Raw genomic sequence first — 115,343 nt, 5'->3', positions numbered from 1 at the left:
TTGGGTGTCAGCACAGCTTGTTCCCTTAGACATATCACTTTCATCAATTAATAAACGTGTGCATGAATTAAACTTTATGTATCCATGGACTCCTGGAAATGTTGTCAATACTATGGAATTTTTGAGAAATCAAGGATGGCCTGCTAAATCTACCTCTACTGATTGGCAATTTGGTTTTTTGCGCGGTGCAATAGATATGGTTTTTGAGCATGATGGAAAGTTTTATATTCTTGATTGGAAAACTAATGACCTAGGATTAGATATAGAAAATTATGAATTTGATGCTTTAGATAAGATTATGCTTGATGAAGGCTATGGACTGCAGGCAATGTTATATATATGGTCAATTCATTTGTGGTTGAGGCAAAGTTTGCCTAACTATTCTTACGATAAACATTTTGGTGGGGTGTTTTATATTTTTCTTAGGGGATTTGGTGAGAGAAGAGGTGCTGGCATTTGGTTCAAGAGACCATCAGAAGATTTAATTATATCTTGGGAGAGGTTTGTAAGCAGTGATGGAGGGGAGTGATATTAAAGTTCCACTATCAGAACAATGGATAGGGGTATTTGTTGATTGGTCTTGTAGGCAGGTACCTTCTAGTTGCTCAGAAGATGTTAAGCCTATTCTGGCAAAGTATATTCGATCATTTTGCAAAAATTGGTTGTCTGGTAGGGGCGAGGTGTGCGTTTTGCCAGATGATGTTGAGTTCCTATTAGCAACTGGGATAGTTTCTGATAATAAGGAAAACACGGATGCATTGTTTTTGCTAGATGGACTTAATTTTTCTACGGCAAGTTTTGTCCGCGATAAATATTTTATTTGTGAGTTTTTTGCAAAGAAAGTAGTGTTTAACCCTGTTTGTGATCTTAGTGCAGCAGAGTCTGTAGTTAGGCTAGCTTTTACAGAAGAAGAGCAATGGACAGATCAAATGCAGGCTGTGTATACGGCACTAATTATTCCATGGGTACTGATTACTGGTGGTCCTGGTACTGGCAAAACTACAACCCTAGTAGGGTTATTGACTGCATTGCAGCAATTAAAAATGGTAAGGTCAGTGGCCCTTTGCGCTCCTACGGGAAAAGCCACAATGAATCTTGTTGGTGTTTTGAACCAAGTTAGCTTGTTGCTTAATAAAGATGATGGGAAATCATGTGAACTAAAATATTCTGTAAAGACCATTCATAGTCTACTGGGATATCCTTATAACAATAAAAAAAATAGTCTCCTTGACTTCGATGTCATTATTGTAGATGAAGCGTCTATGATGGATATTTCTCTCATAAAATCGCTGTTAAACAGGATAGGATGTGATTCACGGCTTGTATTAGTTGGTGATAGCAGGCAGCTTGGGCCTATACATGGTGCTTCTATTTTTAGGGAACTAGTTAGAGAAGGCAAGAAGTTATTGCTTCCATCAGGCCTATGTCTATCTTCTGTAATTAATTTACGTACAAATTATAGATTTTTGTCTCGGGAAATTCCTGTCTTGGCAGAATCTATTATTTCTAGCAACATTGAGTATTGGTCACATATAGAACAAAATTTTAAGTCGGATGTTGAGATAGTTGATTATAACGGTATGTCATTTGATGAGTGGTGGGTTCGTATATGTGATGGGTATAGTTTTTATGAAGATGCTCTGCGTAGCAGTGATGACGTTTGTGAATGGTTTTTTGCGCTTTTTAAGTATAGGGTATTGTGTGCTGTTGTTGGTGGCATGCATGGAGTAACTAATGTAAACAAGGTTATAGGCAGCATAATTTCTAGGCGTTTGAACAGGTCAGACAGGGGTTGTTTGTTTTTTTCTGGAACGCCTTTAATGGTTGTAAGTAATACACCTGATAAGGGATTATATAACGGTGATGTTGGAGTTTTTCATTGGGAAAGCCAGGGTCCAGGCGTGTCTTTTATGTTTAAGGGTGGCAGGAAATTTATCCCCTGGAGAGATATGCCTCCTTGTAAGGAGGCTTGGGCGGTTACGGTTCACAAGGCGCAAGGTTCACAATTTTCTTCTGTTGCTATTTTGTTACCAGATTCAAAAAAAATATTACTTTCTAGAGTGTGGTTATACACTGCTGTAACTCGTGCTAAGGAACATGTTTTGTTGTGTGGTTCGCGTGAGCAATTATCTAAGTTTTTCTTATAGATAGTTGGGTGTGGAGCTTAGTTTTTTGGGAGCTGTAAAAATAACTTCTTTTTACATAGATTCGATGTTTACAAAACAGATTAATGTGCCCATAATGTTGCTTGGTTAGTCACTGTAACTTTATCAGTCAGAGCATTTTAGTGAAGAGTTCTTTTTGGGGCAGAATTCTTGCTTTTATCAGAGCCAGTGTTTTTGTGGAGCTTTGTTTTTTGGACCGTTATGTCACTGTGATTTCGGGAGGGGTTTTGTCAATAAATCTTGTTTATAATAGCCCTAAATATTCTATAGTTGAATACCCTAAACACGAGGCCTATGAAATCTTGAATAAGGATGTAGGATTGATAGGGTTTATTACCGGCAGTGTTGCCATAAGGTTCAGGCGAGAGCTGGAGGAGGCTTTTGACTCCAATAGTGCTATTGAGAACTCCGAGGAACTTTTGGAAAATCTGCTGCTGTCGTTCGATATTTTTATGAGTCTGCCTGCTGTTGTACACTAGTGTCACTCTTAGCTTATTAAAACGTCTCCATAGGGATACGTGTTTTTGTGATGGTAGTGTGCGATTGTATTACCATTGTGTACTGCGCCAATTATATAATATAACAATATAGAATCTATATTTGGCGACGCTTTTAGATACATCTACAAGACTAATAATAATATACCTGGTGTAGCTTTATGTCAGTTTTATCTTACAACAGTGCAAGTGGCCTTGTGCGTCTATTGCCCTTTTATTTTTTCCTCTTCTTAGGAATAGCTTCAGCTGGTGATATATATGCTAATGGTGGGCAGGTATGCACTGTTGAACAAGTTTTACCTAAAAATAGAGTACCTAACGCTCCTGTAAACTCTGACATAGTTATAGTTTATATGTCTAGAAAGCCTAACGTCTGTTTTGATCCCACATTAATAGACAACAATGGTAACACTGTTCCCCTTCGTATTTTATTACATGATGAATATGAGTCAGAGAAAAAAAATATATTTTATGGTGATATTACGCTCCGTCCATTGCAGAACCTGCATGCTGGTGAACGGTATAATATATTTTTCAATGGGAGTAAAATTTCATCATTTACTACCTCAAGAATTCGTATAGATACTAGAGGTCATCTAGTGTCTATTTTACCTTTGAGTATTGTTGTACCCCATATTAATCGTACTAGTAATTTCAGTAGAGATGAACTCAATACATTATTTATGAGGATTGCCTTTGATGTTCGCGAAATAGATCTGCCGATTGATTCTGGTCCATGGAGAGCGATAGTTACTATGGGTAATGCTATAGGGAGAGAAACCCTCCGTAATCTACCGGTACTAGCACGAGAAAATTTTAGTGGCTCAGCATTATCTCTAGTTATGTCACTTTATTTTCCTCATATAATCTATCCAAATTCACTTTATGGAGTTTCTTTTTACTACGCTGTTTATAGAACTATCGACCCCCATGGAGCTCCTGTCTCACTTAGTGCAGTAGTAATTATTCCCAATGGTGAAAATATTGATTACAGCAATATTCCAGTTTTTTCATATCAGCATGCTACCATTTTAAATGGGGTTGCACAGACTGAAAAAAGTAATTTGGAGACTATAGTTGGAGCACTTATTGCTTCACGTGGCTATGTTGTTGTTTCCTCAGATGGACTAGGATTTGGGTTAACTAAAAATAGGGTAGAGCCATACCTTATGCAGGTAGCAGAAGCTTCAGAGTACACAGATCTCATTACAGCCATTAGGGGTTATTTTGAGAATCGACATAATATTTCTCTAAAAAATGTTAATTATCTCATGGGTATTTCCCAAGGAGCACATACTAGTCTAGCAATGGCGCGCTACATGCTGTCTATAGATCCATCTTCCGTTAAAGATGTGTATGCTGCTGATGGACCATATAATTTGGAAAAAACTTTTTTTTCTTACGCTAGTATGGTTAATTCAACAGACTCAAAAAGTAATCCATATCTATATTATATTCGTTCTCACCAGTTTTTTTTACCAGTTTTCATGAGAAGGTACCTAAGATCAGTAGCAGCATATAATAATATGCCAGCCAATACTTTCGAGTCTGCTTTTTACGACATAATAGGCTTATTAAAAAAATCTTTTGTACAAGATCTTTTTGAAGGAAAATATGGATATGTTGATGCGGCACTATCGCTTGATACTATAACTAATAAACTTTCTTCACTAAAATTTATAGCCCCTAAATCTTCTATGGTTGTTAATTTATATCATGAGGAATCTGATCCAATTGTTTCCTATCAAAACACTGTGGATTTATTTAGTAAATTAAAAGAAAATGGCTTCAAACTGGTAAATAAAGGTAGTTGCAGAAAGAATTCACCATTTTATAAATCTGTAGTGTCATTTGTTAAAGCTAAAGCACACCCAGAGTGGATGCATGCATCGTGTGTGCCATGGTTTATAGAGGATATCATGAAGGACATACCTTCTCACTAAGGTGAGTAAGGGTAGATTTTCTACATGTTGCTTCTACTACTTCTTCTACTTCTACTACTTCTTCTACTTCTGCTATTTCTACTACTCCTACTACTCCTTCTACGCCGTCTATTAGTAGTAATATCTTCCATTGAACGATTTTGTCCCAACTCTGATCCTGTTTCATTATTTACTGAACGCATTCCAAGTTGCATAAGACTGGTTAGTGGGGAGAGCGAGCCTACATTATGTGGGTTGATTGGAGTCATAGTGATTACTTGAGAGCTATCAGCACTAGATGTAACCCTAATTACTCTATTTGGATTACAATCGATTCCAAATCGTGCAGGTACTTTAGCAGAGCATATTATTGCCGGAGGTGAAAATGCTAAAGCTGCTTCGTCAGTAGATATAGATCTGCATAACAGTTCAACACTTTTAATTATTGAAGCTAGATCCCTAGTATCTAGAGCATAAATTTTAATCTGCATTCCTAGTACTGTGTGGCTGTACATATTTCTACCAGAAGTAATTTCCCCAAGCATAAATTCATATAGTTCATCGTTTGTAAGTACAAACTCATCGTGATCTCTATGTACAGTTTCTTCATCTGATATACTGCCGCTATAATGACGCCTTCTATCTGCATTTGCTGCTCTACCTCTATTAGTTCTAGGTCGTACTACCTGATCTAATGACGCCTCTAAATTAGCACCACTGCTTCTAGATGCGAATACATCATCATTACTACTATCAACATCAAAATTTTCTCCACCTCTCATTTCTGCTCTAACAGAATCTTCAATTCTTTGAAAACGTCCAAGTAATTCTGGATCTGACTCTACAGAACTATCGTTACTTTCAGTCATTTCTCTTTTAATGATCTCCTCAAGTCTTTTGAGCTCTCCCTCTAGTTCACTGTCCGTCATTATTTCTGGGTGGTATACCGCCGCTGCTCCAAGGGGGCTGTACGACCTTAGTGGGGGGGGTGATCTATGATCTACTTGATCCGTTGCGGATTCTGATAATTCGGCATCTATGGATGATACAAGATCTGTAAGTGATATGTTATCATCTTCATTTGGTATCAGTGAATCTTGTGCACTAATTGTTAAGTCTTTGATTACTCCACCTCTAAGTATAGATTCCAACTCGCTAGAGTTTCCTTCCTCTTCTCTTCTAAGTTCTGCAAGCGCTGTAGCTAACGGTATGTAATTTGATACCGCTTCCAAGTTAAGTATGTCTAATTGTTGCCGTCTATATTCCAATAACTCTCTGCTAATATCAGAATCTAATTTTTCCTTTTCTTCTCTAAGTAATTTCTCTTTTTCTTCTCTTAATTTAGCTAACTCTTTCTGTAGTGATAATCTTTCACATTCAGCTGCTTCTTCTATGGCATCATCCAATTCTTGGGCACATCCTTCTTGAACAGCAGCAATTTTTTCTCTTAATTCTTTATTATACTTTTCTTTTTCATCGTCAAACAGTTCTTTCATATCATTTTTTGCTTCTTCTATTTTAGAAGCATACGAAGAACGAATTTCAGACATTCTATCTTTGAATTTTTCTTCTTCTTCCTCACTACATCTTTTATATGCTAAGAGAAACTCACTTTCTAGTTCCTCTTTTTTGTTCTCCATCTCTGTGTTTTTTTGAGAAGTAATTTCAGTGAGTTTTCTATCATAATTTTCCTCTAATTTAGCTATACTAGTAGTTAGTTCTTTCTCTAATCTTGACACTTCTGCATTCAGTTGTTCTTCTTGTTCTCTGCGCAAGATGTCAATTTTTTCTTGTGTATTTGAAAAACATTCTGCTTTTGCCTCTTCTAAAATATTTCCTTGTCTGGCTTCATATGCATTAACTTCTTCCTGAGTTTGAACTCTAATTCTTTCTTTTTCTTCTTCTAGCTTTTCCATTGCTTGATAAATAATATGTTCCTCTTCTGCTATTGCTGCAGTCATAGCTTCTTGTAATCTACCTAAAGACTCCGATTTTATTTTTTCAAGCTCTTCAAGTTCTTGTGAGCGTAATTTATCTTCCTCTTCATTAATTTTTTCTTCGCATGATACTTTTGCTGCTTGTATTTTTTCTTGGCAATTTTCTTTTATACAAGCAATAGCTGCTTCTAATTTTTTAGATTCTTCTCTTTCTATTTCTTTTAGCATATCTTCAAATTTTTCTCTACTAGAAGCAGAGGCAGCTTCTAGTACTTGTTCTTTCTCTCTAATCTCTGCTATAGCTGATTGTTTTTTTTCTTCATACAATAATCTTTCTTTTTGTATTGACTCCTCCTGCTCCAGTCTGCATCTATCTAATTCTGCATTAAGTCTGGCAGATAATTCTTCTTTTAGTGATTGTATTTGAGATTGAGTACCTCTTGTTAAATTATCTTTAGCTTCTTGAAGTAAGTTCTCTTCTTTTTCTTTTATCAATTGAACGCTAATAGATAATCTGTCTTGTGATTCCTTTTGTAATTCTGCAAGTTCTTCTTCCTTACCAGCTACTATACTTATAGCTTCTTCTTCAAGTGCAGCAATTCTTTTGTCTGTAGATTCTTTTACGGAAGAATTAAATTCAGATAGTTCATTATGTGCTGCCTCTTCTACTTTGGCACACTCTTCTAAAAAGTTTCTCCTGCATTCTTCTTTTTTGATTCTTAATTTTTCTTCTGTATCATTTTCAACTTCTCTTATTTCTTTAGATAATTTTTCTTGGCAAAGACTAATATCTTCCCTTAATTTTTCTTCTAGTCTGTTTATCTCAGCTTTAAGCTCTTTTTCTTTACTTGCTCTTAGTGCAGAAATTTCATTTTTTGTTTCTTCATTAATAAGTTCTTTTGTTTCTAGTGCTTTACATTCTTGTTCTTCTTTGTATTCTGAAACTTCTCGCGCGAGTTTTGTTTCACACTCTGCCTTTAATAAATTCAATTGTTTTCTTGAATCAGCTTCCAGTTTTTCCGTAGCTTCTTTTAGTAATTCTTTTTCTCTTTCTCGTATTTTATTTACTTCTGCAGCTAGTCTGACATTTGATTCTGCACGGGCTTTTATTATTTCTTTTTCTACTTCTTCTAGTATTGATGCCATTTCTTCTAACAGTATATCTCTACTTTCTTTTACCGCTTTATCTGATTTTCTCTTGTACTCTTCTTTAACCAATTTTCTAATTTGTTCTGTTTTTGAGTCATCTTTATAAATTTCAGTTAGATTTTCATCGTCTAGTTTAATACCTGCCAGCAGTAATTTAGTTTTTGCGCCTGCTTCGGCATATATTTCTTTTTGTGTTAAGAGAATCTCTTTTTTTGCTTGTGACTCAAGTGCCCTAATTTTTAAGTAACACTTTGATTTTAATGAATATTCTCTAGAGGATAGTTCTTTTTGCATTTCACTTCTTGCCTGATCTAATTCTTTTTGCAATTCATCATCATCATCATCACCAAGAGAGGCATGCCTAGATCTGATTTCAGCTTCTTTGCTTCCTAGTTCTACCTCCATTGAGTTTCGAAATTGTTCGATTTTATTCCGTAATTCTTTTAGCAATCTATTTTTTTGATTGCCAGTATTTTCATTTATTATTTCCTCAAATTCTGCCACTCTTTTTTCTGCTTCTAATCTTATTCCATCAGCTGCAGAAACTCGTGCACTTATATCTCTGGAAATTTTTTCTTTTAGTGTTTTAACATCATCTGATATCGATGTTAATCTTGATTTTACTGAAGTATCACTTTGTATATCCTTAATAATACTAGCTTCTTGTTCTGCTGATGCAAGATCTCTCTCTATTATCTCTAACAATGCATTAAGGTTTCTAATGTTATCTCTGTTATCAAATTCATCATCCCACCACTCAACATCTTGAAAATCAAATTCGGTGAGTTCATCTCCACCAGATGCATTTGCTTCTGCCCCTGCCTCTTCTTCCTTGGATTCATCACCATCCTCCTCCTCACCTGTGGTAGAGAGGAGGTCGTATGGGTCACCTAAATTAGTGCCAACTCCACGTCCAAGCTCCATTGGCTCTGCGTCCTTTAATTATGTGGTTATACCGATCCAATTTTTATTTATACTTAATCTTTGATTTACTGGATTAATCTAACGCATAAACGAAAGTCAGTATGATACCAATAATATATGCATAATGATATTGGATACCAGCCTATTGCAATAACATCCTAGGCCTGTAAACCAATGATTAGAGCGGGTTTCAGGTTGTATTATCCATATATCATTATAGCCGTATTCCCTACTATAATTTTTATTTAATGGATTACACTTACTACTAATCTAATTCATCTATTTCAGCAACGGAGTGTACTTGAGCCTCTACAGTTACGATATTTCCTGCGTATTTTTGTTTTGATGCTACGGCTGTAGAAGTATTTGTATCATCATCACCATCGATAGTTTTTCTTTTTCTAACTTTAACAGGTTCATTAGGTATCTCTATGCTTCCTTCACTTTCCGATTCTTCTTCTTCTACTTCATTTTCAGTGCGTCCTGGATCTTCGTTAAACTCAAATTCACTTATGTCTTCAGTAATATCTGGCTCCATACTATCGTCTTCACTATCAATATTACTTCTTAGAACCGGACTGCTAATTTGCGATAAACGAGAATAATACGACCTTTCATCATTTTCTGGATATTCATTGTGGCTACTTGATGTTTTTGATTTTATTAATTTTTTAAGAACGGATAGTATGTCTCCTGGGTCTGATTCACTCCCAGGAGAGGTTCTATTTTCTTGTCCAGCTCTTACGGATGAAGTAGGCATTCTCTGTTTTGCAGGAGAAGTGGGTGTTCCTTGGAAATCTATTCCTATGAATTGCAACATAATAGGTTCACACGTAGAACTCTTATGTATGTACATACATCTTGCTTCATCAGGAACCGTGATTCCGTGATCTTTGATAATTGATCTGGAGCATATTATGCCCCCGTTACCAAACATTTTTTCTATATCCTCAGGAGAGAAAACAGAGAAGGTTTTTCCTATACCTGCGATTATAGAGGCCAGTTCTTTTGGTGAGCGAGCAAATATGTTAATGCTCAAGGATGGGGCTGGAGAGTGGGTATACAAACAATCTGTTTCAGAAATCATAGAGTGGAGTTCTGGGCTGTTGATACGGTAGACTCTATTACCACCAACATCAATAAAATCACCTGATCCCATATCCTGATTTATCTCAGGTAGACCAGAGAAGCTTGTTCTCCCGCTACCTATATCTGGTGTTGAATTAGTGCTACTTCTTCTAGTAGCTTGTGCATATTCCTCATCTTGCTCGAGGTCGCTACCTACAGCGGAGCGATCTCCAACAGTAAGTGGAGACAGTTCTTCTACAGTAGTTATAGAAGGGGAGGGCGTATTAGATACATGCACAGTCACTATACCTACCAATTAGATTGATGACACCAAAACTACCACTAACACCACGTTTGTTACAATGGGTAAAGAAAGAGAAACGGCCACACGATACACAGCACAAGAGTAATCCCACAGCTCTTATTCTATAGATCCTATTAGCAATAATCTGTTAGTAATTAGTCATTTTTAACAGTATGTAGTACGGATTGTTTTTTCATTGGGAAGACGTAGAAGAGTAAATACTATTCATCATATTTCTGACAACGCCACCCGGCGGCGTGCATTATTTTGTTTTAACGACAAAATTACAATACACACGTACTACAGTAAAATATAGTAGCTAATTGCTCAGGGTATCATAGTTCTATTATATGATTGTTATTTTTATCTATTACTTTTCTCTATACTTCTCTTTGTCTCCTTTTTGCGTTTTCCTTTTCTATACTTACATCCTCAGATTCTTCTCTATTATTTCTTACATTGTATTTATGTAGATCTGCTACTTCTCTATCCCTCTGCCTTTGTACAGTTGATGCTTTTGTTGATGAGCTATTACCCCCACGACTTGCAGTTGCTAACTGCCTAACTAAGGCAGAGGTAGGTGATTTTTTTTGAGTCATTACGTCAGTAACTGTTGATATAAGTGAAGATGATGCACTAAAGGGGTTAGTTACATTTTCCGTAGGATCCACAATAGGTGCGTGTACAATCATAGTTTCACCTGATGAGCTTTTAACTTCGTTTCTTCCCGGTGATGTTCTTATACCAAGATGCTCTAGGGTTTTGCTTGGGAAAACAGTAAATGTTGGATCTGTACTATATGCTTCAGCATAGTTAGCTAATATATTGTTTCCTGCTTCAGATTCACTTAATCTAGTTAATGTGTTCATTATTAACGCAATTTCTCTTTGATTGGCACCTGTGATGGGGAATCCGAAACCCGAATCTAAGGTCAGTGCACTTGCAAACCACAAATCAAGGCGTTCGAAAGAGTTATCTCCGGTCGTATTAGCTCCACCACTTACGGCAGTACTTGGTATTGCCGATCCAGGAACATTGACTGTAACGTTAACATTGCTAGTACCACCAGCCCCACCCATACCACCAGCTCCACCTATGCCACCAACTCCACCCATACCGCCGACTCCACCCATACCGCCAGTGCCGTTGTTACCTACAGCTCCATCAGCGATATCTACGTCTCCAGCACTCCTAGTGATGCCTGATGAGCCTGATGTATTTAGTACATCTTGTGTGACCGGTGAAAAAGCATGGCCTGTTTGGAATTGAGTGTCAGTATGGTCTGTTGGTGTTTTTGTTGTAGGCTTTGTTGATCCTTCCTGAATTCTTGTACCACCCAATCCCCCGAGTCTTTCTGATTCTTTTTGCATTTTTGCAAGGAGTTCTTTGGATAATTTTCCAGTCTTTGCATTTCCAGTAGCTGTTTTTGTAGGCATAGGAGGTACTGTCAATCCCGCTGGTAGCCTTTTACCACCCAATCCTCCGAGTCTTTCTGATTCTTTTTGCATTTTTGCAAGGAGTTCTTTGGATAGTTTACCAGGCTCTGCATTCCCAGTAGCTGGTTTTGTAGGCATAGGAGGTACTGTTAATCCTGCTGGTAGACTTTTACCCCCTAATCCCCCGAGTCTTTCTGATTCTTTTTCCATTTTTGCAAGTAGTTCTTTTGGCAATTTACCAGGTTCTGTACTAGCAGCTTTATTATTCTCCTGTAGTCCTGTATTTCCGAACTTATCTAGCAATGCCTTTGAAAGTTTACCAATATCTTTGGAATCAGCATTACCATCACCACTAATTGATTGTTTTTGGAACATTGATAGCAGGTCTTTTAGCAATTTTCCATGTTCTGCATTAGCAGTTTTGCTATTTTCCTGTGGTTTCGTATTTCCAAACTTATCTAGCAATGCTTTTGAGAGTTTGCCAGTAGTTTTGGAATTGGCATTACCATCAGTAGTGGTTTCTTGTCCTTGGAAGATTGATAATAGTTCTTTTAGCAATTTTCCAGGTTCTGTACCGCTAGTTTTACCACTATCCTGTGATCCTGTACTTACGAACTTGCTTAGCAAGTCTTTTGAGAGTTTGCCAGTAGTTTTGGAATTGGCATTACCATCACCGCCAGTTGATTGTTTTTGGAACATTGATAGCAGTTCTTTTAGCAATTTTCCAGGTTCTGTACTGCTAGTTTTATTATTATCCTGTGATCCTGTATTTATGAACTTGCTTAGCAAGTCTTTTGAGAGTTTGCCAGTGGTTTTAGAATTGGCATTACCATCAGTAGTGGTTTCTTGTCCTTGGAACATTGATAATAGTTCTTTTGGCAATTTCCCAGGCTCTGTACCAGAAGTTTTACTATTCTCCTGTGGTGCTTTATTTTCAAATTTATTCAGTATTTCACTTGATAGGCGTCCTTTTTCATGGGCACCATCTTCCTCAACATCTACTCTAATAGCTGTGGCTGTTATAAAACCATCATTATCCGGCATAGGAGATTTTTCTTCGCTTACATTTACTCTATGATTACCCATTGCAGCTTTGCTGGATAAATTGGGAGAATTGTCTATGCTGATAGACATTTTTCTCGCACCACTAACATCCTTGTGAGAGTCATTTCTCGATCTATGGGTGCCATTACTTTCAGATGTTTCTATGGACTTATTACCCAATTTTCCGACATCTGCTTTGACATCTACGTTACTAGTGCTAGATGTACTATTTGACACCGAGTTTTTAGATAAACTTTCCATTATTATTCTCTTTGTGGATATAGATTTTAGAGTAGTAGTTTTATAAGCATTGATTTTTAACTAATTTATACTGTGCAAACACAGTCACGTTCCAGACAGGGTAGGTTGTAACCAAACACAGTTACCATCTAGATTACTAGCGTATATTGATAAAGTCTGATAAACCACAATTTCAACGGCCGAGCACACCGCTGCTTATGACTTTAAAAGGCAGAGATAAGTTTATTATTATCTTCATAATAATAATTACATTAAATGTATACAATAATACTATTGAGGTTATTCAATATTATGAATATGTATTATTGCTTATTTCTATTAGGAAATAGTTTATTGTCAGGTATTAGTATTGAAATAATTCAAAGAAGATTATATTGCTACCTGCTTTATAGTATTAATAGAATTTTTTTAAGATATTAATTTTTTTATTCTATTGGTATTTTATGATAATGTAATATTACATGCACCACTGTTTTAATTAGCATGGTTATTTTTAATAGTTATGAATGTGTTGAATTAATTAGCATTAATAGCGCTTATTCTTTACTGCGGGAAATTTTGTACCATACAACATCACCAACCATACTCATGATTATATACAAATTTTATCACCATTTTATGGGGCCATAAAAAATTGCCAGAAGCCCTGCAATGCAAGCGATTAGTAGTAGTAATAAAATCAACAAAAGAATATTGCAACCGATAGGAACACTAAGTTGCATGTCTGTTTTTATTATTCTAATGCAATCTTGGCAGATATTATTGCCATTATCAAATGAATAAATTTCATGTTGTCCGGTATGACAGTGTGACAAAAATGTAATTTCTGCACGTCCATGACTTACTTCAGAACTTTTTCTTACAGCTTCTTCTAGGGAAGAACATAATTCAAATATTTTACCATCAACCGACACAACAAATTTCTCTCCTACGGAACATTCAAGATGACCTAGTTCTTCATGTCTTGATTGTATGTGAGAAGACATACATTCCATAACATCTTTAATTTTGACTGTATTTACAAGCCCATATCTACCTGAATTAAGCGTGACTCGAGTAAGGCAGAAGCAGCAGCAACATAAATCAGTTTCTAAGTTACTTAAAATGCAGGTTGATATACTACTACTACTACTACAGGAAGAAGCTGGTCTAGCTGCAGTACTACAAGTGCTCACATCACGATGATTTTTATCAAGCACAATATGACCGCCTTGTTATATTTATATGCCAAATTAATTAAGAGTACTAATTAATACTCACCCATTTGAATATAGTAAAGCTTAACATACCTAGTACTTATATTTACTTTGGCAGGTTGCACACCTCCTTTTACTACTACGATACCCACACCTATGCCCACAACATTGTAATGTTAATGATAGGCACTATCTTGATTAAATGACAACCAGGATAAAACCCATAGAGTTTACCGCATTAAGATCAATCATAATAGTAATTTACCTAGGAATAATATGTTCTAAGTAATTTGGTGTTACAAACTTCCCACGTATTTAATTAATAAAAATAACCATATTACGTATTTACTTGCAATCTACGTCCTGCAGAGAAACAAATTAGTACATGTAGTAACAAATTTTATATCGCAATGTACTAAATTATATGGACTAAGGCAATATGGTATTAACTAACAGTAACACGAGAACTCATAGCTATTATTTATCATCTCATATTTACTATGCTATGCATAAACAATATTTTTTAAGTGTAAATTTATTACAATATTATATGATTATTATTGCTGGGTTTATTTTACTAATAACATAGGATATTTATCTGATGTGTATGAAATTGTAGTAATAATGGCACCATCTCCTTATACCTACTTTAATCTATGCTCGTAATTTAATAAAAATATATAAAAAGTATTATTTTTAAATCAACTATGCAAGTTGTGTAGCATAGAAATTGCATGTACGCTCAATACTATTGTAGATAAATTGTTAGCTGTATTTTTTATAAATACAGTGAAAGTGTACTTTTTATTACTATTAAATATCAACGCTTTTCTATGTTCAGTTTATTATTTAATATATTTGTATACTATTGATTACATCGAACCGTATAATATTAAGAAATCAATTGAGTTGTTGTGCTTAATATAAAGTAGTATCAAAATAAAATATATGGTTATAAAAATAATCATATGTATTTAAGTAAATGTGAATATTAGATGCTAATCTATTAAGAATAGGTTAACTATCCAAGATCACGTTTTTTTGATGAGTATAGTTGATGCTAATATTATGTTTCATAATGTGTTTTTATTGCTACTATAAGCAGTTAATTTATTAATAACATCTATTGCAAAGAATATTAAATATAATTTACAAGCATTAACTGTTGTTAATATTTTCTACAATTAGCTAGTATGTATAGAAATGTACTGCATATCATTATGTTTAAAGTTATTATTCAGTACTTGTCAAGATCAAAATTGGTAGTTGATATGCATATTGTGTAATGCCAAGTAATTATAATTTTTTTATATGGATAAAGATGCAACTAATTTTAGCTTATAATAAAAGCACTGTCGCTATTATATGACATTTTATAATTTATTGAAGCAAATTACATTAATGAACCATATACAATTTAATGCCTAAAAACATGGATAGGTATTGTGGCATTTTATTAGTAATAATTCATGATCATCAGTGATTAAATTTACGTTTGCTTGCTCAATCCAAGGAAAATTAAGTTGCTTATCATCGTTGTTAAATTTGAATATTTTTTGCTACTCACTAATCGGCATGTTGTCTGTTAAACATATCTATAATAGGAAGTAAGCGCTTTTACTATCTATGTTTACTACGTGTTTATGGTATCGTGTTGCTTAGTAATTGTTTATGTTGGTTCATGTGGTTACTTATTGTTTTGTAACATGTGAATAATCTATCAGATATCTTAATAACTTGTTACATATTAGATTAAGTTTGCACTAGATTCCAACTTTAACCGTTATGTGTAAGGTGCGGATATTTGTGCTAACCTGATCCTTTTATCGATGGTTTGTGGTGTTCGGGAGGATCCGTGGATAATGTTGAAGCAACGTTTTCCTGTATTGGTGATTCTGATTCATCCATCTGTTCTTCTTCTGTAGAGCCGTGCTCTGATAGAGATAGTTCTTTAGTTTCTTTATGCCAGTGTATGGTTTGTTCGGGGAGGCTGAAAGAGGAGGATATAACTTCTCTTGAAGTACTTACTGAGCTTGTTGAGTTTAGTATACTTCGTAGCCACATTACCTCGGGACATTCTGCTTGCTTCATGGGTTTTGTCGTATCTTGTTCTAGATCTTCATCTGTTTGCTATGATTGTGAGAGAAGTTCTCTTAGTGCTGTTACTCAAGGGGTACGTAATTCTTTAGAATATGGCGATGATTTACATTTTGTTCCATCTTGTTACCAGTATGGTGATGACGGCTCTCCTGTGATTCCGAATGGTGATGTTGATAATAGTTGGTTATTTATTTGTCGAGGTGCTATTGAGGCGTTATATGGCGATGATTTGCGTTTTGCTACATCTTGTTACCAGTATGGTGATGACGGCTCTCCTGCGACTCCGAATGATGATGTTGATAATAGTTTTATTTGTCGAGGTGCTATTGGGGCGTTATCTGGTGATTGCAGTCCCCCTATCAGTAATAACTCACAAACTCTGGTGTGGCTTATAGTTTATATTTCTTTGTTAGCAATGGTTGTTGCTGCTTTATTATCAATAATAGTGATATATTTTTGCTAACTGCTAGTTAATAATTATTGTAAAGATTGGAAAGAAGTTTTTTTTGTTATGTGTGACTTCTTCTCTACTCTATATTATTCAAGAAATTTATGATCACTTGCCCATATCTACACGCGTCACACTGCGCGCCACCGGTAGTTTGTGCCAAACCTTTTAGTTCAGTGTCAATGAGATAACAGGATAGGAACAATAATGAGAGTAAATAACGCTGTGTTGTTCCTAAATTTTTCTCCGTATGTGAAGTGATAATTTACACATTGATAGTTATAAAGGTACTAACACAGTTAATCATTAATTACATTATCAACAATATAATTTCTAAAATTACTTTCTACTGCCGAGCGTAATTCACGTAAAAACAGTACAGTTACGTAATTAATAGCTCTCGCATTAACTATTACCCCACTCATGGGAATAATCATGTTTCCTTCTGGTGATATCAAACTGCTGCATTTGACAATCAAATCAGTGGCTTTTTTTACTTCGGTAGCTACTCTCTCATTCTCAAGAAGAATGTAGTTAGAAAAAACCCTTACTAGGGACTCTATGGTTAACTCTTCTTTCCATACCCTCCTATCTATAGCCAGTTTGTTTAGTTTCAGAAAATCTTCACAAATGCCAAAAACTATATTTCTTATGCAATTAAGTTTATTACAAACTTCTGACCTTAAGTAAACATGCCCAAATTTGTAAAACATGTTTTTTTTGATATGATCTATGGCAGTTGGTATACATCTTTCTAACTGTTTTGAGTACACTAGGATTACAGCTGAAAGTATTCCTTCATAAGGACAATGAGGTCGCTTTACTATGTTGAATTTTCTGCAAACTTGAGTATCAATTAGACATGGCCAGCCGATTGTCAATATTCTATAAGCTTCAGACTTTATTGCTAAAATGTAATCGGATCCTATACTGGCTATTGCTATCGATACTGCATCTGACAAATATCCTATCTCTCCGTTTTGCGTATAGTCCACAAGTATGCCTATGCCATTATTCGCATATGACTTAAAACTATCAAAGACAGCATTAGCGTAGGTTAGTATGACGTCCATAAAATTGGTAGTTAATAAACCATTTATATCTAGACCTAGCTCATTAAGTATATCTAATTCTCTAGAAGGCTCAGTTGAATTTGGTAAGTCTAGCAGAGTATCACTAAGGTATAAGAGAGTACATTTTGCAATCATACAAGACAACATGTGCACTGTTTGTTTGCTACTGCAACTAAGAAAGTATTCACCATATTTATGGCTCAAGAGATTTATGCATGTGCTAATTTTTCTACCTGAAGCATGGCATATAGATGATGTTATTCCTTGGTATATTTCTGAGCACTCACATTCCATGGCTATGAATTCTGCTACTTCACGAGATGTGCTTAATGTTCTATCACCACTGTATCCTAAATCATCCATACTCAACTTTATATGCTCCCATATACCATTTGGCGGGAGTAATGCAGTATTAAAGTTGACCGATGGTAGATGATGATGGAGTGGTGTATGTGCACTTGATGTGCTAGCAATTTCCGCCCCTTGTTGGGGGTATGGTGCATAAATCATAGATCTCGAGTTTGATCTAGAAGAAGAGGAGGTAGATGTTTTTCCGGTTATTTCATCATTCCCATGTACGAGACGATAACCACCACGAACACCAGTAGAAATTTTACTCCTTTTTGTCTTGTTAGAGTGTGTTACTACCCGGTGTGAATATGAACCATGATCATGTTGATGCGTCCATCCAAGTTCTACTACATTTGTACTACCTTTACATGTAAGAGCTGAACTTGTTACCTGCGTACTTGTATCAGTATGTTGAGATACTCCTACGACAGTACTATCACTTGGCGGAAACTTTTCCAAAGTTGAGCTAGTGAAAGAAATAATCGACGCAGAAACCGATGTAGATGTGGAAGAATTTTCTGTTTCGTTTGTTGTTAATATTCTAACCTCACTATCGTCGACCGTTACAACATCTATCTCCTCAACATCTATCTCCTCTCTTTCCTCTTCAATCATGTGAAGTGGGACTTCTTTTGTTGTGTGCATAGTCGTATTATTTATGGACACTGCGAATTTTCCAATTTCAATTATCTGAAGGTCAGTATGGTTGACTCTCTAAAAAAGTTTCTTTCTTTATTTCTAGTATCATTTGGTGCCAAATGAAGGGAGAAGAAGCTAACCGGCTAGCTGATTCTAACCCCTAGTTTAGATAAATTAGTATAAATTTATTTACATAATAAGTATGTTATACTTCTGGTATATATAGTTGAAGTACTGCGCTTATAATATCTCTTGGACATTATTGTTGTAGTAAATCAGTATTATAACTGTACTATAAAGTGGTATTTAGGTGGAGGGGAAGCTATATATCATAGCTACTGTAACACAATCGTAGTGATGTATTGTTACCAATTGTTATTCATAGATAGGAAAACAATATCTGCCATGAATATCGACACTTTGAATAAATAAACCTTGCACCTTATAATATCGTATATAAGATTAAGGAGTCCTGTATATTATAGCAGCGACATAATCAATTATTAATAATGCACTCAATATAATTCTTGAAATACTTTTCTACTGTTGATCTTAATTCACGTAAAAACAATACGATGATGTAATTAACAGCCCTCCTATTTACAGCTGATTTTCCTCTTGAGCGTATTAACGTCATAGTGATAATTAAATTTTCTTCCGATACTAAAGTTTCGCACATCTTAATTGTATTAATAGCTCTTGTTACTTCAGAAGTTCCTCTTTTGCTTTCGAGAAGAATGTATCTAGAAAAACTTATTGCCAGTGATTCGATAGTTGATTTTTCTCTCCACGTCCCATTTGCTATATTTATTTCGTTTAATGCTGCAAAATCTTTACAGATACCAAGAATCCTGCTTCTTATATAACTAAGGTTATTACAAACATCTAATTTTAAGTAAACGTGCCCAAATTTGGAAAACATAGTTTGCCTGACATGCTCTACCGCAACAGGCAAACATTTTTCCAACTGCTTAGAGTACAGCAAAAATACCGTTGAATATATTGGAGCTCTGGGGAATACTACTGGTTGTCCTAGTTTAAATTCTGCCAAAACTTCAGGAGCAAGCAGCCCTACCCAGCGTGAAAATACTGTATATACTTCATATTCTATTTTTGGAATATGCACTAATGCTTTGTTATTTATTATTTTTGATACTACATATGACAAATATCCTACGTTTCCATTTTTAGTATAACGTAGAGTCAAGTTTGATAACTTAATATGTTTCTCAAAAAAATCATTAGCAACAGTACCAACGTGTTTCAGTATGGTCGTCATAATGCTAGTGGTTAGGTAACTTATATCCAAACCTTTATTATTAATCAAATTTAACTCTCTGGAAAAATCAGTGTCATTTGGCAGTTTTGACCTCTTATCAACAAGATGGGAGAATATGGCTTTTGCAATCAGGCAGGACAGTATGTAATGCAATTGTTCGTTACTGCAACTAACTAAATACCTGCCATAATTATTTTCCAGGTTTCTCATGCATCTCCTAATATCATGGGCTGAAGCTCTATATACTACATCCGACGCTATTGTTTCTTCAACCTTTGAGTATGAACATCCAATACTTATGAATTCATTTACTTCTTCAGCCGTGCTTAGTACAGCGTTGCCATAGTACCCTAAATCATTCATACTTAGCTCAACATGATTCCATATATTTGTAGAGTAGGAGGGAGGATTAATGACACATGATGATGGTTGTTCTAAACAATTTGAGCCTGACCAATAATGGGTAATTGGTGTTGTTGCAATTGATGCGATAGTGCTTGTAGCAGATTGAGGAGAGGGGTACAGAGCACAATATCCAGATCTTGATAGCGCAGTTATCGAAGACATTGATGCATCAGAGTATAGCATCCTGCTACTGTGAGATATTTCTGAATTATTAGTGCTCGTAGGCAATATATATGTTCTCATTTCACTAGTTTTATCAGTAATTTGAGATAATGTCATAGTACTACTAACTGGAAAATTTTTAATTGTTTTGCTTGCACAAGTAATGTCAGTTGTGAAAGAAGGTGGTACTTCATAATCTAGTGTTACAACGTCTATTATCTCGTCTTCTTCGGAACTTTGGTGAGGTGATCTTCTTTCGCATTCCACTGTACATGTAGGAGTAAACATCATAACTTTCCAATTGAAACCATAAGTAGTGTACTTTATATGAGAGAAGTACTAACTAACCTTTACTTAACACTGATTATAGACACATCAAATAAAGCGGTACTTTTGCCATCCGGTACAGCACTAAATCTCAGTACAATACTACCAACATGTGTTAATTAATATAATATTATTTACACATTAAGTATTATATTTTTCAATCCAATAGTACGATAGTATTTTTATTACATGCTAAACTACTTTTTATTTTTGGATAGTGTAGTGTCATTTTGATTGGTAAATATATTTAAGATATTGGTTGTGAAAATTTGTTAGATTTAGTTAGATGTAAAACTTAATAAATCAGGTATGCTTAAGTAATAAAAATAATTGTTGTGGATACTATGATGAATTTATCTAAGATAGATACAAATTCCCAATTAATTTTTACTGATTTATAATTCTTTTGATATGTTAAAGTGTTCGGCAAGCTAGTGTTTTGTTTTGCCTTTTAGGGCGGACTCGACAGTCTAATTAATAAGAAAATTATGATGCGTTATAGGTAGAAATACTATATTCAAAATTATCCTACGATACGCTGCAGGCTAGTAAGGCACTCCATACAAACATGTATGGAGCGAGAAGTAAATTTTAAAACATGCGATGCAAAAATGTCTACTAGTAGTGTCAATATTTATAAATTTAAACCAGATGTATTTTGGACTTTAGTAATTTTATAGTGTTACTGGAAATTGTAATTTTGCGGATTTGATCTAAAGATGCAGCAATTAAGTAAGAATTATTTATCCCTATCTTTCTTTGTATAATCTAAAAAAACTACAACCTATATAAGTATATTTATGTTTTTATATATTCTTGATTGCCTGATAGATATGTATGAGTAATAAATAAAATATCTAGTTCCTATATTATAATAATTCATAATTTTTTTACATATATAACATAATTAAAATAACGACTATAAGTGAAATTATTATACTACGGTGAATTCTAGATATGACGTAAAATGATGTGTCAGGTGTTGTTAACACCTGATGTCAAGAAGGAAGCATATTACTTTTGCAGCGGCTATTTTTTTATTTAACAATTACTTAAGGTTAATGACTACACCGGCTGTATTACCTTATAAAGATTGTATTAGTAGTTTGTTCTTGTCTGTATCTAACAGCACGTTTTTTATAAACTTGGTAAATTAGATACTAATTCATAATATTATCCTATAACACCCGTACCATCTTCCCCCTTGTATAGTATGACGATTAATATACTCCTATGCTCAAGTTTAATGCCAGTTCTTTTAGTATTAGTTACAATTTATACATGTTTTGGTCTATGACTAGTTTGGCACTTGTAAATAGTATTAATTTGAAGAAATTAGCTTACGCAAAACATACGGGAGAATTCCACCGTTTTTGTAATATTCCACCTCAATAGAAGTATCAATTCTGGATAGCACATCAAACTTAAAGGTCGAACCATCCGGCCTGGTTACGACAACCTGTAACTTTTCCTGAGGACGTATTTCTCTATCAGTTCCCATTATTTCAAAGGTGTCGTTTGGAGTTATTTTTAATGTTTCTACAGACTCTTCAGTCATGAACTGAAGAGGAAGTACTCCCATTCCAACTAAGTTAGATCTATGTATACGTTCATAACTTTTGGCTATTACAGCACGTACCCCCAGTAGCAAAGTTCCCTTGGCAGCCCAGTCCCTAGAAGAGCCTGTTCCATACTCTTCTCCAGCCAGTACTATTGTCTGAATACCTTCTTTTTGATAGTGAGTAGCTGCTTCAAATACAGTAGTTTTATTGCCATTGAGCAACGTGTACCCACCCTCTATCCTTGATCCATCAGGATTAGGTGGAAGAATTAGGTTCTTTATACGCACATTAGCAAACGTACCGCGTATCATAACATCATGATGCCCACGCCGCGAACCATAGCTGTTAAAGTCCTTATGAGAAACCCCCTCGGATTTTAGCCACTTTCCAGCTGGAGAATTAGAGTCGAATAAGCCAGCAGGAGATATATGATCAGTTGTTACAGAATTACCTAGAATCAATAATGGTTTTGCTCCCTTTATTTTAACTTGAGGTGGCAATTCCATGGAAAAATTATTAAAGAACGGTGGATTAGCAATATATGTCGACTTGGGCCAGTCATATACCATCCCCTTAGCAGCAGAAATTTTTTCCCATAAAGAATTTCCTTCTACGACCGAGGCATATATCTTTTTGTAAGTTTCGGGGTTCGTAGCATAACTCATAACTTCACTAATTTCATCAGAAGTAGGCCAAATATCACGTAGATAAACTTTCTCCCCACTTGGAGAGGTGCATATTGGATCGTTATCCATATCAATAATAACTGTTCCGGCTAATGCGAAAGCTACAACCAAAGGAGGTGAGGCAAGGAAATTGCCACGAATATTGTTATGTATACGTGCTTCAAAGTTTCTGTTACCAGACAAAACTGCACATACCACCAGGCCATTTTCAGAAATAACCTCGTTGAAAGCAGGCTTAATATCACCAGAATTTCCAATACAAGTAGTGCAACCAAAAGCAGCAACCTGGAAACCTAAGAAATCTAGATATCTTTGCAACCCAGATTGATTTAGGTACTCAGCAACAATTCTAGATCCCGGAGCAAGAGAAGTCTTTACATAAGGAGGAGTTTTCAGCCCTTTTTCTACAGCTTTTTTGGCTAATAACCCTGCAGCTAAGAGAACGTATGGATTGGAGGTATTGGTGCAAGAGGTGATAGCCGCTATCATCACATCACCATGTTTTAGGGATACACCTTTTTCTTTAGTAGGGTAAGATTTATCAATGGTATCCGCAGGCTTATTGAAGCCATCGTTTTCTGTGGGTTTTTTAAGAATGTCAATAAATTTATCTTTTATTTTGCTAAGCTCAATCTTATCTTGTGGGCGTTTGGGTCCAGCTAATGATGGCACTACCTTATCTAGATCAAATTCCAAAACCCTCGTATAGTCTATTTCACCCTCTTTGGGCATACCAAAAATTTCCTGTGCCGTAAAATAGTCTCTTAGAAGAGTTTGTAAATTTTTGTCCCTACCTGTTTGTTCTAAGTACTCTATGGTGCGCTCATCTACAGGGAAAAATCCCATTGTGGCACCGTACTCCGGTGCCATATTTGCTATTGTGGCACGATCAGCTAATGAAAGATTAGTTGCGCCCTCGCCAAAAAATTCAATAAATTTACCTACAACCTTCTCCTTACGCAGCATCTGAGTCACCGTAAGTACTAGGTCAGTTGCCGTTACACCCTCCCTTAGTTTTCCGATAATATTTACGCCAATAACATCAGGGGTTAGTATGTAGATGGGCTGTCCAAGCATGCAAGCCTCAGCCTCGATTCCTCCTACCCCCCATCCAACAACCCCTAGAGCGTTAATCATGGTTGTGTGTGAATCAGTTCCTACTAGTGTGTCAGGAAAGACAATTCCATTTTTTTCTCTAATTCCTTGAAAGAAGTGTTCTAGATTGATTTGATGAATAATTCCATTTCCTGGAGGTACAACTCCGAACGTTTTAAAAGCTTGCATGCCCCACTTTATAAACTGGTATCTTTCCTTGTTTCTCTCAAACTCAATTTCCATATTGAGCTTTAAAGCATCATCACTGCCAGAGTGGTCAATCATAACGGAATGATCAACAACCATATCAACTGGTACCAAGGGCTCAATTATACTAGGATCACTTCCAAGAGATTCTGCTACCGTACGCATGCCGGCCAAATCTACCAACAGTGGAATTCCAGATAGGTCCTGAAGTACAACTCTGGCAACGCAAAATGGCACTTCTTCCGTTCGTTCCTCATTAGGTGACCAATTTGCTAACTGAGATACATGATCACTTGTGACCTTGTCGTTATCACAGTTTCTTATTACAGATTCCAATAAAATTCTTATAGATATCGGTAATCGAGAAATTTTCTTAGATCCAGACTCCTCTAGAGCTGGAAGAGAATAGTATTGAAAATCCCTACCATCAACAGACAGTGTTTTTGATAAGTAACTAAAACAAATTGACATAGCAGTTCCTTTTGTTTTCTGTGTGGCTTTCAAGAATCAAAAAAAAGCTTGACCCTTTCTGGTAAGGCAATGTTCATGGTTCTAGCAGTCTTTAGTATCTGCCAATAGTATCGATAGCTTGCTCTATCCTTGAGTTCATTATTAGAATCCTTAATTGGCCCCCAATGATTTTTTTGAGCCGTCAGTAGTACGTCTGAGGCATACAAAATCATGTCATTGCTAGGAGCCATAGCACTTATTATCGGTTCTATTTGGGATGGATGTATGCTCCACATTCGTGTAAATCCAAGATAGCGTGCTTTTTTTGCATCCTGATAGGTAATTTCGGGATTGTTTAATTGTATTGTTACGTTGTGTGATGGCACACATCCATGCTCAGCACACGCTGTAACTATTTTTTCTTTTTGCGAGACCACAAGAGGGTGAATGAATTGTTCCGGACTTTTCATTGCACAGTCTGGTATCAAAGTATTGTAAGAACTGACAAAATCCATTATACCAAAAGACAGGCATTCAACTGCTTCTTCTGCAGCAATGGCAAAGATATCTCTTGCTCCCTTGATCGTTTCAATTATGGGATGTACAGGGATGATTCTTCCCGGCGCATACTTTTCATTTATTTCACTTACCCAAGAGAGAGCTTTTTTAAACTCAGTATGAGCTTGGACCTTAGGTATGGTAAGGTACGCTATTTTGTGGCCGCTATTTTTAATTAATGATTCCACCTCATACTCAAAGAATGCGCTGTCTGGTGAGTGCACTCTCACTCCAATTCTAGAAAATTGGTTTGAGTGGCCATTAATGACCTTTATGAAGAGATCAATTTGTTGCTTTTCTTGATTCACAACTGCGCCATCATCACAGTCTAAGGTTATGTCCATAACAGGCCCTAGCTTGCTCTGCAGTTCAATGGCCTTCTTTATGAAGTTACTATTGCCAGCATAATGGTCGCAACAGGGAATCAAGGGGCGCCCGTAGCTACTTTCAGAGTCCCAAAGTACCTCATCGGGGCTTGTCATAATGTACCCAATATTTTGTGAGCAAAGCTTCTTTCCTCCTGTAGCTCCTTTACAGTATCTTTTATTTTACTCTCAGAAAAACCGTCAAAACTCATTCCTTCAACTATCTTGTAGCTATTGCTTCCTCGGCAAATACAGGGCATCCCACAGTAAAGTCCTTCAGGAATTAGTGGGGCATAAGTTTTGTCCGTAAACACCGACATGCTAACCCACTCTTGTTCCTTGCATCCTAATGCCCAATCATGCATGTGATCAATTGCAGCAGATGCAGCAGATGCAGCAGAAGAAGCTCCACGTGCAGCTATAACAGCACTACCTCTTTGCGCAACATTTAGTATAAACTCATTTTTGTACCACGACGCTTCGACCTTATCTGTTGCTTTTTCATCGTTGATGGTAGCTAACCTAATATCAGGAAACATGGTAGGTGAATGGTTGCCCCATATAACTAATTTTTGTATGTTCAACTCACACACAGATGATCCTAAGTGAGTTGCCACCATAGACATGGCACGATTTTGGTCTAATCTAACCATGCCACTGAATTGTGTTTTTTCCAAATCCGGGGCATTACTTGCAGCTACAAGTGTATTAGTATTTGCCGGATTACCTACAACTAGCACGCGTACATTTCTGGATGCTGAGTTGTTAATTGCTCTACCTTGAGTTTTAAAGATAGATATATTCTTTTCAAGTAAATCACTACGTTCTTGTCCCTTTTTTCGAGGTGATGACCCCACCAAAAAAATATACTCTGCATCACGGAATGCTATTTCTGGGTCATCAGAAATTATTACGTCCTCTAGCAATGGAAAGGCGCAATCAAGCAGTTCCATTACTACACCCTTAAGTGCGCCCATGGCTGGAGTAATCTCTAGTAATTGCAAAATAAGTGATTGCCTAGGGCCTAAGAGTTCACCACGCGCTATGCGAAAAAGCAGACTATATGCTATTTGTCCGGCAGCACCAGTCACAGTAATGCGGGCACTCTTTGAGGTCATGGTAGAATCTCCAAAAAAGAAGTTGATGATATTACGACTACCTAAGGGCAGCGATATTCTAGCTAATTTCGCCACGATCGTAACTAAAAAGATAAGAAATTTTAATCTAAAAGGTATTAATGATAGTTATTCTTCTCTTTTTAATAAAAGATTACTAATTGCTGGAAAACTTTTTAAAAGAGAATGAGAATCACTTTTAGTGCTTTGTGGCTATGTATGAAACATACTGGTTATAAAAATGATTGGATTATTGTATGTGTTTGTTGGTCGTCCTATAATGTAGCTGGTGTTGCTTTGTAGTTGTAACGATTTACCTTGCTACTTTACTTAAAGGGATAGGGGAATGCATTCTTCCTTACGTAGTAGAAAAAAGTTCCGCAATATTAATATTTTTGATATCGTAAATTACAGGTTACCAATTCCTGGTCTAGTTTCCATATTGCACCGCGTAAGTGGTGCTTTTTTGTTTATCCTTATTCCAGCTATATTGAAATTTTTGGAAATGACTATTTCTAGTCCAATTTCTTTTGAATCAGTAACTAACTTTTCGAATAAAACTTTTGTTAGAGTAGTCATTATTGTTTTATTCTGGTCTTTTGTTCACCATATTTTTGCTGGTATTAGGTTTTTGGCGCTGGATTTTCATTGGTGTGTAGAAAAGAGTGATGCTCGCTTAACCAGTGCATTAGTTTTTATTCTGGCGATAATACTAACTCTGCTGTTTTCGTTTTGGGTGTTTTCATGAAAAATAGTGTCATGCCTGGTTCTCGTAACGCCATAAGATATTGGCTTCTGCAACGTGTTACGGCATTTTTGATGGTTTTATACACTGTTGTTGTTTTGTGTCGTGTCTTATGTATGCCTGTTTGGGACTATAGAAGTTGGGTTGAGGTGTTTTCTCCACGCTGGTTTCAAATTTTTACTCTTTTTATTTTTGCTTCCCTGTGTTTTCACTCGTGGGTAGGAATGCGTGATATTGCAATGGACTATATTAAACCCCTTTGTCTTCGTTTGGCGTTTTACATAGTTATTGTTTTCCTCTTGATTTGTTATATGTTCTGGGCGTTTGAGATTTTACAAGGAGTTAACTGATGGCTCTGCCCAAAAGAAGTTATGACGTTCTGGTTGTAGGTGCGGGTGGATCTGGTTTGCGTGCCGCATTAGAGCTGTCTAAATCTGGCGTCAATGTAGCAGTTGTTTCTAAAGTTTTCCCCACTCGTTCACATACTGTAGCAGCCCAAGGTGGAATAGGCGCCTCTCTTTCAAACATGGGAGAGGATCATTGGCTTTGGCACATGTACGACACAGTAAAAGGTTCTGATTATCTTGGTGATCAGGATGCTATTGAATTTATGTGTAGGGAGGCTGCTGAGGTTGTTTATGAACTAGAGCACATGGGGATGCCTTTTGATCGCAATCAGGACGGTACTATTTATCAGAGAGCTTTTGGTGGGCATACTGCTAATTTCGGAGAAAAGCCGGTGCAGCGCTCTTGCTGTGCGGCAGATCGTACTGGACACGCCATGCTTCATACTCTATATCAGCGTAATTTAGCCTTAAATACCTACTTCTACATAGAGTGGATGGCAATAGACCTGATTATGGATACGCAAGGTGCTTGTGTGGGTGTTTTAGCCATGGAGATGGAGACTGGTAGGTACATGATTTTGAATGCTAAGTCGATCATTTTGGCTACCGGCGGCTCGGGTAGGATTTTTCGCTCTACTACCAATGCTTATATAAATACTGGGGATGGCATGGGCATGTGCGCTCGTTCAGGTATCCCTCTTGAGGATATGGAATTTTGGCAATTTCATCCAACTGGTGTTTCTGGCGCAGGTGTGCTTATTACTGAAGGTGTACGTGGTGAGGGTGGCATATTATTGAATGCTGATGGCGAGCGCTTTATGGAAAGATATGCCCCCACCCTTAAGGACTTGGCCCCACGTGATTTTGTTTCTCGCTCGATGGATCAGGAGATCAAAGAAGGCAGGGGTTGTGGTCCCAATAAGGACTATGTTTTTCTTAAACTTAGTCATTTGGGTGAAGAAACAATTATGAAGCGCCTTCCTTCTATACGTGAGATTGCTATTCGCTTTGCTAATGTTGATCCCATAAAGGATCCTGTTCCAGTGGTTCCCACCATCCATTATCAGATGGGTGGAATACCAGTAGATATTCATGGTCGTGTGGTTTCTTGTGATAGTGATGGTCGCGATGTCCCAGTGCATGGATTGTATGCTGTTGGTGAATGTTCTTGTGTATCTGTTCATGGGGCTAATCGTTTAGGAACTAACTCATTGTTAGATCTGGTTATTTTTGGAAGATCTACTGCTCGTCATGTTGCCAAGTTTGTGTCTTCCCTTCCTGATATTTTCCCAGACCTTTCTCCTAGTGCCGGGGAGGAAGCGGTGGATCGTGTTGAGACTTTGAGGAGCCGCTCCTCTGGAGAGGGTGTGCATGATGTTTTATCCCAAATACAGAGTGTTATGCAGGATCATTGTGCGGTCTTTCGCAAGGGAGAGCTTCTGAAAGATGGAGTTATTAAGATTATGGAACTTGCTGATAAAGTTAATAATATCTTTATTAATGATAAGTCAACCGTTTTTAATACAGCATTGGTTGAGGCGCTGGAGTTGCAGAATATGATTGAGGTGGCAAAAGCAACTATGGTTTCTGCAGAGGCGCGTTGCGAAAGTCGGGGAGCGCATGCTCGTCAGGATTATCCCGACCGTGATGATGGCAATTGGATGAAGCACTCTCTGTATTTTTCTAATACAGGACGTCTTACATACAAGCCTGTTCGCTCTCGTCCATTAAGCGTTGATAGCTTTATGCCTAAACCTAGGGTTTTTTAGTTAGTATATTTTTGTTTGGTTAGTACATTTATTAGTTGCCAGGGGGCATTTTTTATGAGTGCTGATGATGTTCGTACGGTAGAGATTTATCGCTATGACCCTGAAAAGGATGATAAGCCGCGTATGGAGAGTTATGAGGTAAATCTGTCCAAGCATGGTTTGCGGATGTTATTGGATGTTATTACTCATATTAAGTCTTTGGATGATTCTCTGTCCTTTCGTCGGTCATGTAGAGAGGGTGTTTGTGGGTCCGACTCCATGAATATTAATGGTAAGAATGGTCTTGCATGCCTTACAAATATGAAATCATTACCTAAGAAGGTTGTTTTGCGTCCTTTACCTGGTTTGCCAGTAATAAGGGACCTTATTGTAGATATGACCTCATTTTATAATCAGTACTACTCCATAAAGCCATATTTGGTTAATACTGAATCTGTGGCTATAAACAAGGAACGTTTGCAATCTCCCGACGATCGCCAAGAATTGAATGGCTTGTACGAGTGTATATTATGTGCATGTTGCTCTACTTCTTGTCCATCTTTTTGGTGGAATCCTGACAAGTTCGTTGGTCCGGCTGGTTTATTGCAGGCGTATAGGTTTATTGCTGATTCTCGTGATACTGCTACTAATGAGAGACTTGATAGCTTGGATGATCCCTATCGTCTTTTTAGATGTCATAGTATTATGAACTGCGTTGATGTTTGTCCCAAAGAACTTAATCCTACTAGGGCTATAGGAAAGATTAAGACTTTGTTGTTGTCTCGTTCGATATGAGGGATGAAGAATTTAGGCGTCTTAGGTGGCGTTGTCGCCGCGGTATGTTGGAGCTTGATATAATTTTGAATCGTTTTCTGGATAATCATGCTTCTTCTCTGACCGATATACAAATTGCTGCCTTGGCTCGTTTTTTGGATTACTCAGACCCAGATATGCTGAACGTACTAATGGGTCGTTTGTCCACTAATGATGCTGAGATTGATCATCTTGTAGGAATGGTGTGTTGAAGGGCCGTTTGTCAATGTTCGTTGGGGTGGGGTATATGGATAAAGCAAAAATAGAACTAGGTAATGGAGGTCCTTCTTACACTGCTGATGTTTTAGAGGGTACTGTTGGACCAAAAGTAGTGGATGTGCGAAGTTTTTATGCACAAACAGGTGTTTTCACATATGATCCTGGTTTTTTGTCTACTGCTAGTTGTCACTCTGCCATTACCTATGTTGACGGAGAAAATGGTGAGTTGTGGTACAGGGGATATCCTATTGAGCAGTTGGCAGAGAATTGTTCCTTTATGGAGGTTGCCTATCTGCTTTTATACGGTGATTTGCCAGATGCTGATGAACACAAGGAATTTTGCCGGCTTCTGTCGGTACATACAATGATACATGAGCAACTTAGTAGGTTTTATCATGGCTTTAGGCGTGATGCTCATCCTATGGCGATTGTGGCGGGTGTGGTTAGTGCCTTGTCGGCTTTTTATCATGATTCTCTTGATATTGACGATCCGGTGAGCCGCAATATTTCGGCTATTCGTTTGATTGCTAAAATGCCTACCATTATCGCTTCAGCATATAAATATTCAATAGGTCAGCCATTTGTATATCCTCAAAATGATTTGGACTATACCTCTAATTTTATGCGAATGATGTTTGCGGTTCCTTGTGAGGAGTATGTAGTTAACCCTGTTTTGTCTAGGGCTTTAGACAGGATTTTTATTCTTCATGCTGATCACGAGCAAAATGCATCAACTTCTACTGTTCGTTTGGCAGGTTCATCTGGTGCTAATCCCTTTGCTGTTATTGCTGCCGGTGTTGCTTGCCTTTGGGGGCCTGCTCACGGAGGTGCTAATGAAGCATGTCTACAGATGCTTCGAGAAATTGGTGATGTCAGTCGTATTGGTGAGTACATTAAGAAGGCTAAAGATAAATCAAGTTCTTTCAGACTGATGGGTTTCGGGCATCGTGTGTACAAAAATTACGATCCAAGAGCTCGTCTAATGCGTCAGACTTGTCATGAGGTTTTAGATGAATTGGATTTACACAACGATCCTCTTTTTAAGCTGGCCTTGAAGTTAGAACAAGTTGCACTTGAGGACGATTACTTTGTGAGTAGAAAATTGTATCCTAACGTTGATTTTTATTCTGGCATTGTCCAGCAAGCTTTGGGCATACCAGTGGATATCTTTACTTGTGTTTTTTCCTTGGCGCGTACTGTGGGTTGGGTTTCTCACTGGATCGAGATGATTACTGATCCTGAATACAGGATTGCTCGTCCACGTCAATTGTACAAGGGTCACGACAAAAGGGATGTGCTTCCTATTGATAAAAGGAAGTGCGGTTGTTAGTGTTTTTGCTTGTGTTAGCGTGGTCTAAGGGGTTTTTCTGTGGGTACTATGAAACAGTTGGAGGAGACCGCTTATTTGAGCTCGGTTAGTGCTGGGTTCTTTGAGGATCTGTATTCGCTTTATAAGAGTGATCATGATTCTGTTACTCCAGATTGGCGATCATGTTTTGAACATTACGAAAAAACTGGGGATTTACTTCCAGTTTTTGAGGGTTGTGGCGGCTCTCTCGGTTCTGGTTTATCAGATGAGTCTTCTACTGGTGTAGTTGCTGATTCTTCTGGGTCACTTTCCTCTGAACTTATTTGGGATGCTTATCGCTCCTGGGGTTATTTTTCCGCCAAGCTTGATCCTCTGGGTCTTGTTTCTAGTTTACCCAATCCGATTATTGCTGACATAGAGTCTCGCTTATCTTATGAGTCCTATGTGCCTATGCGTGAAGCTTATTGTGGCTCAGTTGCAGTTGAATTGGCTCACATTTCATCTTTTGATGAACGTGTGTGGCTGCAGGAAAGATTTGAATCCCGTTTAAGTGAAAGTGTGTCAGTTGACTCTAAGAAGCGAATTTTGCGCTTGCTTACTGCGGCTGAACATTTTGAGGATTACCTAGCGAAACGGTTTGTTGGTGTCAAACGTTTCGGTCTTGATGGCAGTGAATCATTCATTGTGGCCTCTGATGCTTTGGTTCAATATGCTGGAGATCTTGGTATACGCGAGATTATTATTGGTATGGCCCATCGTGGACGATTGAACTTTCTTGTTAACATAATGGGCAAGTCTCCAGCTATAATGTTTGAAGAGTTTGAGGGCCATTTTGATAAGAAGCTCATATCCGGTGATGTTAAGTACCATATGGGTTTTTCATCTAATGTTTCTACTTCTAACCATGTTGTGCGTTGTTCTTTGGCATATAATCCTTCACACCTTGAGATTGTGGATGCTGTTGTAATGGGTATGGCTAGATCACGTAGAGACAGCTATCCTATGTCGCAAAGAAATTTAGTTTTGCCGTTTTTAGTTCATGGTGACGCTGCATTTGCTGGGCAGGGGGTGGTAATGGAGACCCTGAATATGTCCTTGACGAACGGCTATTCGGTGGGTGGGACTGTCCATCTGGTGATTAATAATCAGATTGGTTTTACTATGTCTAACGTTACGGATGCTCGTTCTAGCATGTTCTGTACTGGTGTTGCAAAATCTGTTGAATGCCCAATTTTTCATGTTAATACGGATGATCCTGAGGCTGTAGCTTGGGTTCTTAGATTAGCTTTGCTTTATCGTCAGACCTTTTGCAAGGATGTGGTCGTTGATTTGGTTTGTTTTAGGCGTTTTGGTCACAACGAGCAAGATGAGCCTTATATTACCCAACCGATTATGTACCAGAAGATCTCTGAGCATCCAGGTACTAAGAGTCTCTATGCAAATTGTTTAGTCGAGTCTGATGTGTGCACACAAAGCGAGGTTGATGGGTATATATCAGAGTACATAGAGTCCATGGATAAGGGTGTTACTCCTGTTCCTATTACATCTGAATCTTTACTTTTTGACCGTCCTTGTACTGGGTGGTCTGAGATATTGACTGACAAATACACCGGACATGCACGAACCTCTCTGCCAATAGAAACATTAACAAATCTTGGTAGTTACTTACTTAACCTTCCCAGCAATTTTACTCTTCATCGTGCCGTCAGCAAAGTTTTTTCTGATCGTCATAATATGTATAAAGGCGAGGATTTACTCGATTGGGGGGCTGCGGAGAATTTGTCTTATGCATCTTTGTTAAGTGATGGTTTTTCTGTGCGCTTGTCCGGTCAAGATTGTGGTAGGGGTACGTTTGCTCATAGGCATGCCATTATTCATGATCAAAAAAATGGGCAACTTTTTTGTCCTTTAGCTAATTTGGCAAAGAGAGAGGGTGTTTCGTTCGAAGTTTATGATTCTGTTCTCTCTGAAGAGGCTGTAGTGGCGTTTGAGTATGGATATGCTATGACTAATCCCAAGTCACTTGTAATTTGGGAAGCTCAGTATGGTGATTTTTGTAATAACGCTCAAGTAGCCTTTGATCAATTTTTATCTAGTTCAGAGGTCAAGTGGGGGCGCTACAGTGGTGTCGTTTGTTTGTTGCCCCACGGCTTAGAAGGACAAGGACCCGAGCATTCTTCTGCAAGGTTGGAGCGTTTTCTTCAGTTATGTGCTCATAAGAATATGGAAATTTGTGTTCCTACCTCGGCATCTCAAATTTTTCATCTGCTGCGCCGCCAAATGTTGCGTACCCAGAGGCGTCCATTGATTGTTATGACTCCTAAGTCACTGTTGCGTAAGCGTCATGCTATGTCTTCTCTTAAGGAAATAGCGGGCGCCTCCTTTTATCCAATAATAGGTGATGGCGTTGTTGATCCTTATCGTGTTCGCAGGCTTATTGTTTGCACGGGGAAGGTTTATTACGATCTACTAGCGTATAGGCAGGAACATCAGAGGGAAGATGTAGCAATTGTTCGGTTAGAACAGTTATTTCCCTTCCCGCATTCTTTATACTCTGCTGAAATGGCTAGGTATACTCGTCTCCTTGATATTGTTTGGTGTCAAGAGGAGCCTCGTAACATGGGTGCTTGGTATTTTATTTGCCACAAACTGGGTGGGTATCTGACCTCATTACAGAATTTGAGATATGCTGGTCGTCAACGTGAGGCCTCTCCCGCTGTTGGATCTCCTTCCACCCATCGTTTGCAGCAAGATGCTCTTATCAAGGATGCTTTTGAGTCTCATGTATCCTCAGAGCCCAGTGACGAGTAGTGACTTGACTGTTATTTCTTAAAGAGGTTTTTTTATGTCTGTCAAAGTAAAGGTGCCTCAGTTGTCGGAGTCAGTTTCTGAAGCAACGCTTCTTTCCTGGCAAAAGCAGCCTGGAGATCATGTAAAGAGGGGTGAAGTCTTAGTTGAGATTGAGACGGACAAGATAGTTATGGAGATTCCGTCGCCTATTGATGGTGTTTTATCTGCTATAATCGAGGATGATGGCGCCATCGTTGTTAGTGGCCAGGATATTGCTGATATTACTGAGATGTCCTCAGATTCCGATCTTCCTTCTCGTGCATCTGCCGTAGGTTCTCATGAGGATGCTGTTGTCCAACAGCATGGAGGATCGTCTGTCGCTTCCCATAGTAATGTTGCTATGCCAGCCGCCGTTTCGTTGGCTTCTAATATGGGGGTTGATTTAGGTGATGTTTCTGGATCTGGACTTGGCGGGCGCATTTTGAAAGAAGATGTGCTAAAGTCGTCTGACCTACCCGATACCTCTACTGCTTCTACTTCATCACATGCTGAGGAATCTAGTACTTCTGTATCTGTAGAGTCTGAGTCTAGCTCCAAACCTGAAGCTACCAGGGATGAGAAGGAAGTAGTATCTTCTGTTAGTGATAATGCTATTTCCGATCGTCGTGAGCCAATGTCTAGGTTGCGAGTTCGTGTGGCAGAGAGGTTATTGGAATCTCAGTCCTCTACTGCCACTCTTACGACTTTCAATGAGGTTAATATGAAGGCCGTCATTGATCTTCGCAAAAGATATGTTGATATCTTCGAAAAGAGCCACGGAGTGCGCTTAGGATTCATGTCATTTTTTGTTAAGGCGGTTGTTGCTGCTTTGAAAAAGTTTCCTGTTCTCAATGCATCTATTGATGGTTCCGACATCATATACCATGGTTCGTTTAATATAGGTGTGGCTGTAGGTACAGAGAGGGGTTTGGTAGTACCGGTTATTCGTGATGCTGATAGTTTGCTCATGCATGAAATTGAGCTTGCTATTTCAGATTACGCCAAACGTGCTAAGTCTGGGCGTTTGGCTTTGGACGATCTGCTTGGCGGTACGTTTTCCATTAGCAATGGCGGTTCCTATGGATCTGTCATGTCTACTCCTATCATTAATCCTCCGCAGTCTGCTATATTGGGCGTTCATGCTATAAAAGATCGTCCTGTTGTAGAGAATGGGGAGATTGTTATTCGTCCCATGGTTCATTTGGCACTTTCTTATGATCATAGGCTGATTGACGGTAGAGAGGCCGTTCTAGGACTGGTTGCTATTAAGGATGCTCTAGAGGATCCTTCTCGCTTGTTGTTGTGTATTTAGTATACTGATGGGCTTGTAATGGAGAAATTTGATGTTGTAGTTATAGGTGCTGGTCCTGGCGGGTATGTTGCCTCCATTCGTGCTGCACAGTGTGGGTTTAGGACAGCCTGTATTGATTCTTGGTCAGACCAATTTGGCAACCCGTGTTATGGGGGAACTTGCCTGAATGTGGGTTGTATTCCCTCCAAGGCTTTGTTGCAATCTTCTGAGTTTTATTCGCAGGTGTGCCATGATTTTTCTGATCATGGTGTTGTTGTAAGTTCTGTTCAGTTAGATTTGGACAAGATGATGCAACGCAAGAGTAAAATTATTTCTGATAATAGCCGTGGCATTGCTCATTTGTTCAAAAAGAATTCAGTTACCCCAATTTTGGGGAGGGCTTCTTTTCACAGTAGGGAAGCTGATGGTTCGTATTTACTTTTTGTTTCTGGGCAAGACAATGTGGTAGCTGCAGATAGAGTGATTATTGCTACTGGCTCCGTTCCTTCTTGTCTTCCAATGGCTCCAGTAGATAATCGTCTTGTTGTTGACAATGAAGGTGCTCTTTCCTTTGATCGAGTTCCGGGCCGTCTTGCTATAATAGGTGCAGGTGTTATAGGTTTGGAGATGGGTAGTGTTTGGTCACGATTGGGTTCGCATGTTGTACTCCTAGAGGCTTCCACCTCATTCTTAGCAGCGGCAGATTTGTCTGTTTCAAAAGAGGCAATGAAGAATTTCAAGCGCCAGGGTATGCAAATTAACCTGGGTGTTAATGTTAAATCTGTTGTTACCCATGATTCTGTTGTTACACTTACTGTACAATCATCTAGTAATGAGCTTAGGTCTTTAACATTTGATCGTTTGATAGTGGCAGTTGGAAGAGTTCCTAATACCAATGAACTGGGCCTGGACCGAGTTGGTATATCCATTGATGATCGTGGGCGTATAGTCGTGGATGATAATTTTTCTACTTCTGTTCCTGGAGTTTACGCCATAGGTGATGTTATTTCTGGACCTATGTTGGCTCATAGAGCAAGCAAGGATGCTCTGTTTGTTGTTGAGAGCATGGCGGGACTTTGTCCATACTATGATAGGGATATTATTCCGTGGGTTATATATACTGATCCTGAAATTGCTTGGGTTGGGAAAACCGAATCGCAACTTATAGATTTGGGTCGACCGTATAATGTGGGGCAGGCTAGCTATGTTTCTAATGCCCGTGCTCGTTCTATGGGCCGTAATTTAGGATTTGTTAAAATGCTTAGCTGCGGAGACACTGATCGTTTGTTGGGGGTACATATGGTTGGTCCTATGGCTTCCGAGTTGATTAATGAGTGCGTAGTGGCTATGACGTTTAAGTCTTCAGCTCAGGATATTGCATCCATCATGCATGCTCATCCCAGTCTTTCTGAGGTGACTCTGGAGGCGGCTCTTGCTACTTCTGGTGCTGCCATACACTCTTAGCTCAGCAATTTTGTGAGCTATGGTTGATTTAAAAAGAGAGTATGTTGATGCCTGCGTTAGAAATAATTACAAAGAAACTAACTCTCAGCTGAGTGCTCTCCAGGCCATTGAGTCGGTCATTAATTCAATAATTGAGAGACAAACTTTTTGGGGCAGACTTACTGTCGACAAGCCACGGTCTTTGTATGTCTATGGTCCGTCTGGACGCGGAAAAACTTTTTTGATGGACTTGGTGTATGAGCATTTTTTATTACCTGATAAAAGAAGGTTGCATTTTCATGAGTTTATGAGAAGCGTACAGGATTATCTGGGGCGTAATAGCCAAGACAATGATCCTATATCTGCAATGATTAAATCCTTAGACTATCGGTATCTATTCTTAGATGAGTTTTATGTTTCTGATATTGCTGATGCCATGATACTCGGACGACTTTTAATGAAGTTTGATGAAAGAGATATCTTTATTATGACAACCAGCAATTTTGCAATTTCTCAGCTATACATTGACGGTCTTCGTAGAGATAGTTTTATGGGCACTATTGATTGGATGCATGAGCACTATATTTCTGTAAGTATGGAAGAGGATGTAGATTTTCGTCGTGAACATAAAACATCCGCTAATAGCAGATTTTTTTCACCTCATACTGCGAAATCTGAAGCGTATTTTGAGGAATTTTTTATTGATAAAAATGAAGGTAAAATTGAGATAAATGGAAGACATATTTCATACTACCGCATAGCTGACAGCAGTATTTGGTTTACCTATGGTAGTATTTGTAATACAAGCAGAAGTTTCAGGGATTATTTACTATTATCAGAAATGTTTTCTACTTTTATAATATCCCATATTCCTGAGTTTAACGAATTTTCGTTAACCCACCTTCGTAGATTTACTTTTTTAATAGACGTATTGTATGACCGCCACAGGAGGCTTTTTATTTCTTCTAGTTTTCCATTAGAGAAATGGGATTATCAAGGTAAATTTTCTGATCAATTTGCAAGAACTGTTAGTCGTCTCTTTGAGATGAGGGATAACTTGTTCTAGATATTTTGCCAGATATATATCTGGGACTAGACATACGAATAAGATAATGGCAGTTATATGTTATTTGCTCGCTACAATTGCAGACTACGTAGCCTCTTGGGTCGTGCTATGCTGTACATATATTTGTGCTAAAGCAAGTTTTTTAATGTTATTAACAAGAAAGTTTTTGCATAATGTGTTGTACTATCCTCTTGTTTGTTTTTGTATTATTCTTTCATAGTGATTACCATCGATAGTGGCAGAGCCATTTTTTAGAGATCTTGTCTATTGATTCTATACACCCATGATATGGTGCGCATACGAAATTGTATATTTTACATACTGCTAGATTGTTCTCCATGCGTATATGCATGCACAAAAGGTTGAACTAAGAATAAGCTAGACTTTGCCCGTTTTTTCGTAGACCATTTATTGTAAAATAACTAGATTAATTAAGGTATGACCGGATTCCTATTAAGCAGGTATGTATCTGTGCTTGTTGTTTGGGTAGTGCGAGTTATTTCATTGATTGTTTTAAATTATAGTGACAGTAATGTTCTAGTAAAAGATAATTTTAATTGTGAGTTGAGATGATTATTTGTAACGTTGGTTTATGCAGCGGTTTTATAACCGAGATGGCCGATATTGGTGATTTGTTTGATCCAGTTCCAGTTCTTGGTCCCGTTCCAGCTCCCATCCCTGATCCCGTTCCCGTTCTTGAGCCCGACCCCGATCCCGTTCTTGATCCTGATCATGATCTCGGTCCCCCACCTTTGAATAATGCTGTTTTTAGGAATCTTTTCTTTTTTTCAATGCTTCTAGCTATGGGTTCAACTGCTATGACCGCTTTTATTGTGTATGAATATGGTCCGCATAGCCCAGATTTAAGTACCATGAGAACAATATCTTATTTTCTCCTTTTTTTCGCTGCTGTAATGCTCTCGCTCTGATGGTTTTCATGATTTTTGAGTCTTTGCTTTATATGTAGAGCAAAAGGGTATCCAATATCTACAGCAATTGCTGCAGATATTAGCTGAGGATTAAAATTATTGGCATACTTGAGGGAGTGTGTTTTGTTGATATAGCGCGTGGTAATTTATTTTTCTTTTTCCCTCTATCCCTCTCTAATAATTTCTCAGTTTAGCATGTGGTTTGTTTTATTAGTATATTTGCCTGCGACCATTTTTTATTTGTTGTAACATGTGTTTTTTATACATTTATGCATGTTGTTTTTGCCGTAGTCTGCTTCGCGCAGTACTTCTAACAGTTTTTTCTGAACATACTTGGTAACAAGTATAATGTGCTCTAATACCATAGACTACGTTTTTGATATGCAATAGGATGTGGTATGTAGTAACAAAAATTTTGTGTTCCTACTCTCTGTGGGATTAACTTGTTTATTTGAAGCATTAATCCATTAATAACTTTGGCACTCAACTGTTGAGCAATTATTGTATTTTTTATAGAGAAAATTACATGTTGCGATGTTACATTTTGATGCGATAGTTTTTTTGCTCTGTGGGATGTTTAATTAGAAAAAGAACAGGAATGGCTATAACAGGAGCGGCCATTTCCTTACTCTGTTTCGTATGTGATCTTTGTTTTTACCGAAACATTTTTGTTTGTTGTAAAATTTTAAAGAGTAATGAATCTTCAAGCAGTGGTGAGTAGTAAAGTTGGGAAAAATTTTAATAAAAGTTAATAATTGCAAACATATTTTATGTATAGGTGTTATCCTTAACACTAAGAAGTATATAATAATTGCTGAATATAGTGATTAGAATAATTAGTTGATGGAGAATTCTCCTTCCTATGTATGGTCTCGTGTGGAGTGGGAAGGATATGAGTTATAACCCTGTCCTTTTTTATCATTACCACAAGAAGCCAAACTAAATATTCTGCTACTCTGTTTTCTTGCTACAGATTGGGTGTTGGGTGTATTTTGTTTGGCAGTGGGAGGAGGTTATTTGATTGCTTGTTTTCGGTAGTGATTGTGGTAATAATTACTGATTATAGTAATAATAAAGTGACATTTTAGTACAATAATTTTAATTGCGAATTGGTAATAATATGTTTATTTCGGGATCTGCTTTGTGTCTATGCGGTGGTCTAGGACCTCGTGTAGATGGTTTTGATGCCTTGTTAGATGGTGAGTTGGATTTTGCAGATCCTGGTGCTGCTGCTGCTGCCGATCCTGATGGTGCTTGGTGTTGTTGCTGCTGCTGATCCCGATGGTGCTGCTGATCCAGTTGTCCTTCCGGATCAAGGTGACTTTGTTTTATTTTTGCTGATATCGTCTGCGACTTTATATGTTGCTGGTGTACTCCTTCGGTTGGATGGTCTCCCAAGTCTTGTTTTCCAATTTGGAACTTCTTTAATTGTTTGTGGGTTGTTGTGTTTTTTGGTACTGGTTCGTGTGCTACTTTTTGGCCGTAAACAACTAGATTAGTGCCTGGTTTATGGTGGTATGACTAATTTGTAGTGCGGTTATGCACTCTTTCTTGTCATGCGTATTTGTCGGTTGCTGGCCAAGGTGGTTTTGTAGTTTCTCTAATTGATATTTGATCTATGTATTAAGATATTAAATAACTAATTACAAATAAGTTCTAACAATAATTAGAATATAACTTGTACGGATAATATAACATACGGGTAAGGATAAATTTATCAGAGGTGCATTTGGGACATGCACATTGCCAGCAGATGAACAAAAAATAACGAGAGGCCTGGTTCTTGGGGTCTTACGTAAGATATTTATTATGTAAGGAACGCGCATTATAGGTGGCACGTCAATGTTTGTCAGATGATTTTAGGTTTATGGTATATATTATAAACAAATTTTAAGTACTGCTAATACCGAAGTTTTAAGTTATATTTATTTTCACTTTTATTAAGACGGTGTATGACATGTTTTATGAATGGCCAAGTTAATAGTTGCTGTATATTATATGTTTAACTTATTAGGTTTAAGTATTCGTAGTCAGTGCCTTTGGCATAAAGTTATCTAGGTATTGACCCATACTTGTGAAAATTTTAGAGAAAATTACATATATACAAGAACGATATTTTTTATGAGGTATTTAATTAAAAAAAGAGCAGTGGTGGTAATTTTTTTACTGTTGTGATTTTTATTTTTTTATGGAGGAATTTTTTTGTTTGTTATAAGGAGAGACTCTTGTAGAAAATGATTAATCCTAGAATAGCAGTTGTAAATTGTAAATAAATGTAAAGAATTTTGATAGATATAATCATTAACTGCAAACACAATATTTTATGTATTGTATAGTTGATGTTTTTATCACTAAAGAGTGTGCTAATTGCTATTCAATATGTTGTCTAATAATTGGCAGAAAAGCCTCCTATGTCCCTTATCCCCTGCGTCTTCTTTCCGGATTCTTGGCGATGGGCGGTTAATTAATAAAAAATAATTTTTAATTAGCTAACTATAATCCTGACAGTTAGTCTGTGCTCCTGACGCTTCTATTCTATATTTTTTTATCACGAATTAGGTAGTATATTGTAATTCTAATATTGTTGTTATGTTTGTAGTGTTGGTTGCTTATTGATTTTGTTTAGTAGTGCAGCAGCAAGTTGTTTGATTTCTTATTTTAGGTTATGGCTATAGTGTGTAAATAACATCTTTGGATCTTTGGTATAACGCTTCTAATTATGAGTCGATTAATAATATGATTATTTTGGGTGGTGGTTTGTATCTACGCGGTGGTTTCGCCAGATATAGGTGATCTAGGTGGTCTTGTTTTCTCTGATGATCTTGAACCTGTTCCTTTTGTTTTTAGAGATTTTAGGGAAGTTATCCGCTGTGGCCGAATTTAGGCTCCTTGTAGGCCCGAATCGTTTTATTTTAATTTTTCTATAGCGTTGTCTACGGTTTTGTTAGGGTGTTTTCTGTCTGTTTCATACTCTGTGTTAGGTAATGCTGGGTCGTATATTGAAGTTTATTTGTCATTTGTATTTGATAGTGCTATCCTTTTTATAGCACTTTATCCTATTATTAGAGACGGCTGATGTTGATGGTTTGTTAGGTGCGAATCTGTTAAGGGTCTTGTTTCTCAGTTGCTTCTATTGTCTTAGAGTGGAAAGAGGTTTTATTTTGTCTTCACTGGCGTTATTATTGGTTGTAGTGTCGGTTGTCCTACTGATTTTTATCCTCTCGGTTTTTCATTTATCTAGGTGATATTTCTTCTTTAGATATTTCTTTATTTATTATGTTATGTGATAGTTGTGTTGGTGCCTAATATATAGTGACATATCTAATTTGTAGTACTGGTTGATTATTTCCTATTTCGGCTTACATACGTGTTTGCTATTTGCATTGCTGACCGTGCTTATATCTTATTTTCATAAGCGGATGATGTGTTGAATAGAAATTAATCCAGTTTAGATGCGTGCTTGACGTATCTTGCGTGGTTATTACTGCTTGTGTATTTGTGTTAATAAATCTAATTACAGATGAATTATAACGATAATTAAAATATAATTTGCATTTTCTTAAGTAATGTAACATGCACAACGTGCCAATAAAAATAAATTTGTCATCGGTGTATGTATTGTAAATAAAAACCTAATGAGAAATACTATGCTTAGTACAAGTTTTAGTTGAGTAAAATGCGTTGTTTTTACGGTGGCGTTTATGGTACTAATAATTATAAAGAAGAATATCATTCCATAATATCTAATACTAGTTAGTGCATACTTATTTTACTAATTAAATGCAAGCGTTTATTGTGCTATCTGTATATATCCAACAAAATATTTTGTAATGTAATGTTATAATCTGATTCGTTTTTGCAGATTTCTTGCTCTAAAAAAACCAGGTAAGTTGCAACTTGGTTTCTTTTGTCACTTTAAATAGATACATATTTATGATTATTGTTTTACTTTATTAATTAATGAGAGAGTGATTTTTTTTATTTACTTTTATTGGTCGTGTGTCATACCGATAATGTTAATGTTTCGTGTTTTAATTGTGAGCTAATATGGTTATTTGCAGAGTTTTTTTAAATATATGCGGTAGTTAATCTTGATGATTTTATTGTGGCGTTCCTGATCTTTTGCTTTCTAATAATGTAATTTTTAGAAATTTTTTCTTTTTTTTAATATTTATAGATATAATGTCAATTGATATGGCTGTTAAATTTGTTTTATATACGAGTACGAGTTTTGTTACATATAAATATGGTCTACAAAAACCAGGTTTAAATACCATGAATACTGCGATTTTCAATTAAGTTTATTATTACTTTCATTAAGATAGTAATGATAGTGTGTTACCGTTAGCTATCTACATAGTTGTAGTGGGCTATCTCTTTATAACGTTTGCTATAACTTTTTTTTGAGCACTGAGCATGTTGTTCATTAAACTAGTAATAGTTGACCAATACAGTAACTAATGATTAGTATAAAAGTACCTTGTGTCTATGTGTAATTCTTATTAGATGTGAAATTGCACCCCTGGACTTTGTTTTGTTATAAAAGAATCAAGCTAAATGTACTTCTAGTACTGGTTTTTTTGCTATTGTGTTATTGCTGTTTTAGATGTGGTATTTGTTTTTGAGGGTGGTACAACGGTTGTGACTATAATAATAGCGTTTTAGTTAATAATTTAATCGTTGATTGGTTGATGATAGTATGTTTAGGATGTCGATGAACCTGCCGATGTTTCTTGCTACTCTTGATATTGCCGATCCTGATAATTTTGCTCTTTTTGATAGAAGTGATATTATTTTATTTTTGATATCATTATTTATAGTTGTAGCAGCAACTTCTTCGATTGTTAGATTACTTGTGTTGGGTGATCATCTGGATTTTTATCCTGCGATTTTTTAGGTTATCGAGGCGGCATCATTTTTTTTATACCTTATTGTACTCTACTCCGTGATACGTATATTGTTAGCTAGTTGTAGTGATATATTTTATATTTAATTTGTAGTATTGGTTTGGTGGGATCTTGTTTCTGCCTTGTTGTACGTATTTGCCAATAGGCAGCTGATCGTATTTACATTTTTTGTAATCAAATAGTCCTGCGTTGAAATTAACATAGATTTAGATGTGTGCCTAGTTTACCTTGTGTGGTTATGGGTATCTATTAGAGATTTTTTGTAAATTTGACTATATATCACTACCAACGAGTTATGCTACTATTTTGCGTCGTGATAATTTTGCAATTGCACTAATTGGTATCGTATTTGTGTGATATTAGATAATAACTCTACCGATTCTTATCTTGCTGGTTCTTCTATTATCGAGGCATGACTTATTTTGATGCCTCTTTGCTTTTTGTTATGTTTTGATCTGTGATAGTTAGGTTGCTGCTTGATTATAGGGATATATGTAATTTTTGTGGCATTGGTGGGGGGTATTTTTGTTGTGCATATTTCCCAGTTGATAACTGGTCTCGTTTAAAAATTAACACAGCTCTGGGTGCATGCTGTATTTTGTAGTTGCAACTCTTTGTAAATTTGGCTGCATATTGCTCCCAACGTTTTATTCAGTTGATATTGTTTGTAATTACAATAGGATTGGTAGGTAGTGTATTGAGTTTGCCCGGTACACTAGGAGTAGATTCCAGTTAGTAAAGTGCTGCAAGATAGTGACAAGTATTTTGTGTTTTTACTCTCTATAAGTTTAGCTTGTTAGTTTGAAACGTTCTTCTTTAATTAATGCTTGTAATATAGGATTGATGAGTAATTTTTGTAGGTATTGTAGAGAAATTAAATATTACGATAATACGTTTTTTTATATTAGGTAGTGGTAAATTATTCACAGTAATTAGTAGTTAATAAAGAGGTATATAATTCACATACTATATCTAACTCAACATTTACATTGTACACTGCGGTGTGGTTGTGAGTGCTATAAAAAGAGCGGACTAAGACCTCGCAACCATAGTTTTATTGTTGTATCTAGGTTGTGGATTATTGATTTTCTTCTTGGTAGTGCAAGGGTTGGCTGTTTGATTTCTTATTTTAGATTGTGACTGCAATAGTAATAAATAACATGTTCAGCATAATAATTTTAGTTATGGGTTGGTGGTAGTATGTTTACTTTGTGTGCTGCTTTGTGTCTGTGTGGTGGTTTTGAGCCTGTACCTGATGTAGGTGATCTTGCTGCTTTGTTGGAAGTTGGTGATCCTAATGATTTTGTTTTCCCTGATGATGATGATGATCTTGTTTTCCCTGATGATGATGATCTTGTTTTCCCTGATGATGATCCTGTTGTGGCTGATAATCCTGTTATAGCTGGTAATCCTTTTGGGCTGCGTCGATATGGGTTTATTTTGTTTTCTCTGTCAGTGTTGTTGGTTTCAGCTGCAATTTCTTCGTTTTCTTTGTTATATATGTCAAATTCTTATTGGGATGAGCATCTTCTGAATTCTGCTCTTTTCGAGTTGGCGTTGTCTGCTTGTATGTTGGTTTATTTGTTATATCATGTCCTGTAAATCGTTCCCAACGCGCCCTGCAGTTATTTTGTTCTCTATGATGGTTTTAGTTGAGCTGATTTTGTATTCAATTTATGAGTTAATTACAAATAAGTCTCTGTGGGGATTTTTTGCGTAAAGTTAATTGTTTTCGCTACGGTGATGAAATTAATTTCTAAATAATTATTCTGCAAATATACTTTTTAGTGTTGCTGCTTACCATACTTACTATTTAAGTGTAAAGTGTTTGCCCATGTTTAGATAAATATTTTATAATAGATGGTTATAATAATAAAAAACTAACACTACCTGCCTATAATCTGTTCTGTATAAGAGTTTTGTTACATATAAATATGATCTATAAAACCCAGATTTAACTACTACGAATACTGAGATTTTTAATCAGGTTTATTGTTACTTCTATTAAGATAGTAGTGACAGTATTTGTTACGAATAACTGCGATCATGGTTGCCGTGGGTTATTTCTTGTAATGTTTACTATAACTTTTTTATGAGCACTGAGTATGTTATTCATTAAACTAATAATAGTTGACCAATACAGCAAGCAATGATTGGTAGGAAAGTATCCTGTGTCTATGTACAATTCTTAGAGATGTGAAATTACTCCGACATTTTTTTGTTATTGTTATAAAAGAATCAAGCTAAGTGCACTTCCAGTGCTGGTTTTATTACTGTTGCTGTTTTGATGTTATTGTTTCAGATGTGATGTTTTTTTATTGGTAGTACGATGGTTGTGACTATAATAATAACATTATTAGTTAATAATTTAGTTGTTGATTGGTGATAACATGTTTATTTTGGGGTCTGATTTATGTCTATCTGGTGGATTCGAGCTTGGTGTAGGCAATCTTGGTGATTTGTTGGATGTTGACGAACCTGATGATCTTGTTGATCCTCTTGATATTGACGATCTTGCTGCTCCTCTTAATATTGCCGATCTTGATGCCCCTCTTGATATTGATGATCTTGCTGCTCCTATTGATCTAAGTAAGATTATTTTATTTTCTCTAGCATTATTTATGGCCGCAGTATCAGTTTCTTCTATTGTTGGATTACTTATTTTGGCTGATCCTCCGTATTTTTATCTTTCGATTTCTTCGATTGTCGGGGCGGCATCATATGTTTTGGTGTCTATTTGTTTATTGTATTCTGATCTGTGATAGTTATATTGTTGGCTAATTGTAGTGATTATTTTATATTTAATTTTTTGCTTTGTTGTACGTATTTGCTAATTGGTAGCTAATTGTGGTTACATTTTTGTAAGCAAGTAGTCCTGAGCTTAAATTAATGTAGCCTTGTATTTGTACCTAGTGTATTTCGTGCTTATGACTTTGTTGTCAATTATTAAGAGATTTGACTATAGATCATGTCAATGTGTTATGCGATCGTTTTGAGCTGTAGCTGTGATAATTTTGTAATTATGCTAATTGGTATTCTGTTTGTGTGCTTAATAAATATAATTGGAAATCGGTTATAATGATGGTTGGTGTGGTCAGCATAACATAAGAATAAAAATAAACTTGGCAAGTACATTTGGGATATGAGCATTCCTAATGGATGAACAAAAAATGGGAAGTGAGTAAGGTTTTTATCTTGGGCGTTATATTTATATGGTAACAGGATTCTTCTCATAAGAGAATTTTACTATCTATGTGTATTTTAAAGCTTAATTAACAACGATGGGCTCAGTACATACTTTAATTGCGCAAGGTGCGTTGTTTTTGTGTTTTCAGTGGAGTTGGTGGCACCAGGGTTAATTTTAAAAATATCATTCTGTAAATAAAAAAACTCTCTAGTTATTGTTTAATATTTGCTCTTTAAATGCAAAGATTTATTGTCCTATTTACCTATGTTTGACAAAATATAAGTGTAGTGTCTAGCATACTAATAGTAGATTCTAGTTAATCAAGTCAAAATAATGACAAACCAAACATTTTGTGTTCTTACTATCTATGGATTTAATTTGTTTATTTGAAACATTATTTATCAATGCTTTTGTCATAAAATATCTGTGTTATTGTCGCATATCTTGTAGATAAAATTACATATTGCGATATTATATTTTTATATGAGAGTTATGAGAAATTTAGTAAAAAATAATGATTTTTTACTGTATCTGTGATCTTTGTTTTTATGTAAATCATTTCCTGTTTGTTGTAAGTGATAGTGAATATTCAAATAGCAGTGATAGCTTGTAAAAGATTTTAATAAAAGCAGTAATTGCAACATATTTTATGTATTAATGCTTATTTTTTTACCACTAAAATAATGGTTAACCGATACATTAGCTGTTAATTGGTATACAGGTCTCCTACATTTGCTATGTGCTATGCTTGCCTAGAATCGTTAGCGGTATGAAATTACAATTCAGTTCTTCTTTTATCGTAAAATAAGCTAAACTTAGGCGCTTTGCGATTCTGGTTTTATTGTTGAGGGTGAGATATTTGTTGCTTATGGTTTTTTTATTCGGTAGAGCAATAAGGAGTTATTTGATTGCTTGTTTTATACTACTATAATAACTATTACATTTTAGCGTAGTACTATGATGGTAGGTAGTAGGTTTTAATTTTGTACTGTTAATAGTATCTTTATTTAGGTGCTGGTTCGTATCTGTGCGGCGGCTTTAGAGCTGATCCTTACACACAGATGATCTTAAGGTTTAAAATTACACCAGCCTGTTCCTGAGTGAAGAGAGATTTTTAATTTTTCTGGCATTATTTTTGTCTGCTGTAGCAATTTATTAGAATATTATGTTATTTGTGTCGGATGATTATTCTGATTTTTATCTTGGTATTTATTCGTTTGTAGCGGGTGTGTTGTCTTTTTTGATATTGATTTCCTTATTTGTTATTTAGTTATAGTCTTATCTAATTATGGGGGCATATCTAATTTGTAATACTGATTGGTGTGCTGTTGTTTTGGCTCTGTCATGCGTGCTTTCCAGTTGCTAGAGCTGATCGTGTTCTTTTCGTAAGAAAAATAATATTGCATCTAGATTAAATATAACTTTAGATGAGTGTTAGATATATCTGTTTTGCTATACGATAGTTTTGTAATTGTGCTGATTGATATCCAACTTGTGTAGTGAAAGATTAATAAATCTAATTGCAAGCAGATTATGGCAATAATTAAACTATAGCTGACTATGTTATTAACCTATATACGGTTAATTTATTGGTTTGTAACATTTGTCATTAATGTTTTTGGCATTAAATACTCTAGTTTTATCATAGTGATTATTGTAGAGCTTTTAGAGAAAACTACATACTATGATAATACTATATTTTTTATATGGAAGGTTGTATGTAAGGTTTAATTAAAATAATAGGAACAACAATTTCTTTGCTGTGCGTGGTATTTTTGTTTTTATGGAGGTGTTTTTTTGTTTGGTGCAAAGAGAATTTAATTATTTAAATAATAGTGATAAATTAGGAAAATTTTAGTAAAAGCAGTAACTTTCAACATATTTAATACATCAAGTGATATTTTTATCGATAAATATTGTATAATAATGCATACAATGTAGTAACTTAATAATTGGTAGAAAATTTCCTACCTACATACAATGCCCACTGGTTTTTATTATTACTTAGAGCCATTCTTTTGTCATGAAAATATATGAGACTAAGTGTTTTGCAATTACAATTGTATCTCTGTAGGTGTGGTGTTGGGTGCTTGTTGATTTTTTTGGGTAGTGCAAGGGGTAGTTGTTTGATTGATTATTTTCTTTCTATTTATATTGTTACTGTATCGACAATAAATGATGTTAAACTAATTTTAGTTGAGAGTTGATTTATAATACGTTTATTTTGGTTTCTGGTATGTATCTATGTGTAGGTGGGCCTGGTGATTTGTGAGATGATACTTGCTCTTGTTGCCGCCGCTACTACTGTTCCTGCTGTTGCTTTTATAGGTCTCGGTAATTCTATTATACTTTCGCTTTCGTTACTTTTGGCTATATTAGGGTTTTCTTCATGTGTTGAATTCATCATCTTAAATGAACTTACTGATTTTTACTCTATGGCATCTGTGGTGATTGCGTAGATGTCTTCTTTTTTGATCGTGTTCTATTTGTTGCCTACTACTATGTGATGTTTGGATTGATTATTGATTACAGGGATATGTTTAATTTATAGCATTTATTGATATGCTCTTGTTTGTAATTTGACTTGTTTTTTTGTAGATAGTTTAACTAAACTCTAAAAATAAGACTGGTTAAGTTGGGGCTTAATTGTTTTTGTTGAGTTAAATAAGTACATATTTATGATCATTGTTTTAGTTTTATTTGTGGCGTTAATTTATGCCTATGTAGTAGAGCCTGCGTGGTGGATCTTATGTTTGAAATAGTCAGTCTTGGTGATTTGACGAAATTTAAGTACTACTAATATTGATATTGTAACTTTAAGTTGAGTTTGTTGTTACTTCTATTGTGATCTTTGTTATGTGTGGGATGTTGGGCGCTGTTCTTAGTAGTGTAATATGGAGTTTTTTGGTTGCTTGTTTTCTATTATGATTGTGGTAACAGTAAATATAAATAGCGTTTTAGTATAATGACTTTAGTTATGAGTTGATGGTAATATGCTTATTTTGGGTGCTGGTTTGTGTTTATGTGGTGGTTTTGATCCTGATATAGGTGACCTTGATGGTTTTGCTATTGCTGATGATCTTGCTGCCGTTGATGATGGTTTTGCTGCAGCTGATGATGATTTTGCTGCAGCTGATGATGATTTTGCTGCAGCTGATGATGATTTTGCTGCAGTGGATGATGGTCTGGTTGCAGTTGGTGATGATTTTGCTGCAGTTGATGATGATCTTGTTGTTTATGGGCGAAGTGAGGTTATTTTATTTTCTATAGCATTATTTTTGGTTGCAGTGGGGGTTTTTTCGATTGTAAGATTTCGTATGTCTGATGATTCTCCGGATTCTCCGATTGTTAGGTTTCGTGTGTCTGATGATGATCCTCCTAACCTTTTACTTATTTTTTCTTCGATGATATCATCTCTTTTGATATTGCTTTATTTGTTGTCTGCTGCTACGGATAGTTAGGTTGTTGCTTAATGTATGGTGGTAGGTATATCAAATTATTAGTGACAATAGCATCTTGATTGTGACTTAGTATTATTATTTGTGGTGTTGGTTCATGTTTGTGTTATAGGTTTTTTTCTGAGATAGTCAATCTTGATGATTTGTTCGATCCTGATCATTTTACTCTGTATAGTTTTATTCCTTTAATGCTTATAGATATAGTTAGTTTCAACTGCTCTATGGATGTTAAACTTGTTATATACGAGCATGATACCTGCAAAGCTTAGACTTAAGTACTATGAATAATACCGTAATCCTCAATTATATTTTTTATTGAGATGATATATGACTTTATACTATTATGTTGTGAATAATTAAGCTCATAATTACTGTGAGTTATTTATTACAACATTTTCTCTTTTTTTTTGAGCAGTTATTCATCTGAATAATATCAGATATTATGTAAGTGTAATAAGAGTAGGTAATAGTTAGTCAAGTAGAGCAAGATAATGACAAATACTTTGTGTTCTTATTTTATTATACTCTATGCTTGTCTTGTTCGTTTGCAACATTAATTATTAATTATTTTGGCCCAAAACTGTTGGGTGATTATTGTAGAGCCTGTAGATAAGATTACATATTGCAATACTATATTTTTTTTACGAGAGCTCTATGAGAGATTTAATTAAAAGAATGGGAATAGCAATTTTTTTATTGTATCTATAATTTTTTTAGTTAAGGTATTTTTTGTTTGTTGGAAGAGTAGTTAATCTTCAGATAGTAGTGATAAATTGTAAAACTTTTAATAAAAGTAGTAATTGCAATCATATTTTATGTGTAAGTGTTATTATTTTAGAACTAAAAATGTATGATAATGGTCCGATATCTACAACTAGTGATTGGTAGAAAAATATCCTTATCTATGTAAGACTTCTTGCGGTGTAGGAGTTACAACTCTTACCTTTGTTTTAGAGTCATCATAAAAAAATAAACTAAATTTCTCTATGAGTATCTCTTACGGTTCGTTATTTCTGTTTCTGATTTTTGGGCAATAATAAACAACCTTTTAGTATAATAATTTTAATTGAGGGTTGGCAGTACTGTATTTATTTTAGGGGTTGGTTTGTGTATATGAAGTGGTTTTGAGCTTCAGGGTGATCTTGATGGTTTGTTGGGTGCTGATCCTAATGATCTTATTGTAGCCGGTGATACTGATGTAGATGATGATCATGTTGTTTTAGATCAACAAGTTGAGTTTGTTTTAGTTTGGCTGATATAATTTATTGCCGTAGTGTCAATTTCTTCGATTATTAGATTCCTTATCTCGGATAATGATTCTCCGGATTTTTATGTTGCTGGTTCTTCGACTATCTGGGCGGTATCATTTGTTTTGATAGTGCTTTGTTTATTATATTCTGCTCTGTGATGTTTAGGTTGTTGGCTAATTTGGAGGTGTATATCTATTGTAGGTATATATCTCTAATCTAATTTGTGGTGTTTGTTGGCGTATTTTAGTCTTGTTTGAGAGCATTTTTAATTTGGTAGCTGACATTGGTTTATTTTTTGGCAGGAGAATAATGCTGCATTAAAATTAACGTAGCTTTGGGTACGTACTTAGTGTGCTTTGTGTAGTTGCAACTTCTTGGAAATTTGATTGTAGGTTGCTTGTAACTTATTACGCAATTCATGTTGTTCACCGAGGGAATATCGGAAATTATGTCTGTAAGTCAAATAACATTAGTTGGTGGCGCGTTAAGTATAGTGTCTACTATGATAATAGTAGCTCCTATGATCAAGGGGTGCAAGGATAGTGAGAAACATTTTATGTCCTTACTTCCTATGTCTTTAACTTGTTCATTTGAAACATTCTTTTCTTTATTAATGCTTACTGGTATAAAATTATTGAGTGATTCTTGTAGTGCTTGTAGAAAAAATTTCATATTACGATATTATATCTTTTATATGAGTGATTTAATGGAAAGAAAGGGAATAGCGATTAGTAATGATAGATTGAAAAATCTTCTTATTACTAAGAAATTTATTTATAATAATGTGTCCAATGCGGCAACTAGCCAATAATTGGTAGAAAAGTCTCCTATCTACGTATAATCCCTAGTGGTGTGAAGTTAATTTGGCCCTTCTCTTTTACCGCAGAGAGATCCAGACTAAGTATCCCACAATTTTGATTTTTATTGCTACGCTCTACGTATAGATTGTTAGGTGCTTACTAGTTTTTTATTCGGTAGTGCAAGGCGGAAGGTGTTTGATTGCTTGTTTTAGATTATTACTATAGTAATATGAATAGCGTTTTAGTTTTAGTATGACTAATTTTAATTGTAGGTTGGAATAGTATGTTTATTTTGGGCTCTGATCTATGTCTGTGCGGTGGTTTCGAGCTTCATGTAGGTGAGCTTGATGATTTGTTAGGTGATCCTGTTCTTGCTGCTGCTCATCCTCTTGTTGCTCCTGCTCCTGATGCTGCTCCTGCTCCTGCTCCTGATGCTGCTCCTGCTCCTGATGCTGCTCCTGATGCTGCTCCTGCTCCTGCTCTTGATGATGCTCCTGCTCCTGATGATGCTCCTGCTCCTGATGATGCTGCCCATCCTCTTGTTGCTGCTCCTGCTCCTTTTTTTGCGGGTCGAGGTGATTATGTTTTATTCTTGCTGCTGTCATCTATGGCTGTGATAACAACTTTTGTGGCTGCTATACTCCTTATGTCAGATAATCCACCGGATTTTTATTTTAAGGTTTCTTCGGTTGTTGCGGGGGTGTTATCTTGTTTAATATCGATTTATGTGTTACTTCCAGCTCTGTTGTAGTTAGTTTGGTGCCTAACTATAGTGATATATATAATTGTGGTACTGGTTGCTTTGCTCCTGTTTTGGCTTTGTCGTGCGTGTTTGTCGGTTGGTAGCTGGTCGTGTTTATATTTTTCGTAAACTGATAGTACTTAATTGAGCTAATTTATGTTCAGTTTGTGTCATAAAGGGTTAGTAAGTATGATTGCAAATAGGTTATGTTGATAATTGAACCATGGCTTGTGCGGGTAACTAATATGCGAATGAAAATAAGTTTGGCAGTTGCGTTTAGGACGTGCATATTGCTAGTAGATAAAGATAAACAAAAAATTTATTGATGGGGGAGATTTATATATTATGATAATAAGTATAGGTAGTAGATCGTTTCAGTCAGACTTGCTTTCATAAAGTGCATTATTTTTGCGACGATGTTGATGGTACTTAAATTGATTCTAAAAACATTAAAACCTGTAGTAACTCATATAAAATGATTCTAAATAATTTATTACCTATAAAAATTACTACCTATGTAGCAAGTAATAAATGATTATTACTTGCCTAACTATGAAAACATACAAATTAAGTAGCTGCAAAGCACATGGTATCTACATCTTTTTTATTTGCATTGCTTATATTTTATAAAAACAAAGAAGTTTGTACTTGTCTATGTAAATTATTACATGGACAGGCGGTATCATGATATCGCTACAAGACGTGGTGATGTATGCTTACATAGAATAAAGCTAATTTGCTTAATTGCTAATTTATGAAATGTGTATGTAGTTGTTGCCTTGATTTATTTATCTACTGTCTATAAGTGGGTTGTTAATGATGTGTATAATTACTAGAAAGATATTCTTTATTTTTTCTCACAGAAGCTGGTATGTTGCTGTATAAATATTTAATTGATAGTGGACTCTCAGCTGTAGTGACCAACAATTAAGTATTGAATGATCTCCTGCATGATATGAGTATTTTATGTTAGGAGTATTTCATGTTAGGAGTATTTCATGTTATCTCATATTGTTACAAAATAGTTCTAATCATCGTATGATACTACTGATTATGTAGTATATGACTAGTGATTGTACAGAACTGTACTAATAATTTAATTTATGATAAGCAACAGTAATTATGTATTGCATTTTTTCTTGTACAATCCTACAAAATAATATGAGTAACTAGTAGTTGATTTGTTAGCATATAGGAGTGTACACAGATATAAACTGCATATATATAGCAATACCAGCAAACTGTCCAATCTAAACAAAAAATAATAATTAATTGTGAAATAAAGCATTGTAACTTACTACGGAGGCATTTTTGTTTGTTGGAAGATAGGTTAATCTTAAGATAGTGGTGATAAATCGGAAAAGCTTTTAATAAAAATTGTAATTGCAAACATATTTTATGTGTAAGTATTATTTTTAGGAATGTATAAATACATAGTAATGACCTGATACGTATAAATAGTAATTGGTGGGAAAATTTCCTTCCTGTACCTACCTATAATACATTATGGTGAGATTTCGACTCGACCTTTTATCATAACTCATTGTCATAAAAAGATCCAAACCAAGTGTCCTCAATTATAATTTTTTTACTGTAGTTTTACTGTAGGTTAGGTTTTAGGTTTTAGGTTTTAGGTTTTAGGTTTTAGGTTTTAGGTTTTAGGTTTTAGGTTTTAGGTGTTTATTGATTTTTTTATTTAGTGATGCAATGTGTAAGTTGTTTGGTTGCTTATTTTAGATTATCACTATAGTGATCATAAATAGTGTTTTGGTATAACAATTTTTTTGTGGGTTGGTAATGTTATGTTTGTTTTGGGTGCTGGTTTATGTTTGTGTGGTGGTTTCGAGCTTCATATAGGTGATCTTGATGATTTGTTGGATGTTAACGACGCTGCTCCTGTTCGTGCTGCTCCTGTCCATGATGATCCTGTTCATGATGATCCTGTTCATGATGATCCTGTTCCTGTCTTTGTGGATCGAGGTGATTTTATTTCATTTTTGCTTCTGTCATTTATGGCTGTAGTGACAACTTCTGTGGCTGTTAGACTCATTATGTCAGATGATCCGCCGGATTTTTATTTTGAAGTTTCTTCGATTATGGGAGGGGTATTGTCTCTTTTGATATCGTGTTATGCATTATTTTATAATCTGCAATAGTCAAGTTGGTTCCTAGAGCTATAGGGATATATAATTTGTAGTGCTGTTGGTGTACTCTTGTTTTGATTTTGTTGTGCGTGTTTACAAGTTGATAGCTGGTTATTTTTTCATAAACAGATGTACTGCATTGAAATTAATTTAGCTCTAGATGTGTACTTTAAATACCTTAGGTGGTTATGGCTCTTCGGTAATTTGATCGTGAATTGTTTCCGATGTGTTACGTGATTATTTTGCGCTATGATAGTTTTGTAATTGCGCTGATTTATATACTATTTCAAATAGGTTGCAATAATAATTAAAACGTGACTTATGCTAATAATCAGCATGCGAATAAGAATAAATTTGGCAGGTTTGTTTGGGATCTGCATATCACTGCTAGATGAACAAAGAATGAGAAGAGAATCTGATTTTTTTATCTTGAGTAAGATATTTATTATGTAAAAAAGGTAAGTTTTATAACAATAAATATAGATGATAGGTTATGCTAGTCAGATAGTTTTACTATAGGTGTATGTATTGTTGGGCCTAATGGACAGCAATATGCTCAGTACGGTCCTTTTTTGCATAAAATGTATTATTTTTTGCAATGATGTTGATGGTATAGAATTAATTTTAAAAGCGTTATTCTGTAAATTATAGAACTTTGTGGTGTTGTTTTTCTCGCTATTTAAATGCAAATATTTATTGTTTTATTTTCCTATGTTTAACAAAATACTCTAAAATAGAAGATTGTGATTTTATTGATTTTTTTGTAGGTACCTTACTTTAAAATTATACTATATAAGTTGCGACTAGTGATTTATTTAATCAGTATGGTCTGTTGTTTGTAGTGTTTTTTTAAGTATATATACGGGTATTGGTTTGTTTGTATTGATGTCTTAATAGTTGATTTGTTACTTTCATATCATTTTATCCCTATGTGTCGTGTTTCTGTATAATTAGTTGCTACATAATGGGTGAGTGTAATGTATTATGTAGAAGATGATGCTGAAACTGGCTGCAATTATTAATATTTATTCCATATGTCTTTATGTACAACAATTTTTACCTCTATCAAATAAAAATTATTGTGTAATTTTCTTAAAGAGATATGGTGTTTTTACACAAACACATCCAATTGTATGGAGATAGGTGCTTTGTACGGTGCGTTTTATGCGTAACGTTGCCTATGTTTTATAAAAATAAAAACAAAGTAGTTTGCACTTGTATATGAGACATGGTGATGAATGCTTACATAGAATGTAAGCTTAATTGCTGTTTGTGAAATGTGGATATAATTGTTGCCTTTCCTTATTTATCTACTGTCTATAAGTGGGTTGTTAATGGTGTGTATAAAATATTTTTACTTACTATACAATGCTATGTTATATCACAGCTGTGAGCTGCCTCCTTTAATCTGATAATATACTTATATACCAAAGGAGCTGGTAACAATAACTATAATTTCATCGTCCGTAGGACAATCGACAATCACAGGAAGCACGCACAGTAATGAAATATTACTTCTGTGCTTACACCTGTTATAGAGTAGATTATAAACACCATAACAACCCTGTAGCAAATAAAACAAACATAAAGTATAGAAGCAAGCATGATGTAATTGACTTACTGTTGGTGTTTATACTGCTATGACCAGCGTTTTGTGCGTCAGTCTTATCTTTGTCTAATGGAACCGAAGTCCGAGGTATATTTACTAGGAAGATATTCTTTATTTTTGCTCACGGAAGCTGTTATGTTGCTGTCTAAATATTTAATTGATAGTGGATTCTCAGCTGTAATGACCAACAATTAAATATTGAATTATCGCCTGCATGATATTAGTATTTCATGTTATCTCATATTGTTACAAAATAGCTCTGATTATCGTATGATACTACTGATTATGTAGTGTATGATTATTGATTGTACATAACTGTACTAATAATTTAATTTATGTTTTAGATCTTAATTAAAAACATAAAAAAGCTTTATTGCAATTGTAATTTCGTACCTCAAAAGTATTTTATGATAGATAAGCGATTGCAGCTGCTCCTGCAAATACCGCAAGTTGGCGTCTGCTTCTATCGGCTCTTATATAACTTACCTGATAGGATTGAGATGATCCTTTAAGTGGGTTATAGTGATCATGTATCTTACGCAAATAGAAACTAACGATCCCCACGGATACAAACGTTAATGATGCCCACCAGAGTGTCAACAACCACCACTGTATAGAAAATTTATTTTTGTTAGGTACCATACATACAACAACTCCATTTTCTATGCCATGTCTTAATCTGTTCCTCATGCCATCTATAATCTTGTTATTCATGATCCTAACCTTAAGTAGTATTACTATGCAATATAAATAAAATAATTGATTAATAATACATATCTACAGCAATATAGGACTATAAAATTCACGCAATGCCAATAACATAGATAGTAATAAACTTAATCCAATTACACATAATATAAGTACCGTTATGTTACTACTAAAATAATACATTAAAGTCATAAGCGCAGCTACTAACATTAGTAAAACAGTTGTTACTATGATAGATATTAGTATCTTTCTACAAGATGCAGTCATAGAAGATCTTCTACTCATTTGAGCTATACAAACAACGTCACTATTTGCGGTAGATGCTTCTAATTCTCGAACTGCACTATCATTCCCATCCACATCGCCAGAGTTGCAACCAACGTCATCATCCAACAGTCTAACATTATCTTCTCCGTAAGGTGAACTCCAACCTGGAGTAACCAAATTAGGCATAATAGTCCTCGTACTTTAGCTACAGCTATTGCATAAAAAAGAACAGTTTGTGAATGGATTACTATACCTACAGAGGCTAAGATTAATTTTTTTGTGAACCCTATCTCTCACCACCACGTACAAGATAATACTACCTGAAGAGACAAATATAAATAGACATAAACACCATCATAATATCTCTTTAGAGTATATAAACTAAGTGTAATACCTAGTATTAACAGACAAACTAAGAACCAACTTTCTTAAATTTCCAAGATCTTAGTTGCATGTTTTGCATAAATTTTGTTTGTACTAGGTAATATTACCTTTAGTTTATTGCTCATACATAATGACTTACATAAATTTATTAGTGTTTTTACTAAAAATAACTTACATTTTTATAATGTTAATAGTTATATTTTATATGAATTAATTATAATTATTTCTTTAAGATAGATTTTAATTAGTGATATATCGTTGAAATAAATCTATACCTAATTTTATAGATGGCATCTAATATAGATTTAATGTCCTGCAGTTATTTTGTATACTATTATAAAAAGGTGATTTTTATTTGTTATTGTTTTATTGCTAGATGTCACATCCTATGTTTTTGGTTGAAACTTGATGTTATGAATTATCTTGATTAGCTAACATCTTTTGATACTCATGTTTTGATGAATTATCAAAATAAATTGCTCCTGCAAGTAAAGATATTTTTATATGCATAACATGTAATTAAAGCAAATGTTAATTCCACCTTAGATATACCTGTAGTTATGTCTCTTCCTTCTGTTGTTAGTATCAGTGCTAGTATTAATATTATTGCTACAAGTGTTACAGTCATAGCTATTAAAAGATATCTGTAGATAGTGTGATCTTCTTCGGCTCTATCACAAGTTTCATTGGTTTCACATAAATTTGTGCGTGGTTAATGTACAATCAAAATCATTTGGCCTATCCGATCCGTATTGTTAACAACTTCTGGATTAGTATTTTCCTCGTTTTTGCTTGTTATAACATGATTGTAGATAGAGTTCATCCATAAAGATCTCAACGTAGTAAAGTATGACCAACATTGTAACTCGTATTACATGTGAAAGTTAGGTGATTTTATCTGGTTCATATTTTTTATATGTGATGATATTTATTATGATTTGTATTTATTATATAGCAATTGCCACAATGGTTTGATGTCACCTTAAAAATTAAGTTTATCTATGTCTGATTATTTTACTATAAACATATACGTCTTTTGTCTATAAATATCTTACTTGACGTATAATATATGAGTACATCAAGTAGATATTTCGCAACATGTATAAACATATTTTTTTATCTATAATATTTTACGTAAAATATACAACTTAGTAAGTATACAAATGTCATTATTACAACACTAAAGTTTAGGTTTGAAAAAAATGATATGCAAGAAGTAAAAGTAAATCACTAAATAGTAAAATTAGTCACCATAATTACTTTGTTGCAAATGTACTTTGTTTTGTTACTTACTATATAATTATAATTATTTATTGTTAATTTTGCTGTTGTTTGTACTATATACAATACTGTAATAACATGTAGTTCACGTGAAATTTGTTTTTTTGAATAAGATAATAATCTAATTAGATTTCTTTATTTACATTCTATTAGGGGAAAATTTACTGGATGTTGTATTTACAAAATAGACTTAAATGCGTCCATGAATACTTGGTCTCATTGTTTGAGGGCATAGCACAAAGCATTTTTAGAAGAGATACTTGGGTTAGAGAAGAAGGTGGCGGAGGTGAGTCATGTGTATTCGAGGGCTCCAAAATTTTTGAGGGTGGAGGTATAAATTTTTCGTCGGTTTACGGACGTTTTCTTCCATCATCTGCTACTGTTTCTAGAAAGCACGTTGAGGGTCAGCAATTTTTTGCAACAGGTGTATCATCAGTATTGCATCCATGGAACCCGTATGCTCCTACTGCGCATATGAATGTTAGGTTGTTTTGTGCATACCCGTATGGCACTACTTCACCATTAGATGAGAATACATGCTCATTTGCAGATGGAGTTACTTGGTGGATAGGGGGGGGGATGGATATGACTCCTTATTACGGCTTTATGGATGATGCACGACACTTTCATTCTGTTTGTAAAAATATTCTACAGCCGTTTGGTGACCTGTATCCAAAGTTTAAAGAAAACTGCGACGGGTACTTTTTTTTAAAACATCGAAAGGAGCCTAGAGGAATAGGAGGTATATTCTTTGATGACTTTAATTGTTCTACCTTAGAATCGTCTATCGGCTTGCTTGAGGCGGTGGGGAAAGGCTTTTTTGATGCCTATGCTCCTATAGTTGAGAGGCGGCATGTGCTTCCATACTCTGATAGGGAGCGTGATTTCCAACTTTATCGACGTGGTCGTTATGCGGAGTTTAACTTACTCTGGGACCGCGGTACGGCATTTGGCTTGCAATCAGGAGGTAGGATTGAGTCGATACTAATTTCTATGCCACCATCAGTAAAGTGGAAGTACGGCTATGATATACTTCCTTCTTCACCAGAGGAAGATCTATACACTACTTTCCTGAAGCCTAGATCATGGATAGATTGAATGCAATAGAGATGTAAGTGTAACAGAAAATGTGCTACTGCTACTACTAATTTGGTAGAGATGCTTTGCCTTTGTGCACATGAAGTTAGATTGCCCGTACGTGCAGGCCCTAAAAACTTTACGAAGAACAGGAGGGGGAGTGTCCACCTTACCTTTTATTGGCGCTAGCAGGAGTGACAACTCTGAGGATCTGGAATTATGCACCGATTCATCAGATTTAGGGTGTAAAGATAATCCAGTCGAAATTGTGTCACAATCACACGATGATGAAAACGCAATAATATCACGCAGTGGGTCTTTTTGTTCTATTGGATACGATAATGGTAATGGTGGGGGTATGTACGGTATTGGTTATGCCCTAGCACAAGAATGTATAAAAAGGAACGCTCGTTCTGTACAAAGCAGAATAGTCCATCCGTGTGATAGGCAAATCACCCAGGGTGCAATGTTTGTTGCTTTGTTGGTTGCTATTCTGATATTTGCTTCCATGATTTTTTCATTATGTGTGTTTTTTGACAGTGGTGGTATTGATAAGTTTTCATCTAAAGGAATCGTAGAGTGCATTGCTTTTGTTGGTACTTTGTCTGGTATCGCATTCTCGTTGTCTGTTCTAGCCTTTCTTGCTTATGAAGAGGGTAAGTACGCAGTTAATCTACATAGATTACCCGGAACAACTTAACCCAGTTAGGGAGTATGCTTTAACTTAATTTTGTAAAAGGTTAATAAAATGAGGCTTATGGTGAATGTATTTTCATTGCGACAATGACCTAAGAACATATACCATTTCATCCTACAACGACAGCACCGTTGTTGTTAATGGTTCTGAATACATCTTTCCTGTTTGTGTCTTTTCTACATGCACTCCACTAAATTGGCCACATGATGGGGGAGGTGTGCTTACTGAAAACAGCTTCCTTTTTTTAAAAGAGTATGAGTTGGAAGTATTGCTATGGGGTACTGGCAAAGATGTATCTATTGATAATTTTGATCTTGCCAATAAGATTGTTGAGCATAAACTATTTTTTGAAATTATGCCTACACAATCTGCTTGTAGAACATTTAATATTCTTTCGTCTGAGAATCGTCGGGTGTGTGCTGTGCTTTTTCCTTAGAGTTATAATGTGGTAATGGATAATTTTATTTATTATAATACCGTTTATTCATTGGCCTTTTCTCTACTCAGTCCAGGAGGGTTATAGTGATTTTGCTTAGTTTGATATCTATTTTAATGTTGTTGTGCGGAGCTGTTTTGGGATTTTTTTTTCTCACAGGAGCTATTTTTCTGTGGGCTGTTACTATAGGATCTTTGTCTCTTTTTTTGCTTTTGTGCTTTGTTGTGGGTCTGAATTGGCTATTCTTGGTTTTTGTTTCTGCTTTTGTAGCTCTATTGTGCTCTTTTTACATAATAAGATCGCGCGCATTATCACCTGATAAAATGGATGAACTATCTAAGAGATGTTTGATGTTGCTTAATTTGTTTGTTATGGTTGTTTGTGTGTCATCTTGCATTATGGTGATGTATAATTGCCCCAGATCAGGTGGTTTATTCTTAAGGGAAGGTGTTTTTTATCCGGATTATGGGCAGTACTTTTTCAGCATGTACTGGTAAGTACTGTCCAGACACCTTATGTTTGTTTTTGTGCTGATCTAGTGTGTTAGCGGTACTTTTGTTTTTTCATACTAGATGCAATTGATTTTTAATTTAAAAAATTTTATTTTTTTGTTTGGGCTTGATTTCTGTAGAATTAGGTTCTGTTTTAGCGTTTTCATTGCTATTTTGTTGCTCTATTAATTAACTCTAACTCTATACAAGTAATTGTTTGCTTATATAATAAATTTGTTTTTATTATTGTCATTGCTTTTCATCCATTATTTAATAATGTTTTCGTTTTTGCTTCATACTATTCCTATGCTATCAAGGATAGCGGCTTTTGGATTTTTTTACCATCTTTAGAATGATTTGTATTAATTTGGTGGTTTAACCTATTGCTCTTACAGAAAGAGTTGTCATCGATTGTACATATTTACTGAAAATAGATTCAGCATTTAATGTTACCTATTGATGTCATTGGTTTCTTTAATCCCATGATGCACATTTGTAATGTAGATAATAATTTTTTTCACCATACATTATTACATGATCATTTATGCTTGTTATTATTTTAGTAATTATTAAGGTACTTGATATTTAGGATATAAGCATTATAATCTTTAGTACGTACAGAAATTTTGCAAGCAGTAGCTCCAACATGGGCCTTACATCTTTTAAAATAGAGTAGTTCTTGACGCCCTAGATGTTGCTAGTCGGATATGTAGTATGACATATAAATTAATTAAATTTAATATTTGTGTAATTATTAACTATCATTATACCCATAATAGATATCACTATTTCCTGCTAAATACCATTGTCGAAGCATTAATTAATGTTTCAACTTCTGTGCATATATGATGCACTCATCTATAATGAGTGCTATAAATTCTACTGATATTATTATGATTAGCGCTGCCGTTACCCTGCATAAAAGATGTGAGATGCTACGTATGAAAAATGATCATATAATTGTGGCATATCATATATGCATTTAATATAATTTGTTATGCCTGTTGTGCTATGTGGCTAATATAATTTGGTAATTTTATTGATTTTGTAAAGAGTCTACGTTGATATTACGTCTCTCTCTATAAGGTATTTATATTTTTGTTGTGTTATTTATAGGTATTTTTACTGTTATTTATTTATAATGCTAACTTTATTTTTATCAAATTTATCATACAAATATTTTAAAATCTTGCAGCTTGTTATGGTAATGCCCTAGTGAACTAAACTACCGTTTATATGTACTTGTTTATATGGATTATTTAGCATAGAAATAATTGTTTTTTGTTTGGTGAGTTAGTTTTTATTTTAGTATATAAAAGTTGATTTTTGTTTAAGCTTTTATCATGTATATTGCCATCATGTGGGCGTGATTTTTGCGTGTCACGATTGAAATAGCGATGATGTTTTTTATCCCCGGGTGACTTGATTTTTGGGCGGTTTCGATCGCAAAGATGGTATTCTTGGCTCTGGTTGAGGTCTTGTTGCCCGATAGCTTTAGTTTTATTGTTAGCTAGTTAACAATAATGAGTGATGAGGATGTAGCTAATGAGGGGCGTTTTTAGTAGTTTGTCCTATTACGTAGGATTAGTCTTCCCCACCACCATGAGTCCTGTAAAATCCTCTGAGTTTGTTCTTAAGTCTGTATCTCAGCTGGGGTCTGAATGTGTGCCGGCGGGTGGTTTTGTTGAGAGTAAATCGAGCTCTCCTACGAGTTTCTCTGCTTCTCGCTATGTAGCCTCTTCCATTTTGCAGTCCTGTAGTGTGCCAATGTTGCTTTACTGTCTAACTAACCTAGTAGAAGGTGCTATCGGTAGTAGTGTATCGGGTTCTGGCGCCGAAGTTATTGCTACTAGCCAGTCTTTTTGTGCTCTAAATTTCTTGATAAGTGCATTTCGCTATTCTTGTGGGGTCTCTTTGGCTGATATTTGTAAGTTTTTACCTAGACTTGATTCTCAGGGTGGAAATGCTTGTGGTTCTGATGTTCCTAAAGATACTAATGATGTTATGTCTAAGATTGTGGAACAAGTTTATTCCAGCAGTAATGTTACAGATGGACACGTGTCTAGTGAGCAATCGGATATGGAACACTGGTGGATGTTCATTAATTGCTTGAGTAAGATTGCGGGTATCGGCGATATAGGTAATGAAGAAGAGGATGATTACGATGAAGGAGTTGATGCATGTGGAGATAGTGGGCTTATGTCTTCAGTGCTTGCAAGGCATGCAAGAGCTGCCGTATGTTTAAATACTGCTGTTGCAACAGCCAAAGAATTTGCCTATTCTGCCCCAAAAACGGATTCTACGAGTTATAGTGCTGTTGCTAGGAGCCTCTGTATGTCTCTGTACGCAAATTTTGTACCTAAAGCAAAGGGTTGTTTTGAAGCCCTTGAAGTTCCTGCTGTCACTGAAATTATTGCTACTGCTGTTGCTACAGCTACCACTTTACCTACCATTGATTTACTTAATGTTACTTTTCCTACAAACTCTACTGGGTTGAATATTACTGATTCAATGCTTAATGTGACTGCTCCTACTCTGCCCGTTGGTACAACTGTAGGTGATGCTGATGTACATGATGAGAGACATTTGCCGATAGTTCTGTGTATTATGTCTGCGGTGGTGACTGTTTTTTCTGGTGTTGCTTTTTATTGTTTGAGACGTTCCTATACCAAGAAAAAGTTGTACTATAGAAGTATGCAGGTTATGAATACACTCCTTCAAGAGACAGCTTTGACCTCATTGAGTAACGGGGAGTCTGGTAATGAAGATGTGGATGACGTAAGCGAGTATCTCGAAGTTTCTGTAGATGAGGGAAGCGATGGGGAGGAGATTTTTTCTAGTGAGGTGCTTGGTCGCGGTGGGATAAGTAGCTTGGACGTTACTGATGGGTCTTTTTCTTCTTCTGTGCTTGCCATGTCAACTCCTAGACGTAAAAGAGCCCTGTTAAAATTAGTTGCCGGTGTTCCGCATTTGGTAACCAGTACTCCAGTTGCAGGTTGTTCTAGTAATCAGACTCATTCAGGTGATTTTGGCGAAGAGATAGAAATGTCCGTATTTTTTGCTTCCAATGGTGGTGTAGCGCCCGATGGTGATTATGTTGTTGCGGATAATTAGTAATGGCATGATTAATATTGGATTTCATACAGTATTAACCTTAGCTTCGGTAAATGTGAGTTACTCACCACTCTTCCTTGATTAAATTAAGATTTCATGGAGTATTATCTGTTAGTTTTCTGCTAGTGGAAGACATTTGTGACTCTAATTTGAGAACTAAGCTGCTTTACCCATGTCTAATTGTACCTTCTTGAGCGCGCAAGGTGCGATTTTTTTACTCTGACGACTTTCTTATAAACCTGATAACATTACAACGTACTATTATGCCGAATTCATCGGTGATCCAATTTTGTATTTTACCTCACCTTCACCTGTTTTTTTAGGGGGAGGTGTTTCTCCATAAGATTCTGCTTAATTTAGGTTTAAGGTTGTGTAACAGCTATGTTTTATAAGCCAGTATTGCGCATTATGTTAGGCAGTTGTAGTTTGCCTTTGCCTAGCTCTTTTCCTGCCAGTTTGTCTTCATACATCAAATCTTATCCACTTTATCTTGTACTTTTTAAGGATAAAATTGATTCCAGTAAAGAAAAAAGACTACACTCTATTTTTGACATTAAGGAAGAATTTTTACCATCATCAAAAACCGATTTATGGTGCTTTGTTTTGCCACGTTTGGGAAGCATATCCCCATGGTCATCAAAGGCAACACAACTCGTTCATAATTGCGGCTTCCATGAAATAATACGTATAGAAAGAGGGGTAGTTTTATTTAAACCTGAATATCCTATTGTCGAGTTAGAACATAAGATTCTACTCTTTGATCCTATGACTCAGGTTATGCTCTATGATTACAATAGCATATTACAGCTATTCGATGCTGGTTCTCATAGAACTCTTAACTACATTGAAAATGATATCGATTCTGTTAAATATGCATCCAATAGCTACGGCCTGTGCCTGGATTCTGCTGAGATAGATATACTTTCTAAACTTTATAAATCTTGGGGAAGGTCTGCCACAGATGCTGAGCTTCTTATGTTTGCACAAGCTAATTCTGAGCATTGTAGACACAAAATATTTAATGCATCTTGGATAATCGACGGCAATCAGGATAAATATTCTCTTTTTTCCCTTATTAGGCAAACTCATGCTTCTAACCCCAATAGTACCGTAAGTGCTTATATTGATAATGCAGCTATTTTAAAGCCGCGTGAATGTGTAGATTGGTATGTTAATTCCAATTCTCAGTATGTTTCTGAGACAAAAAAAGTAGGATTGGCAGTTAAAGTAGAAACTCATAATCATCCTACACTTATGGAGCCATTTTCTGGTGCTGCTACGGGATGTGGTGGGGAAATTAGGGATGAATCTGCTTCTGGGAGAGGCGGATTTCCATTGGCCGGACTATGTGGATTTTCTGTATCTAATTTACGTATACCTAACTGTAACCGCCACTGGGAGCTAAAAGAAAGTTCTGTTTTATCTCCTCATATGTCTACAGCATGGGAGATTATGATAAATGCCCCAATAGGAGCATCATCTTTTAATAATGAGTTTGGTCGGCCAAATCTGTGTGGGTATTTTCGTTCTTTTGAGCAAATTGTATCCAATACTTACTATGGTTATTACAAGCCAATTATGATTGCAGGTGGTATGGGATCGGTAAGGGAGAGTAATTTTCACAAGAAGAATATCTCTCCTGGGGATCTAATTATTCAGTTAGGTGGTCTTGGGTACCTAATTGGATTAGGTGGTGGAAGTGCTTCTTCATTTTCAGCAGGGCAAAATACAGAGCAGATAGATTTTTCTTCTGTACAGAGAAGTAATCCAGAAATGCAACGTCGTGCTCAGGAAGTTATTAATTATTGCTCGGCATTAGAAAGAAATCCAATATTGTCTATCCATGATGTTGGGGCTGGAGGGTTAGCTAATGCAGTGCCAGAGATAGTATATTCCTCTAATAAGGGAGCTATTTGTAATATTAGTGATATTCCAGTTGGTGAGGATGGTTTGTCTCCTGCAGAAATTTGGTGTAATGAATCTCAGGAAAGATATGTTTTGGTTATTCATCCAGATGATATAGATATCTTCCGTAGCATATGTAATAGGGAAAGCTGTCCATATTCAGTTATTGGCAAGGTTGTTGACGATCAAACCATTGTTCTTAAAGATGATAATTCGTCTACTACACCGGTTAATTTTCCTTTAAAAGATCTTCTATCATCTGAAGCCTCTAAGAAGACTATTACTACATGCGCCTCTCGTAGACAATATACTGTACTTAATCCAGTAAATTGCAATGATTACTCTTTGCAAGACATTGCCACGGAAGTTTTGCGTCATCCAACTGTTGCTGACAAATCTTTTCTAATTACCATTGGTGACCGTACGGTTGGAGGTTTAGTCTATCAGGATCAGATGGTAGGTCCATGGCAGATCCCAGTTGCTGACTGCTCCATCATTACATCTTCATTCAATGACTGTTCTGGTTATGCCATGTCAATGGGTGAGCGTTCTCCAATAGCCATTATTTCTCCAGCTTCCTCTGCACGTATGGCTATATCTGAATCTTTGACCAATATTGTATCCTCTGTTTACTGTAATCTTTCTTCCCTAGTTTTATCAGCAAATTGGATGGCTGATTTTGATCTTGAGGGACAAGATTTAGCGTTAAGAGAAGCTGTAGAAGCTGCTTCATCCTTTTGTTGTAACTTGAATATATCTATTCCAGTTGGTAAAGATTCCCTTTCTATGTCCGTGCATAAGGGCGCTGATAGGGTTTCCTCTCCAGTGACGCTAATTTCTTCTGCTTTTGCCCCTATTGATGATGTAAGAAGCGCTTTAACCCCATTACTCGCAAGAGACGATGATACTGATTTGCTACTAATAGATTTAGGTCATGGTAAGAACAGATTGGGTAATTCTATTTTTGCTCAAATTACTAGCCAGATTGGAAATGAAGTTCCAGATTGTGACGATCCTGAAGATATTGTTAGACTCTTTTCAGTAATAAAAGTACTTAAAGAAAATAAACTCTTGTTTTCCTATCATGATCGTTCTGATGGTGGTCTATTTGTCACTGTAGCTGAGATGTTGTTTGCCTCACATATAGGTATAGATTTAAACATTGATCCACTATGCTATGACCATAGCATTACAGATGTTGATTGGATGGATGTAAAGCCTGATTTTTTAAAGGGTCCGTTTGAAGACAAAATAGTGTCAGCACTATTTAATGAAGAACTAGGATCAGTAATACAAACATCTAAGTCTAATAGGAAGCAGGTATGGTCTATATTGAGATCTCATGGACTATCTGTATGTACTCATACGATAGGATCAATAAATATTAATCATAACAAGCTTAGAATATATCGTTCTTCAAAATGTATTTTTTCTGAAGAGAGACCTTTATTACACAAAGTATGGTCAGAGGTTAGTTACGAGATTAGTAAGCATCGTGATGATCCAGTATGCGCTAAGTCAGCTTTAGATCTAATATTGGAAGAAGAAAGAACCAGACTTTTTATAAAAGCCAGCAATAATAAAGCTGCCACTGTCTTACCACAGACACGTCCAGCCGTAGCCATATTAAGAGAACAGGGTAGCAATGGTCAAAGGGAAATGGCCGCAGCATTTCAGTATGTAGGGTTTGATGCGTTTGATGTCACCATGAATGACCTCTTGAATTCCTCTGTCAATCTCAGAAAATATCGTGGGTTAGCTGTTGTTGGTGGTTTTTCATACGGTGATGTGCCATTTGCAGGGCGAGGATGGGCTCATACTATTCTCTCAAATGATTATTTAAGGAAAGTATTTCAGGAGTTTTTTGCTCGCCCTGATACTTTTTCTTTAGGTGTATGTAATGGATGTCAAATGCTTAGTCAAATTAGTTCTTTGATACCAGGAACTGATTTATGGCCTATTTTTGAAACTAATAAATCACGACGCTTTGAGGCTCGTCTTGTTATGACAAAGGTAATAGAGTCACCATCTATATTTTTTGATGGTATGACAGATTCATGTTTTCCTACAATTGTTTCTCATGCTGAAGGTAGAGCATCTCGCAAGGATGCTAGTATTGTTTGTCTGCGCTATATTAATGGTATAGGGGAAGAGGATGATGCTTATCCATTGAATCCCAATGGTTCTTTCAGAGGAAACACCGGGTTTACCTCTGAGGATGGTTCTGTAACTATATTAATGCCTCATCCTGAAAGGTTATTTAATCCTTTTCAAACTAGTTGGGGAAGCTCTGATTCTTCATTTGCTCCATGGGCTGATTTTTTTGCTAATGCCTATTCCTGGTGTAAGAATACACCACACTAAAAGTAGGGACATATTCTAATATTTGGCAATTATGTACCGTTTTAGGTGTTTTTTTGCAATAAATCGTCCAATTTTTAACAAACAGCAAAATGTTGCTGAATATCTTCCCCTTGTAGTTGAGAAGATCCTGATTCTTTTTTTGCTTTGCTAATGTCTATTCCTGGTGTAAGAAATACCCTTACTTAAAGTAAGGACAAATTCTAATATTTGGCAATTATGTGTCGTTTTAGGCATTTTTTTGCAAAAAATAGTCTAATTTTCAACAAACAGCATAATATATTATGCCCAGTATTCTTATAGTTGAGCAGATTCTGATTTTTCCTTTGCTCTAAATCTGATTTCAATGTTAACAACACTGTAAGTGAACTACTCCCCCTTTACTTGAGCTAATGGTAAATTTCAGTATTTGGTAATTGTGCATTTTTTTACAAAAATTACCCAATTATCTCAAGATATATAGGTATTATTGCGTATAACTATCCTTTTAAAACTTAATGAGAATTATTTGTATTATTATTTTGAAGGCTAAGATAGTATAATGAGATGATGTTATTCATCTGTTTACTATAGGTGAGGGGTTATTAATGTACAGTATGTTTATGTTGACCCTTAGAGAAGGGATAGAGTCTTTCATAATTATTGCTATTACCGCTGCTTATTTAAGGCAAACTGGTCGTTCTTGCCTGCTTCGATCAGTTTTTGCAGGTCTATTTTGTTCTGTTTTGCTTTCCACATTTTTGGGAGTAAAACTCTATAATTATGTTGTTCAGCCTGTAGCTGAAGGTGTTATGGCTATTACAGCCGCCTTCTTAGTTTTATCCATGCTTGTTTTTATGAGAAAGTTTGGTCCTAGGATGCGTCAGTCTATTTCCAATAATATAGATGAAGTCACAAGCTTACCGTGGGGCTCTCATATAGGAATTTTTTTGTTTACTTTATTGATGATATCCCGTGAAGGGATGGAAGTTGCCTTCATGGTGAATGTTCTTCTACATCAATCTGCTGGTGGTTCTTCACATATGCTCTTAGGAGCTGTGTTGGGGGTTTTTACCGCACTTTCCTTAGGAGCTCTTTGGCTTTTTTACGGACCACGCGTCAATTTGTCAATATTTTTTGGCGTGACTGCTGTATTTTTGTATATGTTTTGTTTTCAGTTATTTTTCTACTCTTTTCACGAATTTGCGGAGGCTGGTGTGTTGCCACTCCTAGATAATGAATATTGGCATAATTTGACCGAGATTTACGGTCCAGAAGGAGTATATGGTAGCTACTATACCTATCTTATGGTACTACTGCCATTTTTGTATTTGCTGTACAGTCTTTTTATAAAAAAGCATCAGAGAAGATTACATGGTCATTCCATAGCTCATTGATGAAAGCTACTAGATTTTGTAGTTAATCGTGTTCCAGTATCTACGTGCGTACTTTGTTCTTGCTTAGCTACACGAGTGGTGTTTTCATGCCTGCGCTTTTCGTATTCGTTGTAGATATCAAGTTCTCTGTCTTCTGTTGTTCTAACTTTGTGTATACTGTGTGTTTCTTGTCATAGTTATTCATACTAGATTTCTGCTCTCATATAACACATAAGTTGCTATTTCTGCAAAATACAAAATTAAATTTTTATGTTCTGTAAATTGGTGATATTTCTACGTTTGCGTACATTAATATCCCTTTGTTTAAGTACACATTACAGCTAAGATAAAAATAGTTATTGTGATTGTCATCTGGATGGTTGGTTGTTTTATTTTCATAATGATTGTTGAATTTTGTAGTTATGATATGTATGTTATGTGAATGTTTATTGCGCTCTTCAGTGTTGGGGTAATTTAATGCGATGTGTTAAAGGTTCTGAAGAAGAAGTTTCTTTGTTATTGCCTGATTCAGACGATCAATATGGGAGTATTGTTCAGTCGTCCGGTGCTTTGGAAGGCACGGATTTTGTATTTGTTTCTGATTCTGGTGCCTCACTTGCTTCTCCTATCAATTCTTCACACGTTTTGATTTCTATAGATGATTTTTCTAGAACTGAATCTACCCAGGTGATGTCAGTTTTGATGGTGGCTCTTGGGTATGTGCTTAGAGCAGAGGGTCGTGAAGAAGGTCCAACCGAAGAAGAATTGAGTTGCATATCGCGGTTGAATGAAGCCGTGTCTGACATCTTTTCTGCCGGTGCTTGCCCACAGCTATCACTAGATAGTTTGCGCAGTACACTAGAATCTAATCTATTGCCAGAATTAACTGGAGTTTCTTCAATTAGGGACAGAGTCGAGCTGATGATAGAAGTTTTTGATAAACTTCATCCAGGAAAGATTTCTAGTTTTTCCGAGCCTACCGGAAACTCCTTAAAACGAACATTAGTAAAATTGTACAGATTTTTTAGGTACTCACAAAATCCTCTAATTCGTTGTTGCTGCCAAGGTATTTTTGTATTTATGACACATACTTGCTACGAGTATTTTGCTTATGGGGTGTGTTTGTTCTTGCAACGTCACAGTCTTGATGCTCTTACTTTGTGCCAGAAGCTCTACGAATCTATCAAACGTTGCTTACTTTATAGGCACAGTCATGGGCAGCATTTAGTATAGAGAGATAAAATTATGGCTAGTGTGAATTTTGCTGATGCGAGAATTTTTGCCAGCGAAGATGTTTCTGGATCAGGAGAAGATTTTGGTGTTGCGGTTTTGCAACCCGTGTCCCAATACCAGCCATTGCATGGTAGTGCTGTGACCTCACAACCTAGGTCATCTCATAGGCTATCATCCGGATCACTTGCAAGTATGTCTTCTGTTGTTTCTTTAGAGCAAGAATTAGGTGTTGATGAACCACTACAACAGCGGCATCTTGATGATTTTCTATTAGCTGTTGCTTTAGTTAAATATTTGTCCGACAAGGGCAATAAAACGCTAGGTTTAGGTGAAAATGGAGATTCTATTATCAATATTATGTCCGGTAATGGTGATGATGTTAATTTATCCTCAAGATCCTCTTTGGATATAGCATCAATGGTTGTTGATCCAGTGTTTGCTTCTGTTATAGAGGACGAGCGTTTTACAATATTAGAGTCGGAGCTCAAGGAATTTTATCCTTCCTCAGATAATGACCAATCTGGAAATTTGTGCCTTTCGCGCCTGCGTTCCCTCTACAAAGATGTTAAGTATAGGCGAACTTTTTGTGGCGCTGCCACCAGATTTAGCTGCACCATACTTCTTCACAATTTTCTGCAAGATTGGATTTGCATGGGGTTATGTAGATGGCTTTCTATGTATAATCTAGACTCGGAAAGTGTGGGCAAAATGATCTGGGGCTTATTTAAAAGATGTTTAGGTAATGCATAGAAGTGCTTGCAAAGTTATTCGTGGCTTATTTTTGTTAATTACATACTAGTACCACTCGGTGGGTTGTGTGCACACAAATCTAGCGTTGAAGTTCGAATATATAAAACACGTTCCTTTCTGGCTGTTCTTGTATCAGCAATTTTTGTAGGTATTGCGTGCAATAGTTATGATAAGCATGTTGTAATTTTGTTAGTCCTCATCGCCGAATAATTCTATCATTGACATGCTAATTTTGTAAATTTGGGGTGCTAGAGTGGGGGACACGCTCTTCGTATGAGTAATTCTTTTTCTTCTTCTTATAACTCTTGCGTCGTGAGTAATAACGACCAAGTTATAGATGAACTGGAGGCTGTTTGTGTACAGCCACAACGTAGTAGTACTACTATAACCGGAAGAGGAATAGATCTTGTAGATTACGATTCTCTGCCAGGTAGCGAGAATGGATTTTCAAATGCTTCTCTCCCGTCAAGATTTTCCTCCTCATCTTCTCTATGCTCTCACCAATCTTTTCAGGGTAGATCAAGTTTGTGTTCTGCCAGAACTGATGAGTATGATTCTTCCGTACATGATGATTCTGCACTAGAAGAGATTATTTCTAAATTGTCTGCTGTTCCTAACGAAGATCTTCTTGGCCTGGGTGATTTTGTTATGGGACTAGAGAAAATGATTCTAGGTGTTGTTTTGCCACACAATGACGATACGTATACGGATATAGCACTGCGGATCGCTCTCCTTAGGAGACACATTGATTTTTGTGATATAGGTGAGCGCATTAACGATTTAGAGATGTTTAGAGATACTACGATTAGAGAAGGATATGATCCTTCCAGGTACTCTAATCGTAGATGCTCACTTTTCATGCGTTGTTGTTGTTTTCTTGTTAGATCTAACCTTCCACATGTCGTATGTTTGAGGAATGTTTTCTTGTTTTTTGCCTCCAATTTGTATTTCGATTGGGCTACTTATGCGCCCTGCGAATGGCTCGATAGTAACGGATATACGGCATCCAGCCTATTAGAATTACTCTGCGATTTACTTTAAAGTAAAGAAAATTTTGGCGTGGCGGAGAGTTTGATTGTAAGTTCTTCCGCGCTAGTGTACAATCTCGGGGCAAGTGTGACATTTTGGGACTGTTTATGGCGCGTCGCTGTCAAATTACTGGTAAATCTCCTATGGTTGGTAATAGAGTTTCTCATGCCAACAATAAGACTAAGCATCGATTTTTGCCGAATTTACACTACAAGCGTTTTTGGCTTGAGTCCGAGGGCAGGTGGGTTCGTTTGCGTGTGTCTTCTGCTGCTATAAGAACTATTGATAAGAACGGCATAGATGCATTTTGGCCTTCCTGTAGTAAAATGTAATTCTGCTTTTTTCTTCCCGTAGTTTGTTGCTTTGGTATTTTTTCTGGTTTATGCTGTACTTTCCTATGGGGGCTGTATGAGAGAGAAGATTAAGTTGGAGTCGACGGCTTCCACTGGGCACTTTTATTCTACTACTAAAAACAAGAGAGCTTTGAGTGCTAAGCTAGAGTTGAAGAAGTACGATCCTGTTATCCGCAAGCATGTTTTGTACAAAGAGACTAAGATGAAGTAAAAGCTGTGCAAGAGGGTGTTTTGTGCTTTCTGTTTTTTTTACTATGCGTTAGGTTCCCTTGTTCGGGTTGTTTCTAGGTTCTCCTTTCTTTGCTGTTTTTCAGAGTTGCGCTTTGTGGTGCGCGTGATTTGTGTGTGCTACGGAGTGGAGGTGCATAAAGATGTTTGGTAATTATGGTACTTTTCCCCATTTTGAGATGCCCGATGCTGAATCGAATGAGTCAGTTTCAGATTGTGAGGAGCCACTTGCAGCTTCTTCTTGGGGTGATTCTGTTTTTGTTGATGAAGTACCCACTGCTGTTATATCCTCACAGCCTCTTAGACATGCTCCCCCTGTTGATGAATTAGCTGTTTCTATGCCCGATTACAGAATTGATCGCGCTTGTTTTGCATTAACACAGGCTGTAGGCTACTTGATGTCTATAAAAGAATCAGGCAGAGAAGTAACGGTATCTCAGGTAGCTGCTATATCGAGATTAGAACAAGACCTGAACGACCTTATGGATACAAATCGAGTTCTTCTTAGCTCTGGGTCTGGACTTAGACCACTTCAGTCTAGTATTCGCGACTTGCTTGGTGTACCATCATTGAATAGGCGTTTGCTCTCCCTAGAGTCTTGGGCTGAGCATAGTAGTCCTGGGTTCCGCGGTGTGCCTGCAGTTGATCCTAACAGCAGATGTGCTTGCCTTAAGCGGTCCGCGTATACTTTTAGATACTCCGCACATCCATGTTTTAGAATGCTTAGAAGAGTCTTGGCTATATTGGGATTTAGCTTTGTATACGATTGGGTTACTTTTCCTGTGTTTAAGTTTTGTTATCAGCATGGACTAGATTGTATTTCCGTATCTGGCATTATCTGTTCCAAACTCAAGGGTTGTTTGGACGTAATATTCGGATAGGCTACCCCCCCTGAGATTCATGCGCCACCACGCCCGATACTGCAGTTTAGCTAGTGTTCACAGGTATACAGACAGACTTTGCAACCTGTGGAGGACTATGATGTTTTGGGGTGCTCACTGTGCAGGTAACTACGTGTGGCAAACCCTATGCCGTTTTCGCTAAACTCATCTACTATGTTTTTTAGTATTTCGTCTATGACGTCGCTACTGTGCTCTCTTATGTCACTTACCCAGAAACACATATTTACAACAATCCCCTCAAGACTAATTTGGGAAACTCTTGCCGAGGTCCTGTCTTTACTCGTAACATCCTTATGAGAGTTAATGGCATTCACCATTATAGAAATTGCCTTTTTCAAGTCTGCTTTGTGCTCAAGAGTTATTGATGTGTCCAAGCGATTACCAGGAGTGTACCTGTTCATATTAAAATTTTCCACAGTACCACCAGATACTATGCTGTTAGGCAAGACTATGGCTGTTCCATTGTACCTTTGAATTGTAGTAACCCGTAACGACATATCCTTTACTATGCCTTGCAATCCATTTACCATTATGCAATCACCAATTTGTATTCTGTTTTCAATCAACATTATCAGACCATTTATATAATTGCTTGCTATATGATTTAAACTTAATCCCAACCCTACACCCAAGGCACCACTAAATACATTTATTGCTGTTGCGTCAATTCCTATCAATGGTAGTGCTACCAATACCGCTAAAACAATTAATATGGTTCTGCTAACGTTTATAATGGCAATTCTGGCATTTATTCGTAAATCTGATTTATTAACCCAACTAGCCAAAATTGATGATATGTATAATCCAGTTAATAGACTCAAAAATATGATAACAATGGCGCTTATAGACTCAAGTATGCCTATTTTATGTTTTCCTATCCTGAAAAAGATACTGCTTAACAGTTCTGGTAAGACAGATGTTGTTCCAGTTACACTAAGTACAAAGTTGGCAGATATAAGAAATAAAGCAGCTTTGTTAATTATTTTTTTAAATTTGCTATCATCAAAAACACTATCAACCATTAACCACAGTATATGAACTTCCAACAAAGCTACCGCAAAATAAAAAAATATAGTTACTAAATTGGTATCAATTGACAAAAAAGATGACACCGTATCCACAAGCACAGATAATATTAGTAGCATCAATGGAAAAAATATTTTTTTTATGGATGTGAATTTAGAAAAGTAAGTACTTTTTTCTTCAAAAAATTTTGTAACTATATGTGAAAAAAATACCATCAGCACTACGGTTATAACACCAAGTATTGTTTCCAAAAAGTTCTTTTCTACATATATACTGGTAATTACCCGTCCGAGAGGAGAATGATATAAAATATCGCTTATGTTATTGACATTCATAGTAAAAGTACCTAAATAAAATTGTGCTTAGCTTTCTTACATAGTATGCTAACAAAAAAACAGTCTGTTTGGTGTTTATGTGTGTATAGCTGAATGTCTTTTATGTGCTGACTTTCTTCAATCACATCCATGCTCCAATCAGAATATGATATTCGAGTAAATTCGGGATGGCACAGCAAGAACCTATCAACAATTAGCTCATTTTCTTCAGACCAAAAACTACAAGTAGCATAGATCAACCAACCAGAATCCTTTACTAAATAAGCCGCCCGCTCCAAAATAGTAAGCTGAGTGCGTTGAAAATTAACAATGTCATTACGCAGATACTTCCACTTTAGGTAGGGGCGACGACGCCATGTTCCACTCCCACTGCACGGGGCATCAACTAGAACACGGTCAGCCTTATTATTGTACTTGCTAAGACGATCATCATTTAAATTATTAATAAGTATAGGGGTAATATTTGTAGCGCCACTTCTCAAGATTCTAGGCTTTATTTTGCCAAGACGTTTGCGTGCAGTATCAAAAGCATAAATTCTCCCAGTGGAGCGCATCAACGAACTTAGTGCCAATGATTTACCACCAGAACCACCACACAAATCCACAATTAACTCGTGACGTTTGGGTTGACACCAATGAGACACTAACTGACTGCCTTCATCTTGTATCTCGAAGTGCCCTCCCTGAAAACGATTATCCGCAGAAGCATTAAAAACACACATTGGTGGTAGACGCAATGCAGTAGGGGACCAACTAGTTTGCTTAATATCATATCCTTTTTCTAAAAAGTACTTTTTCAAAGCATTGCTATTGGTTTTTAAGGTATTGACACGTATGTCAGTTGTTGCTGGTTGATGGATGGAAAAAACAAAAGCCTCCTGCTCATCAACACTGGGCATTTTTTTTTCTAATATAGGCAACACCCAGTCAGGTAAATCGTAGCGTATTGCCTTTTCTGTTTTCATTAAGCGAGGACTTTCCCATAGAGCCTGCTGGCGTTCAATACGATTAGACCCAATTTGGCTATAGTAACTTGCTAATATCGCCGGAGCTTGTGTTCCAGTTAGAAAAGATAACGACCTTTTATGACGAATTACTCCATAATACAAATCAGATATGAAACTGCGCTCACGTGATCCCAGGTGCTTGTTTCTCAGGTAATTTTCAAGCAAAAGATCGGCAGGACTACTTGCATTATGCAAGGCCTCAAATAGAGGTTCCGAGCACAACTGGACTAGGTAGTCTGTCATTAACTAATCGTCCATGAAAAAGCCAGTACAAAAAGGTATATCAACCTTGCCTTGATCATTAACGTGAACTTTGCCCTCTATAATCCAAGAAACAACCTTTGGATATAGCCAGTGCTCCAGCTTGTGAATACGACTTTCCAACGACGATGGTGTGTCTTCCTGATAGACGCGCATCGCTGCTTGCGCCACAATAGGTCCAGCGTCTACCTCTGGAACAACAAAGTGTATACTTATACCATGAATTTTATTTCCCGCATTAAACACTTTTTCATGTGTATTTTTTCCTGGATAGCTGGGGAGAAGGGAAGGGTGGATATTGACAATTTTATTAACATATTGATTTACAAAGTATGTCGACATTATCCTCATAAATCCAGCCAGAACGATAAAATCTACTTCGTGTTGTCTTAGTGCTTCTAGTATAGTTTCCTCAAACACAGATCTGTTTACACATTGAGTATAATTGGCTATAAATAACGGTAGATCATGTTTGCGTGCATGTAATATCCCAGGTGCGGAGGTGTTGTCAGTTACACCCAGCACTATGGACGAACGAACAGGAGAGGAGAGTAACGCTTCCAAATTGGAGCCTTTTCCAGAAAAAAATACGGCTATTCTCACGAGGTAGGTGCATCCCTGTCACAATGCTCTGCCCTACAGCATAGCATTGTTGGAGCATACTGGCCAAGTAATGAATTTTTAGGCAACAGGATTATATGAAAGGGAAGCCATTGTCTGATTATACCTTGTATAATGATCTTTTTTCCACTGCGTCTGATGGTTTTTTTACTCTTAACAATCTTATACTGTTTGGCATTTTGCTTATATCGGGAATTTTCTTGGCTAGCTGTGTTTCACGTGCCAAACTTCCTATCCCGCGTATTACCTCCTTTATGGTTGCCGGGTTTGTTATAGGTCCGGAGGTATGGAAAATACTAACGCCAAACCTTCTTAATGTCTCAAAGGACTTTGTCGATGTTGCTCTGTCCCTTATCCTATTTCGCTTGGGACAGCAAATAGATTTTGAAGTTTTTAGAAGAAGTCCAAGCCTAATTGCCACCATATTGGTTGATGCTATTGTTACTTTTTCTGCTATATTTTTCTCTTTTCAGCACCTACACTACTCTGATCTTCATTCCGCTGTGATAGCTGCGGTTGCTATTTCCTCTTCACCAGCTATTCTCATACTTATGGCAAATGAGCTTGGTATATCAGGTAGATTTACATCAATATCAATGGATCTTGTTGCCGCTAATAATGTCGCATCAGCACTTGTTTTTAGCTTAATCCTTCCTTTTTTACACTACGAACACCATGCTAACTGGTCTTTCATAGTAGTACAGCCGCTATATAGTTTTTTATTGCCAGTTTTTTTAGCTTACGTTATGTCGAGAGCACTTTATTTTTTATCAGAGTGCATTGGAGATCAACATACAGATCAGTACTCATTGATGGCTGCAGCAATAATTTTGAGCTTGGGATTGTCTAAAGCTCTAAATATGTCAATGATTATGCTTCTAATGTCTCTTGGTATGTTTACTAAAAATCATTCTAAAAATAGTGATGAGGTTGTTACAGAGGCACGATATGGCAAAATAGGAGATATATTCTACGTTATTCTTTTTGTAGTTGCAGGCGCTAAAATAAAGGTTTCACATGTTGCAGATGCATTTTTAGATATAATGATATTCACGATAGTAAGGTTTATGGCTAAATTCCTTACCTTGTTGCTGTTTCACCGTAAAAACATGATTACAATTATGGAATCATTTTATTTAAGTCTTATAATGGTTCCTATGGCTGGGTTGGCAATAGGCCTGATGTATACCACCCAAGGGTTGTATCCAGAATTTGGTGACGCACTGATTCCTATTATCTTTGGTAGTGTAGCCGTTCTAGAAGGCATAGGACCAATACTTACTGAAATTGCTTTTCTCCGTCTCGGAGAGATTCCGGAGGGGAATCTTCCAGGACACTAGTTTGCACACGACCAATGTTCCGTAATTTCGGATATCCTTGTGCAATGCAGTAGTATTGGATAAATTCCGACATTTGCTTGACTATACTGTCCGATTCCTTGCTGGTTGCACCTACCTGGGAGACATTTTGTCCACTTACCGCCATGTAGCCTACTATTGATGACTTGCCAGTGCTGGAAGCCACTAAATACCAATTTGCAGACTTTGAAACATTAGGAAAATAGTTGCTAATTTCTGATAAACTACCCAGCCTAGTACGAACGTAGTATTTAGGTAGCGACTGATCGTAGATAGCTACGGGAGTGTCATTATCTACACGATCAAACAGATCAAGTACGTCTTCATCCGTCATGTTTATACAGCCCTCAGATATGTGTGGTGGCAAAGGGCTTGGCATAGTAACACCGTGGATGTATATCATTCTTTCCTTGGTGTCACAGTCACCTCCCTTGTTGAATCCAAGCATTTCACCAGATAGCCATAAAATTCTAGTAGTAATACCCTTGGTCTTATCAGCAACCATCGCCGGGTCAACTGGCTTCCTTCCAACAAAGAACCTTCCTAAAGGTTCTCCATCACCAATTTTTTGACCCACCTTGACGTAGCCACGCGGCGTGCAATAACTGTCTTTCTTTTCTCCTGACCCATTTTTAGATGTTGATATCACATAGAATTTTTCATATTTTTCTAACTTGTCATTCCAAAGACCCATACTTTGATCATCTATGCTAACCACTATAGTCATTATAGTTTTTCCTTATATTTTTAATTTTCTTTACGGCATTTGCAAAAAAAGTCTAACAAAATATCACAACAATCTTTATTTAATATTCCACCGCGGACCTCGGTGTGGTGATTTAAGTGCTTGTTTGAGAACAAATCTAAGCAGCCGCCAGCACACCCAGTCTTAGGATCGGAAGTGCCATATACTAACGTTGATACCCTAGAGTGGAAAATAGCTCCACTACACATACAGCAGGGTTCCAAAGTGACGTACAAAATAGTTCCAGGTAAACGATAATTGTTTATTCTAGATGAAGTATTTCTTAGAGCCACTATCTCAGCATGTGCAGTAGGATCAGAAGACGTTATCACTTTGTTATAGCCACGACCAATAATCTCATTATTGGCAACTACCACAGCCCCCACAGGAACTTCCCCAGACCGTCTAGCCTCTTCAGCTAAGAGTAGAGCCTCACGCATGAAATAATCATCACCGTAATGCATTAAAATATTACTCCCACTCAATCGTAGCTGGTGGCTTATTAGAAATGTCATAGACTACTCGGCTGATTCCATGTACCTCATTAATTATTCTACTGGAAACAATAGACAGAAAATCAGTAGGCAGCGGATACCACTTGGCAGTCATGAAATCAACAGTTTCTACCGCACGTAAGCAAATTGTCGCTTCATAAGTACGGGAATCTCCCTTTACTCCCACAGAACAGATAGGTAGATAAACCGAGAAAGCTTGACTTAAATGCTCATAGTATGAGCGACCATCTTCAGAATAATTGCGGTGCAATTCTTCAATAAATATTGCATCAGCATCTCGTACACATCTGAGTGTTTCTTTAGTAACCGGTCCAATAATGCGAATTGCTAACCCTGGGCCAGGAAAGGGATGGCGATGTATAAAGTAATCAGGTAATCCTAAACTCTTACCCAATTTTCTTACCTCATCCTTAAATAGGTACTTGAGTGGCTCTAGTAACTTTAGATTTAGTCCTTTAGGAATTCCACCAACGTTGTGATGAGACTTAATTAAATGAGAAGAACCAGAGGAAGCAGATGACTCTATAATGTCAGGGTATATTGTACCCTGTGCTAGCCATTTGGCATTTACGATCTTCGCTTCTTTCTCAAACGCTCTTACAAACTCCAGACCTATTATCTTTCTTTTTTTCTCAGGATCAGAAATCCCACTTAAAGCACCCAAAAATAATTTCTCAGCGTCAACATGGGATATTGACATGCCAATATTTTTAAAAGATTCTGTTACTTGCTGAACTTCGTTTTTTCTGAGCAACCCATTATCTATAAACACACAATGTAAGCGATTACCTACGGATTTATGCAATAAAGCAGCTGTTACTGACGAATCTACTCCACCCGATAATCCAAGAACAATATTGTCATCACCAACTTGTTCTCTCACCGATACTATTGATTGCTCCAAGAAATTTTCTATTGTCCAATTAGAACTACAAGCACAAATCTCATACAAAAAGTTGCAAATTATCTTGTATCCATTCGTAGTATGAGTTACCTCCGGGTGAAACTGTATTCCCCAGTAAGGTTTTTCAAGATGTTCAAAGGCAGCACAAACTCCTTGATTACTAGTGGCAATGGATACACAACCAATCGGTAGCTTCAATACATGGTCACCGTGACTCATCCAGACATCTTGCTTTTCATCAAGACCTAGCCATAATCTCGATGGCTTAAAATTTAGTACAGAATGTCCAAACTCCCGTCCGCCACTTTGCTCAACTATTCCTCCCCACTCCTTCACCATAGCCTGCATACCATAGCAAATCCCTAAAACTGGTACGTTGGAAGACCATACCGCAGGTGGAATAGTAGGCGACACATTCTTCGTAACAGATGACGGTCCACCAGATAGTATTATTCCACTAATGTTATCTGCTGGAAATTTAGGGCAGCAATCCCAGGGAATAACCTCACAGTAGACACTAGATTCTCTTACCCTGCGAGCAATAAGCTGAGTAAATTGTGAACCAAAATCAATGATAATAATTGAGGAGAGCATACGCTATTAATTACTCTGCTGAATAGTTTGGAGCTTCTTTGGTGATTTGAACGTCATGAACATGGGACTCATGCATTCCAGCCGGTGTTATGCGAACAAAGGTGTTATTCGAACGCATTTCTTCAATATTAGAACAACCGCAATATCCCATAGATGAGCGCAATCCACCGATTAACTGAAAAATAACATTAGTTAATGGCCCCTTGTAGGGAACACGTCCCTCAACACCCTCAGGAACCAATTTCTCAGGATGTAAATTTATTTGAAAATAGCGATCAGCAGATCCTTCAGACATTGCCGTAATAGACCCCATTCCACGATATGCTTTATAAGATCTACCCTGATATAGGATAACTTCCCCTGGGGCCTCCTCAGTACCAGCAAATAGCCCACCCATCATTACAGAGTGTGCTCCAGCTGCAATAGCCTTAGCAATATCTCCAGAGTAACGTATACCACCGTCAGCTATGACTGTAGTTGTACTGCCCTTCAAGGCTCTGCTAACATCAGAAATAGCTGAAATTTGAGGAACACCAACCCCAGCAACTATACGAGTAGTGCAAATAGATCCAGGACCAATACCGACCTTAACAGCATCAGCTCCAGCATCAGCTAGAGCCCTTGCTGCATCTCCCGTAGCTATGTTGCCTGATATGAGCCCTATCTCAGGATAGTGTTTCTTTACATGTCTAGTCTGCTCAATGACCCTCTTCGAATGCCCATGAGCAGTATCAATAACCAAAATATCAACACCAGCTTCTATAAGACTATCAATTCTTTCTTTTTCATCATCTGCAACCCCAACAGCAGCTCCTACCCTAAGTCTTCCCAGTAGGTCTTTGCAGGATCTAGGATACTGTTTAGCACTCAAAATATCTTTTACTGTTATTAATCCTGATAGCTCAAAGCAATCATTAACTATAAGTACACGTTCCAGACGGTGCTTGTGCATAATTTTTTGCGCATGCTGTAAATCGGTTCCCTCTGGAACAGTAATTAGCCTCTCTCTGGGAGTCATTATGTTGCGTACGGGCTGGCTTAAATTGTTCTCAAATCTAAAGTCACGATTGGTTACTATACCTATTACCTTATTGCAAGTATCAATTACAGGAAGACTGGAGATTTTGTTCTTTTGAGCTAAGGCAATAACATCAGAAACTAACATATCTGGATTTACTACAACCGGATCACGCAATACTCCAGATTCGAAGCGCTTTACTTTTCTTACTTCCGATGCCTGCCTTTCAACTGACATATTCTTATGAATAACTCCTATCCCACCTTCTTGGGAAATAGCAATTGCTAAGCCACTTTCAGTTACCGTGTCCATAGCAGACGCTATCAAAGGTATCTTAATTACTATTTTTTCCGTTAGCTGTGTCTCTACAGAAACTTTGCTCGGAATTACATTAGAGAAACGCGGTACCAATAGAACATCATCAAAAGTTAAAGATAATGGTGATTCTGACATGGTTGTCTTGGAGTTACTAATGAAGGGACAATAATACCACATTATCAAGCGTGATATAAAAAATCAAAGTATTGTTTTATGTAACAATATTTTCGTGGCTCCGAATATACTTACGCCTACAATGGTATAGATACAATAAAAATCAATTAATAAAACTAATAACAGTATAGTTAGGCATAAACACCATGAAAACCCTAAAAGCATCATTTGCTTTATCGTTCTATGTGGCAATTGTTTTGGCACCCATAAACCTTGCTTATGCGGAAAATAGTGCTTCAGGAGCTAAAGAAGTTATATTTCGCTGGACTAGACATGATGAGTTTGGAAATCATGTAACTTACTCAGATCTTCCACCAGTTGATACAAGGTACAAGGTTGAGGTTATTTCAACAGAAATCTCTTTTTCTAGTACCTCAAGTTCCTCCGTAGATGCAGGTAAATCAAAACTAAAAACTGAGAATGGCGGTAATTTATTATCAGGACAAGGAAGAGGCTACGATCCATATAAAGTATCAGTAGGATATGTCATACCAGAAGATTACATGGGAGGCGGAGATTCTTCCATGTCACAAAGAGACATGTTCTAGTACGGAGATGAGTAAGATATGCTGATAATGGTAATGTCAGTTTTACCATCTGGTGTATTTATAGATACACTGTCGTTACAGCAGCGTCCAAGCAACGCCTTCGACAATGGTGATTGCCAGCTAATATAGTTTCTATCAGTGTCAATCTCATCTACACCTACAATTCTAATATTTTTCTTAATCTTAGTGTCTTTATACATTATGGTTACAAAGCACCCAAAGAAAATTTGGTCAGTATCATCACTCCTAGGTGTAACTATTATGGCTGACTTTAAACTCTTAGTTATCCTTAATATCTCATTATTAATCTGGCGTAGGTGCTTCTTGCCATAAATGTAGTCAGCATTTTCAGAACGATCGCCATTTCCAGCAGCCCAAGAGACAATTTTAATTATCTTGGGTCTTTCAATGTTAAGCAAATGGGAAAGCCTTTCCGATAGAGCATTATATCCCTCAGGTGTAATATAGTTTTTCATAACTTGCTATCAGATTCAGATTCAAAAATACTTCTCAAATGTTCTTTCCTCTGAAGCTTATGACTAACATTACGATTACGCCTACGAATATTTTCAGTTTGCGGTTTTGGCATAATTTTATGAACTTTGTTTTCAATAGAAGTTGGTATAGGGTTCTTGTAATCAGGTATTAGCAAAGTTCCATGAACCCAGTGAGTACTGGGTTTCAGGCCATTACTTAGAAGTATTTGTGCCGCTTTTACATGGAATTTTTTTGCTACGGAGATAATGGGGGTCTTTTGGTATATATAGTGTATGTGCCAATGACTTAATTGTTTGTTCTTACTTCTATAATCATTGAGATTTTTTAAAAAAGTCTCTTTTCTATCATAAGGTAGTAAAAGTATATATTTTTCCCTCTCACTAGACTTTATAACTAGTCTCTTGAACGCTGGATTCAGGTATAAAAACTTCTCTATAGGAAGCTCTGCCAATTTGGCAGCGGTTGGAATGTCTAAGGTGGTTGTGATTTCTATAGCTACCAAATAAGGCTTATTAACAATATGTGGTAGTTCAAATCCATAAGCTTGTGGGTTATTAATGATGTTCTTTAGTGCCTGCAGTCTTGGTATGTAACGTCTGGTCTCTTTAGGCATTCTTAAGTGTTCATAATCAGTAGGAAGATTGTGTATTTGGTTGTGCCGGATAGCGTTTTGTACTGCGGCCTCTCCCCAATTGTACCCAGCCAAAGATAACTGCCAGTCTCCGAACTGATGATACAAATCTGTGAAGTACTCTAGTGCTGCTTGGGTAGATGCTACTATGTCCCTACGTTTGTCTATCCACCAATTTTGAGCCAAATTGTACGTTTTGCCGGTTGAGGGAATAAATTGCCATAATCCTGAAGCATGCGCCGGCGATAGTGCAAACGGATTATAAGCACTCTCTACAACGGGCAACAATGAAAACTCTGTTGGCATTGATTTTTTTTGTATCTGGTCTACTATGTAGTGCAAAAATGGCTTGGCACGCCTAAAGATAGCGGTTGTTGTATCGCGGTGCTTTACGTACCAAAGTTCCTCTTGACGAACAAGGCCAGATTCAAAGTTTGGCATGCCGAATCCTTGACGGATACGTTCCCATACATCATCTGGGTCATGATTGATTTGAGCATTATTTATGGCAATTTTTCTATGCCTATCATTTAATACAACCTTGAGATCATTGTCATCAATTACGGGCATTTCGTCAGCAGAAGATACTTCTTTCAATATTTTTTCATCTTTATTTTCATGATCATACTCTACCTCAATTGGTGCATTATCATCGTCACGTTCAATGGTGTCTAATGTTTCCCATTTTGATTCATCCTTGATGCTTGAAATAGATTTGACTTCGTTGTTGACCATGTCTCCTGCAGTAAAGAATGGCAGTAAATCCAAATCCTCCTCTTGCTCATCGTACTTATCACTCTCATAGATGATTTTTTTATCTTCCGTCTGATTTTCAAGAATAATATTGCGTGAAAGTACTGTGGCAGGAGTTTTAGCTATAGCAGATATAGAATACAAAACTACGCAAAAAAAAAGCGCAAAAAACGTCTTCATGCTGCTTTCCTGACTACAAAGAGCGTAAGTTATAGTAGTAGCATAGCTACTGAGAAGCGAAGGAATTTACCATACTTTTGAGGGCTGTACAAAACTAGCATAAAAAGTAAGGGGAAAGGCCTTTATGCGAGGCGAAGTTCGTTATTATCGCAACAAGGTCTTTCCCCGTAAACATTTACCAATCTGGGAAGCAGCTATATTATTGTTATTCTCATTATTCTTATTCTTGTCCAAAGAGCTTCCGGAGTTACTGGGACTTGCTTAATTAGGAAAGGTTCACTTTAAGTTTAATCATTCTGAAAAATTATACTTATTTGATTCTAAATTCTTTTTATGAGGGCAATTTTCGTTTCTACATTCAACATACAGGTGCAAAGCATGGTCTTTTATGACGAAATTTCTCTCATGTGCTACCTTGTTTTGGAGGGATTCTATCCTTTCGTCAAAAAATTCCTCTACAAAGCCACAATCAATACAAATTATGTGATCATGGTGGGGGCTATTATTTAGCTCAAAAACGGCTCTTCCACTTTCAAAGTGGTGTTTAACAAGAATTCCGGCCTCCTCTAGATCGGACAGCACCCTGTACACCGTTGCGAGGCTTATGTCTAAATTTTCATTTAGAACCCTCTTGTGGACATCATCTGCAGAAAGATGACGCACTGAGCTTGTTTCAAACAAGCTCAGTATCTTTAAGCGTGGCACAGTGATTTTAAGACCACTTCCTTTTAGATGGTATGCTCTGCTCATTTTGGTATCCGGTTAACACAATGAAAAGTACACTCTCTTCTATTCTAACAGCCTTCAACGAGAGTGTAGTATAATTCTTTTTCCTAGGTCAGTAGCTAACTCTTTATAGAATTTTACGAAAGGTGAAGGTGTTGAATTATTGTTTTTTATCGACAGTTTTACTTTTTCTACTGTCTGGCTGTGGATATCAGCTGGCGGTGATGCAGGGTATACCTGATGATAAGTTGTCATTTGCTTCAGTTACTTTTGGAACTACCCGCTCAGATGTTTACCATTTACTTGGTTCTCCCAACATTACTGACCCCTTTCACCAAGATTGTGAGGGTTACTTTTATAAGTACTCTACTACACACACCCAGCGCTTTTTGTGGGTTTGTTTTGATGAAAATGACAAAGTAGATTCTGTCTATAGTTCGGATTAGATATTAATGAATATTGCTATTTCTTCTTGCCGCGGGCAGATGTCACATTTACTAATAGAGGCTGTGCTACATGATAAAGCCTTTAATTTGGTTAATGTTTTTTCAAGAGCTACAAGTCCTTCTATTGGACAACCAGTGAATCCCCAACTTCCTTTTAAGGTTAGTACTCCCTCTGCTGACGCTTTATCTAATGTTGATGTTCTGATTGATTTTAGTCATCCAGCTTGGACAGAACATTTACTTCCTTTGTGTGAATCGTCTAATACTAAAATGGTTATTGGCACCACCGGTTTTTCAGAAGACACCTTGGCCAAAATAGAGAATTTTTCACATAAGATTAGCTGTGTTTTGTCACCTAATATGAGTGTTGGGATGAATCTTGTTTATAGTATGTTAATAAAGACTATGGAACTATTGAGTTATGATTTTTCTATTGGATTGTGCGAACGTCATCATAGGGGAAAGAAAGATTCACCTTCAGGTACAATGAAGGAAATGCTTTCCATAATTGGTGAAATGGAAAAGAAACGCTCCCTTCTATTTGAGAAAGATACTTCAGTTATGAGAATAGGTGAGATCGTGGGTGAGCATAAAGCTTCTTTTTATGGTACAGGTGAGTATGTTGAGATATCCCATATTGTGCATAATCGCAAAGTGTTTGCTATAGGTGCTCTTAGGGCAGCCTTATTCTTGCAACAAAACGATGTAGGCATGTTTAATATGAGGGATGTTCTAATTTAGTACTCCTATTAGAAAGGCAGGTTTTTTTGTGTACGGTAGAGGTGTAACTTAAATACATATTCTGTGAAAAGTTCTGGTTATTTTTATTAAATTGGGGCATAATCCCCGTCGTTGTACAGTCCTGTGCAAGCGTGTACATTTAGGGTCTAACAACTTTCGGCCCGGGGCTATAGCTCAGGTGGTAGAGCGCTTGCATGGCATGCAAGAGGTCAGCGGTTCGATCCCGCTTAGCTCCACCAAGTTGTCCCCATCGTCTAGAGGCCTAGGACATCGCCCTTTCACGGCGGTAACAGGGGTTCGAATCCCCTTGGGGACGCCAGATTAGTGGTGGCTTTCTGAGAGTGAGAATTTTTTCAGTAATCTTTCGAAATAATTGTATCCTCTGGGGTGGATTATTATGAGCCCGTTACATTGTCCTGTTACCTCTATTGCTTTTCCTGGCTCAATGGGATATTCGTACTCTCTACCGTCTACCAGTGCTGTTGTTTTGCTATCTGCTGATCTTACCTCTATCTTGGTGTTTCCTGGTAAGACTGTTTGGCGGGTATTGATTCCTATGTCGTGGCTACATATGGGTGTTAAGGTTACAGCGTTTAATTGTGGATGAATAACACTGCCTTGAGCTGACAAGCTGTACCCAGTTGATCCCGTTGATGAAGCAATGACGATTCCGTCTGCTCTTATTCCGGGTAACTCGTAATCATCTATCTTTATTATGAATTCCGTTAACCTGTTGTACGTTCCACGATGCACCAATACGTCATTTATTGCATGTCCAGGTTCAGTTCTATGTGTATTTTGCGGTGCGCTAAATTGCAATGTCAAACGTTTCTCTATTATGTAATGTCCCTCGAATATCAAGTCTATCTGCTGTTCAAGGTCACCTGCAGCTATGTCCATTAAAAAACCAAGGCGACCGAAATGTATTCCAAGTATTGGTATTGTGTGCCCTACAAGAGCACGTGCCATATGCATGAAAGTACCATCTCCTCCGCATGCTACTCCTAGGTCGATATAATTATGCATATGGTTGATTTTACACAATGTAACTTTATTTATCATTGGGTAGTTGTTTTCTTTGAGTGCATTGTAAATTTCTGTTGTTGTATAAATAATACAACCATTTTTTATAAACACCCTTACTACATATTCGATAGCGGCAAGATTGATTTTGTGCAAATCTGCCTTAGTAACAAGTCCGATTTTGGAAAAATTTTTCTTCATTGGAAACTTTACAAAGTAGTACCTAATGTGAGTTGCTTTATTCTGTCACAAATGTTGAGAGTAAACCAATCCTACATTATGTCTTATGCTTATTAGTATAACTTCTTTCTTAAAAGGCCAATTTTTATAAACAAACTCTAATATGCTAAACGCTAGGATACTTCTTAAGTTTATTGAACATTACATATTTAGTGGATATTTAATTAGTTTTAGGCATTTTCCCCAAATAGGCAGTTTATAACTAAGTTTTTCAATTATATGTGCTAAAAAATAAGGGGAGGGGGGATATATTTTTGGCCCTACATTCATCATTATAGAAAATTCATACTAGTAAGGATTATTAATTTTATGTTGATGAAATATTGCATACTTATTTTGATATGAAAGACGACATACAGCGAGTATATGCCCAACTATCTATATTTTGAGACTGAAGAGAAATTTACTTCTTTAACTTCAAAGTTTTTATTCGAATGTTCATGTTTTGCTATTGCAGTTAAAATTTCCCAAAAATATGTCAGAGATATTGATCGTACCAAGTTTTTGCGAGTATCTTCCTATTGCTGCTTAATTATATTGCTTACCAACTATGGCAGTATAGAGATCGTATTAATTAATCTCAATCACGATTATTCTCCAATTCAGCTTGTAGAATCAACGAATTCTATTAATATACATTGTGTGAAACAATCTCTCAAAATTATGTATAAAACCCTGTATCGTGAATTGTGTAAGATACTGGTAAATCTTGAAGAGCTCTCATTTAAGATAGTTAATTTTATTTGCCATCTTGTAGAGAAGAGCAGTGAGCGGTATTTCATCAATGGTGAAAAAAATTTCTTGCTGTGAGAGATTTTTCAAAAAACATAAGCTCTATTAAAGAACTGTTTGATCTATTTGATAAGTGGACTTTGTTTGCGATGTTTTTATATTTATCCGTTTCTTATCCAGGAGTAGGAATGTTAATTAGGGACAAATCAGATATTTCTTCTCTGTATTGTCCGAGTATTATTATGGCACTTTACGAGTATTATGAGCGTCTTTGGGAAATTTTGTTAGTTATAGGGGGACCTTGATACCCTATGGGCGTATAATTTTACTTGTTAACGTTGCGTCTTTTTAATATTGTCGTGAATTTATCAGAGGATGTTTACAGGAGAATATGAAGTATAAACGTGAACCTAATTTTGTACACGGACAATCCAGATTTGTTGGAGTTATTTTAATTAACTTAGGTACACCAGAGTCGTTGTCCGTTTCCTCTATTCGTATGTACCTAAGAGAATTTTTGTCTGATTCTCGAATAGTAGAATTGCCATCGTGGATTTGGAAGCTTGTTTTGAATTTATTGGTACTCCCATTTCGTCCACGATCCCTTATTGGCAAGTACAGTAAAATTTGGCTGCCTGAAGGATCACCTCTTAGGGTATATTCTTCCTACCAATCTGAGCAGTTGAATAGACTATTTAGTCGATATAGGCAATTTATACACGTTCGTCATGTTATGCGATACGGTAAACCTTCATTAGAAGAGGCATATGACGAACTACGTAATCTGGGGTGTGACAGATTTTTGTTTTTCCCACTTTATCCCCAGTATTCCAGCAGCACTACTGGGAGTGCTTACGATTATTTTTTCTCTTTATTAAAAAAATGCCGCTACATACCAGAGATTAAATTAGTTCACCATTTTCATAACCATAAAGCTTATATAAATGCTATGGCTCTTCATATTAAAGATTTCTGGTCACGTAATACTGTGACAGAAAAATTAATATTTAGCTTTCATGGTATACCTAAATCTTCCTGGAAGTCTGGCGATCCTTATCCTTGTCATTGCTATCAGACTGCTAAACTAATTGCAGATGCTCTAGGTTTATCTGAAGATCAGTATACGGTTTGCTTTCAATCAAGATTCGGTAGAAATCCTTGGGTTGAACCGTATACTATTGATGTAATAAAGAATATGGCTCGTTCGGGCAATAAGGAACTTACAATTGTTTCCCCAAGCTTTGTCTCGGATTGTTTGGAAACTTTGGAGGAAATTGATGTTGAGTTGAGGAAATCGTTTTTAAGCAATGGGGGAGAGGCATTGTATGTTGTTCCATCATTAAACGATAGTTGTTTCTGGATTTATGCATTGGAAAAGATAATTTCTGAACAATTAGGTGCTTGGTTAATTCCTCCTTCTGCCGAGGAGCTAGAATGTATAAGAATGAGAGCTATGACTGCTCACGATTCCGACGAGTAGGGATGCGTATACTATAAGGATTGTGAATACATGTTTGATTTTCTCCTTCAACGCATAATAATGCGTTTAAGAAATTGCTGTAATCGCAAGTCTAGTGTTATACCGGCTGCAAAATATGGATTTTCAAAGAATGATTTTCCAGAAAATGTGTTGGCTATAATTAATACGCTGCATGAGAATGGTCATGAGGCTTTTGTTGTTGGCGGAGCTGTTAGAGATTTGCTGTTAAGTAGAGTACCAAAGGATTTTGATATAGCAACTAGCGCACATCCAGAAGATATTGTCAAGTTGTTTCATCGTTCAAGAATTATAGGTCGTCGTTTTCGTATTGTGCATGTGTATGACAGGAGAGACTATGTCGAAGTAACAACATTTAGGGGAAGAGATCTAAAAACGGAGCATAAAGACTCCTTTGGAAGAATCTTAGAAGACAATCGTTATGGTACCCAATATGAGGACTCCAAACGTCGTGATTTCACTATAAATGCTTTGTACTATAATCCGTTTTCAGAAGAGATTATAGATTACTCTGGAGGTGCTTACGATATAAATAGACGAGTTATACGTATGCTAGGAGAACCAAACGAGCGTTTGCGTGAAGATCCTGTGCGTATTCTTCGCGCTATTAGGTTCTCCAAGAAATTGTCTTTTTCATTAGACAGTTCTTTATCTAAAGCTATACATAAGCAAGCTTTATTACTTAGTAATGTTCCAGCTGCACGTTTATTTGATGAGTTGATAAAAATATTGCTTTCTGGACATTCTTTGTCTAGCTTGAAGGAATTGAGACGCTTAGAAATAGATGATAGTGGGATACCTCTTTTGAACCTGTTATATACTCGTATGAATGATGAGTTTGTGCAAAATTCACTTAGGAAAACCGATAGTAGGGTTTCTTCTGGACAGTCAGTTAGTGTTATTTTTCTCTTTGCTGCTATTTTGTGGCCATTAGTTAGGGAAGAATGGCATGATCTTCGCTCTTCTGGTGTTGCCTCATATCAAGCGCTTACTAAGGTAGTAAATGAGGTAACCAGGTTAGTTGAGCATGATTATGATTTGCCAAAAAGAATAATAGTAAATGTTCGAGAAATATGGATGGTGCAGAGCAGATTTGAGAATACTTCTATTGCACGTGCTAGTAGATTCGTATCACATCCGCGATTCAGGTTAGGGTATGATTTCATGCTTCTAAGAACTGAATATGGGGAGTTAAGCCATTCTATATCATCTTGGTGGAAAAATTTTTCATCTGATCTATCATCACGAAGTCCTCGTAGAGTGCAATATCGCAGCAACAGATCGCGTAGATAATTTATGCCTATCATAGCAAAAATATAAAGTAGCAAGTGCGACAATGTTATTTAAATGCCACCTATAAGTATAAGACTCTACTTTAGAGTCAAGTAAATGTTACATGCATAGCTATTTGCGCTGCAATAGTAATTTATGTAATACCATAATAATTTAACTTTCTAGTTATATTATATACATAGCTCATCTAGTTATATTTAATATTCCGCAAGCCAGAACCTTACTTTACTACCTATGTTACAAGTGTTGACAGAATACCATAGTATTATTGACAAACAAATTTATCTAATCGACATAACTACCACGACAGTAAATTATTAAGTAATACTTTTTTGTCTCATTCAATATGTTTTTGTTTAACTAATTTTATGGGTAAATTACTTACTCTTGATGTTAGGGCATATTCTTATTATGTTATTGATACTAGATTTTTACCTATGATTGTTAACCAGTAATTAATTTTACTTATATGCTTTTTAGATTCTTTTTATAGATTTGATTGTATCCATTATTTTATAGTGTAAACACCACTATTATAATTTTATTAATAAATAGTTTTAGCTAAGTATTTAGCTACATATTCTTATTTTATTTGTATATACGTTGTAACAATTTTTAGATTACGAATAATACTATTTCGATAACTGCCGCGATAGTTGTACCACTACTTGTGTTGTACTTGTTTGTGTTATACGTAATATCCCTCTTTGTATTTATGTGATTTTTTATTTAGTGTAATACCTGTGGGTTAGTAGTAGAGTAGATGCTTAGTAATGTATTTCTTACCGCTCATTATTTGTTTTTGTTCTTTTTTGTGGCTGTATTTTGTGAAGCTCGACTCTATTTAACTCCATATAAAAGATAAAACAATAAAATCGGAGGGGATCCATATGGACAGGTTGGGAAGATTTGGTAGGAGTTTTGTGCGTTCGCTTTCTTCTTCTTTTAGAAGAAGGTCTGGTAGGGGGCGTGGTGGTTCTGCGGCTCGACCTGGAAGTCATACCTATTTCTTACGTCCCTCTTCTGAAACAGTTGATCCAATACTGAGGCCTGTTCCATCTCCTAGTGTTTTGTTGAGTTACTCGACATTTCGTGATCATAGGTTGCGTGGCTGTTGTGATAATGAGGGTGGTGATTTTAGGAACTTACACATAAGAGATAGATTTTTGACTGACTCTGGTATGAGTATTACTGATTTGTCAGGTGAAGCCACAACGGGTAATGGAGGTAGATATTTTAGTTCGGTAACTAAAGGAAGAGATGGTGGTGCTTTTTGTGACTACTCCTTAACTGCTATGGAGGTTGAACTATTTTATCCTGGTGATACTGAAGAATTTGATTTCGAGGGATCAGATGTAGGTGCGGTTGGTATGCTTGAATCACGTCTAGCAGAAGAAATGGAGAAGCTTTTAAGTAGATCAGCTTCTGGTTTAAGGGACGAAATGCTTGAAGATATTAAATGTGCAGTTGATTTGTCTTGTGGTGATGTCCACCGTATCATGTGTGCAGCTCTTGTTCCTGCAGATTTAGAAGATTTTCCTGAAGGAGCAAAAGTTTGTCCAGAAAGCGCTTTATATTCTTCCTCAGTTGTTGCTCAGTCTGTAAGAAAAAGCGAACGTGAAAATAAAGAGAGGCAAAGGGAAAGAAAGGATGCTTTTTATGCTTTAGGCTTAGAATCAGAAGAGTCTGTTGCTAGTGTTTCCTCTACAGATGGCAACTCTGAGGCACTTACTGATAATGAGTTACGTAGAATGTTAGATTCGGCAGCTCAGAGGATCAAGAACACAGTTTCCGGTTCTTGTTATTTGGTGGGTGTTATTGCTCACTCCATGGGGGTGGGACTTTGTGGTGGTAGGTGGATTTTAAGGCCTGACACTGGTAGCACGCGGTGTTGTTCTGCTAAAGGAATATCTTGGTTGCGTTCTTTAGTTCATTTGTTTTTGAGGTGTGAGTCCTCGTTAACTGCTGAGCTTTCTGTTGTTAAAGACCTTAGTAGACTGGGCATTTGTGCAGAGGGTTTAAATAAAATAGAAAGAGAAATTAACCTAATGGTGCCACTATGCGATAAAATATCTTCTTTGATATTAGTTGCTAGCAAAGTTGAGGTCCTTCCTGTTGTTGCAGAGGAAGGAGAGGAGATGGCGGCTGAAGGTTTTGGAGGTAAGTAGGTAGCGAGTGCATGAGAAAAACAGACCGACGACCACTCACACTCACACATTATAAGCTAATCTACAAAAAACTCATCATCCGGACCTCCTATAAACGGCCTTCCTTCTTCATCCATCGGTATTAAGTCTGGCATATCTGCACCTCCTCCTAGTGGCGGTGGCGGTGGCGGTGGTGGTAACACATCATCAGCTTGTTGATGGTGTCCTGGCCTATCATGGCCGCCTATTAGAACATTACCGTTAGGACCGTTGTTAAAAATTATTAGTTGATTACCAGCAGCACCTTCCTCGTTTACTACATTATTCCTAACTCTTCTGCTTAAGAATTCGCGCACAGCGAAACAAATCAGTACCAGAGCCACCATCAACAATACAACTGTCATTACTAGCGATGTAGCACGAAGCCCTCCCCCAGCGCCTTCTTCTGGTGATGAAGTAGTGACTGTTGTCGCGGCACTAGTTGCAGTAGTACTATTACTATTGGGGGAGCTTGTTGAGTTACTTGCAGACGCAGATACTATTGCAGGAAGTGCTAGCACAGAAAGCGCGAGAAGTGACGAGGAGGAGCGTGAACCCACGACAGCCCGTCTACCCAACACAGATGACGACCGAGATGATTGTCCTACTACTGTTGAGGAATCATCTGCACAATCCTCAACACCAGCTGTAGAAGAAGAGTTATTATGTTCATCTATAGGCACTATATTATTGTTCGAGGGGGACATATTATTTTTTATCCTTATCTTATACTATAATGGCGCTAAACATTGGCCACTGCACTCACCACTGCCACTCAAAAACCTAAAGCTACATGCTATGCAAATTGATATTTTGTTATTTACAATAAAAAAACCTACTTATACATTCAATAAAAAAATACATGCGAATAATTATATTCTAGCCACACATTCTCCGAGTCAGTAGTTTGTTCCTGCATCGCTACCGAACAACATCAGGTAAAACCACATCATTACCTTCTTGTTCTTCATCAGCATGTGGTTCTTCATCAGCATGTGGTTCTTCATCAGCATGTGGTTCTTCATCAGCATGTGGTTCTTCATCAGCATGTGGTTCTTCATCAACATGTGGTTCTTCATCAACATGTGGTTCTTCATCAACATGTGGTTCTTCATCAACATGTGGTTCTTCATCAACATGTGGTTCTTCATCAACATGTGGTTCTTCATCAACATGATGAGCATTATCATTCAACTGTACATGATTGTCCGGAATAACATCCGGATATTCTTGATCTTGATTCGCAAACATCCCCACTAGATCTGGTACAAACAAAAATAGCAAATGAAGCTCCCACAATTCTTCCGGGACTACGTCTGGTCTAGGATTACCACCTTCTTCTGCGGGAGGAGCATTACCACCCTCTTCTGCAGGAGGAGCATTACCACCTTCTTCTGCGGGAGGAGCATTACCACCTTCTTCTGCGGGAGGAGCATTACCACCCTCTTCTGCGGGAGGAGCATTACCACCCTCTTCTGCAGGAGGAGCATTACCACCTTCTTCTGCGGGAGGAGCATTACCACCACCCTCTTCTGCGGGAGGAGCATTACCACCACCCCCTTCTGCGGGAGGAGGATTATCATCCCCATCCCCATCCCCATCCCCATCCCCATCCCCATCTATATCTGCTACGAGATCAGGATTTTCTGGTACATCTACATCATCTATGAAATCATCTATGTCATCTAAAAGATCAAGATCTTCTAGTGCTAATGCATTCATACCCAATGCATCATCCCCATCTGCATTTGCTACAAGATCGAAATCCCTCATTGGTACAAGACCTATGCCTTCAGCTGCTGCTCTATTATTTGCTCTTCTTATCCTTGATGTTAATCTAAGAGCCAAATAAAGCAAACACAGAAATGCTATCAATAATGCAAACACTACCCCCACCAATAAACCTACTCGAGGAGAGTCTACTTTATTATCATCATTAGCACGTGGTGTGGAAGTTTCAAGCATTATTGGAGGATTAGTCGTTGACAGCGTCGTAACATTATGGCTTTGGTTGCTTGGACAAGTAGTCTCAGCTAAGGATGATGTTGCAAGTGAAGATAGAGTACAAAGTAACAACAACGACGACGAAGTCGAGATTAAAGGACGCGAAGACGAGGAATGTTCCAATCTGGGTATTTCTCTGACACCCGTACTACTATGTCTACCACCGCCCTCCCCATTATCACATGGGTTTTCAACTAATGAGGAGTCAAGACATCCACAACCCAACAAATTTTCTGCAGGACTCATACTAACATCCTCATATGTTTCAATGTAATTATTCTTGTTCCGTTAGAAGCAAACCCATTTATGGCATCTGCAGGAGACACAATATATAAGGATTAACAGTCTATAGGGATCAACACTCACATAAAAACATTAATTTCACATTTTTCATAATTAGTTAGTCAAAAGGCAAACTCAGCATGGATCATATCGATACGATGTGCTACATATAGATATATGCTATAGATTCTGTTTTTAATATGATAGTTGTAATTTATTGGCAAAAGATTTAAATAAGGGTAATTAACTATAATTGTCTTTGTCTAGTAATGTGGCAACGCATCAATTTTCACTATGTTCGATGTTACTTACAATAATTCGTTAACGTTATCAACATCAAAGTTCTACACCGTGCAGAGTGTTAATGGGATCTGCACGTTTGATTTATATTTTATATATATAAATCTAGATGATAGTTAGTAAGCAGCTTACATTGTATATTACAATTCATAATAAATAGAATAGAATGTAAATTGGCTACTATTGGTGATGTTTTTTTTACTTCAGACAGTAAACGAAATATAATAAAATCTGATGTTTACTAGTAATAACTTTAATATTAACTGTTACCATATTTGTATTTCTTTTTGACATTGAATACCACCTACTTCGTCCTCTTCTTCTTTACCTTCAGTCCTTTGAGTGTCATTTATGATAACCATAGGAACTATTTATGATTAAATATGACCATCACCATTGAGCTTTATTAAGTTACATTACCTCCGTTTGGCTGGTGATCCTAATCATGACGATTAACAGTAGCATGATTGTTGGGTGGAATATTAGATTTTAAGAATCTATTCTTAGAACTTATAAAATACAAATAAAGCTTGATTTTTTCATTAGTGTTTATGAACAACAATCCCCCTTAACACATCAATTGTATTATCTTGGCTTGCAGGGGGGTATCACTTAGCTTCGTCACCACCTTATTTATTGATTGTTAAACTATATCTTCTATAATTCTTCGTCTTCTTTATAATAATTAGCGCACAGCTAAAATGTAGCATCAACAATACAACTGTGATTATTATTGATGTGTTAGCAAAACATCCTTCAGTACCTGCAGATGACGAGATAGTAATTGTAATTGCTATGGTAGTACATCGGTTCGGGTGTTTGTAGAAACAGTTGCATACGTATGATACCACGTAGGGAGTGTCTAACATCTAAAGTGCAAAGAAGTGATAGTAATATGAGCAAACGGAAAATGAGCGCCTTGTTGTAGATGATTACTTAATGTTACGTTGTCTGCGGAGGGCATATTACTTTTACACACCCAATATTAAATACCATTAACCATTAATTTTAATATATTTCTACGTTGTTAGAATTTACCACAAAACATATAATTAATAATAGAATAGCGTTTTTTCATGTTATCACGTTGTTGGATAGAGGTCGAACATCCTAGGAAACTTTTCTCCTTCCCTTCAATAATAGCGCAACACCAAATACACACATACATACACATGTCGTATACTGAGGATAATTGGTGTGTACAATAAAGCAAAGGTACTTAGGATGTACTAAGAAAAAAAAGACGCACGCAAGCACAAGGCTAATAATTCGTGTTCATCCATACGATTATCGCATAACAAAACCTGACAGTACGCACACACTTGCCTGTTGTACAAAAAAACTTACCTACACTTACACATTTGCACTATATATCATTGTGCTGCCAATAGGTCCCACTAATGTGGGATAACATCAGGCAGAACTACATCTTCGTCAATACGTGGTTCTTCGTCAACTTGTGGCTCTTCGTCAACTTGTGGGGCATTATTATTTAACCGCGCAACATAATCTGGAACAACATCTGGACGTCCCAAGTTCCTGACTACAAAAACTAGCCGGTCAAAATTAAACAATAATTCTGGAATCACATCTGGTTCGGGACCAGCAGCACCCTCTTCCATAGGATCATTATTATTTTCTATACCTGCCACAAGGTCTAGATTTACTAATACGGGACCACCATTACCATCATCCCCCGCAAAGTTAACATCATTATCTTCTATAGAACTGTCACCACTACCATTCTCAACAGAATCATCATCATCACTATCATCTTCTGCAATCATTACTGGTTCAGGATCAGCAACATGCTCTACCACGGGATTATTGTTATTTTCCCCTACATGATCATTACCAACTTCCATACCTTCTGCAGGATCTAGATTTTCTAATACAGGACCCAAATTATTCCCATATTCTTCATCATGATTACCATTATTCTCTTCTTCAGAGCTACTATCTTCCGCAGAACCGCCATCATCATTATCATCTTCTTCAACTATGCCTGGTTCGGGATTAGCAACATTTTCTTCTACAATATTATCATAGCCTTCCTCTACAGGATCATTATCATCTCCTATATCTACAAGATCTAGATTCTCCAATACAAAAAGATCACCATTACCTTCATCTTCCTCTTCCGCAGTATCACCATCATTCTCTTCTATAGAATCCTCTTCCTCTTCTCCAACAAGACCGTTATTATCTTCATTATTGTTTAAATTTTCCCTGACCCTACCAATTCCTCTGTTTTCATCTACTGCTTGATTATTTACTCTAACCATTCCCCTTCTTCTTAAGAACGATCTAATAGCCAAATAAAGCAAGCACAGAAATGAAGCCAACAATAAAAATGCTACTACTAAGCCCAGTCTAAGAGACCTGGTGCCATTGTTTGCATTCATATATGGCGCCGAAGAAGTATCAATCATGGTTGTAGTACTGGTTGTCGATTGTGCAACACTACCGCTTTGATCATCTTCGGAGGTAGCTTCAGCCAGAGTAAGCCCTGCAAACGAAGACAAAGCAGAAAGCAACAACAGTGGTGATGAATTAAAAACCAAGGAGCGTGAAGACGAACATTGCCTCTCCTCAGTTATCTCTCTTATCTCTCCGCTACCTACACCATCATGCTCATTTCTCTTTTCATTGCCATCATACAAACTATCAATTAACAAAGAGTCAGAAAATCCATAATTCAACACATTGTTCGCAGATTTCACACTTCCATAATACATACACACCCCAACATACCCCAACACTTAGCTTTTTTATTCTCATCCGCTTTACTTATTGCTTCTAGGTGGGGATGATATACGGATCAACAATCACATAAAAGCGTTAATTTAACATTTTTGATGTTTTGATGACATATTTCTAGATTTGGTTAGTCGAACAAATTTTACATGGAGTAAGTAAACAGTTAGTGATGCTCTTGTGTTCACAAATGATTGGGTTATAGCCGAAAGTCCCTAGAAATTTTGTTTCTCCTTCTCCAAGAATCTCAAACACACGCGCCACACGCTACATGAAGCACAACGTAATAAAATGTATGTTAATATACTCGTAGAAAGCATGAGACAAAGATAAATTTATATTCCCTTGGCACATCTCCATACAGCGACCTTGGCGGTTGATATGTATGTGTCCTATTACATTTTGCACCTGCACTTATAAAATATTTTATTAGTAACATATATATTATTTGAGGCCTAGGCTGCATTAACGCGGAACAACATCAGGAATAATGACATTACGTTGTTGTGGTTCTTCGTCAACTTGTGGTTCTTCGTCAACTTGTGGTTCTTCGTCAACTTGTGGTTCTTCGTCAACTTGTGGTTCTTCGTCAACTTGTGGTTCTTCGTCAACTTGAGGGGCATTTCCATACGGTAACTCAAAATGATCTAGGATTACATCTGGATCTGCCAGGTCTTGAGGTACAAACATCACCAACATATTTGGTGCTAATAACTGTAGTAGATGAAGATCCTGCAATAGCTCCGGAATTACATCTGGCTGGGGAGCATTACCTCCTCCCACAGGATTATTACCACCTACTCCTACAGGATTATTATCACCTACTTCCACAGGATTATTATCACCTCCTACAGGATTATCATTATCACCTCCCACAGGATGACCAACATCATCGTCTTCTACAGAATCATCACTTTCCCCATCTATATCTGCAATAAGATCTAGATTTTGCAGCACAAGATCATCATCTTCAAGAGAATCGTCACTGTCCTCACTTCTTTCCTCACCTATATCTGCGATAAGATCTAGATTTTGCAACATAAAAATATCATCAGAACCATCACTTTCCTCATTCACATCTTCAAGTAGATCAAGATCTCCTAGTACAGGACCATCATCCCCTTCTTCCACAAGATCAACATTCTCCTCTTCCACAGGATCAACATTCTCCTCTTCCACAGGATCAACATTCTCCTCTTCCACAGGATCAACATTCTCCTCTTCCACAGGATCAACATTCTCCTCTTCCACAGGATCAACATTCTCCTCTTCCGCAGGATTAACATCCTCCTCTTCCACAGGATCAACATTCTCCTCTTCCGCAGGATTAACATCCTCCTCTTCCGCAGGATTAACATCCTCCTCTTCCACAGGATTAACATCCTCCTCTTCCACAGGATTATTATCTCCTCCTACAGGAGGATTGGCATCTTCCTCCACATGATCATTATTATCTCCCCTTACGGGTGGATTAACATCAACCTCTTCTACAGAAGAATCATCATCTTCCTCTTCTCTTACAAGACCGTTACCATTCAAATCCTCTCCTCTAAATCTAGCCATTTCTACGTCTTCACCTACTTCTAGATTATCAGCCCCAATCATTCTTCTTGTTCTCGATAATGATCTGAGAGCCAACCACAGTAGGCACAGAAAAGATACCAATAATACAAACGCTACCAATACTAATGAACCAGCACGAGGAGAATTTGTGCCGTCATCAGCATCTACATGCATTGTAGAATTTTCAATTATCGTTACAGTATTAACTGTTGATGACTCAGTAGCATTGCTCTGACTATTTGTAGAAGTAGTCTCAGCCGCAGGAAGTATTGAAAACGAAGAGAGAGCAGAAAGCAACAATAGTGATGATGAACTCAAGATTGGTGGGCGCAAAGACGAAGAGTGTTCTGACCCAGACACTCCACCGCTATCAGCATCGCCATGCTCACCATCTTCTCCTCCATTATCATGTGGGCTATCAACTAATGAAGATCCGCAACCACAATTCTCATAACTAAACACATTGTCTGCAGGACACATATTGTTGTCCGCCCCTTATACATTTATATTTACCTACGGTCACCTTCACTTTTTATTTACATTGCCTACAAGAGACATGGTATATCGGTCAATGGGTACATGAGAGTATTAATTTCACATTTTTAATAGTATATTACTATAGTTAGATCTATTTAGTTAAGTCAATTCCAAATGGAAATTCCATATGGAGTTACACAATAATAGATTGGATTGTTACATATGGATATAAATGTGGTAAAAGCTTTATTTTTATAAGTGTACCGATGATTTGGTGGGTTATAGCAATGATTTATGATATTTTGTTAATGTGATAGTGATGATGCATGGGTAATCAATAGTTAGCTATTAGCTACTATAAATAAGATTGGTAACGTATTAATTCACAGTATGTCCGTTTTTGGTTATTTTTTGATAGATATTGCAATGCTCTAAGTGCAGAGTTGCTGTGTTCACAATTTCCAATAGACGTAGCCGACACCCTTTTATGTTAGTGATCTTTTATTTTATGTTATTGATGGAATGTAATGTAGGATGATTGCAATAGAAAATAATAATAATAAACTTGTAATTAGTATGTGCAGTAAAATATCACGTATATAATTGTGTCGATACTTTTAGCCAATAATAAATTAACTAATTAATGTTTGTGCTGACCACATTGTTCATTTTGTCTGGATTGCTATGAAAAGTGTTTTTTTCCACGACATACCAGACTGAAAGACGAATCTTACTCTACAAATATCACATTAGAATAGGTATAAATAAGCAAAACAACAATACCACCATATAGCAATCCTTAAAAAGTTATATGCTATGTATAGATAAGTTGTAAATTTATTATTACCTTATAGCTATTACTTTACTTGGAGTATTATTCTTTTAGCGCTTTGATCATGATATTTTGTGCCATGAAGAAGTTATATAATGTTGTATCACGTAGTATTTTGTTTGTTGTAAGATGATATTGACATTACATTATGAACCATAACTTATACGATTCATTCCGCAATCTTACTGTGTGTGCGCAAATTCATGTCTGTTATTCCACTAGGGTAGACTTGCGTCTCATACATACTATATTGCTACAGTTGCACCACTTCCATTGGCAAACTAGGGTGCTTGTCGACATTACATAACGTACCATGACGACTTTTATGGCGCTTGTGGTGCTCTACACAGCGTCCTCTTCTTCTCCTTCCTCTTCTTCTTGATCCCCTCCTCCCATAGCAACCATAGGTATCATCTCCCCTGGAATATGTCTCCATCCCCTATTTGCTTCACGAAGTTCCATGATTTCACCTGGATGATCATCTGGATCACGACGGCCAACTACAACATTACCATTAGGTTGAGCATCAGGATTATTACCTCCTAAAGCACCTCCCTGTTGAAAATTACCTCCTCGATTGTTTTGTGCAGTTCGTCTTATCATGTAATCAAAAAACGTTGCTATCACCACCATCGATACTACTGCTAGAATACAATACACCACCGTTTCTACAGTTTCCAGAGTATCTTTAAGCACGTTAATATCTCCAGAAGTGGTGCTACTAGTACTCATCATGGCTCCTACTGTTGTAGTGGCCGCTGTAACAACGCTAGTATTTTGACTGCTAGTTGAACTATCTTCAGCCAGGATTCCTGGAAGTAGCGATAGTAACGAAAGCGCAAGCAGAGGTGGGGATGAATTTGAGAATCGAGTTATTATTCTTGAAGATGATTGAGCCGAGTGTTTCATAGAGCCTTCTACTAACGAGACACTATCCATACTACCATGGATAACATTAGCACTTTCAGTATCCAAAGTGTCAGTCGACAAACTGTCAACACCATCAGTTCCTAAAACATTACCTATAGAATTCATATCATGTACTTTTCATGTATTTGTTGTCGTATACTAGAGTAGAGGGGGGTAGCGGATATGTTAGTGATAATACATTACATAAACACACTCCCGGGAGAGAGAATGTAGTTCATTTAATAAAATCATGAAAGTTATATATTACTCATCTTTTGATATTTATTTAGGGAATAGGGAAACAAATATTACTCATATCAACATAATACTAATGTGTGTAAAGATGACAACGTTATGTTTTTTCATATCCTTCTATAAACTTGTAACTCCATACGTTGACATTGACAATAATAAAAGTGAGCGAAACGAGCATAATCATAGTTAGTATTTTAGAAGAGGCTATGATTATGTATTAAGATGCTAACCTTTGTCATTATTTGCAATGACACAGACTTATTGGCAAATGGGTAGGTTTATCTTAATTTTGTACTGTGTGCATTAAATATCCTTTTCTATTAACGATTACCTCCACATTGAATTTGTGTTTTTATGTTTATAACATGCTAATCAAAGTAATAGATAGTTCTTGCACATTCTTTTTTTTTATATACCGACAGATATACACTCGCTTTACATTTTCCGTATAATTTTTACTCTATAATTTAATACACGATGTTTGAGAAACTTGTCATCATACCTCATATAAGATTACAAATATGTATGGTACGTAGCATGTATTAAATACATCGCTACTCCATATGCAGAATCATAGCATAAAAAAGAAACATAATAGAATCAGCCGTTATTATCAGTAGCTCTCAGTATTAAAATGCTACCATAGCGTAGCCGCTGATTATGTTCGCTAATTGTTTTTATAATATTAAGTATCATACTTCGTCCTCTTCTTCTTCTTCCTCTTCTCCTTCTTCAGCCCTTTGAGCGCCGCCCATGATAACCATAGGGATTATCTCTGCTGGAAGATGTCCCCACCCCCACTGTTCTTCATGAAGTTCCATTATTTCACCCGGTCGATCATCTGGATCACGATGACCAACCACAGCACGACCATTAGGAACACCAGGAATTTCTTGCTGATTGTTACCAGCATCTCCCCCTTGATTGATTTGTGGTAGTTCTTGCAAACGTGCTCGCAGACGCATCCTTGAGATATACGCACGAGGTGCCTCAATGACAATGTACACACAAATTATTGCAGCAACTATCCATAACAACAGTGCAAAAACAAATGTCACCCCACCCGCACTATTATTACCATCGGTGATATTTGTGCTGTTATCCATAAGTTGAGTATAAGTACTGAGAACTGATCTTTCTGTTGCCACAGCATGCAGCGCAGTGCTGTCAATCGTTTGATTGTATCTCACAGAAACATCTTGAGCCAATGAAACTTCCGCAGATAGTGTTAGCACCGAAAGCATAAGCAACGATGACGACAAAACGCAAGAAGGTTTTCTCTGTTGAGTGTGGAATTGTTCTCTCCGTGCAAAATTACCCACAGCACAACTATTACCATCCTCTGAATGATCAACACACTCAGACCGTGACACAACTTTAGATCTCATATCCCTCATTACCTTATTATATTATTTTTACACTGTAAAAAAACCAATTACTCGCTATGCTCACTTACCGTGCCGTTGGGGATAGTGACATATAAATTGGACAAATAGATATCATATAATCCACTTATTATATATGCATTTATGTATTATATATATTTATATTTTTTTTAATTTTTTATGGTTTCGATGGAAATTTTTTAGATATTTAAGTACATCTGAGTTAACTACAAAAAACTTTACACCCATTATTTTAAATATAAGAGAATAGTTAAATTATGAAACACTCTGCTTTGTTTGTGACGCACTGTATGATGTGTGTAATGACGGTCAAGAAGATGGTGGCAATATTGTTAGTATGAGCTTGTTGCGTATCTAGTATTATACTAATCTACAGTATTTCATAATAATCTGTTATTGTTGTTTGTTGTGAGTATTGTTGCTTTCATTATATTCCTACTACTAGGCGCATAGTTTATGCTTTATCTTTTATATGTTTTTAGAGAAGTGTGATCTTGGTTTCAAGAAAGTTTTTTTTATCGTTACAGAATAAAGAAGTAGTTATACATCTAATTACTTCAATATTTGTTGATTGTACAGAATTAATTCATAACAACATCTCTACTTCTACTACTACATATGTGATAGCCAGCTGTACAATACTATGTCGGTTATGTATATCTTTTGCAACTAAACTATGCAGAGATAGGATTCTTTGCTGATATTAGTATAAGCTGTTGCAATACAAGACAACCACAGCGACGTTTGTTTTGTAATTTTTATAACTATATCAGTTTTTACACTAATCAAGCCAATAAGTGCGTTAATCACGTCAGTATCATCAAAGATTAAGATATTACCTTCCTGATGAAACAGTGATTGGCTGGCCGTATAGTAATTAAAGATAAACAGTGCTTATTACTTCTTGAACTGCGTAACCAACATTTACTTGTATTTTTTTGCGATATTATATCGTTAGTTAATAAAATCCTTAACGCTAGATACTGATATATTTGTCTACACATGTTGTTAAAGCATGAGCAACCACAAAAACCACGTAACCATATAGTAGTGCATTTGGAAACTTTTTCTAACATTGACCACCACACAGAACAGTATCCTCTTCTCATTCTCCCTCTTCCATTTCTTGAGCGACACTTACTACGGCCATAGGAAATGCCTCTCCTGTAATATCTCCTCGAGCTTCATGAAGCTCCATTATTTCATTTAGTGGTTCCCGGATCACGAATTTCTACTAAAGCATGACCGTTAATAATTACTGGATGAGCACCACATTTTTGCTGAAGGACTTCTTGCAATGCTGCCAATCTTTTCCTATGTTTTCTCTTAGACAAATTGTTGCAAGACTAAAACAAACTACAATAGCTACACGCATATTGTACTACCCCAACTGCCATAAGCATACCAATGAATGACAAAGCTAATGAGAGAATGCCTATACACTTACTTTTACGTTGGCAGCTGGTACAGTTTTGCTATTAGTTTGATTGTTTCTCGCAGAAACATCATTCACCAATGAGAGTACAGACAGCGTTACCGCAGAAACAGAAAGCAACGAAGAAGCAAAAGAAGGACCATGGGATACTGACTGCTGGCTAAGAACCAAGACCCACCTATCTGACCTTGAATTGTCCACTTCAAAGCTACTTTTACCTTTTGAGGAACATTTAAACCTCGAAAAAATTGGTCTCAGAACATGTAAGCTTTATACCTTTATACTTATATTATTTCCATTTAAGGTAATATTTTTAACTATATCTGTTTTAATTATTCCTAAGTGTGTATTGCTACTTATTTTCTTTACACTCACGTTTCCAACGAGAGTGATGGCTGTTATCTTGTGCAAATCAACGCTAAACATTAAATACTTAACAATCAATCAGTCAATTCACAATCAGTCTCATATTTATTTTTCTACATTTATACATAAGGATAAGATTAGATATTTTGGAGGGTTATAGGATGATTTATGGGTAAATAGGCTTATTATATCATTCGTGTAGTGTACTTTTTATGTTCCAATAGGATTTAATTTTTATGTATTTATGTGTGAGGTATACAAGTTCTTATTTATGTTAAATATAATTTATATGAGATAATTATCTTCAGATATTTTTTAGTATCTTTGATTTAATAATTGTATAATATATAATAACAGTGTTTTCTTATATAGTTTTGGTATGTTTCATATACGTAGACGATATAAAATGTTGTTTGGATTGTGTGTGATGTGGTTGTGTATGGATGTATGTAAAAAGACTAGATTTTATAAATTATGAAATTAGTTAAGTGCTGTAGGCACTAGTACCTTAGTAAGGTATTTGACATGAACCCCCAAAATGCATGCACATCGTGCGAAATGCAATTTTGTGTGATCTTGGACAGTATAATAAGTAGTGCTGCAGCGGGATAAATCAATAAATGAGCATTATATACCACAGATATGTAAAATGTCTGACATAGTGGAATAGGTATATTTTTTTAGGTATTAAATTTATATTTATACGGTTATTCTTTACTAATCGTGTCTAAAATTAAAACGTAATATTCTGATGTTTGCAGGTGTTTTAGCGTCTGCACAGCTTTACTTGCATGTGCCATTATAATTATTTTTAATATTGAAGTATCGTTGCAAGTTATTAGCGTTGGCTTAACATAGAACACTACATGTAGAGTACATATTGCATGCTATTCATGTGCTTGTTATTTTATTTACTAGGGTAGGGTAGATATGTACTACTGAGTATATACAAATTACCTAAAACAAACATAATTTACTTAACGAAATTATGGGAGTTATATACTTCTTGCCCAACTTGCGTTTTATGAAATTAATTGTACGGTGTGAGGAAGTATTAGCTCTACACTTCATATGTAATCTTTTTAGTAATTACTATGAATTTCTATTTTATCAACAATAAGTACGTCCCACATTAGTAGAGTAGTAGTTTGCTTTCATTAATTTGTTATTCATATATCTAATATGGACCATATTTTTTATTAAGCCTAATATGTTTAGTAATGGTAATTTGTGTGAGAAATAGAAATATCACATAACACCAACAACATTTTACAGTACAAGATATATTGTATAATTTCTTTGCATTCCAACTTATTCTTTATGCCAAACCAACAATCATAGTTTCTACAGACAGAAGTTTTATATTTATATATTACCGATGTTGTTTCATTGAGGTAAGAATTTCGGGCTCTACTACTCACTACTGTAAACTGAAATGTAATTGACACCTTAATGTGAGTTATGCTGCATCACATATACGTGAATACGCGTCATTCATATGAGTTATATTTTAAACCTATGTATACTAACTCTACGCGTAACACTAATATACTTTGCGTGCGTAACATATTTTTTCTCTACTTACTCCCACAATTCTTCATCAACGAAAAATCAAGGAGCTCGCGGTCTAACACATAACCTGTAGGTGCGTACATAACAGCGCCTAGAGGTAACATCTACCCGCGTTTGTTATACTAGAACGATGTATGTTTTATTCCATATAGAATGTGCACCAGATATTTTACGACCACACCCCCCATGACTTCACACTTTAACGACTAGTTCTCAATCTAGTGATAACTCTCATCTAGCCGTTGGCAGCGTCTTAAGTGTTAAGATTACTGGACGGCAGCACATACAATCCTGGCAATAACACTACCAAAAAGAGCATTGGACAACACGATTGCACGGCCCCTAAAGGCGACCATCTTCCCCTGTTATTTTTTCATCCCCCTTCAGTACAATCCACAAAGACAAATTGTTCTTCTTCCTCTGGTTCTGGTCCATGTAGCCACTGCAACAAACGCATCTCTAAAAACACACCACGCATCCCAACACCTTCATCCATCAAGACCCTCCCAGCTTGTGCAACAACCCATTCCGGAACGCCTAAATCAGCAAAATCGGGCAAAACATGCACCTCAGGCCCACCCGGAACAGCAACTACCGCACCCAAAAAACGCGCGTCACGCCAATGCATCTCAAGTGGTCCAAAAAGACCCTCTAGAGCATCTTCCAACTGCACCTCGGGTTCTTCAGCAGCTTCCCCTTGATTCTCTGGAACATCTTCCAACTGCACCTCGGGTTCTTCAGCAACTTCCTCCGCAATATCCTCCAGCTGCGCTCCAGGTCTAAAATTACCAATGTTGTTGTTAGCCACATCCTCTCCTTTTGTCCCCACCTGCAATGACACCCTTTCGTCTCCACCTGTAATGACATTTAAGGCTAGAAGATCACGCCAACAACTTCATTCTTGGGATTAATTGTTTGCCAGACAGGACAGACAGTCACTTATTACCACTTCATTTTAATTATTATGATACTATTTTGCTACAAAGTAGCTCCATCTGCCACCACGCCGCTGCGTTTCCAAGAATCGTGACATATAAATCAATGATCAAATATTACTTAATTCACAGTTCCATATTTTTTTTGATGGAAATAGATGTAGATGTGCGTAGATGTAGATGTGCGTAAATACTTGGTTAAGTGTAAGAAAACAAAGTTACATGTGCAAGGGTAAATGTAACATTGTACATCTTATATTCATAGTTTACGGCTATAGTAACGCTTGATTTGTGATACTTAGAGGCACACTAATTATGATGCTCATACTGTAAGAGTTAAGAATGGTGATTTTAAGAATGGTGATTATTACTTATAGAATCTTGAGTGCCTGTTGAGTGCCTGAAATGTTAGTTTCAATAACATTATTTATAACAATATATCATTGATTGAGGAGAATATTATCATTTAGGACATTACATCATATTTACTGCTAATAAGCATGGCTTGTGCTTTTTGTTTTTAAAGTAAATTGTATTGATTTAATGATAGGCCGTAAGTAAATTAGTACTGACAAATATAAATATATATACATATAGAATTAAATGCACCATTTATATCATGCTCTTACAGTGCACTAAGACGTTCGCAATGTATCATGAGTAAAGTTCTTCTAGTTTAGATTCTGGTAATTTTTCTTTGTGCTTTGTAAATTTGGTAACAAATATAATTAAGCAAAATTTAAACACTGACCGTGATCATTGTATACGATAGTAGTCTTTATCACTTGTGTAAGTGTAGCAAGTATAAGTGTTGATTAATTAAAATAACTGATGGGCATTTTTATTTTATATTGTGCATATTTTTTTAATTGTAACAGTACACAGAATATCGTGCGTACAACCGTACCTATATTTGTTGTAACTAGCTCCTTATAGATATATATGTTCCTTATTTGAAGGATTTTTTATTTGATACTGCTGATATGTATGTTAGCTATGATATACAATATGTTACAAAGAAATTATATAAGAATATGTAATATTTTAGTTGCTGTGTGATGTTTTGCGGTATTGATAGTGCTATGTGTCACATATCTGTACGATCTATCACACAATCTTGTTAATGCAGATTAGTGTCCGCGCATGCACAGAAATAGTACTGATATATGTACTATTTTTGTAGGTACATGCAGTATGATTTTTAGCGAAATTAATGCTTAGGTGAGAGTAATTCATAGAGTAGCTGTCTCAATTATCTCAATTTCTACTAACTTCACTTACTACTATAATACAAACGTTCTATCCCTATTTTTATTATTTATAATGTTAACAACAATACTGTGACTACTGTAAGGATAAGATAGATCTGAGTAGTACATTTGTATTATTTTTACTTACAAGTCAAGAGTGACAGGTTAAGAGGTTTTTTAATATTACAGATATTATATTTTACGACGCCCAGAGTACCTACACGATGTCTTACTCTCCCCATTCTTCTCTTTCTTCTTATACTTGATCACCATCCATGATAATCACGAGTATTACTTCTCTTGAAATATATTTCGATCCTCACTGTGCTTAACAAAGTTATACTATTTCACCTAGATGGTTATTTGGGCATGATGTTTTTCCATAACATGACTTTTATGTTGAATGACAGTATTATTATCTTCCAAAGTAGCTCCTTGTTGAAAATTAGCTCTTTAATTATTTTTATCTTGTATCTTCTTTATTTGTTTAACCAAACGACGTAACTGTTATTATCTCTAATAAACACTATGCTATTTCTATCAAGTGTATTAATCTAGTACTTTTATATACAGCATTAGTACCTATTACGGTGCCTATTGTTGTAATAGACGTTGTAACTTCTTCTAGTATTTTGATTGCTTGTATAATTTTCTTAAAGTAACTTCAGTAGCAAAATCTCAAGTAAAGATACGAATGAACTTGAAACCAGATTTATTACTCTTGAGGATAATTGCATTTCCTGTTTCGTTGAACATTTTATTGGTGCGCTGCTATCTACGCTAGCATGGATATTAACATTATTTTTAATATTGGAAGCGGAGGTATCGTTGACAAATTATTAACTTCAGCGTTACCTGGAGCACTATCTGTAGAGTATATGTTGCGTACTACTCATTTACTTATTATTTTATTCATTATGGTAGAGCAGGGTAGAGCACTGAGAGTATATAAATTATTTGAAACAAGTATAGTTTGTTTAAATAAATAATATGAAATTCATATATTACTCACTTGACTTAATGTTACTTAGTGAGATCAGTAGTAGTATGTATGGTACGTGGTGACATCGTTTACGTGCAAGCTTTCGCTATGTTTTCGACATGAACATGATATTATGACTTGGATTGCTATTAACTTGTAACCTTACATTGATGCTAATAAACTAGCACAGCCACAATTAGTATCGTAGACGGGGCTATGGCCGTGTTTTCGATACTAGTCTTTATCATGTATATGGCTTCGGATGATATATTTATTGATAAGTAAATATTATGCTTATTTCAAAGGTTTATTTGATTATCTTTATATCGACCTTGTATTTGTATGCTCATAGACCTTAATTGATGTAGATTCAGTTTTGGTTTGTGTGTATTTTTTTAACATTTATAATGCGTGGTATACACTTACTCTATGCAGTTTGTATAATTTTTGTGCCGTAATTAGTATATATGTGATGTTTGAGTAATTTTTCATTGTGCTTCATATAAGGTTACAAATTATATTTGAGAACTACCAATAACCATGAGGATTGCTTCTTCTGGAATATATTTCCATCCCTCTGTGCTTCACGTAGTTCTACTATTTTTATTTTACCTTATAGGTTGTATGGATCATAATGGCTTCAACTACATTACATGTGTAGGCAAATGCTTGCATTACCACCTTGATTAGCAACGTACAAGGCCCTCCCCCCTGATTGTCTTGAAGTGTGGTGCCTACAGATGCATTCTAGTAGTTAAACTACTGTGCATTCTAGCAGCAAGATAAGCAAATCGCTGCAATCTAACCACGACAACACTGCAAATATAAGTGCTGCACTATTACCTTGCACTTATGTTCGTGCGCTGTTATCCATAAGTCAGGTATAAGTACTGAGAACAGATATTTCTGTCGTAACAGTAGATGGTGTACTGCTTTAGCAGAGTTTGATTGCTCTATTCCAAAACATATTAGGACAATGATATTTATGCAGAGAGTGTTGGCATGAGTAATTACCGAGGAGAAATGCAAGAGAATCAACCTACTTTTTGAGGATGGGATTTTTCTTCACATATTGAACTACCTACGGTAGAACTACTATCTCCCACTATGAATAATCAATGCACTCAACTCGCTATACTCTATTGACTGTACTAGTTTACATATATTTATACAATATCTCATATATGAGAATTATCATTTTTACTATTACTGTGCAGTTTTGTTAGGTAGGTAGTAACTAGTTGAGCAGTACTCTGTAAATCATGGAAACAGTATCCACTTCCAATATCAGTATAAGTTGCTGCTCGTTGTATGAGAAATTACTGCGTACACTCATTTTATAGTTTTTGTGACTATGTTAGTTTCCACACTAAGTGAGATAATAAGTTCATTGATTACGGTTACAGTATAAAGGTTGCAGATATTGTTTGCCTGAAACAGCAACAAGCTGATTCTATCACAGTAAAGAGAAATGGTGCTATTTATCAAATTGCGTAGCTATTATCATTTACGTAT

At 36.4% G+C, this 115,343-nt stretch carries 81 protein-coding genes and 2 tRNA genes (1 of these 83 running past the window's edge); 52 read left to right on the top strand and 31 right to left on the bottom strand.

Features of this window, described 5'->3' with window-relative positions:
- The 4 genes from A6733_RS04550 to A6733_RS04535 all read left to right on the top strand — a co-directional run.
- Positions 1-529, top strand: partial view of a UvrD-helicase domain-containing protein gene (locus tag A6733_RS04550; protein WP_092411304.1) — the 3' portion only. 2,984 nt of this gene lie to the left of the window's left edge; 529 of the gene's 3,513 nt are visible here — the last part of the coding sequence; the start codon falls outside the window, past its left edge; its stop codon occupies positions 527-529.
- On the top strand, positions 516-2,147 hold the full coding sequence (locus A6733_RS04545) for an ATP-dependent DNA helicase (protein WP_092403422.1): 1,632 nt from the start codon (positions 516-518) through the stop codon (positions 2,145-2,147). Before A6733_RS04550 ends, A6733_RS04545 begins: the two co-directional genes overlap by 14 nt.
- Before the next feature lie 140 nt (positions 2,148-2,287).
- On the top strand, positions 2,288-2,644 hold the full coding sequence (locus A6733_RS04540; RefSeq protein ID WP_092403424.1) for a DUF3567 family protein: 357 nt from the start codon (positions 2,288-2,290) through the stop codon (positions 2,642-2,644).
- A gap of 179 nt (positions 2,645-2,823) precedes the next feature.
- Entirely contained in the window at positions 2,824-4,605 is a 1,782-nt protein-coding gene (locus A6733_RS04535) for an alpha/beta hydrolase (protein WP_092411305.1), read from the top strand.
- 20 nt (positions 4,606-4,625) lie between these two features.
- Here the strand turns inward: A6733_RS04535 and A6733_RS04530 are convergent, their stop codons facing one another.
- From A6733_RS04530 to A6733_RS04515, 4 genes are all read right to left on the bottom strand, one after another.
- Positions 4,626-8,594, bottom strand: a complete 3,969-nt coding sequence (locus A6733_RS04530) for a hypothetical protein (protein ID WP_092460505.1) — start codon at positions 8,592-8,594, stop codon at positions 4,626-4,628.
- 265 nt (positions 8,595-8,859) lie between these two features.
- Entirely contained in the window at positions 8,860-9,960 is a 1,101-nt protein-coding gene (locus A6733_RS04525) for a hypothetical protein (RefSeq protein ID WP_092411307.1), read from the bottom strand.
- A gap of 386 nt (positions 9,961-10,346) precedes the next feature.
- Positions 10,347-12,707 (bottom strand): hypothetical protein, encoded by a 2,361-nt coding sequence (locus tag A6733_RS08830; protein ID WP_092411308.1) that lies wholly within the window; start codon positions 12,705-12,707, stop codon positions 10,347-10,349.
- Between the two features lie 608 nt (positions 12,708-13,315).
- Positions 13,316-13,906: a hypothetical protein gene (locus A6733_RS04515; RefSeq protein ID WP_092411309.1), complete on the bottom strand. Its 591-nt coding sequence runs from the start codon at positions 13,904-13,906 to the stop codon at positions 13,316-13,318.
- Positions 13,907-15,758: 1,852 nt separating this feature from the next.
- Between A6733_RS04515 and A6733_RS04510 the strand changes: the two genes are divergently transcribed.
- Positions 15,759-16,466, top strand: coding sequence for a hypothetical protein (locus tag A6733_RS04510; RefSeq protein WP_092401987.1), 708 nt, complete (start codon positions 15,759-15,761; stop codon positions 16,464-16,466).
- A gap of 284 nt (positions 16,467-16,750) precedes the next feature.
- On the opposite strand, the gene A6733_RS04505 is transcribed toward A6733_RS04510, so the two are convergent.
- The 5 genes from A6733_RS04505 to A6733_RS04485 form a co-directional block, all read right to left on the bottom strand.
- Positions 16,751-18,490 (bottom strand): hypothetical protein, encoded by a 1,740-nt coding sequence (locus A6733_RS04505; RefSeq protein WP_092415090.1) that lies wholly within the window; start codon positions 18,488-18,490, stop codon positions 16,751-16,753.
- A 520-nt stretch (positions 18,491-19,010) separates the two neighbouring features.
- Positions 19,011-20,651, bottom strand: a complete 1,641-nt coding sequence (locus A6733_RS04500; RefSeq protein WP_092411311.1) for a hypothetical protein — start codon at positions 20,649-20,651, stop codon at positions 19,011-19,013.
- Between the two features lie 1,357 nt (positions 20,652-22,008).
- Complete coding sequence (gene acnA / locus A6733_RS04495; protein ID WP_092401993.1) at positions 22,009-24,708, bottom strand: aconitate hydratase AcnA; 2,700 nt, start codon at positions 24,706-24,708, stop codon at positions 22,009-22,011.
- A 29-nt stretch (positions 24,709-24,737) separates the two neighbouring features.
- Positions 24,738-25,727 carry an HpcH/HpaI aldolase/citrate lyase family protein gene (locus A6733_RS04490; protein ID WP_092401978.1) on the bottom strand — a complete coding sequence of 330 codons (990 nt, stop codon included), beginning with the start codon at positions 25,725-25,727 and terminating at the stop codon, positions 24,738-24,740.
- Positions 25,724-26,728: a malate dehydrogenase gene (locus A6733_RS04485; protein ID WP_092401976.1), complete on the bottom strand. Its 1,005-nt coding sequence runs from the start codon at positions 26,726-26,728 to the stop codon at positions 25,724-25,726. Before A6733_RS04485 ends, A6733_RS04490 begins: the two co-directional genes overlap by 4 nt.
- Before the next feature lie 343 nt (positions 26,729-27,071).
- On the opposite strand from A6733_RS04485, the gene sdhC reads away from it, so the two are divergent.
- From sdhC to A6733_RS04380, 23 genes are all read left to right on the top strand, one after another.
- On the top strand, positions 27,072-27,473 hold the full coding sequence (gene sdhC / locus A6733_RS04475) for a succinate dehydrogenase, cytochrome b556 subunit (protein WP_092401970.1): 402 nt from the start codon (positions 27,072-27,074) through the stop codon (positions 27,471-27,473).
- Positions 27,470-27,820: a succinate dehydrogenase, hydrophobic membrane anchor protein gene (gene sdhD, locus A6733_RS04470; RefSeq protein WP_092401967.1), complete on the top strand. Its 351-nt coding sequence runs from the start codon at positions 27,470-27,472 to the stop codon at positions 27,818-27,820. Before sdhC ends, sdhD begins: the two co-directional genes overlap by 4 nt.
- Positions 27,820-29,586: a succinate dehydrogenase flavoprotein subunit gene (gene sdhA, locus A6733_RS04465; protein ID WP_092401964.1), complete on the top strand. Its 1,767-nt coding sequence runs from the start codon at positions 27,820-27,822 to the stop codon at positions 29,584-29,586. Before sdhD ends, sdhA begins: the two co-directional genes overlap by 1 nt.
- Positions 29,587-29,640: 54 nt before the next feature.
- On the top strand, positions 29,641-30,360 hold the full coding sequence (locus tag A6733_RS04460; protein ID WP_092401961.1) for a succinate dehydrogenase iron-sulfur subunit: 720 nt from the start codon (positions 29,641-29,643) through the stop codon (positions 30,358-30,360).
- Positions 30,357-30,590, top strand: a complete 234-nt coding sequence (locus A6733_RS04455) for an FAD assembly factor SdhE (RefSeq protein ID WP_092401958.1) — start codon at positions 30,357-30,359, stop codon at positions 30,588-30,590. The genes A6733_RS04460 and A6733_RS04455 overlap by 4 nt, the downstream gene beginning before the upstream one ends.
- Before the next feature lie 35 nt (positions 30,591-30,625).
- Positions 30,626-31,927 carry a citrate synthase gene (gltA, locus tag A6733_RS04450; protein WP_092401955.1) on the top strand — a complete coding sequence of 434 codons (1,302 nt, stop codon included), beginning with the start codon at positions 30,626-30,628 and terminating at the stop codon, positions 31,925-31,927.
- Positions 31,928-31,975: 48 nt separating this feature from the next.
- Positions 31,976-34,717 carry a 2-oxoglutarate dehydrogenase E1 component gene (locus A6733_RS04445; protein WP_092401990.1) on the top strand — a complete coding sequence of 914 codons (2,742 nt, stop codon included), beginning with the start codon at positions 31,976-31,978 and terminating at the stop codon, positions 34,715-34,717.
- A gap of 34 nt (positions 34,718-34,751) precedes the next feature.
- On the top strand, positions 34,752-36,047 hold the full coding sequence (gene odhB, locus A6733_RS04440) for a 2-oxoglutarate dehydrogenase complex dihydrolipoyllysine-residue succinyltransferase (RefSeq protein ID WP_092401952.1): 1,296 nt from the start codon (positions 34,752-34,754) through the stop codon (positions 36,045-36,047).
- 18 nt (positions 36,048-36,065) lie between these two features.
- On the top strand, positions 36,066-37,490 hold the full coding sequence (gene lpdA / locus A6733_RS04435; RefSeq protein ID WP_092401949.1) for a dihydrolipoyl dehydrogenase: 1,425 nt from the start codon (positions 36,066-36,068) through the stop codon (positions 37,488-37,490).
- A gap of 19 nt (positions 37,491-37,509) precedes the next feature.
- Positions 37,510-38,535: a cell division protein ZapE gene (zapE, locus tag A6733_RS04430; protein WP_092401946.1), complete on the top strand. Its 1,026-nt coding sequence runs from the start codon at positions 37,510-37,512 to the stop codon at positions 38,533-38,535.
- A 614-nt stretch (positions 38,536-39,149) separates the two neighbouring features.
- Complete coding sequence (locus A6733_RS04425; protein ID WP_092401943.1) at positions 39,150-39,464, top strand: hypothetical protein; 315 nt, start codon at positions 39,150-39,152, stop codon at positions 39,462-39,464.
- Between the two features lie 1,120 nt (positions 39,465-40,584).
- On the top strand, positions 40,585-40,740 hold the full coding sequence (locus tag A6733_RS08825; RefSeq protein ID WP_176696769.1) for a hypothetical protein: 156 nt from the start codon (positions 40,585-40,587) through the stop codon (positions 40,738-40,740).
- On the top strand, positions 40,712-40,963 hold the full coding sequence (locus tag A6733_RS04420; RefSeq protein WP_092411313.1) for a hypothetical protein: 252 nt from the start codon (positions 40,712-40,714) through the stop codon (positions 40,961-40,963). Before A6733_RS08825 ends, A6733_RS04420 begins: the two co-directional genes overlap by 29 nt.
- A gap of 1,250 nt (positions 40,964-42,213) precedes the next feature.
- On the top strand, positions 42,214-42,348 hold the full coding sequence (locus tag A6733_RS09640) for a hypothetical protein (protein ID WP_278183916.1): 135 nt from the start codon (positions 42,214-42,216) through the stop codon (positions 42,346-42,348).
- Between the two features lie 1,830 nt (positions 42,349-44,178).
- On the top strand, positions 44,179-44,361 hold the full coding sequence (locus tag A6733_RS04415) for a hypothetical protein (RefSeq protein ID WP_092411314.1): 183 nt from the start codon (positions 44,179-44,181) through the stop codon (positions 44,359-44,361).
- Between the two features lie 1,210 nt (positions 44,362-45,571).
- Complete coding sequence (locus tag A6733_RS04410) at positions 45,572-45,973, top strand: hypothetical protein (RefSeq protein ID WP_092411315.1); 402 nt, start codon at positions 45,572-45,574, stop codon at positions 45,971-45,973.
- Between the two features lie 788 nt (positions 45,974-46,761).
- Positions 46,762-47,133 (top strand): hypothetical protein, encoded by a 372-nt coding sequence (locus A6733_RS04405; protein WP_092411316.1) that lies wholly within the window; start codon positions 46,762-46,764, stop codon positions 47,131-47,133.
- Between the two features lie 2,686 nt (positions 47,134-49,819).
- Entirely contained in the window at positions 49,820-50,017 is a 198-nt protein-coding gene (locus A6733_RS04400; protein WP_092411317.1) for a hypothetical protein, read from the top strand.
- 534 nt (positions 50,018-50,551) lie between these two features.
- Positions 50,552-51,019, top strand: coding sequence for a hypothetical protein (locus A6733_RS04395; RefSeq protein WP_092411318.1), 468 nt, complete (start codon positions 50,552-50,554; stop codon positions 51,017-51,019).
- Positions 51,020-52,289: 1,270 nt separating this feature from the next.
- Positions 52,290-52,424, top strand: coding sequence for a hypothetical protein (locus A6733_RS09635; protein ID WP_278183841.1), 135 nt, complete (start codon positions 52,290-52,292; stop codon positions 52,422-52,424).
- Between the two features lie 290 nt (positions 52,425-52,714).
- Complete coding sequence (locus tag A6733_RS04390; RefSeq protein WP_092460502.1) at positions 52,715-53,077, top strand: hypothetical protein; 363 nt, start codon at positions 52,715-52,717, stop codon at positions 53,075-53,077.
- A 272-nt stretch (positions 53,078-53,349) separates the two neighbouring features.
- Positions 53,350-53,817, top strand: a complete 468-nt coding sequence (locus A6733_RS08285; protein WP_139057574.1) for a hypothetical protein — start codon at positions 53,350-53,352, stop codon at positions 53,815-53,817.
- 1,793 nt (positions 53,818-55,610) lie between these two features.
- Positions 55,611-55,964, top strand: a complete 354-nt coding sequence (locus A6733_RS04380) for a hypothetical protein (RefSeq protein ID WP_092460499.1) — start codon at positions 55,611-55,613, stop codon at positions 55,962-55,964.
- A gap of 2,002 nt (positions 55,965-57,966) precedes the next feature.
- Here A6733_RS04380 and A6733_RS04375 read toward each other — a convergent pair.
- Entirely contained in the window at positions 57,967-58,275 is a 309-nt protein-coding gene (locus A6733_RS04375; RefSeq protein WP_092403569.1) for a hypothetical protein, read from the bottom strand.
- A 63-nt stretch (positions 58,276-58,338) separates the two neighbouring features.
- Positions 58,339-58,722 carry a hypothetical protein gene (locus A6733_RS04370; protein ID WP_092411333.1) on the bottom strand — a complete coding sequence of 128 codons (384 nt, stop codon included), beginning with the start codon at positions 58,720-58,722 and terminating at the stop codon, positions 58,339-58,341.
- Positions 58,723-60,369: 1,647 nt separating this feature from the next.
- Between A6733_RS04370 and hemF the strand changes: the two genes are divergently transcribed.
- The 13 genes from hemF (at position 60,370) to A6733_RS04305 (ending at position 76,111) form a co-directional block, all read left to right on the top strand.
- Entirely contained in the window at positions 60,370-61,299 is a 930-nt protein-coding gene (hemF, locus tag A6733_RS04365) for an oxygen-dependent coproporphyrinogen oxidase (RefSeq protein WP_092402187.1), read from the top strand.
- A 79-nt stretch (positions 61,300-61,378) separates the two neighbouring features.
- Positions 61,379-61,978: a hypothetical protein gene (locus A6733_RS04360; RefSeq protein WP_141663100.1), complete on the top strand. Its 600-nt coding sequence runs from the start codon at positions 61,379-61,381 to the stop codon at positions 61,976-61,978.
- A 64-nt stretch (positions 61,979-62,042) separates the two neighbouring features.
- Entirely contained in the window at positions 62,043-62,411 is a 369-nt protein-coding gene (locus A6733_RS04355) for an Mth938-like domain-containing protein (RefSeq protein ID WP_092402180.1), read from the top strand.
- A gap of 137 nt (positions 62,412-62,548) precedes the next feature.
- Entirely contained in the window at positions 62,549-62,908 is a 360-nt protein-coding gene (locus A6733_RS04350) for a hypothetical protein (protein WP_141663450.1), read from the top strand.
- A 1,596-nt stretch (positions 62,909-64,504) separates the two neighbouring features.
- Entirely contained in the window at positions 64,505-66,016 is a 1,512-nt protein-coding gene (locus tag A6733_RS04345; RefSeq protein WP_141663331.1) for a hypothetical protein, read from the top strand.
- 408 nt (positions 66,017-66,424) lie between these two features.
- Positions 66,425-70,285, top strand: a complete 3,861-nt coding sequence (gene purL, locus A6733_RS04340) for a phosphoribosylformylglycinamidine synthase (protein ID WP_242641593.1) — start codon at positions 66,425-66,427, stop codon at positions 70,283-70,285.
- Between the two features lie 584 nt (positions 70,286-70,869).
- Positions 70,870-71,658, top strand: a complete 789-nt coding sequence (locus tag A6733_RS04335) for an FTR1 family iron permease (protein WP_092402167.1) — start codon at positions 70,870-70,872, stop codon at positions 71,656-71,658.
- A gap of 456 nt (positions 71,659-72,114) precedes the next feature.
- On the top strand, positions 72,115-72,870 hold the full coding sequence (locus tag A6733_RS04330) for a hypothetical protein (RefSeq protein WP_092402164.1): 756 nt from the start codon (positions 72,115-72,117) through the stop codon (positions 72,868-72,870).
- A gap of 12 nt (positions 72,871-72,882) precedes the next feature.
- Positions 72,883-73,620: a hypothetical protein gene (locus A6733_RS04325; protein ID WP_092402161.1), complete on the top strand. Its 738-nt coding sequence runs from the start codon at positions 72,883-72,885 to the stop codon at positions 73,618-73,620.
- Between the two features lie 273 nt (positions 73,621-73,893).
- Positions 73,894-74,661, top strand: coding sequence for a hypothetical protein (locus tag A6733_RS04320; RefSeq protein ID WP_092402156.1), 768 nt, complete (start codon positions 73,894-73,896; stop codon positions 74,659-74,661).
- A 95-nt stretch (positions 74,662-74,756) separates the two neighbouring features.
- Positions 74,757-74,981, top strand: a complete 225-nt coding sequence (rpmB, locus tag A6733_RS04315; RefSeq protein ID WP_092402153.1) for a 50S ribosomal protein L28 — start codon at positions 74,757-74,759, stop codon at positions 74,979-74,981.
- A gap of 76 nt (positions 74,982-75,057) precedes the next feature.
- Positions 75,058-75,213, top strand: a complete 156-nt coding sequence (rpmG, locus tag A6733_RS04310; protein ID WP_092402150.1) for a 50S ribosomal protein L33 — start codon at positions 75,058-75,060, stop codon at positions 75,211-75,213.
- Between the two features lie 160 nt (positions 75,214-75,373).
- On the top strand, positions 75,374-76,111 hold the full coding sequence (locus A6733_RS04305) for a hypothetical protein (RefSeq protein ID WP_092402147.1): 738 nt from the start codon (positions 75,374-75,376) through the stop codon (positions 76,109-76,111).
- 95 nt (positions 76,112-76,206) lie between these two features.
- On the opposite strand, the gene A6733_RS04300 is transcribed toward A6733_RS04305, so the two are convergent.
- The 3 genes from A6733_RS04300 to purN are packed head-to-tail and all read right to left on the bottom strand — an operon-like array spanning position 76,207 to position 79,364.
- Positions 76,207-77,493, bottom strand: a complete 1,287-nt coding sequence (locus A6733_RS04300; RefSeq protein ID WP_092411330.1) for a mechanosensitive ion channel family protein — start codon at positions 77,491-77,493, stop codon at positions 76,207-76,209.
- Positions 77,494-77,504: 11 nt separating this feature from the next.
- The gene (locus A6733_RS04295; RefSeq protein ID WP_092402140.1) at positions 77,505-78,743 is read right to left on the bottom strand and encodes an RsmB/NOP family class I SAM-dependent RNA methyltransferase; all 1,239 of its coding nucleotides are present in this window, start codon (positions 78,741-78,743) and stop codon (positions 77,505-77,507) included.
- 3 nt (positions 78,744-78,746) lie between these two features.
- Positions 78,747-79,364, bottom strand: coding sequence for a phosphoribosylglycinamide formyltransferase (purN, locus tag A6733_RS04290; RefSeq protein WP_092402137.1), 618 nt, complete (start codon positions 79,362-79,364; stop codon positions 78,747-78,749).
- Positions 79,365-79,459: 95 nt separating this feature from the next.
- Here purN and A6733_RS04285 point away from each other — a divergent pair, with 95 nt between their 5' ends.
- Complete coding sequence (locus A6733_RS04285) at positions 79,460-80,722, top strand: cation:proton antiporter (protein ID WP_092411329.1); 1,263 nt, start codon at positions 79,460-79,462, stop codon at positions 80,720-80,722.
- Here the strand turns inward: A6733_RS04285 and A6733_RS04280 are convergent.
- Genes A6733_RS04280 through guaB form a run of 4 tightly spaced genes read right to left on the bottom strand, consistent with a single transcriptional unit; the run spans position 80,661 to position 84,969 of the window.
- On the bottom strand, positions 80,661-81,467 hold the full coding sequence (locus tag A6733_RS04280) for a L,D-transpeptidase (protein ID WP_092411328.1): 807 nt from the start codon (positions 81,465-81,467) through the stop codon (positions 80,661-80,663). The two genes, A6733_RS04285 and A6733_RS04280, sit on opposite strands and share 62 nt — an antisense overlap.
- 20 nt (positions 81,468-81,487) lie before the next feature.
- Positions 81,488-81,949, bottom strand: coding sequence for a tRNA adenosine(34) deaminase TadA (tadA, locus tag A6733_RS04275; protein WP_092460493.1), 462 nt, complete (start codon positions 81,947-81,949; stop codon positions 81,488-81,490).
- A gap of 7 nt (positions 81,950-81,956) precedes the next feature.
- Positions 81,957-83,498 carry a glutamine-hydrolyzing GMP synthase gene (gene guaA, locus A6733_RS04270; protein ID WP_092402124.1) on the bottom strand — a complete coding sequence of 514 codons (1,542 nt, stop codon included), beginning with the start codon at positions 83,496-83,498 and terminating at the stop codon, positions 81,957-81,959.
- A 10-nt stretch (positions 83,499-83,508) separates the two neighbouring features.
- A complete protein-coding gene (gene guaB / locus A6733_RS04265; RefSeq protein WP_092402121.1) occupies positions 83,509-84,969 on the bottom strand; it encodes an IMP dehydrogenase in 1,461 nt (486 codons plus the stop codon).
- Positions 84,970-85,154: 185 nt separating this feature from the next.
- Here guaB and A6733_RS04260 point away from each other — a divergent pair, with 185 nt between their 5' ends.
- The gene (locus A6733_RS04260; RefSeq protein ID WP_092402118.1) at positions 85,155-85,556 is read left to right on the top strand and encodes a DUF4124 domain-containing protein; all 402 of its coding nucleotides are present in this window, start codon (positions 85,155-85,157) and stop codon (positions 85,554-85,556) included.
- On the opposite strand, the gene greB is transcribed toward A6733_RS04260, so the two are convergent.
- The 3 genes from greB to fur all read right to left on the bottom strand — a co-directional run bounded on the left by greB (position 85,553) and on the right by fur (position 88,368).
- A complete protein-coding gene (gene greB / locus A6733_RS04255) occupies positions 85,553-86,032 on the bottom strand; it encodes a transcription elongation factor GreB (protein WP_092402116.1) in 480 nt (159 codons plus the stop codon). The two genes, A6733_RS04260 and greB, sit on opposite strands and share 4 nt — an antisense overlap.
- Complete coding sequence (locus tag A6733_RS04250; RefSeq protein WP_092402113.1) at positions 86,029-87,618, bottom strand: transglycosylase SLT domain-containing protein; 1,590 nt, start codon at positions 87,616-87,618, stop codon at positions 86,029-86,031. Before A6733_RS04250 ends, greB begins: the two co-directional genes overlap by 4 nt.
- Positions 87,619-87,909: 291 nt before the next feature.
- Positions 87,910-88,368, bottom strand: a complete 459-nt coding sequence (fur, locus tag A6733_RS04245; RefSeq protein WP_092402110.1) for a ferric iron uptake transcriptional regulator — start codon at positions 88,366-88,368, stop codon at positions 87,910-87,912.
- Between the two features lie 128 nt (positions 88,369-88,496).
- Here fur and A6733_RS04240 point away from each other — a divergent pair, with 128 nt between their 5' ends.
- The 4 genes from A6733_RS04240 to A6733_RS04225 all read left to right on the top strand — a co-directional run bounded on the left by A6733_RS04240 (position 88,497) and on the right by A6733_RS04225 (position 89,850).
- Positions 88,497-88,790: an outer membrane protein assembly factor BamE gene (locus tag A6733_RS04240; RefSeq protein ID WP_092481338.1), complete on the top strand. Its 294-nt coding sequence runs from the start codon at positions 88,497-88,499 to the stop codon at positions 88,788-88,790.
- A gap of 6 nt (positions 88,791-88,796) precedes the next feature.
- Positions 88,797-89,531: a 4-hydroxy-tetrahydrodipicolinate reductase gene (gene dapB / locus A6733_RS04235; protein WP_092402104.1), complete on the top strand. Its 735-nt coding sequence runs from the start codon at positions 88,797-88,799 to the stop codon at positions 89,529-89,531.
- Positions 89,532-89,694: 163 nt separating this feature from the next.
- A tRNA-Ala gene (locus A6733_RS04230) sits at positions 89,695-89,770 on the top strand.
- 4 nt (positions 89,771-89,774) lie between these two features.
- Positions 89,775-89,850: transfer RNA gene (locus A6733_RS04225), tRNA-Glu, on the top strand.
- 2 nt (positions 89,851-89,852) lie between these two features.
- Here A6733_RS04225 and A6733_RS04220 read toward each other — a convergent pair.
- Entirely contained in the window at positions 89,853-90,755 is a 903-nt protein-coding gene (locus tag A6733_RS04220) for an NAD(+)/NADH kinase (RefSeq protein WP_092402101.1), read from the bottom strand.
- A gap of 405 nt (positions 90,756-91,160) precedes the next feature.
- On the opposite strand from A6733_RS04220, the gene A6733_RS09865 reads away from it, so the two are divergent.
- The 5 genes from A6733_RS09865 (at position 91,161) to A6733_RS04195 (ending at position 96,485) form a co-directional block, all read left to right on the top strand.
- A complete protein-coding gene (locus tag A6733_RS09865; RefSeq protein ID WP_092402098.1) occupies positions 91,161-91,604 on the top strand; it encodes a hypothetical protein in 444 nt (147 codons plus the stop codon).
- Complete coding sequence (locus tag A6733_RS04210; protein WP_092402095.1) at positions 91,601-91,831, top strand: hypothetical protein; 231 nt, start codon at positions 91,601-91,603, stop codon at positions 91,829-91,831. Before A6733_RS09865 ends, A6733_RS04210 begins: the two co-directional genes overlap by 4 nt.
- 86 nt (positions 91,832-91,917) lie before the next feature.
- Positions 91,918-93,006, top strand: a complete 1,089-nt coding sequence (gene hemH / locus A6733_RS04205; protein WP_092402092.1) for a ferrochelatase — start codon at positions 91,918-91,920, stop codon at positions 93,004-93,006.
- Positions 93,007-93,036: 30 nt separating this feature from the next.
- Positions 93,037-94,317, top strand: coding sequence for a polynucleotide adenylyltransferase PcnB (gene pcnB / locus A6733_RS04200; protein ID WP_092402089.1), 1,281 nt, complete (start codon positions 93,037-93,039; stop codon positions 94,315-94,317).
- A gap of 890 nt (positions 94,318-95,207) precedes the next feature.
- Positions 95,208-96,485 (top strand): hypothetical protein, encoded by a 1,278-nt coding sequence (locus tag A6733_RS04195; protein ID WP_092411327.1) that lies wholly within the window; start codon positions 95,208-95,210, stop codon positions 96,483-96,485.
- Between the two features lie 56 nt (positions 96,486-96,541).
- Here the strand turns inward: A6733_RS04195 and A6733_RS04190 are convergent, their stop codons facing one another.
- From A6733_RS04190 to A6733_RS04155, 9 genes are all read right to left on the bottom strand, one after another.
- Positions 96,542-97,210 (bottom strand): hypothetical protein, encoded by a 669-nt coding sequence (locus A6733_RS04190; protein ID WP_092411326.1) that lies wholly within the window; start codon positions 97,208-97,210, stop codon positions 96,542-96,544.
- 214 nt (positions 97,211-97,424) lie between these two features.
- Entirely contained in the window at positions 97,425-98,753 is a 1,329-nt protein-coding gene (locus A6733_RS04185; protein WP_092460488.1) for an ICP22 family protein, read from the bottom strand.
- A gap of 1,733 nt (positions 98,754-100,486) precedes the next feature.
- Complete coding sequence (locus A6733_RS04180; RefSeq protein ID WP_092411324.1) at positions 100,487-101,827, bottom strand: hypothetical protein; 1,341 nt, start codon at positions 101,825-101,827, stop codon at positions 100,487-100,489.
- Between the two features lie 484 nt (positions 101,828-102,311).
- Entirely contained in the window at positions 102,312-103,889 is a 1,578-nt protein-coding gene (locus A6733_RS04175; protein ID WP_092411323.1) for a hypothetical protein, read from the bottom strand.
- Positions 103,890-105,060: 1,171 nt separating this feature from the next.
- The gene (locus A6733_RS04170; RefSeq protein ID WP_092460485.1) at positions 105,061-105,753 is read right to left on the bottom strand and encodes a hypothetical protein; all 693 of its coding nucleotides are present in this window, start codon (positions 105,751-105,753) and stop codon (positions 105,061-105,063) included.
- 821 nt (positions 105,754-106,574) lie between these two features.
- Positions 106,575-107,270: a hypothetical protein gene (locus A6733_RS04165; RefSeq protein WP_092411257.1), complete on the bottom strand. Its 696-nt coding sequence runs from the start codon at positions 107,268-107,270 to the stop codon at positions 106,575-106,577.
- Positions 107,271-108,490: 1,220 nt separating this feature from the next.
- Positions 108,491-108,622, bottom strand: a complete 132-nt coding sequence (locus tag A6733_RS09630; protein WP_278183828.1) for a hypothetical protein — start codon at positions 108,620-108,622, stop codon at positions 108,491-108,493.
- Between the two features lie 101 nt (positions 108,623-108,723).
- The gene (locus A6733_RS04160; protein WP_092411258.1) at positions 108,724-108,924 is read right to left on the bottom strand and encodes a hypothetical protein; all 201 of its coding nucleotides are present in this window, start codon (positions 108,922-108,924) and stop codon (positions 108,724-108,726) included.
- Between the two features lie 2,110 nt (positions 108,925-111,034).
- Entirely contained in the window at positions 111,035-111,502 is a 468-nt protein-coding gene (locus A6733_RS04155) for a hypothetical protein (RefSeq protein WP_092411259.1), read from the bottom strand.
- Between the last annotated feature and the right edge of the window lie 3,841 nt (positions 111,503-115,343).

The sequence above is a fragment of the Candidatus Ichthyocystis sparus genome (assembly GCF_900078745.1).
Classification (GTDB): Bacteria; Pseudomonadota; Gammaproteobacteria; order Burkholderiales; family 2013Ark19i; genus Ichthyocystis; species Ichthyocystis sparus.
Note: the sequence above shows the minus strand (reverse complement) of the source record. Positions and strands in the feature narration are given on the sequence as shown.

Excerpts from the sequence above, each read along its gene's own strand:
- A6733_RS04545 (WP_092403422.1), top strand. The coding sequence starts at position 516 with ATGGAGGGGAGTGATATTAAAGTTCCACTATCAGAACAATGGATAGGG.
- acnA (WP_092401993.1), bottom strand. The coding sequence starts at position 24,708 with ATGTCAATTTGTTTTAGTTACTTATCAAAAACACTGTCTGTTGATGGT.
- A6733_RS09865 (WP_092402098.1), top strand. The coding sequence starts at position 91,161 with ATGCCCAACTATCTATATTTTGAGACTGAAGAGAAATTTACTTCTTTA.
- hemH (WP_092402092.1), top strand. The coding sequence starts at position 91,918 with ATGAAGTATAAACGTGAACCTAATTTTGTACACGGACAATCCAGATTT.
- A6733_RS04260 (WP_092402118.1), top strand. The coding sequence starts at position 85,155 with ATGAAAACCCTAAAAGCATCATTTGCTTTATCGTTCTATGTGGCAATT.
- A6733_RS04345 (WP_141663331.1), top strand. The coding sequence starts at position 64,505 with ATGAGTCCTGTAAAATCCTCTGAGTTTGTTCTTAAGTCTGTATCTCAG.
- sdhA (WP_092401964.1), top strand. The coding sequence starts at position 27,820 with ATGGCTCTGCCCAAAAGAAGTTATGACGTTCTGGTTGTAGGTGCGGGT.
- guaB (WP_092402121.1), bottom strand. The coding sequence starts at position 84,969 with ATGTCAGAATCACCATTATCTTTAACTTTTGATGATGTTCTATTGGTA.
- A6733_RS04410 (WP_092411315.1), top strand. The coding sequence starts at position 45,572 with ATGTTTACTTTGTGTGCTGCTTTGTGTCTGTGTGGTGGTTTTGAGCCT.
- A6733_RS04250 (WP_092402113.1), bottom strand. The coding sequence starts at position 87,618 with ATGAAGACGTTTTTTGCGCTTTTTTTTTGCGTAGTTTTGTATTCTATA.
- A6733_RS04535 (WP_092411305.1), top strand. The coding sequence starts at position 2,824 with ATGTCAGTTTTATCTTACAACAGTGCAAGTGGCCTTGTGCGTCTATTG.
- A6733_RS04170 (WP_092460485.1), bottom strand. The coding sequence starts at position 105,753 with ATGAATTCTATAGGTAATGTTTTAGGAACTGATGGTGTTGACAGTTTG.
- A6733_RS08825 (WP_176696769.1), top strand. The coding sequence starts at position 40,585 with ATGTTTATTTCGGGATCTGCTTTGTGTCTATGCGGTGGTCTAGGACCT.
- A6733_RS04190 (WP_092411326.1), bottom strand. The coding sequence starts at position 97,210 with ATGTCCCCCTCGAACAATAATATAGTGCCTATAGATGAACATAATAAC.
- A6733_RS04305 (WP_092402147.1), top strand. The coding sequence starts at position 75,374 with ATGTTTGGTAATTATGGTACTTTTCCCCATTTTGAGATGCCCGATGCT.
- A6733_RS04280 (WP_092411328.1), bottom strand. The coding sequence starts at position 81,467 with ATGACTATAGTGGTTAGCATAGATGATCAAAGTATGGGTCTTTGGAAT.
- A6733_RS04370 (WP_092411333.1), bottom strand. The coding sequence starts at position 58,722 with ATGCCTAATTTGGTTACTCCAGGTTGGAGTTCACCTTACGGAGAAGAT.
- A6733_RS04530 (WP_092460505.1), bottom strand. The coding sequence starts at position 8,594 with ATGGAGCTTGGACGTGGAGTTGGCACTAATTTAGGTGACCCATACGAC.
- dapB (WP_092402104.1), top strand. The coding sequence starts at position 88,797 with ATGAATATTGCTATTTCTTCTTGCCGCGGGCAGATGTCACATTTACTA.
- rpmG (WP_092402150.1), top strand. The coding sequence starts at position 75,058 with ATGAGAGAGAAGATTAAGTTGGAGTCGACGGCTTCCACTGGGCACTTT.
- A6733_RS04425 (WP_092401943.1), top strand. The coding sequence starts at position 39,150 with ATGGCCGATATTGGTGATTTGTTTGATCCAGTTCCAGTTCTTGGTCCC.
- A6733_RS04295 (WP_092402140.1), bottom strand. The coding sequence starts at position 78,743 with ATGACAGACTACCTAGTCCAGTTGTGCTCGGAACCTCTATTTGAGGCC.
- greB (WP_092402116.1), bottom strand. The coding sequence starts at position 86,032 with ATGAAAAACTATATTACACCTGAGGGATATAATGCTCTATCGGAAAGG.
- A6733_RS04330 (WP_092402164.1), top strand. The coding sequence starts at position 72,115 with ATGCGATGTGTTAAAGGTTCTGAAGAAGAAGTTTCTTTGTTATTGCCT.
- A6733_RS04455 (WP_092401958.1), top strand. The coding sequence starts at position 30,357 with ATGAGGGATGAAGAATTTAGGCGTCTTAGGTGGCGTTGTCGCCGCGGT.
- A6733_RS08285 (WP_139057574.1), top strand. The coding sequence starts at position 53,350 with ATGTTTATTTTGGGCTCTGATCTATGTCTGTGCGGTGGTTTCGAGCTT.
- lpdA (WP_092401949.1), top strand. The coding sequence starts at position 36,066 with ATGGAGAAATTTGATGTTGTAGTTATAGGTGCTGGTCCTGGCGGGTAT.
- A6733_RS04165 (WP_092411257.1), bottom strand. The coding sequence starts at position 107,270 with ATGAGATCTAAAGTTGTGTCACGGTCTGAGTGTGTTGATCATTCAGAG.
- A6733_RS04395 (WP_092411318.1), top strand. The coding sequence starts at position 50,552 with ATGCTTATTTTGGGTGCTGGTTTGTGTTTATGTGGTGGTTTTGATCCT.
- zapE (WP_092401946.1), top strand. The coding sequence starts at position 37,510 with ATGGTTGATTTAAAAAGAGAGTATGTTGATGCCTGCGTTAGAAATAAT.
- A6733_RS04390 (WP_092460502.1), top strand. The coding sequence starts at position 52,715 with ATGTCTGTAAGTCAAATAACATTAGTTGGTGGCGCGTTAAGTATAGTG.
- sdhC (WP_092401970.1), top strand. The coding sequence starts at position 27,072 with ATGCATTCTTCCTTACGTAGTAGAAAAAAGTTCCGCAATATTAATATT.
- pcnB (WP_092402089.1), top strand. The coding sequence starts at position 93,037 with ATGTTTGATTTTCTCCTTCAACGCATAATAATGCGTTTAAGAAATTGC.
- A6733_RS04360 (WP_141663100.1), top strand. The coding sequence starts at position 61,379 with ATGAAGTTAGATTGCCCGTACGTGCAGGCCCTAAAAACTTTACGAAGA.
- A6733_RS04285 (WP_092411329.1), top strand. The coding sequence starts at position 79,460 with ATGAAAGGGAAGCCATTGTCTGATTATACCTTGTATAATGATCTTTTT.
- sdhD (WP_092401967.1), top strand. The coding sequence starts at position 27,470 with ATGAAAAATAGTGTCATGCCTGGTTCTCGTAACGCCATAAGATATTGG.
- A6733_RS04490 (WP_092401978.1), bottom strand. The coding sequence starts at position 25,727 with ATGACAAGCCCCGATGAGGTACTTTGGGACTCTGAAAGTAGCTACGGG.
- purL (WP_242641593.1), top strand. The coding sequence starts at position 66,425 with ATGTTAGGCAGTTGTAGTTTGCCTTTGCCTAGCTCTTTTCCTGCCAGT.
- A6733_RS08830 (WP_092411308.1), bottom strand. The coding sequence starts at position 12,707 with ATGGAAAGTTTATCTAAAAACTCGGTGTCAAATAGTACATCTAGCACT.
- A6733_RS04185 (WP_092460488.1), bottom strand. The coding sequence starts at position 98,753 with ATGAGTCCTGCAGAAAATTTGTTGGGTTGTGGATGTCTTGACTCCTCA.
- A6733_RS04405 (WP_092411316.1), top strand. The coding sequence starts at position 46,762 with ATGTTTATTTTGGGGTCTGATTTATGTCTATCTGGTGGATTCGAGCTT.
- tadA (WP_092460493.1), bottom strand. The coding sequence starts at position 81,949 with ATGCATTACGGTGATGATTATTTCATGCGTGAGGCTCTACTCTTAGCT.
- A6733_RS04505 (WP_092415090.1), bottom strand. The coding sequence starts at position 18,490 with ATGATTGAAGAGGAAAGAGAGGAGATAGATGTTGAGGAGATAGATGTT.
- A6733_RS04445 (WP_092401990.1), top strand. The coding sequence starts at position 31,976 with ATGAAACAGTTGGAGGAGACCGCTTATTTGAGCTCGGTTAGTGCTGGG.
- A6733_RS04500 (WP_092411311.1), bottom strand. The coding sequence starts at position 20,651 with ATGATGTTTACTCCTACATGTACAGTGGAATGCGAAAGAAGATCACCT.
- odhB (WP_092401952.1), top strand. The coding sequence starts at position 34,752 with ATGTCTGTCAAAGTAAAGGTGCCTCAGTTGTCGGAGTCAGTTTCTGAA.
- hemF (WP_092402187.1), top strand. The coding sequence starts at position 60,370 with ATGTTGTATTTACAAAATAGACTTAAATGCGTCCATGAATACTTGGTC.
- A6733_RS04320 (WP_092402156.1), top strand. The coding sequence starts at position 73,894 with ATGAGTAATTCTTTTTCTTCTTCTTATAACTCTTGCGTCGTGAGTAAT.
- gltA (WP_092401955.1), top strand. The coding sequence starts at position 30,626 with ATGGATAAAGCAAAAATAGAACTAGGTAATGGAGGTCCTTCTTACACT.
- A6733_RS04335 (WP_092402167.1), top strand. The coding sequence starts at position 70,870 with ATGTACAGTATGTTTATGTTGACCCTTAGAGAAGGGATAGAGTCTTTC.
- A6733_RS04420 (WP_092411313.1), top strand. The coding sequence starts at position 40,712 with ATGGTGCTTGGTGTTGTTGCTGCTGCTGATCCCGATGGTGCTGCTGAT.
- guaA (WP_092402124.1), bottom strand. The coding sequence starts at position 83,498 with ATGCTCTCCTCAATTATTATCATTGATTTTGGTTCACAATTTACTCAG.
- A6733_RS04380 (WP_092460499.1), top strand. The coding sequence starts at position 55,611 with ATGTTTGTTTTGGGTGCTGGTTTATGTTTGTGTGGTGGTTTCGAGCTT.
- A6733_RS04375 (WP_092403569.1), bottom strand. The coding sequence starts at position 58,275 with ATGAATAACAAGATTATAGATGGCATGAGGAACAGATTAAGACATGGC.
- A6733_RS04485 (WP_092401976.1), bottom strand. The coding sequence starts at position 26,728 with ATGACCTCAAAGAGTGCCCGCATTACTGTGACTGGTGCTGCCGGACAA.
- A6733_RS04300 (WP_092411330.1), bottom strand. The coding sequence starts at position 77,493 with ATGAATGTCAATAACATAAGCGATATTTTATATCATTCTCCTCTCGGA.
- A6733_RS04325 (WP_092402161.1), top strand. The coding sequence starts at position 72,883 with ATGGCTAGTGTGAATTTTGCTGATGCGAGAATTTTTGCCAGCGAAGAT.
- fur (WP_092402110.1), bottom strand. The coding sequence starts at position 88,368 with ATGAGCAGAGCATACCATCTAAAAGGAAGTGGTCTTAAAATCACTGTG.
- A6733_RS04195 (WP_092411327.1), top strand. The coding sequence starts at position 95,208 with ATGGACAGGTTGGGAAGATTTGGTAGGAGTTTTGTGCGTTCGCTTTCT.
- A6733_RS04355 (WP_092402180.1), top strand. The coding sequence starts at position 62,043 with ATGTATTTTCATTGCGACAATGACCTAAGAACATATACCATTTCATCC.
- A6733_RS04220 (WP_092402101.1), bottom strand. The coding sequence starts at position 90,755 with ATGAAGAAAAATTTTTCCAAAATCGGACTTGTTACTAAGGCAGATTTG.
- A6733_RS04180 (WP_092411324.1), bottom strand. The coding sequence starts at position 101,827 with ATGTATTATGGAAGTGTGAAATCTGCGAACAATGTGTTGAATTATGGA.
- A6733_RS04460 (WP_092401961.1), top strand. The coding sequence starts at position 29,641 with ATGAGTGCTGATGATGTTCGTACGGTAGAGATTTATCGCTATGACCCT.
- A6733_RS04175 (WP_092411323.1), bottom strand. The coding sequence starts at position 103,889 with ATGTGTCCTGCAGACAATGTGTTTAGTTATGAGAATTGTGGTTGCGGA.
- rpmB (WP_092402153.1), top strand. The coding sequence starts at position 74,757 with ATGGCGCGTCGCTGTCAAATTACTGGTAAATCTCCTATGGTTGGTAAT.
- A6733_RS04415 (WP_092411314.1), top strand. The coding sequence starts at position 44,179 with ATGAACCTGCCGATGTTTCTTGCTACTCTTGATATTGCCGATCCTGAT.